Source organism: Pseudomonas sp. NFPP07 (genome assembly GCF_900115645.1).
Lineage (GTDB): Bacteria > Pseudomonadota > Gammaproteobacteria > Pseudomonadales > Pseudomonadaceae > Aquipseudomonas > Aquipseudomonas chlororaphis.
Genome location: NZ_FOXG01000007.1, coordinates 1 through 112246, shown reverse-complemented (window position 1 = coordinate 112246; position 112246 = coordinate 1). Strand labels below are relative to the sequence as shown.

109 protein-coding genes and 3 pseudogenes (1 of these 112 cut by a window edge) are annotated in these 112246 nt (G+C 62.9%); 55 read left to right on the top strand and 57 right to left on the bottom strand.

Translation table 11 applies throughout. The features are described 5' to 3' along the window. The 4 genes from ubiD to BM019_RS18865 form a co-directional block, all read right to left on the bottom strand. Positions 1–807 carry the 5' portion of a 4-hydroxy-3-polyprenylbenzoate decarboxylase gene (gene ubiD / locus BM019_RS18880; RefSeq protein ID WP_053263060.1) on the bottom strand. It extends 660 nt beyond the left edge of the window, so only the first 807 of its 1467 coding nucleotides appear in the window; it begins with the start codon at positions 805–807; its stop codon lies off the left edge, out of view. Between the two features lie 140 nt (positions 808–947). After that, positions 948–2207, bottom strand: coding sequence for a transcription termination factor Rho (gene rho, locus BM019_RS18875; RefSeq protein ID WP_007926725.1), 1260 nt, complete (start codon positions 2205–2207; stop codon positions 948–950). A gap of 247 nt (positions 2208–2454) precedes the next feature. Further along, positions 2455–2784 (bottom strand): thioredoxin TrxA, encoded by a 330-nt coding sequence (gene trxA / locus BM019_RS18870; RefSeq protein ID WP_003206727.1) that lies wholly within the window; start codon positions 2782–2784, stop codon positions 2455–2457. A 126-nt stretch (positions 2785–2910) separates the two neighbouring features. Further along, on the bottom strand, positions 2911–3609 hold the full coding sequence (locus BM019_RS18865) for a FadR/GntR family transcriptional regulator (protein ID WP_009046126.1): 699 nt from the start codon (positions 3607–3609) through the stop codon (positions 2911–2913). Positions 3610–3863: 254 nt separating this feature from the next. On the opposite strand from BM019_RS18865, the gene BM019_RS18860 reads away from it, so the two are divergent. The 5 genes from BM019_RS18860 (at position 3864) to ppx (ending at position 8430) form a co-directional block, all read left to right on the top strand. Next, positions 3864–4649 (top strand): transporter substrate-binding domain-containing protein, encoded by a 786-nt coding sequence (locus BM019_RS18860; protein ID WP_081359460.1) that lies wholly within the window; start codon positions 3864–3866, stop codon positions 4647–4649. A 21-nt stretch (positions 4650–4670) separates the two neighbouring features. Continuing rightward, on the top strand, positions 4671–5339 hold the full coding sequence (locus tag BM019_RS18855) for an amino acid ABC transporter permease (protein WP_053263061.1): 669 nt from the start codon (positions 4671–4673) through the stop codon (positions 5337–5339). Continuing rightward, positions 5336–5986 carry an amino acid ABC transporter permease gene (locus BM019_RS18850; protein ID WP_092419260.1) on the top strand — a complete coding sequence of 217 codons (651 nt, stop codon included), beginning with the start codon at positions 5336–5338 and terminating at the stop codon, positions 5984–5986. Before BM019_RS18855 ends, BM019_RS18850 begins: the two co-directional genes overlap by 4 nt. Further along, positions 5973–6710, top strand: a complete 738-nt coding sequence (locus tag BM019_RS18845) for an amino acid ABC transporter ATP-binding protein (RefSeq protein ID WP_009046129.1) — start codon at positions 5973–5975, stop codon at positions 6708–6710. The genes BM019_RS18850 and BM019_RS18845 overlap by 14 nt, the downstream gene beginning before the upstream one ends. Before the next feature lie 217 nt (positions 6711–6927). Then, complete coding sequence (gene ppx, locus BM019_RS18840) at positions 6928–8430, top strand: exopolyphosphatase (RefSeq protein WP_085532898.1); 1503 nt, start codon at positions 6928–6930, stop codon at positions 8428–8430. A gap of 101 nt (positions 8431–8531) precedes the next feature. Here the strand turns inward: ppx and ppk1 are convergent, their stop codons facing one another. Together ppk1 and hemB are read right to left on the bottom strand one after the other, a co-directional pair. After that, positions 8532–10751, bottom strand: a complete 2220-nt coding sequence (ppk1, locus tag BM019_RS18835) for a polyphosphate kinase 1 (RefSeq protein WP_092419257.1) — start codon at positions 10749–10751, stop codon at positions 8532–8534. An 18-nt stretch (positions 10752–10769) separates the two neighbouring features. Continuing rightward, entirely contained in the window at positions 10770–11783 is a 1014-nt protein-coding gene (gene hemB / locus BM019_RS18830; RefSeq protein ID WP_009046132.1) for a porphobilinogen synthase, read from the bottom strand. A 207-nt stretch (positions 11784–11990) separates the two neighbouring features. Here hemB and BM019_RS18825 point away from each other — a divergent pair, with 207 nt between their 5' ends. Next, the gene (locus BM019_RS18825; protein ID WP_007926712.1) at positions 11991–12623 is read left to right on the top strand and encodes a DedA family protein; all 633 of its coding nucleotides are present in this window, start codon (positions 11991–11993) and stop codon (positions 12621–12623) included. Here BM019_RS18825 and BM019_RS18820 read toward each other — a convergent pair. After that, a pseudogene (locus BM019_RS18820) lies at positions 12604–12816 on the bottom strand (hypothetical protein); the annotation flags it as partial. The gene BM019_RS18825 and the pseudogene BM019_RS18820 sit on opposite strands and share 20 nt — an antisense overlap. Before the next feature lie 255 nt (positions 12817–13071). On the opposite strand from BM019_RS18820, the gene elbB reads away from it, so the two are divergent. Then, complete coding sequence (gene elbB, locus BM019_RS18815) at positions 13072–13740, top strand: isoprenoid biosynthesis glyoxalase ElbB (RefSeq protein WP_007926709.1); 669 nt, start codon at positions 13072–13074, stop codon at positions 13738–13740. Between the two features lie 47 nt (positions 13741–13787). Here elbB and BM019_RS18810 read toward each other — a convergent pair whose 3' ends face one another. The 5 genes from BM019_RS18810 to BM019_RS18790 all read right to left on the bottom strand — a co-directional run bounded on the left by BM019_RS18810 (position 13788) and on the right by BM019_RS18790 (position 19844). Further along, complete coding sequence (locus BM019_RS18810) at positions 13788–14243, bottom strand: YaiI/YqxD family protein (protein WP_044465693.1); 456 nt, start codon at positions 14241–14243, stop codon at positions 13788–13790. A 104-nt stretch (positions 14244–14347) separates the two neighbouring features. Then, a complete protein-coding gene (locus BM019_RS18805; protein WP_092419254.1) occupies positions 14348–16246 on the bottom strand; it encodes an FTR1 family protein in 1899 nt (632 codons plus the stop codon). Between the two features lie 261 nt (positions 16247–16507). Continuing rightward, positions 16508–17140, bottom strand: coding sequence for a LysE family transporter (locus tag BM019_RS18800; RefSeq protein ID WP_007926706.1), 633 nt, complete (start codon positions 17138–17140; stop codon positions 16508–16510). A gap of 212 nt (positions 17141–17352) precedes the next feature. After that, the gene (locus tag BM019_RS18795) at positions 17353–17934 is read right to left on the bottom strand and encodes a mechanosensitive ion channel family protein (protein WP_009046137.1); all 582 of its coding nucleotides are present in this window, start codon (positions 17932–17934) and stop codon (positions 17353–17355) included. After that, positions 17934–19844, bottom strand: a complete 1911-nt coding sequence (locus BM019_RS18790; protein WP_053263068.1) for an ATP-binding cassette domain-containing protein — start codon at positions 19842–19844, stop codon at positions 17934–17936. Before BM019_RS18790 ends, BM019_RS18795 begins: the two co-directional genes overlap by 1 nt. 50 nt (positions 19845–19894) lie before the next feature. Between BM019_RS18790 and BM019_RS18785 the strand changes: the two genes are divergently transcribed. Then, the gene (locus BM019_RS18785) at positions 19895–20359 is read left to right on the top strand and encodes a TIGR02444 family protein (protein WP_085532892.1); all 465 of its coding nucleotides are present in this window, start codon (positions 19895–19897) and stop codon (positions 20357–20359) included. Here BM019_RS18785 and BM019_RS18780 read toward each other — a convergent pair. Continuing rightward, a complete protein-coding gene (locus BM019_RS18780) occupies positions 20356–21540 on the bottom strand; it encodes an AlgP family protein (RefSeq protein ID WP_092419251.1) in 1185 nt (394 codons plus the stop codon). The genes BM019_RS18785 and BM019_RS18780 overlap by 4 nt on opposite strands. 193 nt (positions 21541–21733) lie before the next feature. Between BM019_RS18780 and BM019_RS18775 the strand changes: the two genes are divergently transcribed. Next, on the top strand, positions 21734–22399 hold the full coding sequence (locus BM019_RS18775; RefSeq protein ID WP_092419248.1) for an FKBP-type peptidyl-prolyl cis-trans isomerase: 666 nt from the start codon (positions 21734–21736) through the stop codon (positions 22397–22399). 62 nt (positions 22400–22461) lie between these two features. On the opposite strand, the gene BM019_RS18770 is transcribed toward BM019_RS18775, so the two are convergent. The 7 genes from BM019_RS18770 to BM019_RS18740 form a co-directional block, all read right to left on the bottom strand. Continuing rightward, positions 22462–22920 carry an Rsd/AlgQ family anti-sigma factor gene (locus BM019_RS18770; RefSeq protein ID WP_007926697.1) on the bottom strand — a complete coding sequence of 153 codons (459 nt, stop codon included), beginning with the start codon at positions 22918–22920 and terminating at the stop codon, positions 22462–22464. A gap of 208 nt (positions 22921–23128) precedes the next feature. Further along, on the bottom strand, positions 23129–23650 hold the full coding sequence (locus tag BM019_RS18765) for a disulfide bond formation protein B (protein ID WP_092419245.1): 522 nt from the start codon (positions 23648–23650) through the stop codon (positions 23129–23131). Positions 23651–23813: 163 nt separating this feature from the next. Then, on the bottom strand, positions 23814–25052 hold the full coding sequence (locus tag BM019_RS18760) for a heme biosynthesis protein HemY (RefSeq protein WP_009046143.1): 1239 nt from the start codon (positions 25050–25052) through the stop codon (positions 23814–23816). Then, entirely contained in the window at positions 25049–26188 is a 1140-nt protein-coding gene (locus BM019_RS18755) for a uroporphyrinogen-III C-methyltransferase (protein ID WP_092419242.1), read from the bottom strand. The genes BM019_RS18760 and BM019_RS18755 overlap by 4 nt, the downstream gene beginning before the upstream one ends. 17 nt (positions 26189–26205) lie before the next feature. Further along, positions 26206–26973, bottom strand: a complete 768-nt coding sequence (locus BM019_RS18750) for a uroporphyrinogen-III synthase (protein WP_009046145.1) — start codon at positions 26971–26973, stop codon at positions 26206–26208. Then, positions 26970–27911 carry a hydroxymethylbilane synthase gene (gene hemC / locus BM019_RS18745; protein ID WP_007926692.1) on the bottom strand — a complete coding sequence of 314 codons (942 nt, stop codon included), beginning with the start codon at positions 27909–27911 and terminating at the stop codon, positions 26970–26972. The genes BM019_RS18750 and hemC overlap by 4 nt, the downstream gene beginning before the upstream one ends. Positions 27912–28050: 139 nt before the next feature. Further along, the gene (locus BM019_RS18740; protein ID WP_009046146.1) at positions 28051–28797 is read right to left on the bottom strand and encodes a LytR/AlgR family response regulator transcription factor; all 747 of its coding nucleotides are present in this window, start codon (positions 28795–28797) and stop codon (positions 28051–28053) included. Positions 28798–29389: 592 nt separating this feature from the next. Between BM019_RS18740 and argH the strand changes: the two genes are divergently transcribed. Further along, positions 29390–30784: an argininosuccinate lyase gene (argH, locus tag BM019_RS18735; protein ID WP_009046147.1), complete on the top strand. Its 1395-nt coding sequence runs from the start codon at positions 29390–29392 to the stop codon at positions 30782–30784. A gap of 70 nt (positions 30785–30854) precedes the next feature. Here argH and BM019_RS18730 read toward each other — a convergent pair whose 3' ends face one another. Then, positions 30855–31511: a glutathione S-transferase family protein gene (locus BM019_RS18730; RefSeq protein ID WP_092419239.1), complete on the bottom strand. Its 657-nt coding sequence runs from the start codon at positions 31509–31511 to the stop codon at positions 30855–30857. A gap of 125 nt (positions 31512–31636) precedes the next feature. On the opposite strand from BM019_RS18730, the gene BM019_RS18725 reads away from it, so the two are divergent. From BM019_RS18725 to BM019_RS18715, 3 genes are all read left to right on the top strand, one after another. Continuing rightward, positions 31637–31933, top strand: a complete 297-nt coding sequence (locus BM019_RS18725) for a hypothetical protein (protein WP_007926685.1) — start codon at positions 31637–31639, stop codon at positions 31931–31933. Positions 31934–32119: 186 nt separating this feature from the next. Next, positions 32120–32365, top strand: coding sequence for a TIGR02647 family protein (locus tag BM019_RS18720; protein ID WP_007926676.1), 246 nt, complete (start codon positions 32120–32122; stop codon positions 32363–32365). 177 nt (positions 32366–32542) lie between these two features. Further along, entirely contained in the window at positions 32543–35392 is a 2850-nt protein-coding gene (locus tag BM019_RS18715) for a class I adenylate cyclase (RefSeq protein WP_092419236.1), read from the top strand. A 17-nt stretch (positions 35393–35409) separates the two neighbouring features. Here BM019_RS18715 and rnk read toward each other — a convergent pair whose 3' ends face one another. The 3 genes from rnk to cyaY all read right to left on the bottom strand — a co-directional run bounded on the left by rnk (position 35410) and on the right by cyaY (position 36541). Continuing rightward, the gene (gene rnk / locus BM019_RS18710) at positions 35410–35823 is read right to left on the bottom strand and encodes a nucleoside diphosphate kinase regulator (RefSeq protein WP_007926672.1); all 414 of its coding nucleotides are present in this window, start codon (positions 35821–35823) and stop codon (positions 35410–35412) included. 147 nt (positions 35824–35970) lie between these two features. Continuing rightward, positions 35971–36204, bottom strand: a complete 234-nt coding sequence (locus tag BM019_RS18705) for a DUF1289 domain-containing protein (protein ID WP_092419234.1) — start codon at positions 36202–36204, stop codon at positions 35971–35973. A gap of 4 nt (positions 36205–36208) precedes the next feature. Continuing rightward, positions 36209–36541 carry an iron donor protein CyaY gene (gene cyaY / locus BM019_RS18700; protein ID WP_007926670.1) on the bottom strand — a complete coding sequence of 111 codons (333 nt, stop codon included), beginning with the start codon at positions 36539–36541 and terminating at the stop codon, positions 36209–36211. 239 nt (positions 36542–36780) lie between these two features. Here cyaY and BM019_RS18695 point away from each other — a divergent pair, with 239 nt between their 5' ends. Genes BM019_RS18695 through BM019_RS18670 form a run of 6 tightly spaced genes read left to right on the top strand, consistent with a single transcriptional unit; the run spans position 36781 to position 41367 of the window. After that, on the top strand, positions 36781–36933 hold the full coding sequence (locus BM019_RS18695) for an LPS translocon maturation chaperone LptM (RefSeq protein WP_007926668.1): 153 nt from the start codon (positions 36781–36783) through the stop codon (positions 36931–36933). Positions 36934–36942: 9 nt separating this feature from the next. Further along, positions 36943–38190: a diaminopimelate decarboxylase gene (gene lysA / locus BM019_RS18690; protein WP_062824263.1), complete on the top strand. Its 1248-nt coding sequence runs from the start codon at positions 36943–36945 to the stop codon at positions 38188–38190. 4 nt (positions 38191–38194) lie between these two features. Further along, positions 38195–39025, top strand: a complete 831-nt coding sequence (dapF, locus tag BM019_RS18685) for a diaminopimelate epimerase (protein ID WP_007926659.1) — start codon at positions 38195–38197, stop codon at positions 39023–39025. Between the two features lie 13 nt (positions 39026–39038). Further along, complete coding sequence (locus BM019_RS18680; protein WP_085532872.1) at positions 39039–39764, top strand: DUF484 family protein; 726 nt, start codon at positions 39039–39041, stop codon at positions 39762–39764. A 2-nt stretch (positions 39765–39766) separates the two neighbouring features. Next, positions 39767–40663, top strand: coding sequence for a tyrosine recombinase XerC (gene xerC / locus BM019_RS18675; RefSeq protein WP_009046155.1), 897 nt, complete (start codon positions 39767–39769; stop codon positions 40661–40663). Next, the gene (locus BM019_RS18670) at positions 40663–41367 is read left to right on the top strand and encodes an HAD family hydrolase (RefSeq protein ID WP_092419231.1); all 705 of its coding nucleotides are present in this window, start codon (positions 40663–40665) and stop codon (positions 41365–41367) included. Before xerC ends, BM019_RS18670 begins: the two co-directional genes overlap by 1 nt. Before the next feature lie 104 nt (positions 41368–41471). Here BM019_RS18670 and sutA read toward each other — a convergent pair whose 3' ends face one another. The 4 genes from sutA to glnK all read right to left on the bottom strand — a co-directional run bounded on the left by sutA (position 41472) and on the right by glnK (position 44245). Then, positions 41472–41795, bottom strand: a complete 324-nt coding sequence (gene sutA, locus BM019_RS18665; RefSeq protein WP_007926654.1) for a transcriptional regulator SutA — start codon at positions 41793–41795, stop codon at positions 41472–41474. 102 nt (positions 41796–41897) lie between these two features. After that, complete coding sequence (locus BM019_RS18660; RefSeq protein WP_007926650.1) at positions 41898–42323, bottom strand: secondary thiamine-phosphate synthase enzyme YjbQ; 426 nt, start codon at positions 42321–42323, stop codon at positions 41898–41900. A 210-nt stretch (positions 42324–42533) separates the two neighbouring features. Further along, a complete protein-coding gene (locus BM019_RS18655) occupies positions 42534–43871 on the bottom strand; it encodes an ammonium transporter (protein WP_007926649.1) in 1338 nt (445 codons plus the stop codon). 35 nt (positions 43872–43906) lie between these two features. Next, positions 43907–44245, bottom strand: a complete 339-nt coding sequence (gene glnK, locus BM019_RS18650) for a P-II family nitrogen regulator (RefSeq protein ID WP_002555808.1) — start codon at positions 44243–44245, stop codon at positions 43907–43909. 416 nt (positions 44246–44661) lie between these two features. Between glnK and BM019_RS18645 the strand changes: the two genes are divergently transcribed. The 9 genes from BM019_RS18645 (at position 44662) to BM019_RS18605 (ending at position 53428) form a co-directional block, all read left to right on the top strand. Further along, entirely contained in the window at positions 44662–44922 is a 261-nt protein-coding gene (locus BM019_RS18645) for an accessory factor UbiK family protein (RefSeq protein ID WP_007926648.1), read from the top strand. A gap of 235 nt (positions 44923–45157) precedes the next feature. Next, the gene (locus tag BM019_RS18640) at positions 45158–46219 is read left to right on the top strand and encodes a CDP-glycerol glycerophosphotransferase family protein (RefSeq protein ID WP_092419228.1); all 1062 of its coding nucleotides are present in this window, start codon (positions 45158–45160) and stop codon (positions 46217–46219) included. Positions 46220–46223: 4 nt separating this feature from the next. Beyond that, positions 46224–46751: an adenylyl-sulfate kinase gene (locus tag BM019_RS18635; RefSeq protein ID WP_009046159.1), complete on the top strand. Its 528-nt coding sequence runs from the start codon at positions 46224–46226 to the stop codon at positions 46749–46751. Further along, complete coding sequence (locus BM019_RS18630) at positions 46745–47317, top strand: hypothetical protein (protein WP_092419225.1); 573 nt, start codon at positions 46745–46747, stop codon at positions 47315–47317. Before BM019_RS18635 ends, BM019_RS18630 begins: the two co-directional genes overlap by 7 nt. Then, positions 47314–48042 (top strand): formyltransferase family protein, encoded by a 729-nt coding sequence (locus tag BM019_RS18625; protein WP_092419222.1) that lies wholly within the window; start codon positions 47314–47316, stop codon positions 48040–48042. Before BM019_RS18630 ends, BM019_RS18625 begins: the two co-directional genes overlap by 4 nt. After that, the gene (locus BM019_RS18620; RefSeq protein ID WP_092419219.1) at positions 48039–50441 is read left to right on the top strand and encodes a PEP/pyruvate-binding domain-containing protein; all 2403 of its coding nucleotides are present in this window, start codon (positions 48039–48041) and stop codon (positions 50439–50441) included. The genes BM019_RS18625 and BM019_RS18620 overlap by 4 nt, the downstream gene beginning before the upstream one ends. After that, entirely contained in the window at positions 50438–51070 is a 633-nt protein-coding gene (locus BM019_RS18615; protein ID WP_092419216.1) for a gamma-glutamyl-gamma-aminobutyrate hydrolase family protein, read from the top strand. The genes BM019_RS18620 and BM019_RS18615 overlap by 4 nt, the downstream gene beginning before the upstream one ends. Before the next feature lie 6 nt (positions 51071–51076). Further along, positions 51077–51826: a phosphocholine cytidylyltransferase family protein gene (locus BM019_RS18610; RefSeq protein ID WP_092419213.1), complete on the top strand. Its 750-nt coding sequence runs from the start codon at positions 51077–51079 to the stop codon at positions 51824–51826. Positions 51827–51934: 108 nt separating this feature from the next. Then, entirely contained in the window at positions 51935–53428 is a 1494-nt protein-coding gene (locus BM019_RS18605) for a YifB family Mg chelatase-like AAA ATPase (protein ID WP_007926640.1), read from the top strand. 6 nt (positions 53429–53434) lie between these two features. Here the strand turns inward: BM019_RS18605 and BM019_RS18600 are convergent, their stop codons facing one another. Both BM019_RS18600 and BM019_RS18595 read right to left on the bottom strand, forming a co-directional pair. Next, on the bottom strand, positions 53435–54649 hold the full coding sequence (locus tag BM019_RS18600) for an aldose 1-epimerase family protein (protein WP_092419210.1): 1215 nt from the start codon (positions 54647–54649) through the stop codon (positions 53435–53437). Positions 54650–54755: 106 nt separating this feature from the next. Beyond that, entirely contained in the window at positions 54756–55331 is a 576-nt protein-coding gene (locus BM019_RS18595) for a TetR/AcrR family transcriptional regulator (RefSeq protein ID WP_092419207.1), read from the bottom strand. A 114-nt stretch (positions 55332–55445) separates the two neighbouring features. On the opposite strand from BM019_RS18595, the gene BM019_RS18590 reads away from it, so the two are divergent. Next, positions 55446–56372, top strand: coding sequence for an ABC transporter six-transmembrane domain-containing protein (locus tag BM019_RS18590; protein WP_175510683.1), 927 nt, complete (start codon positions 55446–55448; stop codon positions 56370–56372). A gap of 4 nt (positions 56373–56376) precedes the next feature. Here BM019_RS18590 and BM019_RS18585 read toward each other — a convergent pair whose 3' ends face one another. The 3 genes from BM019_RS18585 to BM019_RS18575 form a co-directional block, all read right to left on the bottom strand. Beyond that, positions 56377–57348, bottom strand: coding sequence for a Ca2+-dependent phosphoinositide-specific phospholipase C (locus BM019_RS18585; RefSeq protein WP_009046168.1), 972 nt, complete (start codon positions 57346–57348; stop codon positions 56377–56379). A 113-nt stretch (positions 57349–57461) separates the two neighbouring features. Continuing rightward, on the bottom strand, positions 57462–59438 hold the full coding sequence (locus tag BM019_RS18580) for a methyl-accepting chemotaxis protein (protein ID WP_092419201.1): 1977 nt from the start codon (positions 59436–59438) through the stop codon (positions 57462–57464). 189 nt (positions 59439–59627) lie between these two features. After that, positions 59628–60548 carry a LysR substrate-binding domain-containing protein gene (locus tag BM019_RS18575; protein WP_007926627.1) on the bottom strand — a complete coding sequence of 307 codons (921 nt, stop codon included), beginning with the start codon at positions 60546–60548 and terminating at the stop codon, positions 59628–59630. Between the two features lie 156 nt (positions 60549–60704). Between BM019_RS18575 and BM019_RS18570 the strand changes: the two genes are divergently transcribed. Then, the gene (locus BM019_RS18570) at positions 60705–62114 is read left to right on the top strand and encodes a NorM family multidrug efflux MATE transporter (RefSeq protein WP_175510681.1); all 1410 of its coding nucleotides are present in this window, start codon (positions 60705–60707) and stop codon (positions 62112–62114) included. A gap of 34 nt (positions 62115–62148) precedes the next feature. On the opposite strand, the gene BM019_RS18565 is transcribed toward BM019_RS18570, so the two are convergent. Beyond that, positions 62149–63822, bottom strand: a complete 1674-nt coding sequence (locus BM019_RS18565) for a putative bifunctional diguanylate cyclase/phosphodiesterase (protein WP_092419195.1) — start codon at positions 63820–63822, stop codon at positions 62149–62151. 266 nt (positions 63823–64088) lie between these two features. Here BM019_RS18565 and rep point away from each other — a divergent pair, with 266 nt between their 5' ends. Then, positions 64089–66098 (top strand): DNA helicase Rep, encoded by a 2010-nt coding sequence (rep, locus tag BM019_RS18560; RefSeq protein WP_007932416.1) that lies wholly within the window; start codon positions 64089–64091, stop codon positions 66096–66098. A gap of 87 nt (positions 66099–66185) precedes the next feature. Then, positions 66186–66755: a xanthine phosphoribosyltransferase gene (locus tag BM019_RS18555; protein WP_025807028.1), complete on the top strand. Its 570-nt coding sequence runs from the start codon at positions 66186–66188 to the stop codon at positions 66753–66755. A 109-nt stretch (positions 66756–66864) separates the two neighbouring features. Here BM019_RS18555 and BM019_RS18550 read toward each other — a convergent pair whose 3' ends face one another. The 6 genes from BM019_RS18550 to dadA all read right to left on the bottom strand — a co-directional run bounded on the left by BM019_RS18550 (position 66865) and on the right by dadA (position 72998). Next, the gene (locus tag BM019_RS18550; RefSeq protein ID WP_092419193.1) at positions 66865–68790 is read right to left on the bottom strand and encodes an acetyl-CoA hydrolase/transferase C-terminal domain-containing protein; all 1926 of its coding nucleotides are present in this window, start codon (positions 68788–68790) and stop codon (positions 66865–66867) included. A 135-nt stretch (positions 68791–68925) separates the two neighbouring features. Next, positions 68926–69339 (bottom strand): c-type cytochrome, encoded by a 414-nt coding sequence (locus tag BM019_RS18545; protein ID WP_009046174.1) that lies wholly within the window; start codon positions 69337–69339, stop codon positions 68926–68928. Between the two features lie 183 nt (positions 69340–69522). Continuing rightward, entirely contained in the window at positions 69523–70071 is a 549-nt protein-coding gene (locus tag BM019_RS18540) for a cupin domain-containing protein (protein ID WP_007932420.1), read from the bottom strand. A gap of 128 nt (positions 70072–70199) precedes the next feature. Continuing rightward, positions 70200–71276, bottom strand: coding sequence for an alanine racemase (gene alr / locus BM019_RS18535; protein WP_053263099.1), 1077 nt, complete (start codon positions 71274–71276; stop codon positions 70200–70202). A gap of 95 nt (positions 71277–71371) precedes the next feature. Beyond that, a complete protein-coding gene (locus tag BM019_RS18530) occupies positions 71372–71725 on the bottom strand; it encodes a RidA family protein (protein ID WP_009046176.1) in 354 nt (117 codons plus the stop codon). After that, positions 71697–72998: a D-amino acid dehydrogenase gene (gene dadA, locus BM019_RS18525; protein WP_009046177.1), complete on the bottom strand. Its 1302-nt coding sequence runs from the start codon at positions 72996–72998 to the stop codon at positions 71697–71699. Before dadA ends, BM019_RS18530 begins: the two co-directional genes overlap by 29 nt. Positions 72999–73154: 156 nt before the next feature. On the opposite strand from dadA, the gene BM019_RS18520 reads away from it, so the two are divergent. Next, positions 73155–73643: an Lrp/AsnC ligand binding domain-containing protein gene (locus BM019_RS18520; protein ID WP_007932443.1), complete on the top strand. Its 489-nt coding sequence runs from the start codon at positions 73155–73157 to the stop codon at positions 73641–73643. Positions 73644–73726: 83 nt separating this feature from the next. Here the strand turns inward: BM019_RS18520 and BM019_RS18515 are convergent, their stop codons facing one another. Beyond that, the gene (locus tag BM019_RS18515) at positions 73727–74080 is read right to left on the bottom strand and encodes a YkgJ family cysteine cluster protein (protein ID WP_092419191.1); all 354 of its coding nucleotides are present in this window, start codon (positions 74078–74080) and stop codon (positions 73727–73729) included. Between the two features lie 148 nt (positions 74081–74228). On the opposite strand from BM019_RS18515, the gene BM019_RS18510 reads away from it, so the two are divergent. Further along, positions 74229–75542: an NAD(P)/FAD-dependent oxidoreductase gene (locus BM019_RS18510; RefSeq protein WP_092419189.1), complete on the top strand. Its 1314-nt coding sequence runs from the start codon at positions 74229–74231 to the stop codon at positions 75540–75542. 107 nt (positions 75543–75649) lie between these two features. Here BM019_RS18510 and BM019_RS18505 read toward each other — a convergent pair whose 3' ends face one another. Then, a complete protein-coding gene (locus BM019_RS18505) occupies positions 75650–75895 on the bottom strand; it encodes a DUF1127 domain-containing protein (RefSeq protein ID WP_009046179.1) in 246 nt (81 codons plus the stop codon). A 180-nt stretch (positions 75896–76075) separates the two neighbouring features. Here BM019_RS18505 and BM019_RS18500 point away from each other — a divergent pair, with 180 nt between their 5' ends. Then, complete coding sequence (locus BM019_RS18500; protein ID WP_007921095.1) at positions 76076–77506, top strand: aminotransferase-like domain-containing protein; 1431 nt, start codon at positions 76076–76078, stop codon at positions 77504–77506. Between the two features lie 60 nt (positions 77507–77566). Beyond that, positions 77567–79135, top strand: coding sequence for a phospholipase D family protein (locus tag BM019_RS18495; RefSeq protein WP_009046180.1), 1569 nt, complete (start codon positions 77567–77569; stop codon positions 79133–79135). 15 nt (positions 79136–79150) lie between these two features. Here the strand turns inward: BM019_RS18495 and BM019_RS18490 are convergent, their stop codons facing one another. After that, positions 79151–80299, bottom strand: a complete 1149-nt coding sequence (locus tag BM019_RS18490) for an MFS transporter (RefSeq protein WP_092419187.1) — start codon at positions 80297–80299, stop codon at positions 79151–79153. Between the two features lie 139 nt (positions 80300–80438). Then, positions 80439–81932 (bottom strand): aldehyde dehydrogenase, encoded by a 1494-nt coding sequence (locus BM019_RS18485; RefSeq protein ID WP_009046182.1) that lies wholly within the window; start codon positions 81930–81932, stop codon positions 80439–80441. A 235-nt stretch (positions 81933–82167) separates the two neighbouring features. Between BM019_RS18485 and BM019_RS18480 the strand changes: the two genes are divergently transcribed. After that, positions 82168–82530 carry a cupin domain-containing protein gene (locus BM019_RS18480; RefSeq protein WP_038574716.1) on the top strand — a complete coding sequence of 121 codons (363 nt, stop codon included), beginning with the start codon at positions 82168–82170 and terminating at the stop codon, positions 82528–82530. Positions 82531–82588: 58 nt separating this feature from the next. Here the strand turns inward: BM019_RS18480 and rpmG are convergent, their stop codons facing one another. Next, positions 82589–82744, bottom strand: coding sequence for a 50S ribosomal protein L33 (gene rpmG / locus BM019_RS18475; protein ID WP_003177274.1), 156 nt, complete (start codon positions 82742–82744; stop codon positions 82589–82591). A gap of 11 nt (positions 82745–82755) precedes the next feature. Continuing rightward, complete coding sequence (gene rpmB, locus BM019_RS18470; RefSeq protein WP_007921114.1) at positions 82756–82989, bottom strand: 50S ribosomal protein L28; 234 nt, start codon at positions 82987–82989, stop codon at positions 82756–82758. A 546-nt stretch (positions 82990–83535) separates the two neighbouring features. On the opposite strand from rpmB, the gene BM019_RS18465 reads away from it, so the two are divergent. Then, positions 83536–85125: an ABC transporter substrate-binding protein gene (locus tag BM019_RS18465; RefSeq protein ID WP_092419185.1), complete on the top strand. Its 1590-nt coding sequence runs from the start codon at positions 83536–83538 to the stop codon at positions 85123–85125. Positions 85126–85131: 6 nt separating this feature from the next. On the opposite strand, the gene radC is transcribed toward BM019_RS18465, so the two are convergent. Beyond that, complete coding sequence (gene radC, locus BM019_RS18460) at positions 85132–85806, bottom strand: RadC family protein (RefSeq protein ID WP_092419183.1); 675 nt, start codon at positions 85804–85806, stop codon at positions 85132–85134. A gap of 131 nt (positions 85807–85937) precedes the next feature. Here radC and coaBC point away from each other — a divergent pair, with 131 nt between their 5' ends. From coaBC to argB, 4 genes and pseudogenes are all read left to right on the top strand, one after another. After that, positions 85938–87146 (top strand): bifunctional phosphopantothenoylcysteine decarboxylase/phosphopantothenate--cysteine ligase CoaBC, encoded by a 1209-nt coding sequence (gene coaBC, locus BM019_RS18455; protein ID WP_007921117.1) that lies wholly within the window; start codon positions 85938–85940, stop codon positions 87144–87146. 5 nt (positions 87147–87151) lie between these two features. Continuing rightward, positions 87152–87607 carry a dUTP diphosphatase gene (gene dut / locus BM019_RS18450; protein ID WP_009046184.1) on the top strand — a complete coding sequence of 152 codons (456 nt, stop codon included), beginning with the start codon at positions 87152–87154 and terminating at the stop codon, positions 87605–87607. A gap of 296 nt (positions 87608–87903) precedes the next feature. Beyond that, positions 87904–89262, top strand: a pseudogene (locus tag BM019_RS18445) (phosphomannomutase/phosphoglucomutase); the annotation flags it as partial. Positions 89263–89301: 39 nt separating this feature from the next. Further along, on the top strand, positions 89302–90207 hold the full coding sequence (argB, locus tag BM019_RS18440) for an acetylglutamate kinase (RefSeq protein ID WP_007921120.1): 906 nt from the start codon (positions 89302–89304) through the stop codon (positions 90205–90207). Between the two features lie 78 nt (positions 90208–90285). Here argB and pyrE read toward each other — a convergent pair whose 3' ends face one another. Then, positions 90286–90930, bottom strand: a complete 645-nt coding sequence (pyrE, locus tag BM019_RS18435) for an orotate phosphoribosyltransferase (protein WP_007921122.1) — start codon at positions 90928–90930, stop codon at positions 90286–90288. Positions 90931–91011: 81 nt separating this feature from the next. Between pyrE and BM019_RS18430 the strand changes: the two genes are divergently transcribed. Continuing rightward, positions 91012–91791, top strand: coding sequence for an exodeoxyribonuclease III (locus BM019_RS18430; RefSeq protein ID WP_003176915.1), 780 nt, complete (start codon positions 91012–91014; stop codon positions 91789–91791). Between the two features lie 61 nt (positions 91792–91852). Here BM019_RS18430 and BM019_RS18425 read toward each other — a convergent pair whose 3' ends face one another. Continuing rightward, the gene (locus BM019_RS18425) at positions 91853–92221 is read right to left on the bottom strand and encodes a DUF4870 domain-containing protein (RefSeq protein ID WP_092419179.1); all 369 of its coding nucleotides are present in this window, start codon (positions 92219–92221) and stop codon (positions 91853–91855) included. Positions 92222–92252: 31 nt separating this feature from the next. Next, positions 92253–92975, bottom strand: a complete 723-nt coding sequence (gene rph / locus BM019_RS18420) for a ribonuclease PH (RefSeq protein ID WP_007921124.1) — start codon at positions 92973–92975, stop codon at positions 92253–92255. A gap of 270 nt (positions 92976–93245) precedes the next feature. On the opposite strand from rph, the gene BM019_RS18415 reads away from it, so the two are divergent. The 6 genes from BM019_RS18415 (at position 93246) to BM019_RS18390 (ending at position 98550) form a co-directional block, all read left to right on the top strand. After that, positions 93246–94109: a YicC/YloC family endoribonuclease gene (locus tag BM019_RS18415; RefSeq protein ID WP_009046187.1), complete on the top strand. Its 864-nt coding sequence runs from the start codon at positions 93246–93248 to the stop codon at positions 94107–94109. Between the two features lie 13 nt (positions 94110–94122). Then, entirely contained in the window at positions 94123–94743 is a 621-nt protein-coding gene (gmk, locus tag BM019_RS18410; protein ID WP_007921126.1) for a guanylate kinase, read from the top strand. Between the two features lie 167 nt (positions 94744–94910). Then, a complete protein-coding gene (gene rpoZ, locus BM019_RS18405; protein WP_007921129.1) occupies positions 94911–95174 on the top strand; it encodes a DNA-directed RNA polymerase subunit omega in 264 nt (87 codons plus the stop codon). A gap of 57 nt (positions 95175–95231) precedes the next feature. After that, a complete protein-coding gene (gene spoT / locus BM019_RS18400) occupies positions 95232–97337 on the top strand; it encodes a bifunctional GTP diphosphokinase/guanosine-3',5'-bis pyrophosphate 3'-pyrophosphohydrolase (protein WP_092419178.1) in 2106 nt (701 codons plus the stop codon). Between the two features lie 36 nt (positions 97338–97373). Further along, positions 97374–97754 carry a RidA family protein gene (locus BM019_RS18395; RefSeq protein WP_007921133.1) on the top strand — a complete coding sequence of 127 codons (381 nt, stop codon included), beginning with the start codon at positions 97374–97376 and terminating at the stop codon, positions 97752–97754. A 55-nt stretch (positions 97755–97809) separates the two neighbouring features. Next, entirely contained in the window at positions 97810–98550 is a 741-nt protein-coding gene (locus BM019_RS18390) for a putative periplasmic lipoprotein (protein ID WP_007921135.1), read from the top strand. Positions 98551–98600: 50 nt separating this feature from the next. Here the strand turns inward: BM019_RS18390 and BM019_RS18385 are convergent, their stop codons facing one another. Continuing rightward, positions 98601–99458 carry an SDR family oxidoreductase gene (locus BM019_RS18385; RefSeq protein ID WP_092419176.1) on the bottom strand — a complete coding sequence of 286 codons (858 nt, stop codon included), beginning with the start codon at positions 99456–99458 and terminating at the stop codon, positions 98601–98603. A gap of 187 nt (positions 99459–99645) precedes the next feature. Between BM019_RS18385 and exbB the strand changes: the two genes are divergently transcribed. The 6 genes from exbB to BM019_RS18355 all read left to right on the top strand — a co-directional run bounded on the left by exbB (position 99646) and on the right by BM019_RS18355 (position 106464). Next, positions 99646–100632: a tonB-system energizer ExbB gene (exbB, locus tag BM019_RS18380; protein ID WP_062824235.1), complete on the top strand. Its 987-nt coding sequence runs from the start codon at positions 99646–99648 to the stop codon at positions 100630–100632. Positions 100633–100638: 6 nt separating this feature from the next. Then, positions 100639–101067 (top strand): TonB system transport protein ExbD, encoded by a 429-nt coding sequence (gene exbD / locus BM019_RS18375; RefSeq protein WP_007921142.1) that lies wholly within the window; start codon positions 100639–100641, stop codon positions 101065–101067. Beyond that, positions 101064–101810 (top strand): energy transducer TonB family protein, encoded by a 747-nt coding sequence (locus BM019_RS18370; protein ID WP_007921144.1) that lies wholly within the window; start codon positions 101064–101066, stop codon positions 101808–101810. Before exbD ends, BM019_RS18370 begins: the two co-directional genes overlap by 4 nt. A 169-nt stretch (positions 101811–101979) precedes the next feature. Continuing rightward, positions 101980–102900 carry a hydrogen peroxide-inducible genes activator gene (locus BM019_RS18365; RefSeq protein ID WP_009046190.1) on the top strand — a complete coding sequence of 307 codons (921 nt, stop codon included), beginning with the start codon at positions 101980–101982 and terminating at the stop codon, positions 102898–102900. A 9-nt stretch (positions 102901–102909) separates the two neighbouring features. Then, positions 102910–104985 (top strand): ATP-dependent DNA helicase RecG, encoded by a 2076-nt coding sequence (gene recG, locus BM019_RS18360; protein ID WP_092419174.1) that lies wholly within the window; start codon positions 102910–102912, stop codon positions 104983–104985. 78 nt (positions 104986–105063) lie between these two features. Beyond that, the gene (locus tag BM019_RS18355) at positions 105064–106464 is read left to right on the top strand and encodes an aminoacyl-tRNA deacylase and HDOD domain-containing protein (RefSeq protein WP_085532825.1); all 1401 of its coding nucleotides are present in this window, start codon (positions 105064–105066) and stop codon (positions 106462–106464) included. A 74-nt stretch (positions 106465–106538) separates the two neighbouring features. Here the strand turns inward: BM019_RS18355 and BM019_RS18350 are convergent, their stop codons facing one another. The 6 genes and pseudogenes from BM019_RS18350 to BM019_RS18325 form a co-directional block, all read right to left on the bottom strand. Continuing rightward, positions 106539–106922 (bottom strand): hypothetical protein, encoded by a 384-nt coding sequence (locus tag BM019_RS18350; protein WP_025807007.1) that lies wholly within the window; start codon positions 106920–106922, stop codon positions 106539–106541. A gap of 205 nt (positions 106923–107127) precedes the next feature. Then, positions 107128–107337 (bottom strand): hypothetical protein, encoded by a 210-nt coding sequence (locus BM019_RS18345; RefSeq protein WP_062824231.1) that lies wholly within the window; start codon positions 107335–107337, stop codon positions 107128–107130. A 103-nt stretch (positions 107338–107440) separates the two neighbouring features. Beyond that, positions 107441–108307, bottom strand: coding sequence for a tetratricopeptide repeat protein (locus BM019_RS18340; protein WP_092419172.1), 867 nt, complete (start codon positions 108305–108307; stop codon positions 107441–107443). Further along, complete coding sequence (locus BM019_RS18335) at positions 108294–109163, bottom strand: tetratricopeptide repeat protein (protein WP_238543401.1); 870 nt, start codon at positions 109161–109163, stop codon at positions 108294–108296. Before BM019_RS18335 ends, BM019_RS18340 begins: the two co-directional genes overlap by 14 nt. Continuing rightward, positions 109144–111330, bottom strand: a complete 2187-nt coding sequence (locus tag BM019_RS18330; protein ID WP_092419170.1) for a phospholipase D-like domain-containing protein — start codon at positions 111328–111330, stop codon at positions 109144–109146. Before BM019_RS18330 ends, BM019_RS18335 begins: the two co-directional genes overlap by 20 nt. 12 nt (positions 111331–111342) lie before the next feature. Then, positions 111343–112246: pseudogene (locus BM019_RS18325) on the bottom strand (type VI secretion system tip protein VgrG); the annotation flags it as partial.

Genomic DNA, 112246 nt, shown 5'->3' with positions numbered 1-112246 from the left:
GATGATTTCCGCAGTGGCCGGCACTTGCAGGTCGTTGCCGCGGCATTTCACCAGCTCGGTGCGGTTGCCCCGCAGCAGGCCGGCGAAGGCGTATTCGGAGAGGCTGTCCGGCACCGGCGTCACGGCGCCGAGGATGGTCGCCGGATCGGCGCCCAGGGCCACGGACACCGGGAACGGCTGGCCCGGGTGCTTCTCGCACCATTCGCGGTAATCCAGCGCGCCGCCACGGTGGCTCAACCAGCGCATGATCACCTTGTTGCGGCCAATCACCTGCTGGCGATAGATACCGAGGTTCTGCCGGTCCTTGTTCGGCCCCTTGGTGACGGTCAGGCCCCAGGTGATCAGCGGACCGACATCGCCCGGCCAGCAGGTCTGCACCGGCAGCATCGCCAGGTCGACGTCATCGCCTTCGATGACCACTTCCTGGCAGATCGCGTCCTTGACGACTTTTGGTGCCATGGAAATGATCTTGCGAAAGATCGGCAGCTTCGACCAGGCATCCTTGAGCCCCTTGGGTGGCTCGGGCTCCTTGAGGAACGCCAGCAGCTTGCCGATTTCCCGCAGTTCGCTGACCGCCTCGGCGCCCATGCCCAGCGCCACGCGCTCCGGGGTGCCGAACAGGTTGCCCAGCACCGGAATGTCGTAGCCGGTGGGATTTTCAAACAGCAGGGCCGGACCTTTGGCACGCAAGGTGCGATCGCAGACCTCGGTCATTTCCAGCACTGGGGACACCGGAACCTGGATGCGCTTGAGTTCGCCGCGCTGTTCCAGACCGCTGATAAAGTCGCGCAAGTCGCGATACTGCATGCGTGAGCCTCGTTTTGGCCGTGGCGTTCGGGGCTGGCAGTTTAGCGCCGAACCCGACTGTTCAGAACAGTGAACTGCCGTTCATCAATAATCGGATAGCAAAAAGCCGGGTTTCCCCGGCTTTTGCGGTCCCGCTCGACTTACTTGCGTTTCATCGACAGGAAGAACTCATCGTTGGTCTTGGTCTGTTTCAGCTTGTCGACCAGGAACTCGATGGCGGCGACTTCATCCATCGGATGCAGCAACTTGCGCAGGATCCACATGCGCTGCAGCTCGTCGTCGGCAGTCAGCAACTCTTCGCGGCGGGTGCCGGAACGGTTGATGTTGATGGCCGGGAATACACGCTTCTCGGCGATCTTGCGGTCCAGGGGCAGCTCCATGTTGCCGGTACCCTTGAACTCTTCGTAGATCACTTCGTCCATCTTCGAGCCGGTCTCGACCAGCGCCGTGGCGATGATGGTCAGCGAGCCGCCTTCTTCGATGTTCCGCGCGGCGCCGAAGAAACGCTTCGGTTTTTCCAGGGCGTGGGCATCGACACCACCGGTCAGCACCTTGCCGGAGCTCGGGATCACGGTGTTGTAGGCACGGGCCAGACGGGTGATGGAGTCGAGCAGGATCACCACGTCTTTCTTGTGTTCGACCAGACGCTTGGCCTTCTCGATCACCATCTCGGCAACCTGCACGTGGCGGGTCGGCGGTTCGTCGAAGGTGGAGGCGACCACTTCGCCGCGCACGGTGCGCTGCATCTCGGTCACTTCTTCCGGACGTTCGTCGATCAGCAGCACGATCAGATGAACTTCAGGGTTGTTACGGGTGATGTTCGACGCGATGTTCTGCAGCATGATGGTCTTGCCCGCTTTCGGCGGAGCAACGATCAGGCCGCGCTGGCCTTTACCGATCGGGGCGCACAGGTCGATGACACGACCGGTCAGGTCTTCGGTGGAGCCGTTGCCGGCTTCCATCTTCATGCGCACGGTCGGGAACAGCGGCGTCAGGTTTTCGAACAGGATCTTGTTCTTCGCGTTCTCGGGACGATCGTAGTTGATCGTGTCGACCTTCAGCAGTGCGAAGTAACGCTCGCCTTCCTTTGGAGGGCGGATCTTGCCAACGATGGTGTCACCGGTGCGCAAGTTGAAACGACGGATCTGGCTCGGGGAGACGTAGATATCGTCTGGGCCGGCCAGATAGGAGGCGTCGGAGGAGCGAAGAAAGCCGAAGCCGTCCTGGAGGATCTCCAGCACGCCATCACCGGAGATTTCCTCGCCGCTTTTAGCGTGCTTTTTCAGCAGGGAGAAAATCACGTCCTGCTTGCGCGAACGGGCCATATTTTCTATGCCCATCTGTTCGGCCAATTCGAGCAGTTCGGTAATCGGCTTTTGCTTGAGTTCAGTCAGATTCATATAGGAATGACGTAATCATTTATGGAGGGGGGAAATTAAGCTTTTGGCTTAATGATGCCGCGCCGCGGAGAAGGCGACAGGATCGCGTACTTATTCGAAAAGGAGAGCGTCGGCGACGGCTTGCAGGGGGCAGAGGAGAAACCAGTGCGGGGCCGAATGTAACACCTGAGTTTCTGAGCGTCTAGCCCTGAATAATGAAAAAGCCCCGCTATTTACGGGGCTTTTTTGATGCGATTTACAACGACACTTAGATGTTGGCGTCGAGGAACGCAGCCAGTTGCGACTTGGACAGTGCGCCGACCTTGGTGGCTTCGACGTTGCCGTTCTTGAACAGCATCAGCGTCGGGATACCACGCACGCCATGCTTGGCCGGGGTTTCCTGGTTTTCGTCGATGTTCAGCTTGGCAACGGTCAGCTTGCCTTTGTAGGTTTCAGCGATTTCGTCCAGGACCGGAGCGATCATTTTGCATGGGCCGCACCACTCAGCCCAGTAGTCGACCAGTACAGCGCCTTCGGCCTTGAGTACGTCAGCCTCGAAGCTAGCGTCGCTAACGTGTTTGATAAGATCGCTGCTCATGGAAGTCTCCAGGTTGTAAGCAAAAAAACGTGGCCCATCATAGCCGCCCTTCCCGCGTTCAGGAAGCCGGAGTTGATTGACTCTCGCTATGGTGCCCGATGAGTTTGGGTATAGCTCAACTGGAAACTATGCGGGGGTAACAAAGGCGATTCCGGTGCGCAACGCCGCGCCACGCACATGCTCCTGCATGGCCTTCTGCGCCGCCCCAGAGGCATGCCGGGCCAGCCCGCGGAGGATCTTGCGGTGCTCCTGCCAGGTTTCCATGGCCCGCTCGGGCCGGATGAACGGTAGCTTCTGGCTCTCCAGGAAGATCTCGGCGCTGGTACTGAGAATGCTCACCATTGCCTGATTGCCGCTGGCTTGCAGGATCTTCTGGTGAAACTCGAAATCCAGCCGCGCCGCCGCCTCGAAATCCGCCGCCCGCAGCTCGTTGCGCATGGCCTCGACATTATCCTGCAGCGCATCCAGCTCGTCGGCGGTCAGGGTCACGGCCGCCAGCCCCGCGGCGAAGCCTTCCAGGGCGTAACGCAGCTGAAAGATGTCCGTCGGCGACGCCTGGGCCGCGAACGGCCAGCTCAGCCCCGCGCCATTGACCGGCAATTCCGCGGCCTGCACGAAAACGCCTTTGCCAGGCTGCACGCTGATCACGCCCAAGGCGCTCAAGGACGACAGCGCCTCGCGCAATGAAGCCCGGCTGACCCCCAGCTGTACGGCCAGATCGCGCTGCGACGGCAGCGCATCGCCCGGGCCGAAGCCGCGCTCGTTGATCAATTGGCGGATGGCTTGCAGCGCCACCTCGGGTACGGCGCGGGAGATCGAGTTCATAGAATGCAGGCTGGCCGGTCCAGGAAAAGGCTAGTTGTAAAGCTATTCGCCGAGCCCGGCAAGTCGTGCCCCAAGGGGGTTCGGGCGCATCGCCGGACGCTCGATAAGGGGGCAGAAACGCCATCAACTGTTCAGACCAGTAAGACCGAACGACGCCAGCAAAACCCGGCGCTCCAAGGCTTTTTCCGGCGTTTGGCACGGCCTGTGCTGTGTCGCTGCGCAGAAATCACTTCCCGTGAATCCGGAGATTTGCCATGACCAAGCGTTTCAGCGCCCTGCTCTCTGCCCTGTTTGCCAGTCTGATGCTGAGCCAGACGCCCGCCCACGCCAGCGGCCTGGACGATGTCGTCGCCCGCGGCACCCTCAAGGTGGCCGTGCCCCAGGATTTCCCGCCCTTTGGCTCGGTCGGTCCGGACATGAAACCCCGTGGCCTGGATATCGACACCGCGAAACTGCTGGCCGACCAGCTCAAGGTCAAACTCGAACTGACCCCGGTCAACAGCACCAACCGCATTCCGTTCCTGACCACCGGCAAGGTCGACCTGGTGATCTCCAGCCTCGGCAAGAACCCGGAGCGCGAGAAAGTCATCGATTTTTCCCAGGCCTACGCGCCCTTCTACCTGGCGGTATTCGGCCCACCCGAAGCGCCTATAGCCACCCTCGACGATCTCAAGGGCAAGACCATCAGCGTCACCCGCGGCGCCATCGAAGACATCGAACTGACCGCCGTGGCCCCGCAAGGCGTAACCATTAAGCGCTTCGAGGATAACAACTCGACCATCGCCGCCTACCTGGCCGGCCAGGTCGACCTGATCGCCAGCGGCAACGTGGTAATGGTCGCCATCAGCGAGCGCAACCCGAAACGCATCCCGGCGATGAAGGTCAAGCTCAAGGATTCCCCGGTCTACGTCGGCGTGAACAAGAACCAGCCGGAGCTGCTGGACAAGGTCAACCAGATCCTCACCACCGCCAAGGCCGACGGCAGCCTGGAAAAGAACGCCCAGCTGTGGCTCAAGCAGCCATTGCCGGCCGGCCTCTGAGCGCCGTCGCGGAGGTTATCCATGGCTTATCAGTTCGACTTTCTACCGGTGCTGGAAAACACCAGCCTGCTGCTGCGCGGCGCCCTGTTCACCCTTGAGCTGACCGCCATCGGCGCGTTGCTCGGGGTCGGCCTGGGCATAGTCGGCGCGGTGGTGCGGGCCTGGAAGATCCAGCCCTTCTCGGCCCTCTTCGGCGTCTACGTCGAGCTGATCCGCAACACCCCGTTCCTGGTGCAGCTGTTCTTCATCTTCTTCGGCCTGCCGTCCCTGGGGCTGCAGATATCCGAGTGGCAGGCGGCGGTGCTGGCGATGGTGATCAACCTGGGCGCCTACTCCACGGAAATCATTCGCGCCGGCATCCAGGCCATCCCCCGCGGCCAACTGGAGGCCGCGGCGGCCCTGGCCATGACCCGCCTGGAAGCCTTCCGCCATGTGGTGTTGCTGCCGGCACTGGGCAAGGTGTGGCCGGCCCTGAGCAGCCAGATCATCATCGTCATGCTCGGTTCGGCGGTGTGTTCGCAGATCGCCACCGAGGAGCTGAGCTTCGCCGCCAACTTCATTCAGTCGCGCAACTTCCGCGCCTTTGAAACCTACGCCCTGACCACGCTGATCTACCTGTGCATGGCCCTGCTGATCCGGCAGCTGCTGAACTGGGTCGGGCGCCGCTATATCGCGAGGAGCAGCCAATGAGTGATTTCAGCTTCTGGGACATCGTGCGTAACCTGCTGACCGGCCTGCAATGGACCCTGCTGCTGTCGCTGGTGGCCTTTGTCGGCGGCGGGCTGATCGGTTTGCTGATCATGACCCTGCGCATTTCCAAGAAGGCTTTCTCCAGCGGTTTCGCCCGCCTGTATATCGAGCTGTTCCAGGGCACGCCGCTGTTGATGCAGCTGTTCCTGGTGTTCTTCGGCATCGCCCTGCTGGGGGTGGATATCTCGCCCTGGCTGGCGGCGGCCATCGCCCTGACGCTGTTCACCAGCGCCTACCTGGCGGAGATCTGGCGCGGCTGTGTCGACTCGATCCCCAACGGCCAGTGGGAAGCCTCCTCCAGCCTGGCGCTCAACCCTTATGAACAGCTGCGCCATGTGATCCTGCCGCAGGCGCTGCGGATTGCCGTGGCGCCTACCGTGGGCTTCTCGGTGCAGGTGGTCAAAGGCACCGCGGTGACCTCGATCATCGGCTTCACCGAGCTGACCAAGACCGGCGGCATGCTCGCCAACGCCACCTTCGAGCCCTTCATGGTCTACGGCCTGGTGGCGCTCGGTTACTTCCTGCTGTGCTACCCCCTGTCCCTCAGTGCGCGCTACCTGGAAAGGAGACTGCATGCCTCTGCTTAGAATTTCCGCCCTGCATAAATATTACGGCGACCATCATGTGCTCAAGGGCATCGACCTCAGTATCGAGGAAGGCCAGGTGGTGGCGATCATCGGGCGCAGCGGCTCGGGCAAGAGCACCTTGCTGCGCACCCTCAACGGCCTGGAGTCGATCAACGACGGAGTCATCGAAGTCGACGGCGAATACCTCGACGCCGCCCGCGCCGACCTGCGCAGCCTGCGGCAGAAGGTCGGCATGGTGTTCCAGCAGTTCAACCTGTTCCCGCACCTGACCGTCGGCGAGAACGTCATGCTCGCCCCGCAGGTAGTGCAGAAGGTGCCCAAGGCCAGGGCCGCCGAACTGGCGCGGAAGATGCTGAAGCGGGTCGGCCTGGAGGAGAAGTTCGACGCCTTCCCCGACCGCCTGTCCGGCGGCCAGCAACAGCGGGTGGCGATTGCCCGGGCCCTGGCCATGTCGCCCAAGGTGCTGCTGTGCGACGAGATCACCTCGGCCCTCGACCCGGAGCTGGTCAACGAAGTCCTGAGCGTGGTGCGCCAGCTGGCCAAGGACGGCATGACCCTGATCATGGTGACCCACGAGATGCGTTTCGCCCGGGAAGTGGGCGACAAGCTGGTGTTCATGCATCAGGGCAAGGTGCATGAAGTGGGCGACCCGAAAGTGCTGTTCGCCAACCCGCAGACGCCGGAACTGGCGAATTTCATCGGGACCAATGAGGCGGCGGGCTGAGACTCTGCGGCGCCTGCCAGATTATTTCGCGAGCGAGCTCGCTCCTACAGTGGCCCGCATTCCCCTGTAGGAGCGAGCTCGCTCGCGATCGAACCCGCAGGGTTCGGCGCTTTTGCCTGCCTTGCATCAAGGATCGCGCCTTCGGCCACTGCTGCGCGTTGGCGCGAGCGATTGATCGTGGCAGGATGGCAAGGTTATCGACCGAGACCCCCAAACCATGCCGCAAACCCAAGCCAAGAATCTGTCCCTGATCGCCGCCATCGACCTGGGCTCCAACAGCTTTCACATGGTCGTGGCCAAGGCTCACCATAATGAAATCCGCATTCTCGAGCGGCTCGGTGAAAAGGTGCAGTTGGCCGCCGGGATCGACGAAGACCGTCAACTCAACGAAGAATCCATGCAACGCGGGCTCGATTGCCTGAAGCGCTTCGCCCAACTGATCAACGGCATGCCCCTGGGCGCGGTACGCATCGTCGGCACCAACGCCCTGCGCGAAGCGCGCAACCGCGGCGAATTCATCCGCCGCGCCGAGGAAATCCTCGGCCACCCGGTGGAAGTCATCTCCGGTCGTGAAGAAGCCCGCCTCATCTACCTGGGCGTGTCCCATACCCTCGCCGATACCCCGGGCAAGCGCCTGGTCGCCGACATCGGCGGCGGCAGTACCGAATTCATCATCGGTCAGCGCTTCGAGCCGCTGCTGCGCGAAAGCCTGCAGATGGGCTGCGTCAGCTTCACCCAGCGCTATTTCCGCGACGGCAAGATCACCCCGGCGCGCTACGCCCAGGCCTACACCGCGGCGCGCCTGGAAATCATGAGCATCGAACACGCCCTGCATCGCCTGACCTGGGATGAAGCCATCGGCTCCTCGGGCACCATCCGCGCCATCGGCCTGGCGCTCAAGGCCGGCGGCCACGGCAGCGGTGAAGTCAACGCCGAAGGCCTGGCCTGGCTCAAGCGTCGGCTGTTCAAGCTGGGCGATGCCGAGAAAATCGACTTCGAAGGCATCAAGCCGGATCGTCGGGCGATCTTCCCCGCCGGCCTGGCGATTCTCGAAGCCATCTTCGACGCCCTCGAACTGCAGCGCATGGACCATTGCGAAGGCGCCCTGCGCGAAGGCGTGCTCTACGACCTGCTGGGCCGTCATCACCACGAAGACGTGCGCGAGCGCACCCTGGGCTCGCTGATGGAGCGTTATCACGTCGACCTGGAACAGGCCGCCCGGGTCGAGCGCAAGGCGCTCCACGCCTTCGACCAGGTGGCCGAGGACTGGGACCTGGAGGACGGTGTCTGGCGCGAACTGCTGGGCTGGGCCGCCAAGGTCCATGAAGTGGGCCTGGATATCGCCCACTACCATTACCACAAGCACGGCGCCTACCTGATCGAGCACTCGGACCTCGCCGGTTTCTCCCGCGAAGACCAGCAAATGCTCGCGCTACTGGTACGCGGCCACCGTCGCAACATTCCCAGGGACAAGTTCGCCGAATTCGGCGAGGAAGGCAGCAAGCTGATCCGCCTGTGCGTGCTGCTGCGTTTCGCCATCCTGTTCCACCATATCCGCGGCACCCAGGAAATGCCCCAGGTGAAGCTGCACGCCGCCGGCGACAGCCTGGAGGTGATGTTCCCGGCAAACTGGCTCGACGAGAACCAGCTGACCCAGGCCGACTTCGCCCTGGAAGCCGAGTGGCTGACCCGGGTCGGGATCACCCTCAACGTGCACTGAAACGCCCCGCACAAAAAAGCCGGCTTGCCGGCGATGGACTCCTTCTAAAGGGCGCCATCGCCGGCAAGCCGGCTTTTTCATGGGCTGAATAGGCCCCGGGCTCAGCGCACCGCCAGCACCGGGTTGCTCAGGCGCTCCAGCAATGTGGCCTGGGCACTGCGCGGGTTCTGGTTGCCGGTCGGGGTGTTGCGGATGTAGCGACCGTCCGACTGCAGGCTCCAGCTGTGGGTGTTATCGGTGAGATAACTTTCCAGCTCCTTCTTGACCCGCAGGATCAGCTTCTTGCCCTCGACCGGGAAGCAGGTCTCGACGCGCTTGTCGAGGTTGCGCTCCATCCAGTCGGCGCTGGAGAGGAACATCTGCTCCTCGCCGCCATTGAGGAAGTAGAACACCCGGGTGTGCTCCAGGAAGCGGCCGATGATCGAGCGCACATGAATGTTGTGCGACACGCCGGCGATCCCCGGACGCAGGCAGCACATGCCACGCACCACCAGGTCGATGCGCACGCCCGACTGGCTGGCCTTGTACAGCGCGCGGATGATCTTCGGATCGGTCAGCGAGTTGAACTTGGCGATGATGTGCGCCGGCTTGCCGTCCAGGGCGAACTGGGTCTCCCGGGCAATCATGTCGAGCATGCCCTTCTTCAGGGTGAAGGGCGCGTGCAGAAGCTTCTTCATGCGCAGGGTCTTGCCCATGCCGATCAACTGGCTGAAGAGCTTGCCGACGTCCTCGCACAAGGCGTCGTCGGAAGTCAGCAGGCTGTAGTCGGTATACAGGCGGGCGTTGCCGGCGTGGTAATTGCCGGTGCCCAAGTGGGCGTAGCGCACGATCTCGCCGGCTTCGCGCCGCAGGATCAACATCATCTTGGCGTGGGTCTTGAAGCCGACCACACCGTAGATCACCACCGCGCCGGCCGCTTGCAGGCGGCTGGCCAGTTGCAGGTTGGACTCTTCGTCGAAGCGCGCGCGCAGCTCGATCACCGCGGTGACTTCCTTGCCGTTACGCGCCGCATCCACCAGCGCATCGACGATTTCCGAGTTGGCGCCGGAGCGGTACAGGGTCTGGCGCACCGCCAGCACGTGCGGATCCTTGGCCGCCTGGCGCAGCAGGTCGACCACCGGGGTGAAGGACTCGAACGGGTGCAGCAGCAGGATGTCCTGCTTGCTGATCACGCTGAAGATGTTCTCGCTGTTCTGCAACAGCTTGGGAATCTGCGGGGTAAACGGCGTGTATTGCAGCTCCGGGTGGCTGTCCAGGCCGGTGATGCTGAACAGGCGCGTCAGGTTCACCGGACCGTTGACCTGGTACAGCTCGGTCTCGCTCAGGCTGAACTGCTTGAGCAGGTAGTCGGACAGGTGTTTCGGGCAGGTGTCGGCCACTTCCAGACGCACCGCATCGCCGTAACGACGGGAGAACAGCTCGCCGCGCAGGGCGCGGGCCAGGTCTTCGACGTCCTCGGTGTCCACCGCCAGGTCGGCGTTGCGGGTCAGGCGGAACTGATAGCAGCCCTTTACCTTCATGCCCTGGAACAGGTCATCGGCGTGGGCGTGGATCATCGACGAGAGGAACACATAGTTGTCGCCAGGGCCGCCGACTTCTTCCGGCACCTTGATGATCCTCGGCAGCAGGCGCGGCGCCGGGATGATCGCCAGGCCGGAATCGCGACCAAAGGCGTCGATCCCTTCGAGTTCGACGATGAAGTTCAGGCTCTTGTTCACCAGCAGCGGGAACGGGTGCGTCGGGTCGAGGCCGATCGGGGTGATGATCGGCGCGATCTCGTCGCGGAAATAACGACGAACCCAGGTCTTGAGCTTGGTGGTCCAGTAACGGCGACGGATGAAGCGGACCTGATGTTTCTCCAGCTCCGGCAACAGGATGTCGTTGAGGATCGCGTACTGGCGGTCGACGTGACCGTGCACCAGGTCGCTGATGCGCGCCAGGGCCTGGTGCGGCTGCAGGCCATCGGCACCGGCCTGTTCACGGGCGAAGGTGATCTGCTTCTTCAGGCCGGCGACGCGGATCTCGAAGAACTCGTCCAGGTTGCTGGAGAAAATCAGCAGGAACTTCAGGCGCTCCAGCAACGGATAGGACTCATCCAGCGCCTGTTCCAGCACGCGGATGTTGAACTGCAGTTGCGACAGCTCGCGATGGATATACAGGCTGCTGTCATCCAGGCTCGGGATGACCAGGGTCGGCATCGCCACATGCGGTGCGTCCGCTTGCACCGGCGGGGCTTCCAGCTCCGGTGGTGTTTCAACGACCTGCTCGACCACGGGTTGAGCTTCTTTTACGGCAACTTCAGTGAGTCCTTCGGTATTCATCGCGTGTTCCTGGGAGGGCTATTTTTGCTCTCGTAACAATTGAGCAGCACGAACGGCAAAGTAAGTCAGGATGCCATCGGCACCCGCGCGTTTAAAGGCGGTCAAGGATTCGAGAATAACCCCTTCGCTCAACCAGCCATTCTGGATCGCCGCCATGTGCATGGCGTATTCGCCGCTGACCTGATAGACAAAGGTTGGCACCTTGAATTCATCCTTGACCCGCCAAAGGATGTCCAGGTACGGCATGCCCGGCTTGACCATGACCATGTCCGCGCCTTCGGCGAGGTCGGCGGCCACTTCATGCAGGGCTTCGTGGCTGTTGGCCGGGTCCATCTGGTAGGAGGCCTTGTTGGCCTTGCCCAGGTTCAGCGCCGAGCCGACCGCGTCGCGGAACGGGCCGTAATAGGCGCTGGCGTACTTGGCCGAATAGGCCATGATCCGCACGTTGACGTGGCCGGCCAGCTCCAGGGCTTCGCGGATCGCCTGGATGCGGCCGTCCATCATGTCCGAAGGCGCGACCACCTGGGCGCCGGCTTCGGCATGGGACAGGGCTTGCCTGACCAGTGCATCGACGGTGATGTCGTTCTGCACATAGCCTTCTTCGTCGAGGATGCCGTCCTGACCGTGGGTGGTGAACGGATCGAGCGCCACGTCGGTGATCACGCCCAGCTCGGGGAAACGCTCACGCAGCGCGCGGGTGGCGCGCTGGGCAATGCCTTCCGGGTTCCAGGCTTCGGCGGCGTCCAGCGACTTGAGATCCGCCGGGGTCACCGGGAACAATGCCAGCGCGGGAATCCCCAGCTCGACCCACTTTGCCGCTTCCTCCAGCAGCAGGTCGATGGTCAGGCGTTCGACGCCCGGCATCGAGGCCACCGCTTCCCGACGATTCTCACCGTCGAGCACGAATACCGGCAGGATCAGGTCATCGGTGGTCAGGACGTTTTCACGCACCAGGCGACGAGAAAAGTCATCACGGCGATTGCGACGCAGGCGAGTGGCAGGAAACAAACGGTTGGCTGGGGTAAAGCTCACGACAGACTCCTGAGCCCGCACAGGCGGGCGAGCGTGACAGTTATAAGCGCCCATTATGACGAACGGATGACAGTTGTGCTTAACCCTGTGACCGGTAGTCGCAGCTATTGTCCAGCCAGCATTTGTTCACGTCGAGACACATTTGGATACTTTCCTCCATGGGCCCGAAGGGTTAGGCTGCGCGTTCATTTCGCCAGCATCCAGACAATGCTCCAACAATTTCTTCAGGAATTCGGCTACTTCGCCCTCTTTCTCGGCACATTCTTCGAAGGCGAGACCATCCTGGTCCTGGCCGGCTTCCTCGCGTTTCGCGGATACATGGACATCAACCTGGTGGTGGTCGTGGCGTTCTTCGGCAGCTATGCCGGCGACCAGCTGTGGTACTTCCTGGGACGCAAGCACGGGCGCAAGCTGCTGGCACGCAAGCCGCGCTGGCAATTGATGGGCGATCGGGCGCTGGAGCATATCCGCAAGCATCCGGACATCTGGGTGCTGAGCTTCCGCTTCGTCTACGGCCTGCGCACCGTGATGCCGGTGGCCATCGGCCTGTCGGGGTATCCGCCGGGACGTTATCTGTTGCTCAACGGCATTGGCGCGGCGATCTGGGCCGCCGCCCTGGCCGCCGCGGCCTATCACTTCGGCGCCGTGCTCGAAGGCATGCTGGGCAGCATCAAGAAGTACGAACTGTGGGTGCTCGGCGCCTTGCTGGTCCTGGGTTTCGCCCTGTGGCTGCGCCGCCGCTTCAAGAATGCGCGACTGGCCAAGGCGATCTACGAAGCCGAACAGGTCAAGCAGAACGAGCAGAGCGATTGCTGCAAGTCTAAGACGCCAGTCGAGTAAGGCGGCCCCGGCAGCAGTAAAGCGCGATGCCACTGAGCAGGCTGTAACTGATCAGGCCGACCCAGCCCAAGGCGCTGGCCGGCCACAGCCCGACCAGGGGCGCCAGCCACACCAGCGGCAGGTTCGACGCCAGCCGCAGCAGCTCCATCTTCAGCGCCCACGGGCGATTCTCCAGCGCCCCCCCAATACCCAAATAATGAACACCCCGCCGTAGTTGCGATCCATGTAGAAAGCGTCCGCGACCCGATAGTTGTTCACCCCCGCCAGCGGTCGGCCAGCAGCTCGAGGGCTATCAGCACGAAGAAGAACGGCACCGCATACAGAATGAAATTCATGACACGGCCTGATCGCAATCCTGATCGAAGATTAGGTTGGGCGGCGGGATAACCCTATGGCAACGGGCGACAAATTAGTGGACATTTAACGCCATGAATCTGGAGAAAAAACCATGAGCAAAAAAGTTGCAGTGATCCTTTCCGGCTGTGGCGTCTATGACGGTGCCGAGATCCATGAAAGCGTCATCACCCTGCTGCGCCTGGACCAGCGTGGCGCCCAGGTGCAGTGCTTCGCCCCGAACATCGCCCAGCTGCATGTGATCAACCACCTGACCGGCGAAGAGATGCCCGAGTCGCGCAATGTCCTGGTGGAATCGGCGCGCATCGCCCGCGGCCAGGTCAAAGACATCCGCGAGGCCAACGCCGAAGACTTCGACGCGCTGATCGTGCCTGGCGGCTTTGGCGCGGCGAAAAACCTTTCCAACTTCGCCGTGGAAGGGGCCGGCTGCACAGTCCAGCCGGATGTCCTGGCACTGACCGAAGCCTTCGCCGAAGCCGGCAAGCCGGTGGGCCTGATCTGCATCTCGCCGGCATTGGCGGCGAAGATCTACGGCCCGGGCGTCACCTGCACCATCGGCAACGACGCCGACACCGCGGCCGCCGTCAGCAAGATGGGCGCGACCCATGCCGAGTGCACCGTCGGCGACATCATCGAGGACAAGGCGCGCAAGCTGGTCAGCACCCCGGCCTACATGCTCGCGCAGTCCATCAGCGAAGCCGCGGCCGGCATCAATAAGCTGGTGGATCGGGTGCTGGAACTGACCCACGAAAACGACGAATAACCCAAAAGCCGTGGCGAGCGGCAAACGCCCTCGCCTCGCGGGAATTGTCAGGCCTGACGCGCCAGCCGCGTCAGGATCCGGTCCAGGGCATTGGCGAAGGCCTGCTTCTCGCGATCCCCATAAGGGCCTTGCCCGCCGCCGACCTGCCCCTGCTCGCGCAGATCGGTAAACAGGTTACGCACCGCCAGCCGCTCGCCCATGTTCTGCGCATCGAACTCCTTGCCCCGCGGGTCGAGGGCGGCGACGCCCTTCTTCACCAGCCGGTCGGCCAGGGGCACGTCGCTGCAGATCACCAGTTCGCCCGGCACTGCGTGTTCCACCAGATAATCGTCGGCCGCATCCGGGCCGCTGGGCACCACGATCAGCTTGACGCAGGCAAAGGCCGGCTTGATCTGCGGCTGCCCCGCCACCAGCACCAGCTCGAACTGGCGCTTGAGGGCAAACCTCACCACCTGATCCTTCGCCGCCTTGGGGCAGGCGTCGGCATCGATCCACACACGCATTGCGTGACTCCTCCTGAAAAGCATCGCGGGCAAGCCTCGCGCCTACAGTTCTCGATGCACCGTAGGAACAAGGCTTGCCCGCGATGATGAGCGAAGCGGATGCTTCAGGAAACCTGGGCCCGCCGTTTCTCGGCGATGCGGCTGCGACTGTAGAGCACGATGATCGCCACGATCGCCACCGCCTGTGCCGTCAGCGAGTAGGCATCGGCGTGAATGCCCAGCCAGTCGAAGTCGAAGAACGCCACCGGCCGCGTACCGAAGATTCCAGCCTCCTGCAGCGCCTTGACGCCATGCCCGGCAAACACCACCGACAAGGCGCACAGCAACGCCGCGTTGATGCCGAAGAACAGCGCCAGCGGCAGCTTGGCCGAACCGCGCAGGATCACCCAGGCCAGGCCGACCAGCAGCACCAGCGCCGTGGCGCCGCCGGCCAGCACTGCGTTGTGGCCTGCCGGGCCGGCCTGCAGCCACAGGGTTTCGTAGAACAGGATCACTTCGAACAGCTCGCGATAGACCGAGAAGAACGCCAGCACCGCAAAACCGAAACGGCCGCCACCGCCCACCAGGCTGCTCTTGATGTAGTCCTGCCAGGCCGCCGCGTGCCGGCGGTCGTGCATCCACACGCCGAGCCACAGCACCATGACACTGGCGAACAAGGCCGTGGCGCCTTCCAGCAACTCGCGCTGGGAGCCGCTGACGTCGATCACATACGCCGCCAGCGCCCAGGTCGCCAGGCCGGCCAGCAACGCCAGCCCCCAACCGACGTTGACGCTGCGCACCGCCGATTGCTGGCCGGTATTGCGCAGGAAGGCCAGGATCGCCGCCAGCACCAGGATCGCTTCCAGGCCCTCGCGCAGCAGGATCAACAGGCCGGAAATGTAGCTCAGGGACCAGCTCAGGCCATCGCTGCCCAGCAGGCCCGCCGACTCTGTCAGCTTGGCCTTGGCGGCAGCCAGACGCTGCTCGGCCTGCTCTGCCGGCAAGCCGTCCTGCAACGCCTGCCGATAGGCCATCAGGGCTTTCTCGGTGTCCTTGCGCACGTTGGCGTCGACGTTGTCGAGGGAGCTTTCCACCAGCTCGAAGCCTTCCAGGTACGCCGCCACCGACAGGTCGTAGGCCTGTTCGCGGTCACCGGCGCGGTAGGCGGCCAGGCTCTTGTCCAGGGTCGAGGCGGTGTAGTCGAGCAGTTGCGCCGGGCCGCGCTTGACCTGTGGCGGCTGGGCGCGCTGGGCACGGAAGGTAGCCGCGGCCTGCGGGCCTTCGGCGGCCTCTACTTCACTTGGGGTCTGGCGGGCCAGGTCGGCGAGGTTGTAGCTCTTGTCGCCCTTCGCCGCGGCCGGGTCGGCGGTGAAGCCGGCGATATAGGTCGCCAGGTCCCAGCGCTGACGGTCATCCAGCTGATCGGCGAAAGACGGCATGTCGGTGCCTTCGACGCCCAGGCCGAGGGTGTTGTAGATCGCGTAGAGGCTCAGGTGATCCGTGCGCGCCGCATCCCGCAGGTTGGCCGGTGGCGGCGTCAGGCCGACACCGGCCGGGCCGTCGCCGGCACCGGTGTCGCCGTGACACACCGAGCAATGCTGGGCATACAAAGGCGCGCCACGGCTCGGGTCCGGGGTGATGATCGGCGCCTGGCTGACCTCATAGGCCACCGCTAGCTTGGCACCCAGCTGCCGCGCCTGCCGGGCGACAAGGGCGCCGTCCGCCTTGGCCTTGACCGCGTCGTTCAGGCTGGCGATGCCCTGCTCCAGCTCGGCCTTCTCCGGCTTGGCCGGCAAATCGGCGACCAGCCCCTGCAACACGCCGAGAAACTCGACCTGCTCACGGTACTCGGAGTCGTCAATGACCTTGCCCGCCTCGACCGTCGGTGGGTAGTCCGCGCCAATGTAGTCGAGCAGGTGCAGCGCCTTGGGCGCGCCTTCTACGGTGTCCGCCAGCAGGTTGGCGCTGCACAGGGCCAATACCGGCAGCACGAGCCACGCCAGGAAACGGGAGGGGGCAGTCATGAACGAATCTCAAATGGAAATACGAAGTAACACATTGTTCACTTCCAATGAGTTTCACTCAAGCGTTGTCACACGCGACACCCAGGCGCAGTCGTGCCTCGTGCCGGGCCAAAGCCTTGAATCGCCTGGGGTCCGGGGTTTCCTGAACAAAGATGAAATAAATCCGGGCGTAGTCGGGACTAGCCCATGCTCTCGGATCCCCTGAGGCGCACATACAAAAAAGGCGCCCCCGATGGGCGCCTTTTTGCTGTGACCAGCCTCTTAGACCGGCGCTTTGCGAATGGTCGCCAGCAATCCGGCGGCGCCGAGGAACAGACCGGCGAAGGTGCGGTTCATGCGCCGTTGCTGGGTAGGCGTGCGCAGCAGGCGCAGGACCTTGGAGGCCAGGCCGGTGTAGCCGGCCATGACGATCAGGTCGACGGCAATCATGGTCGCGCCGAGGATCAGGTACTGCTTCACCAGCGGTGCGTGGGGATCGATGAACTGCGGCAGGACCGCCAGCATGAACACCAGCGCCTTGGGGTTGCTGATGTTGACCAGGAACCCGCGGAACACCAGCGCCAGGGGTTTGCCGATCGGCCGGATCGCGGCGTCGTCGCTCAGGTCGCTGGGCAGCGCGCGCCACTGTTTGACCGCGAGGTAGACCAGGTAAGCCACGCCGAACCATTTGATCGCGTAAAAGGCTGTCGAGGATGCCGCGAGAATCGCCCCCACGCCGGCGGCGACAATCGCAATCTGCATGGCCAGGCCCAGTTGCAGGCCCAGGGCGTTCCAGTAACCACGCCAGAAACCGTATTGCAGACCGCAGGACATCGACGCAATCGCGCCGGCCCCGGGGGAAAGGCTGATCACCCAGCAGGCGGCAAAAAACGCCAGCCATGTCTCAAGAACCATCGCACACCTCGGCTCGAATTCGTCGTAGACGCCTAAGCTAATGCGCTGGCGGGCGGATGACCATAGATTTTTGTCGGACAGACATCGCCGGCCAACTGTAGCCGCTGCCGAAGGCTGCGCTAAGGTCCGCAGAAGCTTCCTGCGATCTCAAGAGCACGTCTGCTTCGCAGCCTCGCGATGCTCGGCAGCGGCTACAGAGACGGCGCAGGGGACTATTTCTCGCCGGAGCCTATCGACAGCGCATCGCTGCCACGCCAGCGGCGCACCGAACGCTGGAAGAACAGGCTGTTGGGCACCTGCACCATGACGCCGCCGGTGCCGGCTTCCTCGGCCTCGATCAGCGAGGTGTACAGCAGGTTGATTGCCACCACCCGGCCCTTGATACCCGGCTTGTCGAGGGTGTCCACCAGCTCGACCACATCGCCGATGCGGAACGGGCCCACGGTGAAGATCAGGATGGCGCAGAGCAGGTTGGACAGCACGCTCCACATGGCGAAGAAGGCTACCGCAGCCACCGCGACAAAACCGGACAGGGCAGTCCAGAGCACCGTCGCCGACACCCCGAGCCGCTCCAGGACGAAGATCAGCGCGCTGCCCATGATCAGCCAGCGCAAGCCGCCGCGCAGCGGCATCAGCAGCTGCGGCGGGAACGGATAACGTTCACCCAGGCGGGTCAGGCAGCGCGCGACAAACCGCTGGGTGATGTAGCCAGCCAGCAGGATCAGCAGGATTTGCACGGTGACCCACAGCGGCTCGACCCAAGTGATCGGCACAGGCAGCTTGAACGCTTCCATCAGGACAAGGCTTCCAGTTCCGCCTGCATGCTTTCCAGCAGTTCCAGGGCTTCCATCCAGGCCTCTTCCAGCTCGCCTTCGCGCACCTTCAGCCTGGCCTGCTCGGCCAGCAGGTCACGCAGCTCGTCCTTGCGCGCGGCTTCGTAGATACCACTGTCGCCGAGGCTGGCTTCGATTTTCGCCAGCCGCTCGTGGACCTTGCCCAGCTCGGTTTCCAGCTTGTCGGCTTCGCGCTTGTGCGGCGCCAACTGCTGGCGCAAGGCCGCGGCGGCCTGGCGCTGGGCCTTCTTGTCGGTTTTGTCCGGGTTGACCGTGGTCGTGCTGACCGGCGCGTTGCGTTGGCGGTAGTCCACCAGCCAGCGCGCGTAGTCGTCCAGGTCGCCGTCGAACTCTTCGACCTTGCCGTCGGCCACCAGGTAGAAGTTGTCGGTGGTGCTTTTCAGCAGGTGACGGTCGTGGGAGACCACCAGTACCGCGCCGCTGAACTCTTGCAGGGCCATGGTCAGGGCCAGGCGCATCTCCAGGTCCAGGTGGTTGGTCGGTTCGTCGAGCAGTAGCAGGTTCGGGCGGTCCCAGGCAATCAGGGCCAGGGCCAGGCGCGCCTTTTCGCCACCGGAGAAATTCAGCACTGGCTCGTCGATACGCGCGCCGCGGAAGTCGAAACCGCCGAGGAAGTCGCGCAGGGTCTGCTCGCGCTCGGTCGGCGCCAGGCGCTGCAAATGCAGCAACGGGCTGGCCTTGGCATCGAGCGAATCCAGCTGGTGCTGGGCGAAATAACCGACCACGGTGTTCTCGCCGCGGGTCAGGCGACCGCCCAGCGGCGACAGCTCGCCGGAGAGGTTCTTGATCAGGGTCGACTTGCCCGCACCGTTGGGGCCGAGCAGACCGATGCGCGCACCCGGGGTCAGTTGCAGCTTGACCTTCTCCAGCACGGTCTTTTCGCCGTAACCCAGGCGGGCATCGGACAGGTCGAGCAGCGGGCTGGAGATCTTTTCCGACTCGCGGAAAACGAAATCGAACGGCGAGTCGACGTGGGCCGCGGACAGCTCTTCCATCCGCTCCAGGGCCTTGATCCGGCTCTGGGCCTGGCGGGCCTTGGTGGCCTGGGCCTTGAAGCGCGCAATGTACTTTTCCATGTGCGCGCGTTGCGCCTGCTGCTTCTCGTAGGCTTGCTGCTGTTGCGCCAGACGTTCGGCACGGGCGCGCTCGAAGGCGCTGTAGCCACCGCGATAAAGGGTGATCTTGCGCTGATCGACGTGAGCCACATGGTCGACCACGGCATCGAGGAAATCGCGGTCGTGGGAAATCAGCAGCAAAGTGCCGGGGTAGCCCTTGAGCCAGTCCTCCAGCCAGAGGATCGCATCGAGGTCCAAGTGGTTGGTCGGTTCGTCGAGCAACAGCAGGTCCGACGGACACATCAGCGCCTGCGCCAGGTTCAGGCGCATCCGCCAGCCACCGGAGAAGTCGCCGACTTGGCGGTCCATCTGCTCGTTGCTGAAACCCAGGCCAGCCAGCAGCTTGCGCGCCCGGGCGTCGGCGGTATAACCGTCGGCGCTGTCCAGCTCGGCATGCAGGCGCGCCAGGGCCGCACCGTCATGGGCCGCTTCGGCGGCGGCCAGCTCACGCTGTACCTGACGCAGGCGCAGGTCGCCATCGAGCACGTAGTCGACCGCCAGCCGCTCGAGGGTATCGACCTCCTGGCGCATATGGGCGATGCGCCAGTCGGCGGGCAGAAAGCAGTCGCCCGAATCCGGGTGCAACTCGCCACGCAGCAAGGCGAACAGGCTGGATTTGCCGGCGCCGTTGGCACCGATCAGACCGGCTTTCTGGCCGGCGTGCAGGGTCAGCTCGGCGTCTTCTAGCAGACGTTGCGGACCACGCTGTAAAGTCAGGTTCTGAAGTCGAATCATAATGGCGGCGGAGTCTACCAGCTTCGTTCGCAACTGGCGCGAGTAGCACTATGTCCTCTGACCTGTGGAGCTTCACCCTCAAAACCTACGCCCGCCCGGGCGTCGAAGAAGCCTGCCTGAACCTTCAGGCGGCCGGGGCCAATGTCTGCCTTCTACTCTGCGCGGCCTGGCTCGGCGTACGCGGGGTGGCCTGCACTTCGCAGCGCCTGCAACAGCTGCGAACCCTGGGCCAGCCCTGGCACGACGAAGTCGTCAGGCCGCTGCGCCAGCTGCGCACGCAATGGCGCCCGGCCGCGAGCGCGGATCCGGAACTGGCGATCTTGCGCGAACAGGTCAAGGCATTGGAGCTGGAGGCCGAGCGGCAACTGCTGCTGCGCCTGGAGGCGCTGGCGGGAGAATGGTCGGAGGGTGAAGCGCAGGATCTGACGGACTGGCTGGAAGGACTGGCGGCCGAAGCCGCCAACCTCAACCGCGACGCGCTGCAGGCGCTGCGCGTCGCGGTGACCGGCGCTTAGGAAGCGCTGGTTGGCGTGGCGCTGGCGGGAGCGGCAGTCGGCGCCGAAGCTGGCGCAGCAGTCGCCGCTGGAGCTGGCGAAGAGACCGGTGCCGCAGGCTTGGCTGCCGGAGTTGCCGGGGTGGCTGGTTTGGCGGCCGCTGGAGCGGTGGCCGGTTTTGCTGCTGGCTTGGCGGCGACTGGCTTCTTCGCGGCAGGTTTTGCAGCCGGCTTGGCAGCAGGTTTCACCGCAGGCTTGGCGGCTGGTTTTGCTGCAACCGGTTTAGCGGCTGCTGGCTTGGCAGCAGTGGAAGCCGCTGGCTTGGCGGCTGCAGGTTTAGCTGCCGGTTTGGCCGCGGGTTTCGCTGCTGCCTTCACCGGAGCTTTGGCCGCAGCCGGTTTGGCGGCCGGCTTCGCAGCAGTTTTTGCCGCTACCGGTTTAGCCGCAGGTTTGGCAGCAGCAGGCTTGGCCGCTGCGGTTTTAGCCGCTGGCTTGGCGGCGGATTTGGCCGCAGGTTTTGCTGCTGGCTTGGCAGCCGGTTTCGCTGCTGCCGGTTTGGCAGCCGCCGTTTTCGCAACGGGTTTGGCAGCAGGTTTCGCAGGGGCTTTTGCAGCAGCCGGTTTAGCCGCTGGCTTGGCAGCAGCAGGTTTGGCTGCGGCGGTTTTTGCCACTGGCTTGGCGGCAGGTTTAGCAGCCGGTTTGCTGGCAGCTTTTGCCGGTGCTTTAGCGGCAGGTTTGGCCGGGGCTTTTGCCGTCGGCTTGGCTGCGGCTTTCTGCGCTGGAGCGGCGGCCGGTTTGGCGGAGCGAGTGCTCAGCACCTTGGCTGCGGCTTCTTTCACACGACCGACGCCCTGGGCCAGTTTCAGGCTTTCCTGAGCGTCGCGCTTGAGTTGCAGAATATAGGCGCGGGTTTCGGATTGACGTGCCTTGAGTGCATCGAGCAGGTCTTCAAGTTCTTTCACTGCGTCCTTGGCTTTGGCTTGTGCCTTGGCCTTGCCGGCCGCCGCGGCGTCCTGCAATTTGGTGCGCGATTTGTGCAGTTTTTCCTGTGCCTTACCGCGTTGCTTTTCCAGTTTGGCGAGCAGTTTTTCAGCATCAGCCAAGGCTTGGGAACAAGCGTTTTCCAAATGTTCGAGCAGGCTGCTCGAAAGCTGTTGGAGCAAATGCAACGGAGTGTTTACAGGCTTCTTATTGGCCGACATGGTTTACCTCCTGGCTGACGTGAGTTGCGGCTCATACTAGACCTCTGCTGCTACCGCCGCTAGGGCATGTTGACAGTATCGAATGCCATGCGTTGCAGAGGATCGAAAATGTTCTTCGCGCACAAGAAAGTTACTCACCAGCCGCCACATCCACGCTGGCATAATCCACCTCGTCTCAGGCCGGAGAACGCCCATGTCGCGTTACCTTTTTTTATCCTTGTGTGTGTTGTTGCCGCTGGCTCAGGCCGCCGAAGATTCGCAGAAAAACGATGCCCACGATCTCGCCTACAGCCTGGGCGCCAGCCTCGGCGAGCGCCTGCGCCAGGAGGTGCCGGACCTGCAGATCCAGGCATTGGTGGAGGGCTTGAAACAGGCCTACCAAGGCAAGCCCCTGGCACTCAAGGACGAGCGTATCGAACAGATCCTCGCCCAGCACGAAGCACAGGTCGGCGAGCAAGCGGACAAGCCGCGAATCGAAGTGGCACTGGAAAACGAACAGCGTTTTCTCTCGGCCGAAAAGGCCAAGCCGGGTGTACGCGAACTGGAGAACGGCATCCTGCTAACCGAGCTGGCACCCGGCAACGGAATACGGCCGGGAGCCAATGGTTCAGTACAGGTTCGCTACACCGGACGCCTGCCTGACGGCACAGTGTTCGATCAGAATCAGCAGCCGCAGTGGTTTCGCCTGGACAGTGTGATTGCCGGATGGCGCAGCGCCTTGCAACAGATGCCGACAGGGGCGAAGTGGCGCCTGGTGATTCCTTCGGCCCAGGCTTACGGCGCCGACGGCGCGGGCGACCTGATCGCGCCTTACACCCCCCTGGTGTTTGAAATCGAGCTGCTGGGGGCTACCGGTTAGGGGGCGCAGAAACGAAAAACGGTGCGCAATGCGCACCGTTTCGGTAAAGCTTTCGCTGCAAGTCAGGCCTGAACGGCGGCCTCTTCCTTGTGAGCGTTGTGCAGCACTTCGATCAGGCAATCTTCCAGCTCGAAGCGTTCATGCAGCAGACCACCCAGCTCCTTGAACTTCTCCGCCACGCATTTTCCTTCGTCGCACAGGTCGTTGAACGCCAGCAGCTTTTCAGTGATGACATCGATCCGTGGATAAATGGTTTCGGCCAGTTCGAGCCCGCGCTGGTCATTGAAGGCCTTGGCCTCGCCGGTCAACTGCTCGTAGATTTCAAAATGGCCGGCGGAGACGTAGTCCACCAGGATTGCGCAGAACTCCTGCAGCGGCTGTCGATTTTCAGCCAGCGTCTCAGGCTCCGCGCCGAGAGCATCATAGGCCCGAACCAGTTCGTGACGCTCCTGCAACCAGCGATCGATCAGCAGATGCACTCCACCCCAGCGTTCCTGAGCATTCTGACAACTTTCGAGCATGGCGATCTCTCTTCCCTTATGGGTCATGCCGCTCTGAATCCGCCACTGGACTGAACATCAGCATCCGGCCAGGCAGAACAGCATCGAGCAACGTAATTGCGGTGACACGTGCGGGCCAGATTATGCCCGCTCGACAGCCGCTTCAAGGTACGCAGGAGATAAAGTTCATACAAGTGTTTAATCTTGCGTCCCATTGTAAATCGCCGATTCAGGTCGCGGCCGCCCTGCGCCGGCCCCATGGTAGAAGCTGCGCCAGACGATAGGCACTCAAAATCATCACAGCGATGAAAAACAGCAGGCTCCACTCCGCAGCACTCATGTCCAGCAACGTCCAGGTGACCTCCGCACACTGCGCGGTCCCGGTGAAAACCAGCTGCAAGGCACGCCCCCAGGACAGGTTGCCGAGCATGAACGGCATGTCCGGCAAGCACGCCAGCAACTGATCCGAAGGAATGTTCTGCAATAGCACATGGCGCCCTGCCGTAACCACACCCGCCAGGCTGCAGAGCAGTTCCAGCAGCCAGTACAGGGCACTCGCCGGGTATTGTGGCCCCTGCAGGGCCGCGACCAGGCTGATCGAGGTCAACAGCAACACGAAGAAACGTTGCGCCACCCACAACAGGCAAGGCTCGAGCCCAATCCCGAACTCCAGGTGAAACGAAGCCCACAGGGCCAAGGCACCGGTAAAAAACACAAGGGAGAACAGCAAGCGTGAGCCGGCCAGCGACATGGTGTATCCACAACGGAAGAAACAGGCTGCCACGGTAGAGAAAGCGCTCTGCCCTTTCAAGGCGCGCTATGACAAGATCGAGCGCGGCAAACGGGCACAGAGGCCAGATCGGGGGGAGTCGCAGGACGGGCCGCCCCTCCGGGGACGGCCCAGCCTTGCGGGTTTATACCCTGGCGGGCACCGGCAGCGGCGATGCCAGGAGGCGCTCGTCCAACAGCCCCAGACCTTCCTGGAACAGCTGGTTGCTGCGCTCGGTATCGCCCAGCTGCGCCAGCAACCGGGCCAGCTCGGCACAGGCCTCAGGGTTGCGCTGCAGGCGCAGGCTGCTTTCCAGGTAGTCCCGCGCCTTGCCCCAGAGACTGGTTTGCAGGCACAGGCGACCCAGGGTCAGCAGCAGGCTCGGATCGTTCGGGTGGTCTTTGAGCCACTGCTCGGCGAACTGCAGTTGCCGCGCCGGGTCACTGCCCCGCAGCAAGCCGTAAAGCCGCGCTAGATGGCTGTCGTACTTGCGTTTGAGAGCGACGCGCAGCACTTCTTCGGCCTCGGCCCCGGCGCCCAATTGCCGCAGTTGTTCGGCGTAGGCCAGCACCAGCTGCGGCTCCTGACGCTGAGCTGCGGTCAGTTGCTGCCAAGCGCGGTTGAGCGATTGCAGGCCGACCGTACCGTCCTCTTCGCGATGCGCCGCGAGGGTCAGGTTCTCGCCCCAGGCCCGACGCTCCAGCTCGGCCAGTTCGTTGGCGGGCAGGACCTTGTCCTTGCGCAGCTCGGGCAGCAGACGGATCACCGCCGACCAATCGCCCCGCTGCTGGTGCAGACGCTGCAACTGCCGCAGCACCTGGACACTGTGCGGATGACGCTCGTGCATGGCTTGCAGGGTACTCAGGGCGCCTTCGGTATCACCGCGATCAGTCTGCAGCTGGGCATGACTCAAGGCCACCGCCAACTCAGCCTGGGGCTGGCGCTCGAGGGCACGTTCCAGCAGGCTATCGCACTGCTCGTAGTTTCCCTGCTCGTTCGCCGCCCGCGCCGCGCCGAGGTAGTACAAAAGAGGCTGGCGCTCGGCTTCCGCGGCACGATGCAAGTGCTTCTGGGCGCTGGCCCAGCGGCCCTCGGCAAGATCCATCTGGCCTTGTTCGATGGCAATCTGCACGCGACGGCTGCGGTTGCGCCGCGACCAGGGATTGACCACGCCGCTGGAGGCCATCACCAGTTCGATCAGTGCCTTGATACCCCAGATCACCAGCCAGATCACCGCGATCAATGCCAGGGTCGCCCACAGGCTCGACTCATAACGGAAGCTGTCGTAGGCAATCAGGATGTACCCGGAGTGCTCGGCAATCGCCAACCCCAGCAATCCCGAGGCGGCGATCACCAGGAACAGAATCACGTACAGGCGCTTCATGGGCTGGTCTCCTGCGGGGCATTCGCAGCAGGTTTGGCCAGTGGTTTCACCGACTCTTCAGCACTCAGGTTGCGTCGCTCCAGGTAGGCCTGAACGGCGCTCAGGGTCTTGGCCAGGTCCGGCGTCTGCACAGTGACCGGCTGTTTGCTCAGTTCGGACACGCGCTCGAGCATGAGTTTGCTCTGCGGGTTGTCCTGATTGAAGTTGCCCTTCAACACGTCGCGAGCTTCCGCCAGGGCCTGGGTGTACACCGGCGCCTGGCCGTTCAGGGCCGCCCATTGCGCCTGCTCCAGGGCCAGGCTCAAGGCCAGGCGCACCTGCGTCAGGCTTTGCCCGGCGAGCAGCGGCCGCACATTCTTGTCCGCGTTGAAATCGATACGAATGTAGCGCGAGATCTGGTCCCACCATTGCGCCCAGCGGCTGGCGCCGTCGCCGTCGGCGGTCAGGCCCAGCAGCGAATCGCCACGGTCGCGGTACTCGGGGGCCAGCTCGGTGAGCTCGACCACCTGATCGCGCAGTGCGCCCAGTTGCAGGAACAGCCCGGTGCGATCCGGCTGCTCGGTGCTGCGCAAGGCCGCGAGGCTCTTGGCCAACTGCTCGCGCGCGGCGAAAGAACCAGGATCGTTCTGCTCGCGCAGGATCTCGTCGGCACCCTGCACCAGGGCCTGGGCGCTGCTGATGTCCTGCAAGGCCGAAAGACGCAGGCTGGCGAGACGCAACAGATGTTCCGCCTCGGCCAGACGCCAGTCCTTGCGGCTGGCACCCAGCACGCTCTCGAGCTTCTGATTGAGTCGCTGCTGGTCGCCCTGCAACTGCGCGACGAGACGACGACGCTCTTCCAGCTCATTGGCCGCCGGCAACTGCTCCAGACGCGCCGTCAGGCGCTGCTCGTTGAGCTTCAGGCTCTGCGCCTCGTCACCCAGGGCCTGCAACTGCCCCAGCTGCTGTTGATTGTTGGCCTGCAGGCTGCGCACCTGCCAGACACCCCAGCCGCCGGCAGCGACGCCGGCCGCCCCCAGCAGCAGGGCGAGGATCGCCAACCCGTTGCCACGGCGCTGCGGAGCAGGGGTTGCGGGTTCAGCCGGTGCATCGACTACCGGCTGGACATCATCTTTAGGCAAGGCTGTTTCGCTCACGTATCCATCCTTTGCATTTAGAGAACGGGCACGGGTTGCTCCCGTAGCGCCGTTAGCAAGGCCGCGGCGCTGGCGCCACGACAATCCACAACTTTCTCGGCCCCGGCGGCACGCGCCATCTCGGCGACCCGGGGGCTCGGTACAAACAACGGCAGTCGCGCCACCTGTGGCCAGGCCTCGCCGGCCAACTGCTGCAAGTGCTCGAAACCCTGCCCACTGCTGACCACCAGCCCATTCAAGCGTTCCGCCTGGATGCATTGCATCAGGACCCCGTCGGCATAACGCGGCAGGTCGCGGCGGTACAACTCCAGATAATCGACACTAGCACCTTGGCCGCGCAAACGCTCAGCCAGCAGCTCGCGGCCACCCTCCCCGCGCACGATCAGCACCCGAGGGTCGGGCCGTGCAATAGCCTCGCGCAACTGGGGAAGTTCAAGCAAGGCTTCGCTGTCATCGCCTTGCTCGGGGAAAAAAACATCCAGGCCGTGATCGGCCAGAATCTGCGCCGTGCCGGCGCCCACACTGAACCAGCGCTGGCTCGGCGGCTGCGGCCAGAACTGCTCGAGCAGTTGCACGGCCATTCGCGCGGCCGGCTTGCTGACCACGATCACCGCACAGTACAGGTGCAGATCAAGCACTTTGGCGCGTTGGGTATCGCCAAAAGGCAGGGCTTGGATTTCCAGCAACGGCAGGCTGCTGCTGAACACCCCCGCTTCGCCCAGAACCTCAGCCAGCAGCGCCGACTCGTCCGTGGGCCGGGTCAGCAGCACACGCCAGTCGCTCACTCTTCGCCAGCCTCGCCATAGACCGCGCGCAGAATATCGTCGGCGCCCTGGGCCAGCAGATCCTCCGCGACCTGCACGCCGAGCGCCGCCGCCGCGCTACGTGGAGCACGGGCCTCGGCGCTGAGCAGCACACCGCCGCTCGGTTCGCCGACCAGGCCACGCAGCCACAGCTGATCGCCTTCGAGTACCGCATAGCAGGCGATCGGTACCTGGCAGCCGCCATTCAGATGCTTGTTGAGGGCCCGCTCGGCGGTGACTCGATCCGCGGTATCGACATGATGCAGCGGCGCCAGCAACTTATGGATCTCGCTGTCGGCCGTGCGGCATTCGATGCCCACCGCGCCCTGCCCGCCAGCCGGAAGGCTGTCGTCGACGCTGATCGAAGAGCTGATGCGATCTTCGAAACCAAGACGGATCAAGCCCGCGGCGGCCAGGATGATGGCGTCGTACTCACCGGCGTCGAGCTTGGCCAGGCGAGTATTGACGTTGCCGCGCAGGAAGCGGATCTGCAGGTCCGGACGACGAGCCAGCAGTTGCGCCTGGCGACGCAGGCTGGAGGTGCCCACCACACTGCCCACGGGCAGGTCGTCGAGACTGGAATAGGTATTGGAGACAAAGGCATCGCGCGGGTCTTCACGCTCGCAGATGCAGAACAGGCCCAGGCCTTCGGGGAAGTCCATGGGCACGTCTTTCATCGAATGCACGGCGATATCCGCTTCGTTTTCCAGCAGCGCGGTTTCCAGCTCCTTGACGAACAGTCCCTTGCCGCCGATTTTCGACAACGGCGAGTCGAGCAGCTTGTCGCCGCGACTGACCATGGGCACCAGCGTCACGATCAACCCCGGGTGAGCGGCTTCCAGACGAGCTTTGACGTATTCGGCTTGCCACAAGGCCAAGGCACTTTTGCGGGTAGCGATGCGGATTTCGCGAGAGGACATGGATCAATCCGTACTGATGAAAATACGGCAGATGATAACAGCTCAGCCAAATCAGCTTTGACTTGTATCAGGAACTACAGCCCCTCCCTGGCTGCAGGAACATTGCGGCGGGGCGCATGACCCGCCCGGCCGCCCGGATCTAGAGCTGCTGCATCATCTTGCGCACACCGGCCACATGCCGTCGGCTGACGATCAACGCATCACCATTGAGGCCTTTGAGGAACAGCTGGAAATGCCCCAGAGGCGTACGCTGCAGGCGTTCGATGCGTTCACGGGCCACCAGGGCGTTGCGATGGATGCGTACGAAACGCTCGCCAAACTCGTCCTCCAGCGCCTTCAGGGGTTCGTCCAGCAGGACTTCGCCGCTTTCATGGCGCAAGGTCACGTATTTGTGGTCGGCAATGAAATAGACGACCTGATCCAGCGGGATCAGCTCGATGCCTTTGCGGGTCCGCGCACTGATATGGCTGCGAGGGCCGCTGCCGCTTTCCGCGGCGGGCCGGGTCAAGGCCGCCAGTTGGACCCGGTTGGGGCGGTCGGCCTTTTTCAGCGCCTCGAGCAGATGCTCGGAACTCACCGGCTTGAGCAGGTGACCTACCTCGCTGACATCAAAAGCCTCGAGGGCGAATTCATCAGGGGCGGCACAAAACACCACGGCTGGCGGCGCTTCGCGCTCGCACAAACGGGCGGCAACCTGCAGGCCATCGAGACCCGGCATGCGGATGTCGAGAAGCACGATATCCGGCTTCAGGCTGTCGATCAGGGCCAATGCCTCTTCGCCATTGGTGGCGCTGGGCTCCAGGACACTGTATCCCTCAAGCTCACTGACCATGCGGCTCAGTCGCTCGCGGGCTAGGGGTTCGTCATCAACGATCAGGACATTCATATTGCGCTGGATTCCTGCGTGAGTCTCGCACAAGGATAGCGTAGACAGGTGAAGTGACGTCCGTCACGGCGATCCACGCTAAGACTAGTGCGAGGGCCAAAAAGTGCCCCACGACGGGCACCATTATTTACCCGGGCCTGCTCGATACCGTTCAAGGCCCGCCACTGCACGACATGGTCATGGGGACTGCTGATACAGGACACAAACACCCCCTCTCTTATAGTCGGCTTCCACCCCGACCGCCTCCCTCGCGAATCGCGAGGTGGCGGCGGGACCGGAGCACATGCGACAACGGTTGCGTGATCAGCGACCAGACTCGATGAAATATCCGGGATTGCGCTGTTCCTTCAGTCCAACTGTAGACGGTTGCCAAGACGATATTGCTCTATCGATAAATATCGTTACATCACTCCTCGCACCCCGCCGTCGCTCGCCTAGTCTCTGCGCGCCCGAGGTCGGCGACAAGCGCCCGCGACCCCCATGGCAGAAATAAAAACCTGCCGACCGGTGCCAGCTACAGGATTGGCAACCCTGTTATTATCCGCGGCAACTTTTCACCTCATTTCCCTTCCAGCCGATCACGAGCGAATTCATGAGCACTGACAAGACCAATCAGTCCTGGGGCGGCCGCTTCAGTGAGCCCGTCGACGCCTTCGTCGCCCGCTTCACCGCCTCCGTCACTTTCGACCAGCGCCTCTATCGTCACGACATCATGGGCTCGATCGCCCACGCCACCATGCTGGCCAAGGTCGGCGTACTGACCGATGCCGAACGCGACAGCATCATCGACGGCCTGAAAACCATCCAGGGCGAAATCGAGGCCGGCACCTTCGACTGGCGCGTCGACCTGGAAGACGTGCACATGAACATCGAAGCACGCCTGACCGACCGCATCGGCGTCACCGGCAAGAAGCTGCACACCGGCCGCAGCCGCAACGACCAGGTGGCCACCGATATCCGTCTGTGGCTGCGCGACGAAATCGATCTGATCCTGGCGGAAATCACCCGCCTGCAAAAAGGCCTGCTGGAGCAGGCCGAGCGCGAAGCCGGCACCATCATGCCGGGCTTCACCCACCTGCAAACCGCGCAGCCTGTGACCTTCGGTCATCACATGCTGGCCTGGTTCGAGATGCTCAGCCGCGACTACGAGCGCCTGGTCGATTGCCGCAAGCGCACCAACCGCATGCCGCTGGGCAGCGCCGCGCTGGCCGGCACCACCTACCCGATCGACCGCGAGCTGACCTGCCAGCTGCTGGGCTTCGACGCCGTCGGTGGCAACTCGCTGGACAATGTGTCTGATCGCGATTTCGCCATTGAGTTCTGCGCCGCCGCCAGCGTGGCCATGATGCACCTGTCGCGCTTCTCCGAAGAGCTGGTGCTGTGGACCAGCGCGCAGTTCCAGTTCATCGATCTGCCCGACCGTTTCTGCACCGGCAGCTCGATCATGCCGCAAAAGAAAAACCCGGACGTTCCGGAGCTGGTTCGTGGCAAGAGCGGCCGCGTGTTCGGCGCCCTGATGGGCCTGCTGACCCTGATGAAGGGCCAGCCCCTGGCCTACAACAAGGACAACCAGGAAGACAAGGAGCCGCTGTTCGACGCCGCCGACACCCTGCGCGACTCGCTGCGCGCCTTCGCCGACATGATCCCGGCGATCAAGCCCAAGCACGCGATGATGCGCGAAGCGGCACTGCGCGGTTTCTCCACCGCCACCGACCTGGCGGACTACCTGGTGCGCCGCGGCCTGCCATTCCGCGATTGCCACGAGATCGTCGGCCACGCCGTGAAGTACGGTGTGGAAACCGGTAAGGACCTGGCGGAAATGAGCCTGGAGGAACTGCGCAAGTTCAGCGACCAGATCGACCAGGACGTGTTTGCCGTGCTGACCCTGGAAGGCTCGGTCAACGCCCGTGACCACATCGGCGGCACGGCCCCGGCTCAGGTCAAGGCGGCGGTGGTTCGCGGCCAGGCGTTGCTGAGCAGCCGCTAAAAGCTAGCGCGGGCAAGCCACGCTCCTGCTAAGAGCATGGCTTGCCCGCAGTCAGTGACCTGAAACCTTCCTACTTCTTGCTGGCGATCATCGCCAGGAACTGCGGCATCGCCGCGTCCTTGTCTGCCGCGACCCGCTGCACAGTGGGCATCTGCTCCAGGCGCGCCATCAAGGCCTTGGCTGCCGGTATCTCGGCCAGATAATCCACACCGAACAGTTTCTGCCCTACCGCGCAGGCCAGGCTCACGCTGTACAGAAAATACAGGTCCGCCACGCTCAGGCTGCTGCCCGCCACATAAGGGGCGAACTTGCCGTGCCTGACCAGCGAGGCGAATCCCAGCACCAGCTCATTGCGGGACTTCTCCTTGATGGCCTCGGGGACCGCCATCCCGAAGAACGCCTCGCCATAACAGGCCCGCGCCGGCAACTCGATGTAAAGCTCGATCTCCTTGGCCAGCGCCAGCACCTGGGCACGCGCGAACGGGTCACTGGGCAGCAGTGCCGACCCAGGCTGGCTTTCAAGGTATTCGAGGATCACGCTGGTTTCATTGATAAAACCCTGCTCCACCCCCAGCACCGGCACCTTGCCGCGCGGGCTGATGGCCAACGCCTCAGGGCTTTGCCCGGCGTAGAACGGCACCTCTTCGAAAGGCAGATCTTTTTCCAGCAATGCCAGTTTCACCATGTTGTAGTAATTGCTGACGGCGAATCCATAAAGCTTGAGCATCACATAGCCTCCAGGCCGGGTGCGGGGTTGGCAGCCACTCTTATAGAACCTCGACAGCCGACTGGCCAGCAGCATCAGGCTCCTGAATACGGGTAAACTGGCGACCTTTCCTTGAGGAGCCTGCCATGAGCGAGCCAACCCCCGGTACCAGCAACGACGACAGCGACGAAGAAGCGTTCGCCGAAAACACCCTGATCGAAGCGATCGAAAACCAGATCGAAAGCGACAACCCGCCCGCGGCCAAGGCCACCTTCAACAAGCTGACCCTGGTCGGCTATGAGCGTGACGAAATCCTCAACCTCATGGCTCACGTTCTGGCGGTGGAAATCGACGCGATCCTCGAAGAAGACCGCGCGTTCGACACCCAATGGTACGAAGCCGCGCTGCGCGCCCTGCCCGAGCTGCCGCCCGAGAAGAAATAAGCCCGCCACGCCTCGCGTCCGCCCCTGGCCGGCGCGATGGCGAGCCTTGACTACACTGGTACGCGCCCTGCGGCCAAATACCGCCGCCCAGGGGCGTAAAAGTCCGCAGCGGACACTGGACAGGCTGCCCAACTGCGGTCACCTTAAGGACGCTGTCGTCTAATTCCTAGAAAGTCTGGAGTCCTTATGTCGTATACCCCTGAGTTGGTTGCCGAACTGGAAATCCTTGCACTCTTCAACCTGGACAGTTCCCAGGAAGGCCTGAAAATCCATCAGACCGCTGCCCCCCAAGCTATCGCCGCCGCACGACGCCTGTTCGAAAAAGAGCTCATTACCCAGCCCGATGGTGGTTACCTGACCAGCCTGGGCCGCGATGCCGCCGAGCATGCCCAAGGCCTGCTGACCATTCTGACGGTCAAAGAAGCCGCCTGAACGCTCCCCCCCTACGGCCCTCGGAATCCCCGCCTGTCGGATTCCGCGGGCAAGCTCCAGTTGCCCGCTGGAAATCTGACGTCAAAAATAAAATTCAGCTTAAAGCTCGCCCTCGACTGGCTGTAAACTCCTCCACCTATAAGACCTCCCACGTTCAAGCTTCGCGAGCCTGTTTGAATGACCCGCACCCATGAAATCCGCCCAGATCTGGACGAGGGAATCGATCGCAAGGTTCTCAGCCAGCTGCGTGCGCGCTTTCTGAAGCTCAACGAAGGGCGTCTGGATCGGGCCATGGAGGGGTTATCGCCGCGCCAGCAACTGGTGCTCAACCTGTTGCCGCTGTTCTTTCACGTCAACCACCCGTTATTGCCGGGTTATGTGTCGGGCAGCACACCCGCCGGGCTGTCGAACTACGAACCCGACACCTCAACGCTCAACGAAGCCCAGCGCCTGACCCGCTCGTTTTCCTACAAGGTCCGGCCCGGCAATGCACCCCGACCTATCCATGGCCTGTTCCTGATGGGCAGCCTGGGTACCCTGGCCCAGGCTGACCAGAGCGATATGGATGTGTGGGTCTGCCATGCGCCCGATCTCGGCGAAAACGAACTCGCCGAACTGCGCAAGAAATGCCTGCTGCTGGAAGCCTGGGCCGCCGGCCAGGGCGCCGAGGCGCACTTCTTCCTGATCGACCCGAGCCGCTTTGTCCGTGGCGATCGCGACACCCAGCTGAGCTCGGACGATTGCGGCACCACTCAGCACTATCTGCTGCTGGACGAGTTCTATCGCACGGCCATCTGGCTGGCCGGGCGTACGCCGCTATGGTGGCTGGTGCCGGTGTACGAAGAAGCCCGCTACCAGCAGTACACCCATACGCTGCTGTCCAAGCGTTTCATCCCTGCCGACGAAAACCTCGACCTTGGCCATCTGGCCCATATTCCGCCGGGCGAATTCATCGGCGCCGGGCTCTGGCAGTTGTTCAAGGGCATCGAGTCGCCGTACAAGTCGGTGCTCAAGCTGCTGCTGACCGAGGTCTACGCCAGCGAACACCCGCGGGTGGAATGCCTGAGCCTGCGCTTCAAGCAGGCGGTGTTCGCCAATCGCCTGGACCTCGACGAGCTGGACCCGTACACCGTGGTCTACCGGCGCATCGAGGAATACCTCAAGGCCCGTGGCGAACCGGAGCGCCTGGAGCTGGTACGGCGCAGCCTGTATCTGAAGGTCAACCGCAAGCTCACCGGCAACAACGGCGCGCGCAACCCGAGCTGGCAGCGCTCGCTGCTCGAACGGCTGGCCCACGAATGGGGCTGGGATCAACGCCAGCTGGCAATGCTCGACAGCCGCAGCCAGTGGAAAGTCCGCCAGGTCAGCGCCGAACGCCGGGCCCTGGTCAACGAACTGAACTACAGCTACCGCTTCCTGACCCAGTTCGCCCGTAGCGAGCAGACCCTCGGCCTGGTCAACAAGCGCGACCTGAATATCCTCGGCCGCCGCCTGTACGCGGCCTTTGAACGCAAGGCCGGCAAGATCGAGTTCATCAACCCTGGCATCGCCCCGGACCTGGCCGAAGACACCCTGACCCTGGTGCAGTCGCCCAACAAGAAAGAACCGGGGCAAACCCACTGGGGCCTGTACAACGGCAGCCTGACTGCCCTGGAGTGGGAACACTTCGCGCCGATCAAGCGCAGCCGCGAACTGCTGGAGCTCCTGACCTGGTGCCATCGCAACGGCGTGATCGACAGCAGCACGCGCCTGGCGCTGCATCCTGGCAGCAGCGACTTGAGCGAGTTCGAGCTGTTCAATCTGCTGGGCAGCCTGCAACAGACCATCGCCCTGCCCCTGGGCATCGTCAGCGAAGAACGCCTGCTGCACAGCAGCGTGCCCAGCGAAGTGCTGATCCTGGTGAACGTCGGCCGCGACCCGCTCAAGCATCACCGCGACCTGAACATCCTGATGACCACCGAGCGCACCGACTCTTTGAGCTACGCCGGGGTGCGGGAGAACCTGGTGCTGACCCTCGACCAGGTGACGCTCAACAGCTGGAACGAGGTATTAGTCGGCCGTTACGACGGCGCCCATGCCCTGCTCGACTGCCTGCGCGACTACCTCAACAACCTGCCGCGCGGCCCTGAGCAACCGAAGCTGCGAGTGCGCTGCTTCTGCCACAACCGCGCGCAGTTCATTGCCCAACGGGTCGAAGAGCTATTCGACACGGCGCAGAACCTGTTGCTCAGCCAGCTCAACCACCGCTACCTGATCCAGGTCCAGCAGCATTACCACGTGCTGGAATTGTTGCCGGGCCAGGTCAATCATGTGGCGCTGGCAAGCCTGCCAGCGTTGATCGACTACCTGGGCGAAGAACAGTCGAGCTACAGCCCGCTGCACCTGGACCCGATGGCCCTGGAAGAACACGACCTGGCGCTGATCCTGCCGATGGGCCAGCCTGATTGCATCCAGGTGTTCTACCGTGTCGTCGAGGCTCAGGCCGAGCTGTATGTGCTGGATGAATTCGATGCGCTCTGGCAGCAACGCCTGCCCTATCACGACGAACAGAGCCTGCTGGTTCCCCTGCAACGCTTCCTGCAGTCGATCCTCTACCGTCGCGATGCCCAACTGCCGATGGAGGCGTCCCAGGCTCTGGTGCCGCTGGATATTTTGTATTACCAGATATTGCCCTCAGGTAGCACAAGAGCCCGTCGAATCGAGCCACGCCCGGCACCACAGACACCAGCGAACAAAGCCTTTTATGACGTGCAGGGCATCATCGGCAAAGCCGCACCGGGGCAGGTGCAGGTCACTCTGTATTGCAATCAACGGGAGTTCTCCGAGCTGGAGCATGGCGACCAGCTGTTCGCCGCGGTCGCCCAGGAGATTGTCGGCCAGCGTCGCGAAACCGAGCGCTATCGCTGCTACATCACCGACCTGGACCTGTCCGGCCTGCTCGGTGACCACCACGGCTCAAGCAATCTCTACCTGCGCTACAAAGCCGACCTGGAGCGCGCCTTGAACGACGCGCTCGAGCAGGTCTAGCCGGTCAGCAGGTCCCTTCAGAGGTGAAAGTCGCCAGCCGCTTCGGGTTGGTATTCCACTTCCAGCAGGGTCAGCTTCAGGGTCTTGCCGCCGGGCGCCGGCCAGTCGATGTACTGCCCGACCTGCAAACCGAGCAAGGCGCTGCCCACCGGCGCCAGGATAGAAATCCGGCCCTCGTCGGCGTTGGCGTCCTGCGGATACACCAGGGTCAGGTGATAGTCCTTGCCGCTGCCCTCTTCGCGGCAATGCACACGCGAATTCATGGTCACGACACCAGGCGGGACTTCATCGTGGCCCACCAGGGTTTCGGCGCGATCCAGCTCGGTCTGCAACGCAATGACGCCAGGCAGCGTGTCGTCCAGGCTGTCGATCAGGCGCTCCAGACGCTGCACGTCGAGGCGGGTGAGAATGATGGAAGGTGCGGTGCTCATGATCCAGGCAGACTCCTTTTTTCGGCACAAAAAAGCAAAACCCCGTCCAGATAAGACGGGGTTTTCACTGGCCTCGATGTGGCGAGGCGTAACCGGACACTACCACAGCAGCACAAATAAACAAGCCGCCGGGCTTTTGTGCTCGGGCTAGCCCATACCGGGCGCCGCCGCCCGCTTGCGCTCCAGCGCCTGGCAACAGATGACACGCCGTCGCTCATCGTCCGCCGAGCGCCATTCGCGAATGTCTTCGACATGCCGGAAACAGCCCTTGCAGACTTTTTCCTCATCCAGCCGGCACAGGCTGATGCAGGGCGAGGCCACGGCCGGGCTGACATTGCTGTACAGCGGCTTGGGCGGGCGCACCGGGGCGGTTGGCGTCACGGTCTCAGAGCCCTTCGAACTCGAGCTTGATATCGGCCTGCTCGAGGACGATGCGCTCGAGCATTTCGCCCAGCTGCTCTTCGCTCTTGTCGCACATCCAGCGCTCGCTTTCTTCGTCGTAGTCGAAGTGGAAACCGCCGGAGCGCGCGGCCAGCCACAGCTGGCGCAGCGGCTCCTGGCGGCTGAAGATCACCTGGCTGCCGTTTTCGAACTTGACGGTGAGCACACCGGCGGAGCTCTCCAGATCGATATCCAGGTCACTCTCCTCGAAAATGTCCTCCAGCGTCTGCTGGGTGGCATCGACCAGATCGTGGAAACGGGCTTCAGTCAAACTCATTGCGGGAACCTCGAAAAGTGTCTACTCACGCTCAAGCGCCGCAAGATACGGGCGCATCCGGGCGAATGCAAAGGATACCGTCCAAGGGCGCGGGCGGCAGAGAAAATATCCCCGCGGGCGCCGCGCCCAGCCCCTGTGCCCGGGGCAAAGGCCCGCCAGACGGGTGTTCCAGCGCATAGGCAAGCCGTCGGGTGGCCGGTATACTCGGGCGCAATTAACGCATTCTCAAGGATTTCGCCATGAAGCGCCTGATCTCTTCCCTTGCTGCGCTCGTCGCGGTTGCCTGCCTTGTCACTGCCTGCGGTCAAAAAGGCCCGCTGTATCTTCCCGATGACAGCAAATCCCCTGAAGACCAAGGTCACTCGCAGTCGCACAAGCACGACACCAACTAAGGGAACCCCATGGACGCTTTTAACTACCGCGGCGGGCAGCTGTTCGCGGAAGGTGTAGCGTTGTCCGCCATTGCCGAACGTTTTGGCACGCCGACCTACGTCTATTCCCGAGCGCATATCGAAGCTCAGTACCGCGCGTACGCCGATGCCCTCGCCGGCATGCCGCACCTGGTCTGCTTCGCGGTAAAGGCCAACTCCAACCTGGGTGTACTGAATGTCCTGGCGCGTCTGGGCGCCGGTTTCGACATCGTCTCCCGGGGCGAGCTGGAACGCGTCCTGGCCGCTGGCGGCGCGGCCGACAAGATTGTCTTCTCCGGTGTCGGCAAGACCCGTGACGACATGCGTCGCGCCCTGGAAGTCGGCGTGCACTGCTTCAACGTCGAGTCCAGCGACGAGCTGGAACGCCTGCAACAGGTCGCCGCCGAACTGAACGTTCGCGCGCCGGTTTCGCTGCGGGTCAACCCGGATGTCGATGCTGGCACCCACCCGTACATTTCCACCGGCCTGAAGGAAAACAAGTTCGGTATCGCCATCGCCGATGCCGAAGACGTGTACATCCGCGCGGCACAGCTGCCGAACCTGGAAGTGGTCGGCGTCGATTGCCATATCGGCTCGCAACTGACCACCCTGGCGCCCTTCATCGATGCCCTCGACCGTCTGCTGGACCTGGTCGACCGCCTGGGCGAGTGCGGCATCTACCTGCGCCACATCGACCTCGGTGGCGGCCTGGGCGTGCGTTATCGCGATGAAGAGCCACCGCTGGCCGCCGACTACGTCAAGGCCGTGCGCGAACGCCTCGATGGCCGCGACCTGGAACTGGTCTTCGAACCCGGCCGTTTCATCGTCGCCAACGCCGGGGTACTGCTGACCCGGGTCGAGTACCTCAAGCACACCGAACACAAGGACTTCGCCATCGTCGACGCGGCCATGAACGACCTGATCCGCCCGGCCCTGTACCAGGCCTGGATGGACGTCAGCGCCGTACGCCCGCGCGATGGCCAGGCACGTACCTACGACATCGTCGGCCCGATCTGCGAAACCGGCGACTTCCTGGCCAAGGAACGTCAGCTGGCCCTGGAAGAAGGCGACCTGCTGGCCGTGCATTCGGCCGGTGCCTACGGTTTCGTCATGAGCTCCAACTACAACACCCGCGGTCGCGCTGCTGAAGTGCTGGTCGATGGTGAACAGGCTGTTGAAGTGCGTCGCCGCGAGACGGTAGCCGAGTTGTTTGCTGGCGAAAGCCTGCTGCCGGAGTAAAACCATGCTGCTGCGTTTTACCAAGATGCACGGCCTGGGCAATGATTTCATGGTCCTCGACCTGGTCAGCCAGCACGCGCACATCCTGCCCAAACATGCCAAGCAATGGGGCGATCGCAATACCGGAGTCGGTTTCGACCAGTTGCTGATCGTCGAGGCGCCGAGCAACCCGGACGTGGATTTCCGCTACCGGATCTTCAATTCCGACGGTTCCGAAGTGGAGCAATGCGGCAACGGTGCGCGCTGTTTCGCCCGTTTCGTGCTGGACAAGCGCCTGACCACCAAGCGCCAGATCCGCGTCGAGACCAAAAGCGGCATCATCGAACTGGATGTGCGCAACGACGGTCAGATCAGCGTCGACATGGGCGCGCCGCGCCTGGTGCCCGAGCAGATTCCGTTCGTGGCACCGGCCCAGGCCCTGAGTTACCAGGTCGAAGTCGATGGCCAGACCGTCGAATTGGCCGCGGTGTCCATGGGCAACCCCCATGCGGTGCTGCGGGTCAACGACATCAACAGCGCGCCGGTGCATGAGCTGGGGCCGAAGATCGAACATCACCCGCGCTTCCCGGCCCGGGTCAATGTCGGCTTCATCCAGGTCATCGACCGTCAGCGCGCGCAACTGCGGGTCTGGGAACGTGGCGCCGGGGAAACCCAGGCCTGCGGTACCGGCGCCTGCGCTGCCGCAGTGGCCGCGATCAGCCAGGGGTGGATGGATTCGCCGCTATTGATCGACCTGCCGGGCGGGCGCCTGTCCATCGAATGGGCAGGCCCTGGCCAACCGGTGAAGATGACCGGCCCGGCAGTGCGCGTATACGAAGGACAGGTGCGTCTTTGAATGAGCGAAAACCATGACTGATCAGCCTCAGGTTCCAGCCGAAAAGCCCGACGAATCTCCTGCCGAAAACCTCGAGGCGGCGGCGATTGCCGCGTATCTGGAGGCTCATCCGGACTTCTTCGTCGAGCATGAAGAACTGCTCCCGGCGTTGCGCATTCCCCATCAGCGCGGTGACACCATCTCGCTGGTGGAGCGGCAGATGAAGATCCTGCGCGAGCGCAACATCGAGATGCGCCACCGGCTTTCGCAGTTGATGGACGTGGCCCGGGACAACGACCGGCTCTTCGAGAAGACCCGCCGCCTGATTCTCGCGCTGATGGATGCCAACAGCCTGGAAGACGTGGTGATGAGCGTCGAAGACAGCCTGCGCCAGGACTTCCAGGTGCCTTTCGTGAGCCTGATCCTGTTCAGTGACAGTGCCATGCCGGTGGGCCGCTGGGTCACCGCGGCCGATGCCCAGACCGCTATCGGCGGCTTGCTGACCGAAGGCAAAAGCGTCAGCGGCAGCCTGCGCGAGCATGAGCTGGACTTCCTGTTCGGCGAAGAGCAGCGCCTGCAGATCGGCTCGAGCGCCGTGGTCGCCATCGCCCATCAGGGCATTCACGGCGTGCTGGCCATCGCCAGTCGCGACCCGCAGCACTACAAAAGCTCGGTGGGGACGCTGTTCCTCAGCTATATCGCCGAAGTCATGGGCCGCGTACTGCCGCGCTTCACTCACTCGCTACGCTCGGTTCGCTGACCATGGAACGACAACTGGACGCCTACTGCGAGCACCTGCGCAGTGAGCGCCAAGTGTCGCCCCATACGCTGCAAGCCTACCGCCGCGACCTGGAAAAAGTGCTGGCCTTCTGTACCAAGCAGCAGGTTTGCAGCTGGTCCGACCTGGACATCCAGGGCCTGCGCAGCATGATTGCGCGCCTGCACCAACAGGGCCAATCCTCTCGCAGCCTGGCGCGCCTGCTCTCCGCCGTACGCGGCCTGTATCACTATCTGAACCGCGAAGGCCTGTGCAATCACGACCCGGCCAACGGCCTGGCGCCGCCCAAGGGCGAGCGCCGCCTGCCCAAGACCCTGGACACCGATCGCGCCCTGCAATTGCTCGATGGCGCGGTGGAGGATGATTTCCTCGCGCACCGCGACCAGGCGATTCTCGAGCTGTTCTACTCCTCTGGGCTGCGCTTGTCGGAGCTGACCAGCCTCGACCTCGAACAATTGGACCTGGCCGATGGCCTGGTGCAGGTCCACGGCAAAGGCAGCAAGACCCGGGTCTTGCCGATTGGCAAGAAGGCCCGCGAGGCGCTGCAGCTGTGGCTGCCGCTGCGGGCGCTGAGCAATCCGCCGGACGATGCGGTGTTCGTCAGTCAGCAGGGCCGGCGCCTGGGCCCCCGGGCGATCCAGCTGCGGGTCAAGGCCGCCGGCGAGCGCGAGCTGGGACAGAACCTGCATCCGCATATGCTGCGACACTCCTTCGCCAGCCACATGCTGGAATCCTCCCAGGACCTGCGCGCCGTACAGGAACTGCTGGGGCACTCGGATATCAAGACCACCCAGATCTATACCCACCTGGACTTCCAGCACCTGGCAGCGGTCTACGACAGCGCCCACCCACGGGCCAAACGCAACAAAGGCGGTGAGTAATGACGATCAAGCTGATCACCTTCGACCTCGACGACACGCTGTGGGATACCGCGCCCGTGATCGTCAGTGCCGAAGCCGTGCTGCGCCAGTGGCTGACCGACCATGCCCCGCAGCTGGGCGGCGTACCGGTGGAGCATCTCTGGGCCATCCGTGAGCGGGTGCTGAACAACGAGCCGGGGCTCAAGTACCGCATCAGCGCGCTGCGCCGGCGGGTGCTGTTTCATGCGCTGGAGGAAGCCGGCTACGACCAGGGCCAGGCCAATGCCCTGGCCGACCAGAGTTTTGAAGTGTTCCTGCATGCGCGGCATCAGCTGGATATCTTTCCCGAGGTGCTGCCGACCCTGGAGGCGCTGGCCAACCACTTCGCGCTGGGCGTGGTCACCAATGGCAACGCCGACGTGCGCCGCCTGGGGCTGGCGGATTATTTCAAGTTCGCCCTGTGCGCCGAAGACATCGGCATCGCCAAGCCCGATGCACGGCTGTTTCACGAGGCCCTGCAACGGGGCGAAGCCACGCCGGACACCGCCGTGCACATCGGCGATCACCCGGGCGACGACATCGCCGGGGCGCAGCAGGCCGGCCTGCGGGCCATCTGGTTCAACCCGGCCGGCAAAGCCTGGGAGGCGGACCGGCTGCCGGATGCAGAAATCCGCAGCCTGACCGAGCTGCCGAAACTGCTGGCGCGCTGGCACAGCGGCGCCTGATCGGACGCTGTCGCAATCACTGCAACACCGCACTCTCGCCAACAAACGCCCATGAAAAAGCCCGCAGCGACGGCGGGCTTTTTCAGCAAGCAAGTGGCAGGCGCTCAGATAGGCCGGCTACCGTACTTGTTATCAGGCTTCTTGGGCGGATCGGCAACCACATTGGCCTCGACTTCCTGCACTTTACCGCCACGGGCCAGGAACTCCTCCATGGCGCGCGCCAGTGCATCACGCTCTTTGTTCTTGGCTTCGACACTCGGCAGCTCGTCTACCGAGACGGCAGCCTTGGCCTTGCCTTTGGCGGTCGGGGCAGGAACATCACTGCCGTCGTCTTCCGCCACATCGTCGGCGGCCGCTTCAAGACCTTCTTCGGTTTCGTCTTCGTCGCCTACTTCGAGGTCGTCGTTTTCCAGATCATCGTCGCTCATGTTCTACCTCATGACTTGCGAAAAGCAGATTAGTTATAGCCCAGCTGAGCCGACTGTCGAAGGCCGCTGGAAAAAAATCAACATCCACTGATAACCAGCGGCTTATGCCTTATCACCGTGCAAGGTGGCAAGGACTTTGCGGGCACCGCCATGATCGCGATGCTCGCCCAGATAAACGCCTTGCCAGCTGCCTAACGCCAAGCGACCCGCCGAGACCGGCAAGCTCAATTGACAGCCTAGCAAACTGGCCTTGAAGTGCGCCGGCAGATCATCGGGCCCTTCGTCGTCATGTTCATACCCGGCCATGCCTTGAGGCACCAGGGAGTTGAAGAAACGCTCGAAGTCACGACGAACCGCAGGGTCGGCATTCTCGTTGATGGTCAACGAGGCCGAGGTATGCTGCAGCCACAAATGCAACAGACCGACCCGACATGCCTTCAGTTCAGGCAGGCCGGCGAGCAACTCGTCCGTTACCAGATGAAAGCCCCGGGGCCTTGCCCGCAGGGTAATCAGAGTCTGTTGCCACATACAGTTCTCCGCACATTCGGCGCGCATTCTAGCGCGCTCTGGAAAAAAACAAAGTGCCGAATATTCCTCCAATGCTGTAAGTCATTGACCCGAAAAAAAAGCAGTCATCAAACTGGCTGACACGCTCTGGAAAAAACCTTTCAGCTGTCTCTCAATGACAAAACGCAGACAAAAAAATGCCCGGCAAGCCGGGCATTTTTTCGGGCGAGATTACAGGTTGTAACCACGCTCGTTGTGTTGCGCCAGGTCGAGGCCGACCGACTCTTCTTCCTCGGTGACACGCAGCCCGATGACCACATCCAGCACCTTGAGGATGATGAAGGTCACGATCGCGGTGTAGATCACCGTGAAGCCCACGCCTTTGCACTGGATCCACACTTGCGCGGCGATGTCGGTCACGGTGCCGAAGCCGCCCAGCGATGGCGCGGCGAACACGCCGGTCAGGATCGCGCCGAGGATACCGCCGATGCCGTGCACGCCGAAGGCATCCAGGGAGTCGTCGTAGCCCAGCTTGCGTTTCAGGGTGGTGGCGCAGAAGAAGCACACCACGCCCGCTGCCAGGCCGATCACCAGGGCGCCCATCGGACCTACGGTGCCAGCGGCAGGCGTGATCGCCACCAGGCCGGCAACCACACCCGAGGCGATGCCCAGGGCGCTTGGCTTACCGTGGGTCAGCCATTCGGCGAACATCCAGCCCAACGCCGCGGCGGCGGTGGCGATCTGGGTTACCAGCATCGCCATGCCGGCGGTGCCGTTGGCGGCGGCGGCGGAACCGGCGTTGAAGCCGAACCAGCCGATCCACAGCATGGCCGCGCCCATCAGGGTGTAACCCAGGTTGTGCGGCGCCATTGGGGTGGTCGGGAAGCCTTTACGCTTGCCCAGCACCAGGCAGGCCACCAGGCCGGCGATACCGGCGTTGATGTGCACCACGGTGCCGCCGGCGAAGTCCAGCACGCCCCAGTCCCACATCAGGCCGCCGTTGCCGGACCAGACCATGTGCGCGATCGGCGCGTAGACCAGGGTGAACCAGATGGCCATGAAGATCAGCATGGCGGAGAACTTCATCCGCTCGGCGAAGGCACCGACGATCAGCGCCGGGGTGATGATGGCGAAGGTCATCTGGAAGGTGATGAACACCGCCTCGGGGAACAGCGCCGCCGGGCCGGTCAGGCTCGCCGGGGTGACGCCGGCCAGGAAGGCCTTGCCCAGGCCGCCGACGAAGGAGTTGAAGTTGACGACGCCCTGCTCCATGCCGGTGGTGTCGAACGCAATGCTGTAGCCATAAATGACCCACAGGATGCTGATCAGACCGGTAATGGCGAAGCACTGCATCATCACGGAAAGAATGTTTTTCGAGCGCACCATGCCGCCGTAGAACAGCGCCAGGCCGGGAATGGTCATGAACAGCACCAGGGCCGTCGAGGTCAGCATCCAGGCGGTGTCGCCGGAGTTGAGGACTGGGGCTGCCACTTCGTCCGCCGCCATGGCCAGGCCAGGCATTACGAGGGACAACAGGGCTCCTAGCCCTGCGATTTTACGCAGAGTCATATTGTTTTCTCCTGGGGCGTTGGGTTTGGGGCGGCTTAGATGGCGTCGGTATCGGTTTCGCCGGTACGGATGCGAATAGCCTGTTCCAGATTGACCACGAAGATCTTGCCGTCACCGATCTTGCCGGTGTTGGCGGCCTTGGTTATCGCCTCGATGACCCGATCAAGATCCTTGTCGTCGATGGCGACGTCGATCTTCACCTTGGGCAGGAAGTCGACTACGTACTCCGCGCCGCGATACAGCTCGGTGTGCCCCTTCTGCCGGCCGAAGCCTTTGACCTCAGTAACGGTAATGCCCTGCACGCCGATCTCGGACAGCGACTCGCGCACGTCGTCCAACTTGAACGGCTTGATGATGGCAGTGACTAGCTTCATGAAACTTTCTCCCGAATTGGTGGACTTGCCCCAGGAAAACAAACCCGACTCAAGTCTAAGCGCAGTGCCTGGCTTTGTAACGCATCGTCGGCCTTCCTCGACCAGACCGACGCCAGCTAACCGCTGCTGACGAAACACTTCCCCGCTCCGCCTGCCGCACTGCATTCGTCACAGCGACTGCATCAGTGCATGGGTCATCGGGGACTAAGCAGAAACCTTGCCATCTCGCGAAAACCCACTGATTTCAGTCCCTTGGCCGCCACGACAGAAACCACTTCGCCATCATCGCCACGGATACGCACAACAACGGTGCGCCACTGCCCGGCGCGATGCGCGAAAAGCGTGCATCCCCGCCTGCCAATTGACTATAGACAGTGCGTGATACACTGCCCGCCATTGTTTTCAGGACACTTCCCATGCTCGCGCCCAAAGACCTCCTCGATGCCCTGAGCGGCCATGCCGCCCGCCTGTTCAGCGGCGATACCCCACTGCCCCGCGCCGAAATCGAAAGCCAGTTCAAGGCCCTGCTGCAAAGCGGCTTCAGCAAGCTGGACCTGGTCAGCCGGGAAGAATTCGACAGCCAGATGGTCGTCCTGGCCCGCACCCGGGCCCGCCTGGAAAGCCTGGAGGCGAAGGTCGCCGAGCTGGAAGCCAAGCTCAACCCGAGCGAGCAATAACCACCTCGACCGCGCCCTTGTGCATAGGCTCGACGGTGCAGTGCCTGCCGCCGGTCGAGCCGGCCCCGCCAGTAAAGATTTTCCGCCCTGCCCGTTCATTTCCCGCCTGCTCCGCCGATAACATGTCCAGCGTTTGCGATCCTGGCCACCCTCTGGGCGAGCCATGCCCTACGACACCGCCAAGCAACGCCAACGCTTGCCTCGACTTATTCTTTGTTGTGCACCAGGTAGCCCTATGACCGCGCCAAAACCCTTCAGCCGCTTGGCCTTCTTCGTTCATACCGCCGAGATGCTCAATCACTATCAGGCGGTCTGGAGCCTGCTCGGGGCCGACGCTTTCGATGTGGTCCTGCATGGCACCCATGAAGAGCGCGCGCAAAGCCGCGAACTCATCGGCGGCCTCGGTTACAGCTGTCACGGCAGCCTGGATGTGATCAAGTCCAATCACCGCTATGACGTGGTGGTCTCCAACCACAGCATGTACGACCACGGCTCGCAGCCGATGATCAAGGCGCTGGGCCATCGACAGGTGCGCTTCATGTACGCCCTGGGCAAGTACAAACACAACTTCTCCAGCTGGAACCGGCATTACGACCTGATCCTGTGCTTCGGCCCCTGGCAGGCCGAGCGCCTGCGCGAATGCTGCGACGCCGTGACCTTCCAGATGGGCTACCCGCGCTACGACGCCTACTTCCGCGAAACCTCGCTGCAAGGCCAGCACCCGGAGGACCTGGCCCTGGACCCGACGAAAAAGACCGTGCTGTGGCTGCCGACCTGGCTGGAGCTGTCGTCGATCAGCCGCTTCGCCGACGCCATGGCCGGGTTGTGCGATCGCTACAACGTCATCGTGAAGACCCATCCGCTGTCGGTTGAAACCGATCCCGAGGCGCTGAAACTGCTCGAGCAATACGCGTTCACTGCGGTGATTACCCGCGTCTACGACAACCTCAGCCTGTTCCGTTGCGCCGACTATGTGGTTTCGGACTACGGCGGAACCGCGTTCGGCGCCCTGTACCTGGACAAGAACCTGCTGCTGTTGAACGTACCGGACGCCGAGCAGGACGCGCTGACCGGCGAGGAATCGCCCGATGTGCTGCTGCGCAACGACATCGTCAACCTCGACCCCGAGGCGCGCTGGCAACTGGCCGACCTGCTGGGGGACGAGAGCCTCTGGCAACGGCAGGCCGCGGTCCGTCAGCGCCTGCGTCGCCATTACTTCGCCCCCAGCTATGGTTTCTCGGCGGAGCTGGCGGTACTGGCGCTGCGCAACATCGAAAACATACTCAAGCAGGGGTGAAAGCATGGTGATCTGGCTGGTCGGCATGTCGGGCGCGGGCAAAACCACGATTGGCCGGGCCCTGTATGCCAGCCTGAAAGCGCAACGGCCGCAGACCGTGTTCGTCGACGGCGACGAGATTCGCGCGCTGTTCCGCCATGACCAGCAAGCGGACGCCTACAGCGTCGCCGGACGCCGGGTCAACGCCGAGCGGATCCAGGCCCTGTGCGGCTGGCTCGATAGCCAGGGCATCGATGTGGTCTGCTGCATCCTGTCGATGTTCCAGGACATCAGCGACGACAACCGCCAGCGTTTCTCCAGCTACCGTGAAGTGTTCGTCGATGTGCCGCTGAGCACCCTGATCAGCCGTGACAACAAGGGGCTTTACCAGTCCGCCCTGAGGGGCGAACAGAGCAACGTGGTGGGCGTGGACATCGAGTACCCGCCGCCGCAACGCCCGGACCTGGTGCTGCATAACCGTCACGAGCCCGACGACATCCCGGGCTATGTGGAACGCATTCGCCAGCTCTGTGGGTATCCACCATCATGCTGAACTACGCCTACAGCGACGGGGACCTGCTGGAAACCCCGCAGACCTATCGCTACAGCAGTTTCCAGGGTAAAGCCTTCGTCGACGCCTGGCGCGCCTCGCGCCTGGCTGCATGCGCCCACCTGCCGGCGCCAGCCTTGCCTGCGCTGTATCCGCAAGGCCCGGCGCACGCCGGGGACAGCACGGCGCTGCTGGGCCACCTGTGCCTGGAAATGCGCGCGGGCGCTGGCGTCTCCGGCCCGCTGGCGACCTACTGGCTGCCGCGCCTGCTGAAGAAATTCGAAGTGAGCAAACGCCTGTATGCCGGCTACGAAGCCGCGGCTCCGCACCGTCCGCTGCCCCATGGCAGCTATGGGTCCGCACAGCCTTACCTGTTGCTGGCCGAGTGCATGCTGCACGGCTGGCAGGCAAGCGGCGCGGCCTACTACCTCAGCGGCCTGCTCAAGCTGACGGATACCCTGGTGTCGCAGCAGGGCCGCCTCGCCCCGGACCAGGGCGCCTACCTGGCCTGGCTGCTGACCCAGGAACAACAGCTGCTGGCCACAGTCGCCCGGGAGGCCGGCCTATGAGTCGCGCCCGCCTGCTGATCCTCTGCGCCCGCACCGCGCGCTCGGTCGCCTACCTGCAAGGCTTGGCGGCGGCCGGGATCGAACCTGAAGCGGTGATTGTCTACGGCCAGGGCGGCGGCTCGTTACAGACCACCCGCGAGTTGCAGGTGCAGCCACTGGCGGGGCTGTTCTGCCCGGACCTGAGCCAGGACCTCGACACCTGCCTGGCGGCCCTGGACTGGCCCCACGAGGTGTGCCCGGCCCAGGCTCTCGACGATCCACAACTGCTCGCGCTGATCGCCCGCCTGGCGCCGGACCTGGTCGTCTACTCCGGCTACGGCGGGCAACTGGTGCCGGCGGCCCTGCTGAGTCGCTACCCGGTGCTGCATATCCACTCCGGCTGGCTGCCGGACTATCGCGGCAGCACCACCCTGTACTACCAGATCATCGAGCAGCGTGAATGCGCCGCCAGCGCCCTGCTGCTCGACGAGCAGATCGACACCGGCCCGGTGCTGGCGCGCAAGACCTATCCCCTGCCCCCACCGGGCATGGATGTCGACTACCTGTATGACAATGCGATCCGCGCCGACCTGCTGGTGGAAGTCCTCGGCCACTGGCGACGCGAAGGCGCCCGAGCCCTGCGGCCCCTGCCGGCCGAAGCCGAAAAGCCGCCTTACTTCATCATTCACCCGTTGCTCAAACACCTGGCCCTGCTGGCGGTGGACAAACACAAGGACGCGCCATGAACCCGGTCGCCGAAAACATCATTCGTTTCGGGACCAAGTCCGAAACCCTGGAGCGCCTGCAGCCGCGGGTCACCCGTTCGCAGATCCTGCCGCTGTACTTTTTCACCGCCCGGCAGTGGCGGGACGATCCGGCTGAAGTGCTGCAGAACATTGCCCGACTGGAGCCTGACGGCTTTTTCGTGATCGTGCGCAGCAGCGCGCAGAACGAAGACAGCGTCAACAGTTCCATGGCCGGCCTGTTCACCAGTTGCCTGAATGTCAGTATCACCGACCCTCGGGCCTTGAGCGTCGCCATCGAACAGGTGATCGCGTCTTTTGCCGAGCACCGCTGCGAGGACAACCAGATCCTGATCCAGCCGATGCTGACCTCGATCCAGATGAGCGGCGTGGTGATGACCCACGACCTGGAGCATGGCGCCCCTTATTACGTGGTGAACTACGACGACGAGAGCGGCCTGACCGATACCATCACCGGCGGCCAGGGCATCCAGAAAACCGTGCTGGTGTACCGCGACACCGAGAGCGCCCAGCTGCGCTCCCCGCGCTTGCAGGCAGTGATCGATGCCTGCCGGGAGCTGGAAACGCTCTGCGGTAACGTGCCGCTGGACATCGAGTTCGCCGTCGACCACCACCAGCAGGTCTATGTCCTGCAGGTGCGGCGCATCACCCTGTGCAACACCTGGCACCCGGTCACCGAACGGCGGGTGGCGCGCCAGCTGGAGCATATCCAGCGCTTCCTGGCCAAACGCCTGGCGCCCCAGGCCGGCCTGTATGGCGATAGCACCCTGCTGGGGGTGATGCCTGACTGGAATCCGGCGGAAATCATCGGCACCACCCCGCGCCCGCTGGCGGCCTCGCTGTATCGGCGCCTGGTGACGGATTCGACCTGGCGCGAAGCCCGCGCCCTGATGGGTTACCACCACCCGCGACACCAGGCCCTGATGGTGATGCTCGGCCATCACCCGTATATCGACGTGCGCTGCAGCTTCAACTCATTCCTGCCGGCGGGCCTGGAACCGGGGTTGTGCACTCGCCTGGTCAACGCCTGGCTGCAGCGCCTGCAGGCCCATCCGCAATGGCACGACAAGGTCGAGTTCGAAGTCGTCCAGACCTGCCTGGACTTCACCTTCGACGCCGACTTCGCCGAGCGTTATGGCGACAGCCTCAGCGCCGTCGAACAACGGGCCTATCGCACGGCCCTCGACCAACTGACGCTGCGGGCGCTGAGCGGTGAGGGAACCGGCGCGCTGCCGCCCTTGCTCGATCGGGTGCGCACCCATGAGCGCCGGCAGCAAAGCCGGCGCCTCGACGCCCTGCCGGCCGACCTCGACAGCATCCACCGCCTGCTGCTGGACTGTCGCGAGCAAGGCACGCTGCCGTTCGCCATGCTCGCCCGGCATGCGTTCATCGCCGAGGCCCTGCTGCGTTCGGCCTGCCGCCGGGGCGCCCTGAGCAACGAGCGCCTGCTGGCCTGGAAGCAATCGATCCACACCGTCACCACCGAATTGACGCGCGAATACGCCCAGGTCTGCGCCGATGCCCGTACCCTGCCGGCGTTCGTCGCCAAGTTCGGCCACCTGCGCCCCGGCACCTACGACATCACCTCACTGCGCTACGACGAGCGCCACGACCTGTTCGCTGCCGCGACCGTCGAGCTGGGTCACGGCGAGAGCCCGCAGACGGCATTCCAGCTGCAACCCGAAGAACGCCAGGCCCTGCAACGGCTGATCGACGAGCAGGGCTGGCCGCTGTCGACCGAACACCTGCTGGACTACGCCAGCCAGGCCATCCAGGCCCGGGAATACGCCAAGCTGGTGTTCACCCGGGACCTGTCCGATGCCCTGCAATTGCTGGTGAGCTGGGGCGCCGACGTCGGCCTGGCCAGGGAAGACTTGTCCTTTCTCGATATCCACCCGCTGCTCGACAGCCTCACCACGCCGCTGATGGATGACACCGACCGGGTCCTGCTGGAGTCGGCCAGCCAGGCGCGGCGCAGTTATGAACAGGGCATCTCGCTGAAGCTCGGGCACCTGATCAGCGCGGTCGACGATGTGTTCGTCGCGCCGCTGCATCGCAGCCTGCCCAACTTCATCACCCGGCAGAACGTCGAAGCCATCGGCATGGAACTGCGCCAGGACACCCCGGCCTCGGCGCCGCTCAAGGGCAAAATCGTCTGCATCGAGAATGCCGACCCCGGCTACGATTGGGTCTTCACCCGCGGCATCGCCGGGCTGGTCACCCAATACGGCGGGGCCAACTCGCACATGGCCATCCGCTGCGCCGAGTTCGGTATTCCGGCGGCCATCGGCTGCGGCGAACAGCTGTTCAACCGGATCCTGCGCAGCCCGCGCATCGCCCTCAATTGTCGCGACAAGACCCTGAGCCCGGTGCAGCCATGAAACGTCTCGGCATCACCCTGAGAACCTGCAACCCGCAGGCCTACGACGAACCGCGCGATGGCCTGGCCAGGGACTGGTACCGCTTTTTCGCCGAGCTCGGCTGCGGCCACCAATGGCTGCTGCTGCCCAACCTGGGCGAAGACACCGTGGCCTATGCCCGGGCCCAGGGCGTGCAAGGCGTGATCTTCAGCGGCGGCGACGATCTCGGCAGCGACCCGTTGCGCGATCAGAGCGAGCAGGCGCTGCTGGCCCACTGCGTGGCCGAGCGGCTACCGGTGCTGGGGGTCTGCCGCGGGTTGCAATTGATCCACAGCTTTTTCGGCGGCCGGCTGACCGATGCCGATCGCGACGTGCACGTCGCGCAACGCCACCTCATCACCTTGCTGGCCGCCGACGAGCTGCCCTGGCTACAAGGCCAGGCGGCTTCGCGATCGGTCAATTCCTTCCACGGCAAACAGTTGCTCGACCCGTTGCCCGCCGCCCTGCGCCCCTGGGCCCTGGACGCTGCCGGGACCTGCGAGGCCCTGGTGCATACCCACCTCAAGGTGGCCGGCATCATGTGGCATCCCGAGCGCGAAGCAGCGCTGGACGAAGCCGATCGACAACTGTGCCAATGGCTCTTTGAGTGACCTGACATGAAAGCCGTAATTCTCGCCGCCGGCCGCGGCTCCCGCCTGAAACAGCTGACCGCCGCGCAACCCAAGCCCCTGGCCCGCCTGGCTGGCAAGCCGCTGCTCGAATGGCAGTTGCAGGCCCTGGAAAACGCCGGGGTCGACGAGGTGCATCTGGTCAGCGGTTATTGCAGCGAAGCCCTTGAAGGCTACGGCCACAGCCGGCTGTACAACCCGCATTGGGCCAGCAGCAACATGGTGCGCAGCCTGATACGCGCCGACGCCCTGCTGTCCAGCGAACCGACCCTGGTGTGCTACGGCGACATCGTCTATCGACCGGACATCGTCCGCGACCTGATGGCCTCCCAGGCGCCCCTGAGCATCACCTACGACCTCGACTGGTGGGACTTGTGGTCGACGCGCTTCGATGACCCCCTCAGCGATGCCGAAAGCTTCCGCCAACAGGCCGGTCAACTGCTGGGTATCGGTGAAAGGGTCGCCAGCCACGAGGAAATCGAAGGCCAGTACATGGGCCTGCTGAAATTCACCCCGGCGGGCTGGAGCCAGGTCCAGGCGCTGCTGGCCGGCATGAGCGAGCAGCAGATCGACAAACTGGACATGACCAGCCTGCTGCGCGCCCTGCTCCAGGCCGGCACCGCCATCGCCACCGTGGCCATTCGTGGCGGCTGGGTGGAAGTCGACAATCAGTCGGACATCGCCCTGTACGAACAGCGCATCGCCCAACCGGGCTGGTCCCACGACTGGCGCGGCTGAGCCACTCGCCGCAACATCCTGAGCCGATTTTCCGGCGCGGCGATGCTCCGGCCGGGGCTAGGCTTGCACAACCGCAGGACGCGGTTTCCCAGCCTCAAGGAACGAGTCATGTCTCTGGCCATTGTCCACAGCCGTGCCCAGACCGGCGTGCAAGCGCCGGCCGTGTCGGTCGAAGTCCATCTGGCCAACGGCCTGCCGGCCCTGACCCTGGTGGGCCTGCCCGAAGCGGCGGTCAAGGAAAGCAAGGACCGGGTGCGCAGCGCCATTCTCAATGCCGGCTTCGATTTTCCAGCCCGGCGCATCACCCTCAACCTCGCCCCGGCCGACCTGCCCAAGGACGGCGGGCGCTTCGATCTGGCCATTGCCCTGGGCATTCTCGCCGCCAGCGTGCAGGTGCCGACCCTGGCCCTGGAGGAAGTCGAATGCCTGGGCGAGCTGGCGCTTTCCGGAGCGGTTCGTCCGGTGCGCGGTGTGCTGCCGGCAGCCCTGGCCGCGCGCCAGGCCGGACGCACGCTGATGGTGCCGCGCGCGAATGCCGAGGAAGCCTGCCTGGCGTCGGGACTGAAGGTGATTGCCGTCGAGCACTTGCTGGAAGCCGTTGCGCATTTCAACGGCCATACACCGATCGAACCCTATGTTTCGGACGGTCTGCTCTACCAGAACCGGCCCTACCCCGACCTGAATGAAGTACAGGGCCAGCTGGCCGCCAAACGCGCGCTACTGGTGGCCGCGGCCGGTGCGCACAACCTGCTGTTCAGTGGTCCGCCGGGCACCGGCAAGACCTTGCTGGCCAGCCGCCTGCCCGGCCTGTTGCCGCCGCTGGAGGAGCAGGAAGCCCTGGAAGTGGCCGCCATCCAGTCGGTCACCAGCCATACTCCGCTGAGCCATTGGCCGCAGCGACCGTTTCGCCAGCCGCACCACTCTGCGTCAGGGCCAGCCCTGGTGGGTGGAGGCTCGAAACCACAACCCGGGGAAATCACCCTGGCCCACCACGGTGTGCTGTTTCTCGACGAGTTGCCGGAATTCGATCGCAAGGTATTGGAGGTGCTGCGCGAGCCGCTGGAGTCTGGGCAGATCGTCATCGCCCGGGCTCGCGACCGGGTGCATTTTCCGGCGCGTTTCCAGCTGGTGGCGGCGATGAACCCCTGTCCCTGTGGATATCTTGGCGAACCCAGTGGCCGCTGCCGCTGCACCCCGGAGCAGATCCAGCGTTATCGCAACAAACTCTCCGGGCCGCTGCTCGACCGCATTGACCTGCACCTGACCGTGGCCCGGGAAAGCACCGCCCTCAACCCCAAGCCCCAGGCTGGGGATAACACCGCGCAAGCCGCGGCCCTGGTGGCCCGCGCCAGGGAGCGGCAACAACGGCGCCAGGGTTGCGCCAATGCCTTTCTCGACCTGCCGGGCCTGCGCCGGCATTGCCAGTTATCCACAACCGACGAGCGCTGGCTGGAAACCGCCTGCGAACGCCTGACCCTGTCCCTGCGCGCCGCCCACCGCCTGCTCAAGGTCGCCCGTACCCTGGCGGACCTCGAGCAGGCCGAGCAGATCAGCCGCGAGCACCTGGCCGAAGCGCTGCAATACCGGCCGGCCGCGAGTTGAGGAGAATCACTCCTTGCTCAGGTCCACCAGCGGCGTCGGCCGTACTTCGGTCTGCCGACCGTTCTGGATCTGGCTGATCTCGGCCAGGGACTTATCCACAGCCGCCTTGTCGGCCAGCAGGCTGTAGTGGATCTGGAATTGCTTGCTCTGCCCGGCCTCGATGGTCGGCACCAGGCCCAGCGGACGCTGGTAGCGACGGTTGTAGGAGAAACTGGTGCCCGGTTCCAGGCCGGTCACGTAGCCCTGGCCCTGGGTATCGGTGTTTTTCCACAGGGAGAACACCGGCAACTGCCGGGTATTGAAGCCCACCGCCACACCGAGGCTGCCGGCCTTGTTGTGCAGCACCGTCAGGGTGTCGCCCTGGGCATCGGCGTACGGCACCACGTTGTAGACAGTCTCGTCGTAATCCCGGGTCGGGCCGCGGTAGGTCTGCCAATCGGCAAGGTCGCCCTTGGCCTTGTCATTGAACGGCGACACCTGCTTCACCGCAGCGGCGAACTTCGCCCCCTCTTCGAGGAACGGCGTGCTGAAGTTGCTGTGATACAGCGCCTGGTATTCCTTCGGATAGTCGCCGTTGTTGGTCAGGGTGTCGTTGAGGGCGAAACTGACGCTGCCCGGCTCGGTCACCAGCTCGGTGGCCACCGAGAAATCGACCTTCTTGAACGCCTGTTCCTTGAGCTCGCCGCGCAGGCTGATGGCGTACGGCGGCTTCTCGTCGATATGCAGGGTGACCTTGTTCGCCGGGATGTTCGCCGCACGACCGTGCAGGGTCAGCAGCTCACCGTTATCCATTCCCGGGTGCCCGACCCACTCGTAGCCGCAGCGGGTCACCAGTTCGTTGAAACCTTCCAGCCAGCCCAGGCCGCCGCGACCGTTAAGCTCGATGAACGCCGGGTTGACCACTTCCTTGACCGGCGAATCCCAGCCCATGCGCACCTTGCCGACGGAAGCCTGCAGCACGTTCATGCCACGGGTCGGCACCACCGAGAGCTTCATCGCACCGTTGTCGATGTCGACAATGCTCACCCCTTCCTGCCGCCCGCCATGCAGGGTGCGCAGGGTCACGGAAAAGGGTTGTTCGGCCTTTACTCCCAGCTGTTGGCTGGTGATATGGAAATCCTGGGCGGCCTTGTCGGTATCGAGCAGGACATAGTCCCAGGCCATGGCATGGGAAGCAGCGGTGAACGCGGAAAGAGCGACCAGCAGTCGGAGCGGAGTCATGGGCGTATGCCTTTATTGGAGTTGTGGGATTTTTATAGCGCTGAAGAATCGTTTCAGCAACCTAATTTCCGCAACAGGCCGGCACACTCGAACGCCTCTCCAGGGCTCAGCGAATCTTCAATAACAGCTCAACCACTTCCATCACCTCGTCCATCGCCGCTGCGGCGGCCTCGGCCGAGGGTCGCAGCAACAGGCCGTCGGCATGGCCCATGATCTGGGCGAAGATCTGCCGGGCTGCACGTGCGGGTGATGCGCATTGGAAAACCTGGGCCTGCACGCCGGCTTCGATGATGCTGGCGAGCAGGGCCTGCCACTGCTCATCCACCCTCTGGTAGGCCTCGGCCAGCACGGTGTCGTGCATGGCTTCATCCCAGGCATCGAGCCACAGCGCCCAGCTGTCTTCGGCAGACACCGGCAGGCAATCGCGCAGGAATCCATGCAGGGCCTCCAGCGGCGGCAAGCCAACCAGGGGCGCGCCTACGGCGTCCAGTTGCTCGTTGGCGAAGCGCACGAAGGCTTCACGACGCAATTCATTCCAATCGCTGAAGTAGTGATAGATATGGCTACGGGACAGGCCGGCGTGGTCCGCCAGGTCGCGGGTGGAAACGGCGGCGAAGCCCTTGCTGAGAAACAGCTCCAGGGCGGCGGCGATGATCTGGTCTTTGCGGTCGGTACGGGACATGCGGGCATTACCTCAGGGCGCCGGTGGATGGATGGCGCTTGCATTTTGAGCGGTCGCTCAAATACCATTGAGCGATCGCTCAATAATAGCGCTTATCTTCCCTCCGGTGCACTCATGCCAGCCGTTACCCCGCAAGTCCTGATCGATGAAAGCAAAAAAATCGGTCAGCAATCCGCCAGCCAGACCCTGAAAGCCATCGCCCGCGCCTACCCCGGCAAGCTTTTCTGCACCTTGTCGCTGGTGGCGCTGGAGAACGCGTTGCTGTTGGCCTACCCGCTGTTTGCCGGGTTCGCCGTGGACTCGATCATTCGCGGCGACGCCGGCAGCGCCCTGGTCTACGCCCTGGTGGTGCTGGCGTTCTGGGTGGTCGGGGCCGCGCGGCGGGCGGTGGATACCCGCACCTTCACGCGGATCTACGCCGACCTGGCGGTGCCGGTGATTCTCAACCAGCGCCTGCAGAACCAGAGCACCTCCACCGCCGCGGCGCGGGTGGTGCTGGCCCGGGAGTTCGTCGACTTCTTCGAGAAGCACGTACCGACCATCGCCACCGCGCTGGTCTCGATTGTCGGCGCGGCGGTGATGCTGCTGGTGATCGAACCCTGGGTCGGCCTGGCCTGCCTGGTGGCCTTGCTGCTGTGCGTCACCCTGCTGCCGCGCTTCGCCCGACGCAATCAGGAGCTGCATGAGCGCCTCAACGACCGGCTGGAAAAGGAAATCGACCTGGTGGCCAAGGTCGGCGCCACCTCCCTGCAACGGCACTACCGGCTACTGTCGCGGTTGCGGATCTGGTTGTCGGACCGCGAGGCCGCGGCCTATCTGCTGCTTGGCTCGGCGGCCGCGCTGCTGTTCGTGATCGCCATCAGCCAGCTAGCGCTGACCGAGGGGGTCAAGGCCGGGCATGTGTACGCGGTGATGACCTACCTGTGGACCTTTGTCAGCAGCCTGGATGAAGCGCCGACCATGGTCGATCAACTGGCGCGCCTGCGGGATATCGGCAAGCGGGTGGACCCGGGGCTCACCGAACCGGCCGAGCCCCGCTGAAACCTCAGAACGGCCGGATGCGATAGCCGTTGCCATCCTTGGCCTCGGCGAACTTGTAATACGCCGACAGATTGACCTTCTCGGCGATGTGCTGGGTGAACGACACGCCGTCATCGCCCCACACGCGACCGATGTGGCTGTAGGCAAAGGCTTGCGCGGCCCACTGCTTGTCGCCCTTGCCCATGTTGTTCATGGCCACGTAGCCGGACGACGTCCTCGACATGCCGCTGACCTCGCCACTGACATCGTTCTGGCCGTTGGTGACCGGGGAAATGAACACCTTGGCGCTGGTGGTGCGGGCCTCGGCGTATTGCGAGAGCTTCTGGTTCTCCGAGTGGTTGAGCACCAACAGCACCTTGCCCTGCAGTTGGCTGGCGGTCGGCCAGGACTTGCCCTTGAGCGAGCCCTGCAAGGCACTGCTGCTGACACCCAGGTGCTGGGCCAGGTCGCCCGGGGTGTAGAGCTTGCCCTGGAAAATCCGGCTGACCAGGTCATCGAAGTCTTTCGGCGTACGCCCGGAGCTTTCCTTCGACCAGCCCTGCTTCTTGTCGAGGATCAGGGTAATCGGGAAGTGCCCGGGATGGCTGTCGCTCCAGAGCTTGATGTCATTGAGGCAGGCCTCAAGATCGTTGGTGCCTTTGCCGTCGCCGGTGCAATTGTTGTCATTGCCGGACTGGAACAGGCTGCCGGGGTTGTGCCGCACGAACCAGTGGCGGGGCGAACCTCCGGTGACCGCATCGCGTTGGTCCCAGAAGTCCAGCTCCAGGGTGCGCACGCTGTCGAGCACGCTGGTGAAGGTGCCGGCGTACTGTTTTTCGTAGCAGTTATGGCACGCCACCTGGGCGATAGCGTTGAAGGCGGTGTACCAGGAAGCCGGGGAAATGAATCCCACAGCCTCCTGGCTGGACGCCATCTGGCTGGCCAGCACCAGGGGCATCACGGCGGTACGGAGGGCAAAGCGAGTGAGACGGGACATGTCAGCTCCTGCCGGGAAGGCATCCTGTAGGGAAATCGCCCCTATGGTTTAGCCCAGCCCCGCGCATTTGCAATCGGCCTCCCCAGCCGTGGCCAACGGCCACGCAACCGCTATCAACGGAAGCGATCGACCTCCTGGCGCAAGTCCGCCGCCAGCTTCTCCAGCTCCTTGGCGGTGATCGCCAGGTTCGACACCACTTCGCGTTGTTCGCTGTTGGCCAGGGCAATGCTTTGCAGGTTGCTGCTGAGCAGGGTCGCCGTGCTGCTCTGCTCCTGGGTCGCGGTGGTGATCGCGGCGAACTGCTGGCCGGCCGAGCGGCTCTGCTCGTCGATGCGCGCCAGGGCCGAGGCGACATTGGCGTTGCGCGACAGGCCTTCCTGCATCAGCACATTGCCCTGCTCCATGGTGGCGATGGCGTTGCCGGTTTCCTGCTGGATGCTGTTGATCATCCCCGAGATTTCATCGGTGGCTTCGCGGGTGCGCGAGGCCAGGTTGCGTACCTCGTCGGCGACCACGGCAAAGCCGCGGCCTTGCTCGCCGGCGCGCGCGGCCTCGATGGCGGCGTTCAGCGCCAGCAGGTTGGTCTGGTCGGCAATCGCGGTGATCACCCCGACGATGCCGCCGATTTCCTCGGAGCGCTGGCCCAGGGTATTGATCACATTGGCTGTGCTGTTCAAGGCGCCGGCGATCTGCTCCAGCGACGCCGAGGCTTCCTCCATCGAGGTGCGGCCGATCCGGGTCTGCTGGGCATTTTCCTGGGCCAGGCGCTCGGTGTTGCCCATGTTGTCGGCGATGTTCAGCGAGGTGGCGCTGAACTCCTCCACCGCCCCGGCCATGCTGCTGATCTCGCCCGACTGTTGTTCCATGCCCTCGTACGCCCCGCCCGACAACCCGGACAACGCCTGGGCCCGGCCATTGACCTCCGCGGCGGCCTTGCGGATGTGCTCGACCATGGTCGACAGGGCCTGGCCCATCTGGTTGAAGCTGCCTGCCAATTGGCCGATCTCATCCTGGCTGGAGACATTCAGGCGCGCACTCAGGTCGCCTTTACCCAAGGCATCGGCCTGGCGCACCAGGTCGCCCAGCGGCGCAAGCTTGCTGCGCAGCAGCCAGACCGTGGCACCCACCGCCAGCAGCATTGCCAACAGGCTGCCAATGACCAGCCGCAGACCGACGCTCCAGGTCACCGCACGGATCTCGGCCTTCGGCATGCTCGCCACCACCGACCAGGGCCCGCCTTCGAAGGGCACGGCGACACTGTAGAAGTCCTCGTTCTTGTCGCTCCAGAAGTGGCCCTTGCCCGGCTGCCTGGCCAGTTCAGCGATGGTCGCCCCCGCCGGCTCCAGGGCCTGCACGCCGGCCGGCCGCACCAGCCACTTTTGCTGTTCGTCGAGCAGCGCCAGGGAACCGGTCTGGCCGATGCGGAAGCGCTTGAGGTTGTCGAACTGGGCGTTCTGCGCATCGGTGTAGTCGAAGCCGACGAACAGCACCGCAATCACCTGGCCGGCGCTGTCCCGCACCGGCGTGTATTGGGTCATGTACAGGCGCTCGAAGAGCAGCGCGCGGCCGACATAGCTCTGCCCCGCCATGAGTTTCTGGTAAGCCGGGTGCGCGTGGTCCAGCAGGGTGCCGATGGCGCGGCTGCCGTCCTGCTTGCTCAGCGAGGTGCTGACGCGGATGAAGTCGTCGCCGCTGCGCACGAACACCGTCGCCACGCCGGCGGTCATCTGCTTGAACTCGTCGACCTCCTCGAAATTGTTGTTCAGCACCACGTCGCCCAGGTGCAGGCCCGGAGTCTGGGTACCGGCCACAGTCACCGGCTGGTCCGGGCGCAGGCTCAGGCCGCCGCTGAAACGCTTTTCGAACAGCCCGCTCAGGCGCTGGGTGCTTTCGCGCAGGGTGCCGTGGAAGGTATTGAGCTGGTCGGCCAGCAGCCGTGCCTCACTGGCCAGGTGTTCTTCCCGGGTGGCGAGGTTGGCGGCGTCCAGCGAGCGCAGGGCGAAGACAGTACTGCCGCTGATCACGATCGCCAGTACCACGGCGAGTGCGAGACCAAGCTGCGAGGCGATCCGGGCACGAGGTTGAGGCATGACAGCTCCTGGCCGAGAGACCGGATCGTCCTGATCGCGTCACACGCTCGGCAATGGTTCTAATAAGAATGAGGTGTCGAAACCGTTCAGAACGAAGGTTCCACTTCCAAGGATTCGGCGGCGCCGATCAATACTTGAGCGCGTTGGATGGGTATCGCGCAGGCCCCTGGTTACGGGGCCTTCATCGTTTCAGCCGAGACGCTCTACGTCGGGCAATTGCATGGCGCGGACCTCGTTCTGGAGAAAATCGCTGAGGCGGCGCAAACGTTCACCTCCAGGCCGGGTCTTGGGCCAGACCAGGTAGTAATTCTCGCCACTGGCCACCGCCGTCGGCCAGGGCAGGCTCAGGCGTCCCTGGGCCACATCCTCGGCCACCATCAGCAGGTCGCCCATGGAAACCCCGTAGCCGCGGGCCGCGGCGATCATGCCCAGTTCCAGGGTGTCGAAGACCTGCCCGCCCTTGAGCGAGACCTGCTCGGACAGGCCCATGCGCTCCAGCCAGTTGCGCCAGTCGCGGCGATCCGGGGTCGGGTGCAGCAGCTCGGTGGCCGCCAGCCGCGCTACATCCCACGGCTGGTCGTTGAGCAGGTTCGGCGCGCCCACCGGGATCAGCAGTTCCGGAAACAGGTAGCTGGCCTCCCAGTCCGGCGGAAAGTGGCCGTTGCTCAGCAGCACCGCGCAGTCGAAGGGCTCCTGGTTGAAGTCCACCGAATCGACGTCCATCCAGGCGCTGGTCAGTTGCACTTCGTTGCCCGGTTGCAGATGGCGGAAGCGGCTCAGGCGCGCCAGCAGCCAGCGCATGGTCAGGGTCGAGGGTGCCTTCATGCGCAAGATGCCGTCTTCGGCGCGCAAGGTATCGCAGGCGCGCTCGAGGGCGGTGAAGCCCTCGCGAATGCCTGGCAGCAGCAGGCGCGCGGCTTCGGTCAGTTGCAGGTTGCGCCCGCTGCGCTGGAACAGCCGGCAGGCGAAGTGGTCTTCCAGGGTGCGGATATGCCGGCTGACCGCGCTCTGGGTGATCGACAGCTCTTCGGCCGCGCGGGTGAACGAGCTGTATCGCGCCGCGGCTTCAAAGGCGCGCAAGGCATACAGGGGCGGAAGACGACGGGGCATGGCAGCACTCCACAGGCGCAATGGCGCCAAGTTACCAGAATCCGCAAGCATGAGTTTTAATCATGCTACCAATCGTTTTTATCCCTTTGTGAAAGTCGACGAGAGCGCCGAGAATCAACCCTCTTGACTCCCTCCCCCCTATCGAGACCGATGACCATGCAGCATCCAGCACGCACCGAACTCTGGGCCATCCTGCGGCTGGCCGGGCCGCTGATCGCCTCACAGTTGGCGCACATGCTGATGGTGCTGACCGACACCCTGATGATGGCCCGCCTCAGCCCGGAAGCCCTGGCCGGCGGAGGCCTGGGCGCGGCCACCTATTCGTTCGTGTCGATCTTCTGCATCGGCGTGATCGCGGCGGTCGGCACCCTGGTCGCGATTCGCCAGGGCGCCGGCGACATCGAAGGCGCCACGCGCCTGACCCAGGCCGGGCTCTGGCTGGCGTGGCTGATGGCGCTGGTCGCCGGCCTGCTGCTGTGGAACCTCAAGCCGGTGTTGCTGCTGTTCGGCCAGACCGAAACCAACGTGCAGTCAGCCGGCCAGTTCCTGCTGATCCTGCCGTTCGCCCTGCCCGGCTACCTGAGCTTCATGGCCCTGCGCGGCTTCACCAGCGCCATCGGCCGCGCCACGCCGGTGATGGTCATCAGCCTGGCCGGCACCGTGGCCAACTTCCTGCTCAACTACGCCTTGATCACCGGCATGTTCGGCCTGCCGAAGCTGGGGCTGGTGGGGATCGGCCTGGTCACCGCGATCGTCGCCAACTGCATGGCCCTGGCGCTGGCCTGGCACATCAAGCGCCACCCGGCCTATGCCGCCTACCCGCTGCGCCAGGGCCTGGCGCGGCCCAATCGCCAGTATCTGCGGGAACTCTGGCGCCTGGGCCTGCCCATCGGCGGCACCTATGCGGTGGAAGTCGGGCTGTTCGCCTTCGCCGCGCTGTGTATGGGCACTATGGGCAGCACCCAGTTGGCGGCGCACCAGATCGCCCTGCAGATCGTTTCCGTGGCCTTCATGGTGCCGGCCGGGATCTCCTACGCGATCACCATGCGCATCGGCCAGCACTACGGTGCCGGGCAGCTGCTGCACGCGCGCATGGCCGGCCGGGTCGGGATCGCCTTTGGCGGCGCGGCCATGCTGGGTTTCGCCATGGTCTTCTGGCTGCTGCCGAACCAGTTGATCGGGCTGTTCCTCGACCATGACGACCCGGCCTTTCGCGACGTGATCAACCTCGCGGTCAGCCTGCTGGCGGTCGCGGCCTGGTTCGAGCTGTTCGATGGCACGCAGACCATCGCCATGGGCGCGATTCGCGGGCTCAAGGACGCCAAGACCACCTTCCTCGTGGGCCTGGGCTGCTATTGGCTGATCGGTGCGCCGGCGGCCTGGCTGATGGCCTTCACCCTGGGCTGGGGCGCGACCGGCGTGTGGTGGGGCCTGGCATCCGGGCTGGCGTGCGCCGCCATCAGCCTGACCCTGGCTTTCGAATGGAAGATGCGCCGGATGATTCGCCGGGAAGGCGCGGAACCTGTCGCGCGGGATAACTTCCAGACCGCCCCGGATTCCCTGTAGCGGCAGGTTCTCCTGCCACTACGGAGGGGTGCCGTCAGATGACCTCGCCGACCAGGACCTGCTGGCTTGCGCCGAACGTCAGGTATTCCACCAGTTCCGCCAGCGGCAGCGGCTTGCTGATCAGGTAGCCCTGCGCCTGGTCGCAGCCGAAGCTGCGCAGCAAGGCCAGTTGCTCGGGGGTTTCCACGCCCTCGGCCACCACCTCGAGATGGAGGTTGTGGGCCAGGTTGATCATGGCGTGCACCAGCTTGCGGTTCTCTTCGCGCAGCTCCATGCCGCCGACGAAGCTCTTGTCGATCTTCAGCAAGGCAATCGGCAGGCTGTTGAGGTGCACGAAGGACGAGAACCCAGTGCCGAAATCGTCCAGGGAAAACCGCACCCCCAGCCGACCCAGCGCATCCATGGTCTGCTTGACCAGGTCGCTGCGGCGCATCACCGCGGTTTCGGTCAACTCGAATTCCAGCCATTGCGCCTCGACACCCCGCTCGGCAATCAGCCGGCTGAGGGTCGACAGCAGCTGGCTGTCCTGGAACTGGCGGAACGACAGGTTGACCGCCATGTGCAGCGGCGCCAGGCCACGTTCGCGCAGGGCCTGCATGTCGCGCAGCGCCCGGGAAATCACCCAGTAGCCCAGCGGCACGATCAGGCCGCTCTGCTCGGCCAGGGGCACGAACTCGCTCGGCGGCAACAGCCCGCGCTCGCCGTGGCGCCAGCGCACCAGGGCCTCGAGGCCGACGATCTGCCCGTCATGCAGGTTCAGGCGCGGCTGGTAGTGCAACTCCAGCTCGTCGCGGCGCAAGGCCCGGCGCAGTTCGCTTTCCAGGTCGGCGAGGCTGCGGGCATTGCGATTGATGCGCTCGTTGAAGATGTGAAAGGTACAGCCCTGGGTACTTTTGGCCTGCTGCATGGCGATGTGCGCGTGCCACATCAGCGGGTCGGCGCCGGCATTCGCCCTGGCGTGGGCGATGCCCAGGCTGCAGCCGATCAGCAGGCTTTCGCCATCGATCCAGTACGGCTCGGCCATGACTTCGGCGATGCGTTCGGCCATCCACTCGGCGCGTTGCGGCGCCCGGCGGGTATCGATCAGCAGGGCGAATTCGTCGCTGCCCAGGCGCGCCAACTGGTCGCCGGCCTCAAGCTGGCTCTTGAGCCGCGAGACCACTTGCAGGATCAACCGGTCGCCGGCCTGGTGGCCCAGCGCATCGTTGGCATGGCGGAAGTTGTCCAGGTCCAGGTGCCCCAGCGCCAGCCCGCGCCCTTCGTTTTCCGCCAGGCGCGCCGCCAGCAGGGTCTGGAAACCCTGGCGGTTGGCGATGCCGGTCAAAGGGTCCTGCTCGGCCAGGCGCAACAGGGTGCTTTCCAGTACCCCGCGCTCGCGCACATGGCGCAGGCAACGGCGCACCGTATCGGTAGTGAGGTTTTTATTCACCAGCCAGTCGCTGGCGCCGGCTGGCGTGTTCAGCGGCTCCTGCTCCAGCAGCAATACCGTGGGCAGGCTGCAACGACCGGGAGCCGGTTGCAGTTGGGGAACGGTTAACAGAATCGCAGAGCGGTCTTCATCGAACAGACGGCTGACAGATTCCCAGGTCGGCGCACTGATCAGCACCACCGAGTCTCCCAACGGAGCGAGACACTCGCGCAACAACGCTGCCCACGCCGGCTCTTCGGCCAGCAGCAGCAAGCGCAAGGGTTCGACAGGCTTGGACAAGCTAGCTCCCTAGACTCTGTAATAGAAGTTGGCGGCGGGCATTATGACGCGCAGATAAACAATGACAAATGATATTGATTATCAAGCGCAATTTCTTGTACCGCTCTAACTCGAACATTAGACGCATATTCAGCGCGCATCCTGAGGGAAAGTATCAAAACCGGCAAATTTAGATAGCGTGCTGCGTCACAAGTCGGAGAGAGCAGCAGAATCCGTCCAGCCTGTTAAAATGCCCGCCCATTTCGCTACAGACCCCTTTTTTCGTCATGTCCCGACTCAATCCCCGGCAGCAAGAAGCCGTGAACTACGTCGGCGGCCCTCTTTTGGTGCTCGCCGGTGCTGGCTCCGGCAAGACCAGTGTAATCACGCGCAAGATCGCCCACCTGATCCAGAACTGCGGCATTCGCGCGCAGTACATCGTCGCCATGACCTTCACCAACAAGGCCGCGCGGGAGATGAAGGAACGGGTCGGCACCCTGCTGCGCAGTGGCGAGGGCCGCGGCCTGACCGTGTCGACCTTCCACAACCTGGGGCTGAACATCATCCGCAAGGAGCATGTGCGGCTGGGCTACAAGCCGGGCTTCTCGATCTTCGACGAGACCGACGTCAAGGCCCTGATGACCGACATCATGCAAAAGGAATACTCGGGCGACGACGGCGTCGACGAGATCAAGAACATGATCGGCGCCTGGAAGAACGACCTGATCCTGCCGGCCCAGGCCCTGGAAAACGCGCGCAACCCCAAGGAACAGACCGCGGCCATCGTCTACACCCACTACCAGCGCACGCTCAAGGCGTTCAACGCGGTGGACTTCGACGACCTGATCCTGCTGCCGGTGAAGCTGTTCGAGGAACACGCCGACATCCTGGAGAAGTGGCAGAACAAAGTGCGCTACCTGCTGGTGGACGAATACCAGGACACCAACGCCAGCCAGTACCTGCTGGTGAAAATGCTCATCGGCAAGCGCAACCAGTTCACCGTGGTGGGCGACGACGACCAGTCGATCTACGCCTGGCGCGGCGCCCGCCCGGAAAACCTGATGCTGCTCAAGGAAGACTACCCGTCCTTGAAGGTGGTGATGCTCGAGCAGAACTACCGCTCCACCAGCCGCATCCTGCGCTGCGCCAACGTGCTGATCTCCAACAACCCCCACGAGTTCGAGAAACAGCTGTGGAGCGAGATGGGCCATGGCGACGAGATCCGCGTGATCCGCTGCCGCAACGAGGACGCCGAGGCCGAGCGCGTGGCCATGGAAATCCTCAGCCTGCACCTGCGCACCGACCGGCCCTACAGCGATTTCGCGATCCTCTATCGCGGCAACTACCAGGCCAAGCTGATCGAGCTGAAGCTGCAGCATCACCAGATTCCCTATCGCCTGTCGGGCGGCAACAGCTTCTTCGGGCGCCAGGAAGTGAAGGACCTGATGGCCTACTTCCGCCTGATCGTGAACCCGGACGACGACAACGCCTTCCTGCGGGTGATCAACGTGCCGCGCCGGGAAATCGGCTCGACCACCCTGGAAAAACTCGGCAACTACGCCACCGAACGCAAGATCTCGATGTACGCCGCCACCGACGAAATCGGCCTGGGCGAACACCTGGACAGCCGCTTCACCGATCGCCTGGCGCGCTTCAAGCGCTTCATGGACAAGGTGCGCGAGCAGTGCGCCGGCGAAGACCCGATTTCCGCCTTGCGCAGCATGGTCATGGACATCGATTACGAGAACTGGCTGCGCACCAACAGCTCCAGCGACAAGGCCGCCGATTACCGCATGGGTAACGTGTGGTTCCTGATCGAGGCGCTGAAGAACACCCTGGAAAAAGACGAAGACGGCGAAATGACCGTCGAAGACGCCATCGGCAAGCTGGTGCTGCGCGACATGCTGGAGCGTCAGCAGGAAGAGGAAGACGGCGCCGAAGGCGTGCAGATGATGACCCTGCATGCCTCCAAGGGCCTGGAATTCCCCTATGTGTTCATCATGGGCATGGAGGAGGAAATCCTCCCCCACCGCTCCAGTATCGAAGCCGACACCATCGAGGAAGAACGCCGCCTGGCCTACGTGGGCATCACCCGCGCGCGCCAGACCCTGGCCTTCACCTTCGCCGCCAAGCGCAAGCAGTACGGTGAAGTCATCGACTGCGCGCCCAGCCGCTTCCTCGACGAACTGCCGCCGGACGACCTGGCGTGGGAAGGCAACGACGACACCCCGACCGAAGTCAAAGCCGTGCGCGGCAATAACGCGTTGGCGGATATACGGGCGATGTTAAAGCGCTAGAATTGGCCATTTTTTAACCGCAGCATTTTTAACCGAACACCTTTTATCAGAGCTCAGGCGCACAAGGCGTCAACAGAGGAAAGCTTCATGGAAGCACTGCACAAGAAAATCCGCGAAGAAGGCATCGTGCTTTCCGACCAGGTCCTGAAAGTCGACGCCTTTCTGAACCACCAGATCGACCCGGCCTTGATGAAGCTGATCGGCGACGAATTCGCCACGCTGTTCAAGGACTCGGGCATTACCAAGATTGTCACCATCGAAGCCTCGGGCATCGCCCCGGCGATCATGACCGGCCTGAACCTGGGCGTACCGGTGATCTTCGCGCGCAAGCACCAGTCCCTGACCCTGACCGAGAACCTGCTGTCGGCGACCGTGTACTCGTTCACCAAGCAGACCGAAAGCACCGTGGCGATTTCCCCGCGTCACCTGACCAGCAGCGACCGCGTGCTGATCATCGATGACTTCCTGGCCAACGGTAAGGCGTCCCAGGCGCTGATCTCGATCATCAAGCAGGCGGGCGCCACCGTGGCCGGCCTGGGCATCGTGATCGAGAAGTCGTTCCAGGGCGGCCGCGCCGAACTGGACGCGCAAGGCTATCGCGTGGAATCCCTGGCCCGGGTCAAGTCCCTGGCCGGTGGCGTGGTGACCTTTATCTAAGAGGCTTCGCCTCTTGATCGCGGGCAAGCCTTCTACAGAGACCACCCGCTTCTGTAGGAGCAGCCGGTCGACGCTCGATTGCCCGCGATGACGCCGCCAGGCGTCTACCTCATGCCTGCGCCGTCTCCCGCAGCGCCGCCAGCAGCAAACGCTGATAGATCTCCTCGCGCCAGCCATCGGGCTTCACCAACTGCATCCGCTGCAGATGCGCCGGAAACGCCTCGGGCGGTGGGGCATCCAGCGCCGCCTTGCCCAATTCGAGAATCTCGCTGAGCTTGAACTTGCTCTTCAGCCAGTTCAGCGCCCGCAGCAAATCCCGCTCCTCTGCGCTGAAATCGCTGCCCAGCGGATATTCCGGGAACAGGTGCCGGTGCCGCGCCTGGATCGCCAGCAAGCGTTGCGGGTGGTTGTCGGTAAAACGCGGATCGAGGCGGAAATCCCTGGGCAGTTTGCCGGCCTTCTGCGCCTGTTCGATCAGGCCCGGCTGGAACCGCGAGTCGCTGATATTGAGCAGCGCTTCGATGACCTTCGCATCGGTCTTGCCGCGCAGATCAGCGATGCCGTACTCGGTGACCACGATGTCCCGCAGGTGCCGCGGGATGGTGCAGTGGCCGTATTCCCAAACGATGTTGGAGCTGACCAGGCCCGCGGATTCGCGCCAACTGCGCAGGATCAGGATCGAGCGCGCGCCTCGCAGCGCATGGCCCTGGGCGACGAAGTTGTATTGCCCGCCGACCCCGCTGAGCACCCGGCCGTCTTCCAGCTGATCCGCCACCCCGGCGCCCAACAGGGTGACCATGATCGAACTGTTGATAAAGCGCGCATCCAGGCGCTGCAGGCGCTTGAGTTCTTCGTCGCCGTACAGCTCGTTGATGTAGCTGATGGCGGTCATGTTGAACTCGCCGAGCTTGCTCTTGGGCAGGTCCCTGAGGCGCTGGTAGAAACTGCGCGGCCCGAGGAAAAAGCCGCCGTGCACCGACACCCCGCCCAGCGCCTGGTCTTCATCCAGGGTCCCGGCGTTGGCCTGTTGCTGCAAGTCCACCGAGGGATAGACCTTGCGCCGCACGATGCCGGCATCGGCCAGGGCCAGCAGGCCGTTGACGAACATCTCGCTGCAGCCATAAAGGCCCTTGGCGAAAGGCTCCACCCCGCCTTCGCGCTCGATCAGCGGCTTCCAGCACTGAATCTCCAGGTCCGCCAGCAGCGCCCGATAACCGTCGTTGTCCGCCTGGCGCGCCAGCAACGCCGCCGTCAATGCGTCGCCCATGGAGCCGATGCCGATCTGCAGGGTGCCGCCGTCGCGCACCAAGGTGCTGGCGTGCAGGCCGATAAAGTGATCCTGGAACCCCACCGGCATGTTCGGCGTGGAAAACAGCGTGCTGCCCTCCTCTTCGTCGATCAACAGGTCGAAGGTGGCGGCGTCGATTTCGGCGTCGCCCGGCATGTAAGGCAGGTCGCGATGCACCTGGCCCAGCAGCAGGATGGTTTCACCGGCGGCACGTCGCTCGGCGATCATTGGCAACAGGTCGAGGGTGATGTCCGGGTTGCAACTCAGGCTCAGGCGGTCGGTTTGCTGCGGGTCCCGGGCCACCAGTTGCGCGACCAGGTTCAGGCCGGCGGCATTGATGTCGCGCGCGGCGTGGCTGTAGTTGCTGCAGACGTAATCCTGCTGCGCCGCCGGGCTGTTGAGCAGGCTGCCGGGCTGCATGAAGAACTGTTCGATATGGATATTGGCCGGCACCTGGTTGCGGTGCAGGTCGGCGAGGAAGTCCAGCTCGGGGTAGTCGCCGAAGACCTGCTCGATGAAAGGCTCGAGGAAGCGCCGTTGCAGGCCATCGCCCAGCGGCGGGCGGCCCAGGCTCAGGGCGGTGTAGAGGGTCAACTGGCGCTCGGGCAGTTGCGCGATGCGACGATACAGGGCATTGGCGAAGCGGTTGGGTTTGCCCAGCCCCAGGGGCATACCCATGTGAATATGCGCTGGCAAGCGTGCCAGGACCTCATCGACCGCCCGCTCGATAGAACATGACTGCACCATCCGATCCTCCAGTACCTTCCATGAATTTGAGGTTGGACCGAGCTTGCCGGGTCTTTGCTGCAATGAACAGTAGCGGCCGAATCGCAGGCATGAAAAAAGCCGCTCGTAAGCGGCTTTTTTGCGCAAGATCCGTGCTTATTTCAAGCCGGACATCTTCTGGATGGCGCCTTTGAGCTCTTCGTCGGAGCAGTCGGCGCAGGTGCCTTTAGGCGGCATCGCATTGATGCCGGTAATGGCCTTGGCCAGGATGCCGTCGAGGCCACCCTGGTGATCCGCGCGCTCTTTCCAGGCAGCAGCGTCGCCGATTTTCGGCGCGCCCAGCAGGCCGGAGCCGTGGCAAGCATTGCAATGCTTGGCAATCACTTCGTCTGGAGTCTTCGCACCACCGCCACCGGCGGCAACAGCGACTTCCATGCCCTTGCATTCCTGACCCTGGACGCAGACCTGGCCAACCGGCTCGAGGCGCTTGGCAATGTCGTCGTTGGTCGCAGCTTGAGCGCTGACAGCCCAGAGGGCCAATACGGTTGCTGGTGCAGCCAGCATTTTCATAATTAGGTTCACGCGTACACCCTCAATGGTGGCTAGTCACGCCCACGGCCACGGTTTCGCGGGCGGGCGCAAGTATAGCGGTTAGCCCGCCACTCTGAAACAACCCTAGATTCAAAGGGGGATTAGAGAGAGGCGAAATGCGGCTTCGGGCACCGCTGCAATCCTTGCAGGACGCCTCTTCTATTAGAAGTTCGCGGGCGTGGCTGCGCTGATTAGTCGCGCGGGTGCATCGAAAGGATTACGGAAACGGTGCGGTTTGGTGCTTTCGAAATAGTAGCTGTCACCGGCTTCGAGCACGAATGTCTCAAGACCCACCACCAGCTCCAGGCGTCCTTCCACGAGAATCCCGGTTTCCTCGCCTTCATGGGTGAGCATCTCTTCACCGGTATCGGCGCCCGGCGGATAGATCTCATTGAGAAAAGCGATCGCCCGGCTCGGATGCGCCCGGCCCACCAGCTTCATGGTCACCGCGCCATCGGAAATATCGATCAACTCGTTGGCTTTATAGACGATCTGGGTGGGTTTTTCCTGGAGGATTTCTTCCGAGAAAAACTCGACCATCGACATGGGAATGCCGCCAAGAACCTTTCTCAGCGAACTGATCGAGGGGCTGACGCTGTTCTTCTCGATCATCGAAATGGTGCTGTTGGTGACGCCCGCGCGCTTGGCGAGTTCACGCTGGGAAAGGCCTTTGAGTTTACGGATGGATTGCAGTCGTTCACCGACGTCCAATGCGGCAGCCTCCTAGGGATCAGGCGTTGTTGTAGTTGAGCGTTATCATGGCGATAGCGTTCAGTATTTACAACACTTGGGCCCCAATCCCAGGGGGCAAGGCGACTTTCGGCAGTGCGCTGTGCCGCTCAGTCCCCGGAATAGACGCGTGGCACCCGGCGCAGGTTGCAGAACAGCTGATAAGGGATGGTGTCAGCCGCGGCCGCCAGCTCGCTGGCGAGGATGTTCTTGCCCCACAGCTCGACGGTAGAACCCAGCCCGGCCTCTGGCACGTCGGTCAGGTCGATGCACAGCATGTCCATGGAAACCCGGCCGAGCAGTTGGGTACGCTGCCCCGCCACCAGCACCGGCGCACCGGTCGGCGCATGCCGCGGATAACCGTCGGCGTACCCCATGGCCACCACGCCGATCCGCATCGGCCGTGGCGTGACGAATTTGGCGCCGTACCCCACCGGCTCGCCGGCCGGCAGTTCGCGCACGCAGATCACCTTCGACTCCAGGGTCATCACCGGTTGCAGGCGCGCGGCCAGTGGATGCGGCTCTTCGAAGGGGGTCGAGCCATACAGCATGATGCCGGGGCGCACCCAGTCGCTGGGGATGTGCGGCCAGCCGAGCACGGCTGGCGAGTTGCGCAGGCTGATCTCGGCGGACAAGCCCTGGCGCGCCGCCTCGAACACCGCGACCTGCTCGTCGCTGCTGCTGCAACTGAGCTCGTCGGCGCGGGCGAAGTGGCTCATCAACACGATCTTCGCCACCTTGCCGCTGGCCAGCAGCCGTTGATAGGCCGGCTGGTAATCCTTGGGATGCAGGCCGACACGGTGCATGCCCGAATCCAGCTTGAGCCATACCGTCAGCGGCTTGGCGACGGTGGCCTGCTCGATGGCCTCCAGCTGCCACAGCGAATGCACCACGCACCAGAAATCATGTTCGACGATCAGGTCCAGCTCATCGGCCTCGAAAAAACCTTCAAGCAGCAATATCGGCGCGCGAATCCCCGCCGCCCGCAGCTCCAGGGCTTCTTCGATACAGGCCACGGCAAAGCCGTCGGCCTCGGCTTCCAGCGCCTGGGCACAGCGCACCGCGCCATGGCCATAGGCATCGGCCTTGATCACCGCGAGCGCACGGGCGCCCGGCGAGGCTTCGCGGGCCAGTTGGTAGTTGTGACGCAGGGCTTGAAGATCGATCAGGGCACGGGCAGGACGCATGGCGGCAGACTTCTAGGCGGTCATGTGGGAAGAAAAAACCGGCGCTGGCGGATGGCGTGAGCCATCCATTAACAGCACCGGGAGAGGGATCTTGCTTAAGGCAGAGCGGCCACGACGGACAGCTCGACCAGGATTTCCGGTTCGCAGAGCTTGGCTTCGACGGTTGCGCGGGCCGGGGCGACGCCTTTTGGCAGCCACTGGTCCCATACGCTGTTCATCCCGGCGAAGTGCGCATCGATGTCCTTCAGGTAGATGGTCACCGACAGCAGGCGCGACTTGTCGGTGCCGGCCAGGTCCAGCAAACGCTCGATGTTGGCGAGGGTTTCACGGGTCTGCTGCTCAATCCCCGCGTTCAGGTCGTCGCCGACTTGCCCGGCCAGATACACGGTACCGCTGTGGACGACGATCTGACTCATGCGCTCATTGGTGAGCTGGCGCTGGATTGACATGTTTTGCAGGCTCCTGAGGATTACCGTAACGAGAAATATCGAGACCTTCGGCGCTGATCTGCGGCTTTTTCTTCGCCATCAGATCGGCCAGCAGACGACCGGAACCACAGGCCATGGTCCAGCCAAGCGTGCCATGGCCGGTGTTCAAGAACAGGTTGCGCATGGGCGTGGCGCCAACGATCGGCGTGCCGTCCGGGGTGGTGGGACGCAGGCCGGTCCAGAAACTGGCCTGGGACAGATCACCGCCCTGAGGATAAAGATCGTTGACGATCATCTCCAGCGTTTCGCGCCGACGAGGGTTGAGCGAGAGGTCAAAACCGGCGATTTCAGCCATGCCGCCAACGCGAATACGGTTGTCGAAACGGGTGATCGCCACCTTGTAGGTTTCGTCGAGAATGGTCGAAGTCGGGGCCATGGCCGGGTTGGTGATCGGCACGGTCAGCGAGTAACCCTTGAGCGGATACACCGGGGCCTTGATACCCAGGGGCTTGAGCAGTTGCGGCGAGTAGCTGCCGAGGGCCAGCACGTAGCGGTCGGCGGTTTCCAGCTTGCCGTCGATCCAGACGCCGTTGATGCGATCGCCGGCGAAGTCCAGGCGCTGGATGTCCTGGTCGAAGCGGAACTCCACACCCAGCTTGGTGCACATTTGCGCCAGGCGCGTGGTGAACATCTGGCAGTCGCCAGTCTGGTCGTTCGGCAGGCGCAGGGCGCCGGCCAGGATGTCGGTCACGCTGGCCAGGGCCGGCTCGACGCGGGCGATGCCTTCACGGTCCAGCACTTCAAAAGGTACGCCGGACTCCTTGAGCACGGCGATATCCTTGGCCGCGCCATCCAGTTGCGCCTGGGTGCGGAACAGCTGGGTGGTCCCCAGGCTGCGGCCTTCATAGGCGATGCCGGTTTCCGCGCGCAGTTCGTCGAGGCAGTCGCGGCTGTACTCGGACAGGCGGACCATGCGCTCCTTGTTCACCGCATAGCGGGCCGCGGTGCAATTGCGCAGCATTTGCGCCATCCACAGGTATTGATCGATGTCGGCGGTGGCCTTGATCGCCAGCGGCGCGTGGCGCTGCAGCAGCCACTTGATGGCCTTGAGCGGCACGCCCGGCGCGGCCCAGGGCGAGGCGTAACCCGGCGAAACCTGGCCGGCGTTGGCGAAGCTGGTTTCCATGGCAACGGCCGGCTGACGGTCGACGACGGTCACTTCGAAACCGGCACGGGCCAGATAGTAGGCACTGGTGGTACCGATCACACCGCTACCCAAGACCAGAACGCGCATTTTCATATCCCTCATCGCGGATAACCGCTGACGTTTGTTATTCAGAGCGAAGATGTGCGCAGTATAAAAAGCAATGGCCAGTGCTTTTCACTATATAAACGCCTATATTTGGCGAGAATTCTCGGCAAAAACCCTTTTCACGGAGGCGCATCCCCTATGCGTACCAACCATCAGACGAAGCGTGAGCTGGACAAGATAGATCGCAATATCCTGCGCATCCTGCAAGCCGATGGGCGCATCTCCTTTACCGAGCTGGGAGAGAAAGTCGGGCTGTCGACCACGCCGTGCACCGAGCGGGTCCGCCGCCTGGAGCGCGAAGGCATCATCATGGGCTACAACGCCCGGCTCAACCCGCAGCACCTCAAGGGTAGCCTGCTGGTGTTCGTCGAAATCAGCCTGGACTACAAGTCCGGCGACACCTTCGAGGAGTTCCGCCGCGCCGTGCTGAAACTGCCGCACGTACTGGAATGCCATCTGGTGTCGGGGGACTTCGACTACCTGGTGAAGGCGCGGATTTCCGAAATGGCCTCGTACCGCAAACTGCTGGGCGACATCCTGCTCAAGCTGCCCCACGTACGTGAATCCAAGAGCTATATAGTGATGGAAGAGGTGAAAGAGAGCCTGAGCCTGCCGATTCCGGATTGATCACAACGGCCCGCAGGTCCTGTCGTCAGGGCAATCGCTATCGCGGGCAAGCCTCGCGCCTACATGCCCGCGATAGCCTCGGGTCAGACCAGCACCTGCCGGGTGCTCGCCATGTATTCATGGATCTGCTTCTCCACCCGCGGGTGGATCAGCTCCACCGGGCGTCGGCCATTGGGGCATGGCAGGCTCGGCGTGGTGCCGAACAGGCGACAGATCAGCGGCCGCTCGTCATACACCGTGCAGCCATTGAGCCCCAGGTGCACACAGTTCAGCTCTTCCATCGCCGCGTCCTGCTCGGCCCGGGTCTTGCGCGGCAGGCGCGACATCTCTTCGGTCGAAGTGGTGACCGGACCACAGCAGTCGTGACAGCCGGGCACACACTCGAACGAGGGGATCTGCTGTCGGAGCGTGCGGATTTTCTGGCTGTTGCAGCTCATCGAAGCGCTTACCGGGAGTCTGGAGAGGCCGCGATTTTGCCCTAAAAGCCTTGTGGCAGACAGCACTGGCCGACCAATGTTGCCGCGCCGGAAAGGTCCGGCTTATGCTCCGTCAAATTTTCCAAACACACGAATCAGGATGATCCACATGAACAGCCGTGTTCAGCCGTCGGGGCCAGGCCATTCGCACCCCGCCTCCTACTACGCCGCCAGCAGCCTGCCCCAGCCCGATTATCCGGCGCTGGCCGGCGAGCATCAGGCGGACGTATGCGTGGTCGGCGGCGGCTTCTCCGGGCTCAATACCGCAATCGAGCTGGCCGAGCGCGGGTTCAGCGTCATTCTGCTGGAGGCGCGCAAGATCGGCTGGGGCGCCAGCGGGCGCAACGGCGGGCAACTGATTCGCGGGGTGGGTCACGGCCTCGAGCAGTTCGCCCCAGTCATCGGTGAAGACGGCGTACGCCAGATGAAACTGATGGGCCTGGAAGCGGTGGAAATCGTCCGCCAGCGCATCGAGCGTTTCCAGATTCCCTGCGACCTGACCTGGGGTTATTGCGACCTGGCCAACAAACCGCGCGACCTCGAAGGTTTCGCCGAAGATGCCCAGGAGCTGCACGATCTGGGCTATCGCCATGCAACCCGGCTGCTGCAAGCCCATGAGATGCACAGCGTGGTGGGCTCCGACCGTTACGTCGGCGGCCTGATCGACATGGGATCGGGGCACCTGCACCCGCTGAACCTGGCCCTGGGCGAAGCCGCGGTCGCGCAGCAACTGGGCGTGCGCCTGTTCGAACACTCGGCCGTGACCCGCATCGATTACGGGCCGCAGGTCAAAGTCCATACCGCCCAGGGCTCGGTGCGCGCCAACACCCTGGTGCTGGGCTGCAACGCCTACCTCAACGATCTCAACCCGCAACTGGGTGGCAAGGTGCTGCCCGCCGGCAGTTACATCATCGCCACCGAACCCTTGAGCGAAGAGCTGGCCCACGCCCTGTTGCCGCAGAACATGGCGGTCTGCGACCAGCGGGTGGCCCTGGATTACTACCGCCTTTCAGCCGACCGGCGCTTGCTGTTCGGCGGCGCCTGCCACTATTCCGGCCGCGACCCGCGGGACATCGCCGCTTATATGCGGCCGAAGATGCTGCAGGTGTTCCCGCAGCTGGCGGCGGTGAAGATCGACTATCAATGGGGCGGCATGATCGGCATCGGCGCCAACCGCCTGCCGCAGATCGGCCGTCTAAAAGACCAGCCCAATGTGTATTACGCCCAGGCCTACTCGGGCCACGGCGTGAATGCCACGCACCTGGCCGGCAAGTTGCTGGCCGAAGCCATCAGCGGCCAGCAGGGCGGTGGTTTCGATCTGTTCGCCCAGGTCCCGCACATCACCTTCCCGGGCGGCAAGCACCTGCGTTCGCCGCTGCTGGCGCTGGGGATGCTCTGGCATCGGTTGAAAGAACTGGTCTGAAGGCATTTGTGGCCGCCACGCGACAGGCATGAAAAAGGCCGCATCCGGTGAAATCGGATGCGGCCTTTTGCGGTTGCTGCGCAACCGATCGCAGGCTGCGCCAGCGGCTACAGCCGCCAGAACGGCTTGAGCCCTTCCTGCCGGGCCTGTTCGCGACTCAGGCCGATATCGCGCAACTGTTCGGTGGTCAGCTCAAGCAGTGCCTTGCGTGTACGCAGTCGATGCCAGTACAAGCCCCAGAGACCGAGGCCGGACGGCGCATTGTGGACGGACATCGCCCCTGCTGCCCGCTCCTGCCCAGCCGCCAGTTCCTGACTGTGTAACGACAGACGCACATCGCTCAAGCCGTTCATTTTTGCTGCTCCTGTTTACTTGGGTCGCTATGAGCAGACATCATGCGCGGGCGCCAGAAACCATTACAGATTCAAAGCACTGCTATTATTTCCATACAGAATTTCCCCTATCCGGGCTGAATCCTGTAATTTTGCGCCATCTGTACTGGTTACCCGATTCAATCACCCCGAGGCTGCGCCATGACCCTGTATGTCAATCTCGCCGAACTGCTGGGCACACGTATCGAACAAGGCTTCTATCGCCCCGGCGACCGACTGCCGTCGGTACGGGCCTTGAGTGTCGAACACGGGGTCAGCCTGAGTACCGTGCAGCAGGCTTATCGGGTGCTGGAAGACAGCGGCCTGGCGACGCCCAAGCCCAAGTCCGGCTATTTCGTGCCGGTCAGCCGCGAGCTGCCGGCACTGCCCGCGGTAGGTCGCCCGGCGCAGCGGCCAGTGGAGATTTCGCAGTGGGACCAGGTGTTGGAACTGATCCGCAGTGTGCCGCGCAAGGACATCGTCCAGCTGGGCCGCGGTATGCCCGACGTCACCAGCCCGACCCTCAAGCCCCTGTTGCGCGGGCTCGCCCGCATCAGCCGGCGCCAGGACATGCCCGGTCTGTATTACGACACCATCTACGGCGTGCACGAACTGCGTGAACAGCTGGCGCGGCTGATGCTCGATTCCGGTTGCCAGCTCGGCGCCAACGACCTGGTGATCACCACCGGCTGCCATGAAGCCTTGTCCACCAGCATCCGTGCCACCTGCGAGCCCGGGGATATCGTCGCCGTCGACTCGCCGAGCTTCCACGGCGCCATGCAGACCCTCAAGGGTCTGGGCATGAAGGCCCTGGAAATCCCCACCGACCCACTCACCGGCATCAGCCTCGACGCCCTGGAACTGGCCCTGGAGCAATGGCCGATCAAGGCCATACAGTTGACCCCCAACTGCAACAACCCGCTGGGCTATATCATGCCGGAGTCGCGCAAGCGGGCCCTGCTGACCCTGGCCCAGCGCTTTGACGTGGCGATCATCGAAGACGATGTGTATGGCGAGCTGTCCTACACCTACCCGCGCCCGCGGACCATCAAGTCGTTCGATGACGATGGCCGGGTGCTGCTGTGCAGCTCCTTCTCCAAGACCCTGGCGCCGGGCCTGCGCATCGGCTGGGTCGCCCCCGGGCGCTATCTGGAACGAGTGCTGCACATGAAATACATCAGCACCGGCTCCACCGCGCCGCAACCGCAGATCGCCATCGCCGAGTTCCTCAAGAGCGGCAATTTCGAGCCGCACCTGCGGCGCATGCGCACCCAGTACCAGCGCAATCGCGACCTGATGATCGACTGGGTCAGCCGCTATTTCCCCACCGGCACCCGCGCCAGCCGGCCACAGGGCGGGTTCATGCTGTGGGTCGAACTGCCGGAAGGTTTCGATACCCTGCGCCTGAACCGCGCGCTGCTCGGCCAGGGCGTGCAGATTGCCGTGGGCAGCATCTTTTCGGCCTCGGGCAAGTACCGCAATTGCCTGCGGATGAACTACGCTGCCAAGCCAACGGCACAGATCGAGGAAGCCGTGCGCAAAGTCGGCGCAGCGGCCATCAAGCTGCTGGCTGAAGATTGCGCCACGGACTGACCTTTTCCTGTGAAACCGGCGTCACAGCTAGACCATCGCAGCGATTCGAGATGAGCTGACTTGAGATCCAGACAGGCCCTGGCCTTCCTTATGCTGATCGCGCTGTGCCTGAGCGGCTGCGTCAGCCTCGATGTGCCTCACGAGCCCAGCCAGGCACTGCCGGCCGCCGACTCGGCCTTCGGTCGCTCGATCCAGGCCCAGGCCGCCCCCTATCAGGGACGCTCGGGCTTTCGCCTGCTATCCGACAGCAGCGAAGCCTTCATGGCCCGCGCCGAGCTGATCCGCAACGCCCAAAGCAGCCTCGACCTGCAGTACTACATCGTCCATGACGGCATCAGCACCCGGATGCTGGTGGACGAACTGCTCAAGGCCGCCGACCGCGGCGTGCGCATCCGCATTCTGCTGGACGACACCACCAGCGACGGCCTGGACCAGATCATGGCCACCCTCGCCGCCCATCCGCGGATACAGATCCGCCTGTTCAACCCCCTGCACCTGGGGCGCAGCACCGGCGTGACCCGTACCATGGGGCGCCTGTTCAACCTGTCGCTGCAACACCGGCGGATGCACAACAAGCTGTGGCTGGCGGACAACAGCGCGGCCATCGTCGGCGGGCGCAACCTGGGGGACGAGTACTTCGACGCCGAACCCAACCTGAACTTCACCGACATCGACATCCTCGGTATCGGCCCGGTGGCCGAACAGCTCGGGCACAGCTTCGACCAGTACTGGAACAGCGCCCTGAGCAAACCCATCGGCGAGTTTATGTCGCGCCTGCCATCGGCCCGGGAGCTGGCCAACACCCGGCTGCGCCTGCAGCAATCGCTGGACGACGCCCAGCAGCAGGAGCATGCCCTGTTCCAGGAGCTCAAGGCCTATCGGACCCAGCCGCGCATGGACGTCTGGCGCAAAGAGCTGATCTGGGCCTGGAACCAGGCGCTGTGGGACGCCCCGAGCAAGGTCCTGTCCAAGGGCGAACCCGACCCGCACCTGCTGTTGACCACCCAGCTGGCGCCGGAGCTACAGAGCGTCAGTAAAGAATTGATGATGGTTTCGGCCTATTTCGTCCCCGGCCAGCCAGGCCTGGTCTACCTCACCGGACGCGCCGACGCCGGGGTTGCGGTGAGCCTGCTGACCAACTCCCTGGAAGCCACCGACGTACCGGCGGTCCACGGCGGCTACGCGCCGTATCGCAAGGCGCTGCTGCAACACGGCGTGAAACTCTATGAACTGCGGCGCCAACCCGGTAACGGCGGCGGCAGCGGTCCTCACCTGTTCCACAGTGCGTCGTATCCTGGCTCAGACTCCAGCCTGCACAGCAAGGCGATCATCTTCGACCGCCAGAAGTCCTTTATCGGCTCCTTCAACTTCGACCCGCGCTCGGTGCTGTGGAACACCGAGGTCGGGGTGCTGGTGGACAGCCCCGAGCTGGCCGAACGCGTTCGCAGCCTGGCGCTGCAAGGCATGGCGCCGGCCCTGAGCTACGAGGCGAAGCTGCAGGACGGCAAGCTGGTCTGGGTCACCGAAGACAACCAGCAACTGCACACCCTGACCCGCGAGCCGGGCAGCTGGTGGCGGCGTTTCAATGCCTGGATGAGCAATACCATCGGCCTCGAACGGATGCTCTGAGCCCAGCCCTCGCTCCTACAGGGTTTGTGGCTGGGCCGCGCCAAACGCGCCTTCGCGCAACAACAGCACAATCAGCCCCAGGGCCCCGGCCGCCATCAGCAACAGCAAGGCATGCCCGCTGACCCACTGGCTGCCCGCCCCCGCCACCAGCGGCCCGATCAGGCAGCCGATACCCCACAGCTGAGCGACGTGGGCATTAGCGCGCACCAGCGCATCGTCGCGGTAGCGCTCGCCGATCAGAATCAGCGACAAGGTGAACAGGCCACCGGCGCTGGCGCCGAACAGCACCCACAGCGGCCAGATCAGCAGGGTGTCGAGCAGCAACGGAATGGCCAGGCTCGACAGCAGCAGGACCACAGCGCAGCCGGCGAACAAGGCACGCCGCGATACGCGATCGGCCAGGGCGCCGATGGGCAGCTGCAACAAGGCATCGCCCACTACAACGGTGCTGACCATCGCCAGGGCGATGTCCTCGGTAAACCCCTGGCGCAGGCAATAGACCGGCAGCAGGGTCAGGATCATCGCTTCAAACGCGGCGAACAGCGCCACCGCCCAGCCAATGGCCGGCAGGCCACGACAGAAGCGCCACAGATCACCGAAAGTCACGCTGCAGGACTCGCTGCTCGGCGCGCCGCTGCGGCCCATCAGCAACAGAGGCGACACCACCAGCAGCACGACGCCCACCCAGAAACCGTAGTCATGCTCGGTGCCCAAGGCACCCAGCAGCAGCGGGCCAGCCAATTGGCTCAAGGCATAGCTACTGCCATACAGCGCCACCAGGCGACCGCGCCACTGCTCCACCACCAACTGGTTGATCCAGCTTTCGCCGAGGATGAAGACGATGGTCAGCACCACGCCGATCATCAGCCGCAGTACCAGCCACAGGGGATAACTCGGCAATAGCGCCAGCAGGCCGATGGAGATCGCCCCACCCCACAGGCACAGGCGCATCAGCCCCGCCGTGCCGAAGCGTGCCGCCAGGCGGCTGGAAACCTTCGCCCCGAGCAAGACGCCAATCGCCGGCATCGAGGCCATCACGCCGATTGCAAAGGGCCCATAACCCCAGCTCTCCAGGCGGAACGACACCAGCGGCATGCTCACGCCCAAGGCCAGACCCACACTCAGGACAGCCGCCAAAACGGCGAAATACGTTGCCCAGCGCATTTCCACGCTCCTGTGGATTTTTTTAATACAGAGACAACGCAGCCGGACCTCCCTTACGGAAAGCCCGGCTGCGATATGGATCGGCTAACGGTGCGCGCGATGGCGTCTGTTCAGACGCCTGGCATCCGCGCCCCTTGAATTACAGCTTGATCCAGGTCGCCTTCAGTTCGGTGTACTTGTCGAACGCATGCAGCGACTTGTCGCGACCGTTGCCAGACTGCTTGAAGCCGCCGAACGGCGCGGTCATGTCGCCGCCGTCATACTGGTTGACCCAGACACTGCCGGCCCGCAGCGCCTTGGCGGTCAGGTGAGCCTTGGAGATATTGGCCGTCCATACCGCCGCGGCCAGGCCATAAGGCGTGTCGTTGGCAATCTGGATGGCTTCTTCCACGGTGTCGAAGGCGATGACCGAGAGCACCGGGCCGAAGATCTCTTCCTGGGCGATCTTCATTGCGTTGCTGACGCCATCGAAGATGGTCGGCTCAACATAGGTCCCGCCGGTTTCCTGCAGGGTGCGCTTGCCGCCCACCACCAGCTTGGCGCCATCGGCATGACCGGACTCGATGTACGACAGCACGGTGTTCATCTGCTGGGTATCCACCAGCGCGCCGACGTTGGTGGCCGGGTCCAGCGGGTTGCCCGGTTTCCAGGCCTTGAGGGCCTCGATCACCAGCGGCAGGAATTTATCCTTGATCGAACGCTCCACCAGCAGGCGCGAACCGGCGGTGCAGACTTCGCCCTGGTTGAAGGCGATGGCGCTGGCCGCGGATTCGGCCGCGGCCTGCAGGTCCGGGGCATCGGCGAACACGATGTTCGGGCTCTTGCCGCCCGCCTCCAGCCAGACGCGCTTCATGTTCGATTCGCCGGAGTAGACCATCAGCTGCTTGGCGATCTTGGTCGAACCGGTGAACACCAGGGTATCGACGTCCATGTGCAGGGCCAGGGCCTTGCCCACGGTGTGGCCATAACCTGGCAGCACGTTGAGCACGCCGGCCGGGATCCCAGCCTCGACGGCCAGCGCGGCGATGCGAATAGCGGTCAGCGGCGATTTTTCCGACGGCTTGAGGATCACCGAATTACCGGTGGACAGCGCCGGACCGAGTTTCCAGCAGGCCATCATCAACGGGAAGTTCCACGGCACGATAGCGCCGACCACACCCACCGGCTCGCGAGTCACCAGGCCCAGTTGGTCGTGGGGCGTGGCGGCGACTTCGTCGTAGATCTTGTCGATGGCTTCGCCGCTCCAGCTCAGCGCTTGCGCCGCGCCGGGAACGTCGATACCCAGCGAGTCGCTGATCGGCTTGCCCATGTCCAGGGTTTCGAGCAGGGCCAGTTCTTCGGCATGCTGCTTCAGCAGGCCGGCAAAACGAATCATGGTGGCTTTGCGCTTGGCCGGCGCCAGGCGCGACCAGACGCCGGAATTGAAAGTGGCGCGGGCGTTTTCCACGGCGCGTTGCGCGTCGGCGGCGTCACAGCTGGCAATACTCGCCAGCAGACGGCCATCGACCGGGCTGATGCATTCGAAAGTCTCGTTGGAAACGGCGGCGGTGTATTCGCCATTGATGTAGGCGCGGCCTTCGATTTTCAGCTCGCGGGCGCGTTGTTCCCAATCGGCTCGAGTCAGGGTGGTCATGCGAGTGTCCTCCTCTTGTTGGATACAGGCGCCACGCGATCGATGCCGGCACCTTCAGGAATTCTGCCCGGCCAGCCTGCTTCGGCCCATGGCATTCGCCACCCTAAACCAGCGGCACCCGAAGTTTCAATATATTTGACAGAGGCCAGGCAAACGCCATTGCTATGTTCATTTTAATAAACATAGACTTTGGGCTTTCCAGCCATTCGCAGCGCAATCAGGGGGGAATACCAGCATGAGCATCCAGGACATCGTCGACTTCAATCAGGCCAACACTGCGCCCGAGCGGTATCGCCCCGCCCAGGAAAAAGTCCTCAAGGGTGACCCTGAGCAGACCGTCTTCAACCACTACAACAGCCCGTGCGGCCAGATGAACGCCGGGGTATGGGAAGGCGCGATCGGCCAGTGGACGGTGAACTACACCGAACATGAATACTGCGAGATCGTGCAGGGGGTTTCGGTCCTGCGTGACGGCGAAGGCAATGCCAAGACCTTGCGCGCCGGCGATCGCTTCGTCATTCCCGCGGGCTTTCGCGGCACCTGGGAGGTGCTGGAGCCGTGCCGCAAGATCTATGTGATCTTCGAACCGAAAGCCTGAATCGCAGGCACAAAAAAACCCGCTTGAAGGCGGGTTTTTTTGTCAGAAGAAAAATCAATTACTTGATTTTGCCTTCCTTGTAGATCACGTGCTTACGAACAACCGGATCATATTTCTTGATCTCGATTTTGTCCGGAGTAGTGCGCTTGTTCTTGTCGGTAGTGTAGAAGTGACCAGTACCGGCGCTCGAAATCAAACGAATCAATTCACGCATGATTAGCTCCCTTAAACCTTGCCATCGCGACGAAGTTCGGCCAGCACGACATCAATGCCACGCTTGTCGATGATACGCATGCCTTTGGCAGATACGCGCAGACGCACAAAACGTTTCTCGGACTCAACCCAGAAGCGGTGATGCTGCAGGTTCGGCAGGAAACGACGACGGGTTTTGTTGTTTGCGTGGGAAATGTTATTCCCAGTCACCGGACCCTTACCGGTAACTTGACAGACTCTCGACATGCCTCAGCCCTCTAAAACCACATGCCCAACCCGGCATGGGTTGGCCGCTTAATCTCTCAGTCATTTGGCGCCAGGCGCCGCGTTTCTTTAGGGTCTTACCGGCTACACCTACAAGCGAAGGAACCGGGCCCCTAGAAAAGAGCGCTGCTTTATACCAGAAAGACCCCGCAGCAACAACAGCCGGTGTGCTTTGGATTTCGAAAAGTCCCTGTTTTCTTGCTCCGGATGCCTGCACCAAAGGCTGGCGCCATGGCTGACCGCTCGTCGCAGAATAAATTCTCCGAGGGTGAAACAGGCGGCAAAATTACCCTGCACAGCCGCCGCACCGCTCGTTCCACGTCAATATATGGAAAAAAACCTCTGTCAATTTATGCCTAATGTGGCCATGACTGCCGGCCGCCAACAGGTTCGACGCGGCAATAAATGCCAATGTATCCGGCCCACGAGCGAAAAAAGGGGATAGTCATTTTTCAACGGGGCCACTAGGGTAAGCCTTTTCCAGACTGCACTCGCAGATGGGCCTTCGATCTGCAAAGGAAGCCAAACATGCGCCTCGCTGCCCTCCCGCTCCTGTTCGCCCCTCTTCTTCTGAGCCCGCTGGCCCACGCCGCCGCATTAAGCGTGTGCACCGAGGCCAGCCCGGAAGGTTTCGACGTAGTGCAGTACAACTCGCTGACCACCACCAACGCATCGGCCGATGTGCTGATGAATCGCCTGGTGGAGTTCGACGCCAGCAGCGGCAAGGTGGTACCGAGCCTGGCCGACAGCTGGGAAGTCTCGGCCGACGGCCTGACCTATGTGTTCAAGCTGCACCCGAAAGTGAAGTTTCATCGCACCGCGTATTTCAATCCGAGCCGCGAGCTGACCGCCGAAGACGTGAAGTTCAGCTTCGACCGCATGCTCGACCCGGCCAACCCCTGGCATAAAGTGGCGCAGAGCGGCTATCCCCATGCCCAGTCGCTGCAGTTGCCGGCGCTGATCAAGAAGATCGATGCCCTGGATCCGCTGACCGTGCGCTTCACCCTCGACCACGCCGACTCGACCTTCCTCGCCACCCTGAGCATGGGGTTTGCGTCGATCTACTCCGCCGAATACGCCGACCAGTTGCTCAAGACCGGCACCCAGGACAAGCTCAACAGCCAGCCGATCGGCACCGGCCCCTTCGTTTTCGGCCGTTTCCAGAAGGACGCATCGATCCGCTACAAGGCCAACCCCGACTACTTTGCCGGCAAGCCGGCGGTGGACTCGCTGATCTTCGCCATCACCCCGGACGCCAACGTGCGCCTGCAGAAGCTGCGCCGCAACGAATGCCAGATCGCCCTGTCGCCCAAACCGCTGGACGTGAGCGCCGCGCTTGAGGAGCCTGCGCTCAAGGTCGAGAAAACCGCGGCCTTCATGACCGCATTCGTCGCCATCAACAGCCAGCACCCACCGCTGGACAAACCTGAAGTGCGCCAGGCCATCAACCTCGCCTTCGACAAGGCCAACTACCTGAAAGCGGTCTTCGAAAACACCGCCGAACCCGCCAACGGCCCCTTCCCGCCCAACACCTGGAGCTACGCCAAGGAGTTGCCGGGTTACGCCCACGATCCTGCGAAAGCCCGCCAGCTGCTGGCCAAGGCCGGCCTGAAAGACGGTTTCCAGACCACGATCTGGACCCGCCCTTCCGGCAGCTTGCTGAACCCCAACCCGAGCCTGGGCGCGCAACAGCTGCAAGCGGACCTGGCGGAGGTCGGGATCCAGGCGGAGATCCGCGTGATCGAATGGGGCGAGCTGATCCGTCGGGCCAAGGCCGGCGAGCACGACCTGCTGTTCATGGGCTGGGCCGGCGACAACGGCGATCCGGATAACTTCCTCACCCCGCAGTTCACCTGCGCGGCAGTCAAGTCCGGGACCAACTTCGCCCGCTACTGCGACCCCGGCCTGGACAAGCTGATCACCGCCGGCAAGACCACCACCGAGCAGGGCGTGCGCAGCAAGCTTTACCAGCAGGCGCAAACCCAGATCCAGCAGCAGGCCCTGTGGCTACCGCTTGCCCATCCGACCGCTTTCGCCCTGACGCGCAAGGATGTCCATGGGTATCAGGTCAGCCCGTTCGGTCGCCAGGACTACTCGAAGGTCAGCCTCAAGCCCTGACCCCGGCTACATCCAACCGTACTCGGCCATCGACAGCGGCTCACCCTCGCCGACGATGAAATGGTCGAGTACGCGCACATCCACCAGGTCCAGCGCCTCCGTGAGCCTGCGGGTCAGCACCCGATCCGCCTGGCTCGGTTCGGAAACACCCGAAGGATGGTTGTGACACAGGATCAGCGCCGCCGCGTTGTGCGCCAGGGCACGCTTGACCACCTGCCGCGGATAGACGCTGGTGGTGTTGATGGAGCCCTGGAACAACGCCTCGAACGCCAGCACCCGGTGCTTGGAGTCGAGGAACAGGCAACCGAAGACCTCATGCGGTTCATGGCGCAACATCGCCTTGAGGTAGTCGCGGACCGCCACCGGGCTTTCCAGCACCGAATTGCGACTGAGTTTTTCCGCCAGATGCCGCCGCGCCATTTCCAGCACCGCCTGCAATTGCGCGAACTTGGCCGGGCCCAGGCCAAGCTGCCGACTGAAGGTCAATTGGTCCGCCTCGAGCAGACCACGCAGGCTGCCGAACTGATGCAACAGGTGTCGCGCCAGGTCGACCGCGCTTTTTCCGGCGACCCCGGTGCGCAGGAAAATCGCCAGCAATTCGGCGTCGGAAAGGGCCATCGCGCCCTGCTCGAGAAGCTTCTCCCGCGGGCGCTCCGCCGCAGGCCAGTCGCGAATGCTCATAGCACCTCCATGTGTGTGGGCGCCGCTGTTCCATAGCGGTCGCTGTGCTATCTTAGCCCATCTTTTTGCGTGGAATTTCCCCTGGGGAGGGGGTGTTACACGCAGCAATCATTGAACTGAAAGGCAGGCCTATGCAGCGGCTGTATCGGAAACGCATCGTTCTCGGCGTCGGCGGCGGCATCGCTGCCTATAAGAGCGCCGAGCTGGTTCGCCGACTCCTCGACCACGGCGCGGAAGTACGTGTGGTCATGACCCGTGGCGGCAGTGAATTCATCACCCCGCTGACCATGCAGGCCCTGTCCGGGCACCCGGTCCACCTGGACCTGCTCGACCCCGCGGCCGAAGCCGCCATGGGCCATATCGAACTGGCCAAATGGGCCGACCTGGTGCTGATCGCCCCGGCCACCGCCGACCTGATCGCCCGCCTGGCCCAAGGCATCGCCGACGACCTGCTGACCACCCTGGTCCTGGCCACCGACGCCACCGTCGCCATCGCCCCGGCCATGAACCAGGCCATGTGGCGCGACCCTGCCACCCAGGCCAACACCCAGCTGCTGCAAAGCCGTGGCCTGAAGGTCTTCGGCCCGGCTTCCGGCAGCCAGGCCTGTGGCGACGTCGGCCTGGGCCGCATGCTCGAAGCCAACGATCTGGCGCTGTGCGCCGCCGACTGCTTCCAGCACCTGGCGCTGACCGGCAAACACGTGCTGATCACCGCCGGCCCGACCCAGGAAAACATTGACCCGGTGCGCTACATCACCAACCACAGCTCCGGGAAAATGGGCTTTGCCCTGGCCGAAGCCGCGGTCGAAGCCGGTGCCCGGGTAACCCTGATCACCGGTCCCGTGCACCTGCCGACCCCGGATCGCGTGACCCGGATCGACGTAGTCAGCGCCCGCGACATGCTCGCTGCCTGTGAGGCCGCTATCCCGTGCGACCTGTTCATCGCCTCGGCCGCGGTCGCGGACTACCGCCCGGAAGTCGTCGCCCCACAGAAGTTGAAGAAAGACCCTACGAACGGCGACGGCCTGCTGCTGCAGATGGTGCGCAACCCGGACATCCTGGCCACCATCGCCACCCGCCCCGACCGTCCGTTCAGCGTCGGCTTCGCCGCTGAAACCGAACACTTGCTCGACTACGCTGCACGCAAACTCAAAGACAAGAACCTCGACCTGATCGTCGCCAACGACGTGGCCAACCCGAGCATTGGCTTCAACAGCGAGGAAAACGCCTGCAGCGTGATTGACCGGGAGTTGCACGCAACTCTCTTCGCCCAGACCAGCAAGGGCAAGATTGCCCGCCAACTGATCTCTTTCATCGCCGAACGGCTGAACCAGGTTTAACTCGCATGCACGCTTTACAAGCCAAGATCCTCGACCCACGCATCGGCAACGAATTCCCTCTGCCGCAGTACGCCACGCCAGGTTCCGCCGGCCTCGACCTGCGTGCCATGCTCAAGCAGGACACCCTCCTGGAACCGGGCCAGACCCTGCTGATTCCTACCGGCCTGTCCGTCTACATCGGCGACCCCGGCCTCGCCGCGCTGATCCTGCCGCGCTCCGGCCTGGGTCACAAACACGGCATCGTCCTGGGCAACCTGGTCGGCCTGATCGACTCCGATTACCAGGGCGAACTCATGGTCTCCTGCTGGAACCGCGGTCAGACCGCCTTCAACATTGCGGTGGGCGAACGCATTGCCCAGTTGGTTCTGGTACCCGTGGTCCAGGCGCACTTCGAAGTGGTCGAAGCCTTCGACGAAAGCCAGCGCGGCGCGGGCGGTTTCGGTCACTCCGGCAGCCATTGAACAAAAAAAGCGGGCCGCGCCAGCGGCTCGCCTAAGATTGGTAGGCTGTGTTTCAGCACGAAAACTCAGCAGGTTTATTCGCGGACTTGACCACCCGGAATCACGGCACAAGGTGATCGAAAAAGAGCTGACGCTCATCAGATGGCATTTTTGCACCATGAACCCAAGGGCAAAAACGCCGTCATACCCTTCAGTTTGAGCCTTCCGGTCAGTATTCCGGCCTGTCCTGCCCCCTTTTAGACGGAGCACCCCCAGTGATGAGCAACGCAGCCCAAGTCGTACCCAAGTTCCCTGAAAGCATCTTTCGCGCTTATGACATTCGCGGAACCGTTCCGGAAACCCTGAACGCTGAAACCGCCTACTGGATCGGTCGCGCCATTGGCTCCGAGAGCCTGGCCCAGGGCGAACCCAATGTTTGCGTAGGCCGTGACGGTCGCCTGTCCGGCCCCGAGCTGGTGGCGCAACTGATCCAGGGCCTGCACGACAGTGGCTGCCACGTCAGCGATGTCGGCCTGGTACCGACACCGGCACTGTATTACGCAGCCAATGTGCTGGCCGGCAAATCCGGGGTGATGCTGACCGGTAGCCACAACCCGTCGAACTACAACGGCTTCAAGATCGTCATTGCCGGCGACACCCTGGCCAACGAACAGATCCAGGCCCTGCACGATCGCCTCAAGACCAACAACCTGAGCAGTGGCCAGGGCAGCATCACCAAGGTCGACATCCTCGATCGCTACAACACTGAAATCGTTCAGGACATCAAACTCGCCCGCCGCCTGAAAGTCGTGGTCGATTGCGGCAACGGCGCGGCCGGCGTCATCGCGCCTCAGCTGATCGAAGCGCTGAACTGCGAAGTCATCCCGCTGTTCTGCGAAGTGGACGGCAACTTCCCCAACCACCACCCGGACCCGGGCAAGCCGGAGAACCTGGAAGACCTGATCGCCAAGGTCGCCGAGACCAACGCCGATATCGGCCTGGCCTTCGACGGTGACGGCGACCGCGTTGGCGTCGTGACCAACACCGGCAGCATCGTCTTCCCCGATCGCCTGTTGATGCTGTTCGCCAAGGATGTCGTAGCGCGCAACCCGGGCGCGGAGATCATCTTCGACGTCAAATGCACCCGCCGTCTGATCCCGCTGATCAAGGAATATGGCGGTCGCCCACTCATGTGGAAGACCGGTCACTCGCTGATCAAAAAGAAAATGAAGCAGACCGGTGCGTTGCTGGCCGGTGAAATGAGCGGACATGTGTTCTTCAAGGAACGCTGGTTCGGTTTCGACGACGGTATCTACAGCGCCGCGCGGCTGCTGGAGATCCTCAGCAAGGAAAAATCCAACGCGGAAGAGCTGTTTGCCACCTTCCCGAACGATATTTCTACGCCGGAAATCAATATCCATGTGACCGAAGAGAGCAAATTCAGCATCATTGATGCGCTGCACGACGCGCAATGGGGTGAAGGCGCCGACCTGACCACCATCGACGGCGTACGAGTCGACTACCCCAAAGGCTGGGGCCTGGTTCGCGCCTCCAACACCACGCCGGTGCTGGTACTGCGCTTCGAAGCCGATGACGAAGCCGAACTGCAGCGCATCAAGGATGTGTTCCACACCCAGCTGAAACGTGTTGCACCTGACCTCCAACTACCGTTTTGATTTTCTTCAAGCGCCTTTATTGAAGTGCCGGAGCCCTGAATGACCCTCGAACGCGATGCCGCCGCCAATACCGCCAAGGTCCTGTCCGAAGCGCTGCCTTATATTCGCCGCTATGTCGGCAAGACCCTGGTGATCAAATACGGCGGCAACGCGATGGAAAGCGAGGAGCTGAAGACCGGCTTCGCCCGCGACATCGTGCTGATGAAGGCTGTCGGGATCAACCCGGTGGTCGTGCATGGCGGCGGCCCGCAAATCGGTGACCTGCTCAAGCGCCTGTCCATCGAAAGCCACTTCATCGATGGCATGCGCGTCACCGATGCGGCGACCATGGACGTGGTGGAGATGGTCCTCGGCGGCCAGGTGAACAAGGACATCGTCAACCTGATCAACCGCCATGGCGGCAGCGCCATCGGCCTGACCGGCAAGGACGCGGAGCTGATTCGCGCGAAGAAGCTCACCGTCACCCGCAAGACGCCGGAAATGACCACCCCGGAAATCATCGACATCGGCCACGTAGGCGAAGTCGTCGGCATCAACACCGACCTGCTGAACCTGCTGGTCAAAGGTGACTTCATCCCGGTGATCGCGCCGATCGGCGTCGGTGCCAACGGCGAGTCGTACAACATCAACGCCGACCTGGTGGCCGGCAAGGTGGCCGAGGCGCTGAAAGCCGAGAAGCTGATGCTGCTGACCAACATCGCCGGCCTGATGGACAAGTCGGGCAAGGTCCTGACCGGCCTGACCACCCAGCAGGTCGACGCCCTGATCGAAGACGGCACCATCTACGGCGGCATGCTGCCGAAGATTCGTTGCGCGCTGGAAGCGGTACAGGGTGGCGTGGGCAGCTCGTTGATCATCGACGGTCGCGTACCCAATGCGATTCTGCTGGAGATCTTCACCGATACCGGTGTCGGCACCCTGATCAGCAATCGCAAGCGTCCTTAAGCAACACAAACAAAAAGACCCCGTTCAGCCTGGCTGAGCGGGGTCTTTTTTTGCCTGTGCGATCCTTACAGGTCGGTATCAGACGCCGAATTGCGCGCGGTAGGCTTCCACCGCCGGCAGATGCTGCTTGAGCGCCGGATCGTCCGCCAGGAACTGCAGGACCTGGGTCAGGGAAACGATGCTCACCACCGGAATGCCGAAGTCGCGCTCGACTTCCTGGATCGCCGACAACTCACCATTGCCACGCTCCTGACGGTTCAGGGCGATCAGCACACCCGCCGCCTTGGCGCCTTCCTGGGATTCGATGATCTGCATCACTTCGCGAATCGCGGTGCCCGCGGTGATCACGTCGTCGATGATCAGCACATCGCCAGTCAATGGCGCGCCGACCAGGCTGCCGCCTTCGCCGTGAGCCTTGGCTTCCTTGCGGTTGAAGCACCATGGCAGATCGCGCTGATGATGCTCGGCCAGGGCCACGGCCGTCGCCGCCGCCAAAGGAATGCCTTTGTACGCCGGGCCGAAAAGCACATCGAAAGAAATGCCGCTGTCGACGATCGCCGCGGCATAAAAACGCCCCAGCTGCGCCAGGGCCGAACCGCTGTTGAACAGGCCGGCATTAAAGAAGTAAGGACTGGTACGCCCGGACTTCAGGGTGAACTCACCGAAGCGCAAAACCCCGCGATCGATGGCAAAACGAATGAAATCGCGCTGATACGCCTGCATGAAAAAGCCCCAAATACCACGGATTTAGCTAATTAGGTAGACCTCGGGTATCATACACGCACGTGATTTTTGGGGCCATTTATGCGGATCATCAGTGTGAACGTCAATGGTATTCAGGCTGCGGTGGAGCGAGGTTTGCTCAGTTGGCTGCAAGCACAGAATGCCGACGTCATCTGCCTGCAGGACACCCGCGCCTCCGCCTTTGAACTGGACGATCCAGCCTTCCAACTGGATGGCTACTTCCTTTATGCCTGCGATGCCGAAGTTCCCGCCCAAGGCGGTGTGGCTTTGTATTCGCGGTTGCAACCGAAGGCTGTCATCAGCGGTCTCGGCTTCGAGACGGCCGACCGCTACGGGCGCTACCTGCAAGCCGATTTCGACAAGGTCAGCATCGCGACCTTGCTGCTTCCTTCCGGGCAGAACGGCGATGAAGACTTGAACCAGAAGTTCAAGCTTATGGACGACTTCGCCCGTTACCTGGATAAACAGCGGCGCAAACGTCGCGAGTACATTTATTGTGGCTCGCTGTACGTGGCGCAACAGAAGCTGGATATCAAGAACTGGCGTGACAGCCAACAATCTCCGGGTTTCCTGGCGCCTGAGCGTGCCTGGATGGACGAGATTGTCGGGAACATGGGTTATGTCGACGCCCTGCGCGAAGTCAGCCGCGAAGGCGATCAATACAGCTGGTGGCCGGACAACGAACAGGCCGAGATGCTCAACCTGGGCTGGCGCTTCGACTATCAGTTGCTGACCCCGGGCCTGCGTCGCTTCGTGCGCAGCGCACGCCTGCCACGCCAGCCGCGCTTCTCGCAGCACGCGCCGCTGATCGTGGACTACGACTGGACGCTGACCATCTAAGCGTCTTTTCGCAGCCACAAAAAAGCCGACATCAGTGTCGGCTTTTTTGTGGGCGCTCGGCCTACTTGATCAATCGCCAGGTGAACGGGTAACGGTACGCCCCCCCTTCATTGGCCTTGACCCCGGCGATGATGGTCAGCACCAGGGCGCCGATCGCCAGCAGACCGAAAAGCAGGAAACCCACCAGTACCACCATCAGCAGGAAGCAGACCAGCGAGGCAAGGGCCACCGTGATCTGAAAGTTCAGCGCTTCCTTGCCCTGGGCATCGATGAACGGATCGGTCTCGCGCTTCATCTGCCAGAGCACCAACGGACCGATCAGGGTGCCGAACGGAATCCAGATGCCCAGCAAGGCCGACAGGTGACAGAACATCGCCCACTGACGCACCTCATGGCTCGGGACAGGTTGCGGAAGCTGGTCGTCGTTCATGCGGCTCTCCTTGCTGAAAGCTACCGGGCAATCAGTCAGCCAGGGCTGCCTGTTGCAATTCAAAGATCTCGCTCATGCCTTTCTTGGCCAAGGCCAGCATGGCGTTCAGTTCTTCCGGCTGGAACGGCGCGCCTTCGGCAGTGCCCTGGACTTCGATGAAACCGCCAGTGCTGGTCATGACCACGTTGAGGTCAGTCTCGGCCGCCGAGTCCTCCAGGTAATCCAGATCCAGCACCGGCTCGCCCTGGTACATGCCCACGGACACCGCCGCGATCATTTGCTTGATCGGGTCGCCGCCCTTCAGGCCGCCACGCTTCTTGATCACTTTCAGCGCATCCACCAGGGCCACCATGGCACCGGTGATCGACGCGGTACGGGTACCGCCATCGGCCTGGATCACATCGCAGTCGACATACAGGGTGACATCGCCCAGCTTGGTCATGTCCAGCGCAGCGCGCAGGGAACGGCCGATCAGACGCTGGATCTCCAGGGTGCGGCCGCCTTGCTTGCCGCGACTGGCTTCACGCTGGTTACGCTCGCCGGTGGCGCGCGGCAGCATGCCGTATTCGGCGGTCAACCAACCCTGGCCCTGGCCCTTGAGGAAGCGGGGCACGCCGTTCTCGACGCTGACCGTGCAGATCACTTTGGTATCACCGAACTCGACCAGTACAGATCCCTCGGCGTGTTTGGTGTAGTTGCGGGTGATGCGGATCGAGCGGAGCTGATCGGCAGCGCGACCACTTGGACGTTTCATAGGGAAATACCTGTACGGGGACGGAAAACTGCCGATCATTATAGAGCCCGCGGCCCTGCCTGGGCAGTTCTAAAAACCCCGGCCCGTCGGCGACGCCTCTGGAACGGCCCTCCGGTCGCCCCGCAGCGCTTTGTCACACCCGCAGTTTGGGAGCATCCACCGCACTGCGCTACAATCCTGCGCCTTCGCAGCCTGTCGGCTTCAATTCATTCATATCGGGCCCGTGCAACCCTCCGCGGTTGGCGGCGGACCTGTATCGGAGGTACCTCCATGGTGCACAGCATGACCGCCTTCGCCCGGGTAGAACGGGCCGGCACCCAGGGCACCCTGAGTTGGGAACTGCGCTCGGTCAACAGCCGTTACCTGGAACCGCACCTGCGCTTGCCGGAATCCTTTCGCGACCTGGAAGGCGCGGTCCGTGAGGCGCTGCGCCAGGGACTGTCGCGCGGCAAGCTCGAATGCACCTTGCGCTTCACCGAAGAAACCACCGGTAAACCACTGCAGGTCGACCGGGAGCGCGCCGCGCAACTGGTGGCGGCAGCCGAGTCCGTTGCCAGCCTGATCAAGCAGCCGGCAGCGCTGAACCCACTGGAAGTGCTGGCCTGGCCCGGCGTCCTGGTGGCCGATGCCAGCGACCCGCAGGCGCTGAACAACGAAGCCCTGAGCCTGTTCAACCAGGGGCTGAAAGAGTTGAAGAGCGGCCGCGAGCGCGAAGGCGCGGAGCTGGCCCGCCTGATCAACGACCGCCTGACCTCCATCGAGGAAGACGTCGTGACCCTGCGCGAACTGGTCCCGCAGATGCTCGCCACCCAGCGCCAGAAGGTTCTCGACCGCTTCGCCGACATGCAGGCCGAACTGGACCCCACGCGCCTGGAACAGGAAATGGTGCTGCTCGCCCAGAAGAGCGACGTCGCCGAAGAACTGGACCGCCTGAGCACCCACATCATCGAAGTTCGCCGCGTCCTCAAGTCCGGCGGCGCCGCCGGCCGGCGCCTGGACTTCCTGATGCAGGAACTCAACCGCGAAGCCAACACACTGGGCTCCAAGGCCTTCGACCCGCGCAGTACCCAGGCTGCGGTCAACCTCAAGGTGTTGATCGAGCAGATGCGCGAACAAGTACAGAATATTGAGTAAGGCTACCCCCGACATGAACCACAGCACCGGCACCCTCTACATCATTTCCGCCCCTTCGGGCGCGGGCAAGACCAGCCTGGTCAAGGCCCTGATCGACGCCGATCCGTCGATCCGCGTTTCCGTGTCCCACACCACCCGCGCCATGCGCCCGGGCGAAGTGGACGGCGTGAACTACCATTTCGTCTCGCGCGAAGCGTTCGTGAAGATGGGTGAACACGGCGACTTCCTCGAGCGCGCCGAAGTCTTCGGCAATCTCTATGGCACCTCCCAAAGCCACTTGCAGCAGACCCTGGACGAAGGTCACGACCTGATCCTGGAGATCGACTGGCAAGGCGCCGAGCAGGTGCGCAAACTGATGCCCCAGGCTCGTTCGATCTTCATCCTGCCGCCGTCCCAGCAAGCCTTGCGCCAGCGCCTGACCAACCGCGGCCAGGACAGCGACGAGATCATCGAAGGCCGGATGCGCGAAGCGGTCAGCGAGATGAGCCACTACGTCGACTACGACTACCTGATCATCAACGACGATTTCGCCCACGCGCTGGACGATCTGAAGGCGATTTTCCGCACCAACCAGCTGCATCAGAAGCGCCAGCAACAGCGTTTCGGTAAATTGCTCGCCGAATTGCTGGGCTGAATAGCACTTCCCAAAACCGCTGCAAGGGCTTTACATTGGCACTTGTAGCGGGTTGGAAAGCTTGGTTAAAAAATCAGCGCTTCCCTAATCGCTGGTGATTTTTTAAACTGTTGAGTCCGCTCGCCCATCCGGGCAGCGCGCATATTGCATTTGCTACGAGGAAGACCATGGCCCGCGTAACCGTTGAAGACTGTCTAGAACACGTGGATAACCGCTTTGAGCTGGTCATGCTCTCTACCAAGCGTGCCCGTCAACTGGCAACCGGCGGCAAAGAGCCGAAAGTAGCATGGGAAAACGACAAGCCTACCGTCGTCGCCCTGCGCGAAATTGCTGAAGGCCTGATCGACTACGCAGCTATCGCCGAAGCCGAAATCGTTGAAGATGAACCGCTTTTTGCTGCATTCGAGGACGAGTCCAACGAGGCCGTCTAAGCCTATGCCTGGTCGACGTAGCACGGCGCGGGATCACAGCTTACGGCAGGAGTCATCATGCCGAGCATAGACGCCCTCGCCGATCGCTTATCGACCTATCTCGGCACGGACCAGGTCAATCTGGTCCGCCGAGCGTATTTCTACGCCGAACAAGCCCATGACGGTCAGCGCCGTCGCAGCGGCGAGGCGTACGTCACGCACCCGTTAGCGGTCGCAAACATTCTCGCCGACATGCATATGGACCATCAGAGCCTGATGGCGGCCATGCTGCATGACGTGATCGAAGACACCGGTATCGCCAAGGAAGCGCTGCAAGCGCAGTTTGGTGAAACCGTGGCCGAACTGGTCGACGGGGTCAGCAAACTGACCCAGATGAATTTCGAGACCAAGGCCGAAGCCCAAGCGGAAAACTTCCAGAAGATGGCCATGGCCATGGCGCGCGACATTCGCGTGATCCTGGTCAAGCTGGCCGACCGCCTGCACAACATGCGCACCCTGGAAGTACTGTCCGGTGAAAAACGCCGGCGGATCGCCAAGGAAACCCTGGAGATCTACGCGCCCATCGCCAACCGCCTGGGCATGCACAGCATCCGCATCGAATTCGAAGACCTCGGTTTCAAGGCCATGCATCCGATGCGTTCCGCGCGGATCTACCAGGCGGTCAAGCGCGCCCGGGGCAACCGCAAGGAAATCGTCAACAAGATCGAAGAGTCCCTGAGCCACTGCCTGGCCATCGACGGCATCCAGGGCGAGGTCAGCGGCCGCCAGAAGCACTTGTATGGCATCTATAAAAAGATGCGTGGCAAACGCCGGGCCTTCAACGAGATCATGGACGTCTACGCGTTCCGGATCATCGTCGACAAGGTCGACACCTGCTACCGCGTGCTCGGCGCCGTACACAACCTGTACAAGCCGCTGCCAGGTCGCTTCAAGGATTACATCGCGATTCCCAAGGCCAACGGCTACCAGTCGCTGCACACCACGCTGTTCGGCATGCACGGCGTGCCGATCGAGATCCAGATCCGCACCCGCGAAATGGAAGAGATGGCCAACAACGGCATCGCCGCCCACTGGCTGTACAAATCCAGCGGCGACGAGCAGCCGAAGGGCACCCACGCCCGGGCTCGCCAATGGGTCAAGGGCGTGCTGGAGATGCAGCAACGCGCCGGCAACTCCCTGGAATTCATCGAAAGCGTGAAGATCGACCTGTTCCCGGACGAGGTCTACGTGTTCACGCCGAAGGGCCGGATCATGGAGCTGCCCAAAGGCTCCACCGCAGTGGACTTCGCCTACGCGGTGCATACCGACGTCGGCAACAGCTGCATCGCCTGTCGGATCAATCGCCGCCTGGCGCCGCTGTCCGAACCGCTGCAGAGCGGCTCCACCGTGGAAATCGTCAGTGCCCCGGGCGCACGCCCCAACCCGGCCTGGCTCAACTTCGTGGTCACCGGCAAGGCTCGCACCCACATCCGCCACGCACTGAAACTGCAACGCCGCTCCGAGTCCATCAGCCTGGGCGAACGCCTGCTGAACAAGGTGCTCAACGGTTTCGACAGCTCGCTGGAAAAGATCCCCGCCGAACGCGTGCAAGCGATGCTCGCCGAGTACCGCCTGGAGCTGATCGAAGACCTGCTGGAAGACATCGGTCTGGGCAATCGCATGGCTTATGTGGTCGCCCGCCGTCTGCTCGGCGAAGGCGAACAGCTGCCAAGCCCGGAAGGTCCGCTGGCCATTCGCGGCACCGAAGGCCTGGTCCTGAGCTACGCCAAGTGCTGCACGCCGATCCCGGGCGACCCGATTGTCGGCCACCTGTCCGCGGGCAAAGGGATGGTGGTGCACCTGGACAACTGCCGCAACATCAGCGAAATCCGCCACAACCCGGAAAAATGCATCCAGCTTTCGTGGGCCAAGGATGTCACCGGCGAATTCAACGTCGAGCTGCGCGTCGAGCTGGAGCATCAGCGCGGCCTGATCGCCCTGCTGGCCAGCAGCGTCAACGCGGCCGACGGCAATATCGAGAAAATCAGCATGGACGAACGGGATGGTCGCATCAGCGTGGTCCAACTGGTGGTCAGCGTGCACGACCGCGTGCACCTGGCTCGCGTGATCAAGAAACTGCGCGCCCTGACCGGGGTCATTCGCATCACTCGCATGCGTGCATAGCTCGCTATATAGCCCGCCCATTACAAGGAGTCATTCATGACCAAGACCGTTATCACCAGCGACAAGGCACCCGCCGCGATCGGCACCTACTCCCAGGCGATCAAAGCAGGCAACACCGTCTACATGTCCGGCCAGATCCCGCTCGATCCAAAGACCATGGAACTGGTGGAAGGCTTCGAAGCCCAGACCGTCCAGGTATTCGAGAACCTCAAGTCCGTGGCCGAGGCCGCCGGTGGTTCGTTCAAGGACATCGTCAAACTCAACATCTTCCTCACCGACCTGAGCCACTTCGCCAAGGTCAACGAGATCATGGGCAAGTACTTCCAGCAGCCTTACCCTGCCCGCGCCGCCATCGGCGTTGCCGCCCTGCCAAAAGGCGCGCAGGTTGAAATGGATGCCATCCTGGTCATCGAGTAACACGCCCGGCGCGGCTACCCAGGCCGCGCCGTCTCCGTTCTGAAAGGATTTCCTCATGCGCAAAGCGCTAGCCCTCTCGTTGTGCGCCCTGTTCCTCGGTGGCTGCGCCAGCGATCCCGCCGACCGTGACATCAGTGGTACCTGGATCAACCAGGTCGCCATCGACGCCGCCGCCAAAGGCGGACCGCTGCGCGAAGCCCTGCAAGGCTACGGCCCGAACCTGGAATGGGACGTCAACACCAAGGCCAGCCAGGCGCGCTACACCAACGGCTTCGAAAACGTCGAAGGCAAGGTGCTGGCTGAAGAGTCCGGCGCCTGGAAAATCGATTTCTACGGCAGCTCCGCCAGCGAATTGAAACGCGACGGCAAACAGCTGCTGCAAGAAGCCAACGACAACGAGCCGGAACAGGTCTTCGATCGTCCCAAGGACCCGGCCCCGGAAGGCGCGCCACTGGGCGCCAACTTCGAGCGCGCCCTGTACTCGGCTTACCTGGGCGGCGAATGGAAAATCGTCAACGGCCCGGGCGAAGGCGGCACCGTGCTGTTCCAGTCCAACGGCCAGGTCATGGGTTTGCCGGGCGCCGATCGCTACGCACTGTGCCTCGCCGGCGACTGCGCCTCGATGAGCGGCGGCTACGACAACCTGTGGCTGCAGCTCAACGGCCAGGGCAACCCGTGGATCTTTGCGCGCAACGGCAAGCAACTGGAGATCTTCCAGCCCATCAACGCCTCCCAGGCGAACGAGGTACCTTCCCTCACCCCGGGTACGCGCCAGTGGCTACTGGAAAAACAGTGATCCAGCAAAAAGGAGCCGAAAGGCTCCTTTTTCTTTATCCATGATGCGGCTCAGCCCTGCCCTTCGATAATCTGCGCATACCCCTCGCGAAAACTCGAATAACGCGGCGCCCAGCCCAGGGCCCTGGCGCGGGCATTGCTGCAGCGCTTGCTGCCGGAACGCCGCACGCTCGAGCTGTCCGCCCACTCGGTCACGCCCAGGTACTCCCGCAGCCAGCCCACCACCTCGGCCAAAGGCACCGGTGCATCGTCGACCCCGATATAGCAATCCTCAAGCACCACGCCGCGCCGATCGGCCTGCAACAGGAAGGCCAGCAACCCCGCGGCATCGTCGGCATGAATGCGGTTGCCATACAGCGGTGGATCGATGGCGACGCGATAACCCTGACGCACCTGATTCAACAGCCATTCCCGCCCCGGGCCGTAAATCCCGGTCAACCGCACCAGGCTGGCTGGAATGCCACTCTGCAAGGCCACTTGCTCGGCCTCGAGCATCAGTCGCCCGGAATAGCCGTCAGCCTGGGCCGGCGAGGTCTCGTCGATCCACTCACCGTCTTTCTGCCCGTATACGCTGCTGCTGGAAACAAACAGCAGGCGTTTCGGTGACTGTCCGTTCTGTTTGAGCCAGCCCAGGACATGGGTCAGCCCCTCGACATAGGCCGCACGATAGCCCGCCTCGTCATGCTCGGTGGCGGCCGCGCTGTACACCAGGTAATCCAGCGGTGTGGTGGGCCAGGCTGACGGACACTGCTCACTGAAAAGATCGCCCGCCACGCCGATCACCCCTTCCGGCAATTGCGAAACCGTGCGCCGCAGGCCGTAGACCTGCCAGTTTTCAGCCAGCAGTTGCTTCGCCAGACGGCTGCCGACATCACCGCAGCCAGCGATCAGAACAGAAGGGGCGGACATCAGAAAACTCCTATCAGAAAGGCACAGACTAGCGTCGGCAATGGACGAGCGGCTAGCAATCAAAGAAAAAAAGATACTCTATTACTTCTGTTAACAAGAATTAGTTGCAATAATGACGGCCCATTTGTTCTCGGCCCTGCGAGGCCTAGAAGGACACTTACCCTTTTCCCTCTCAGGTCCGGCCAGCATGACACGCAATCAATTCTCCGCTTCGCCAACCCAACGCCCAAGCCCGCTGCGCGCCATGAGCGCGGCCGCAGCGTTGCTGTTCAGCCTGCTGCTGGCACCGACCGCGGCCTTCGCCGATGAGCAGGCCCCGGCTGGCGCCGCGACACCTGCGGCAGCCCACGCGCCGGCCGATGCCACGGCGCCGGTAGCCACTCCGGTCGCTGCAGCGCCGGCACCTGCCGAAGGCGAACCAGCCGGCGATGCACCTGAAGTCCTCGAAGCGGACAACTCCCTGGGCATGGCCCACGACCTGTCCCCGTGGGGCATGTACCAGAACGCCGACATCATCGTGAAGCTGGTGATGATCGGCCTGGCCATCGCCTCGATCATCACCTGGACCATCTGGATCGCCAAAGGCTTCGAGCTGATGGGCGCCAAGCGTCGTCTGCGCGGTGAGATCCTCAACCTGAAAAAGGCTACCACCCTCAAGGAAGCCAGCGTCACCGCCGCCAAAGAAGGCACCCTGGCCAACCTGCTGGTCCACGACGCCCTGGAAGAAATGCGCCTGTCGGCCAACAGCCGTGAGAAAGAAGGCATCAAGGAACGCGTCAGCTTCCGCCTCGAGCGCCTGGTAGCCGCCTGCGGCCGCAACATGAGCAGCGGCACTGGCGTGCTCGCCACCATCGGTTCCACCGCGCCCTTCGTCGGCCTGTTCGGTACCGTGTGGGGCATCATGAACAGCTTCATCGGCATCGCCAAAACCCAGACCACCAACCTCGCCGTCGTCGCCCCCGGCATCGCCGAAGCCCTGCTGGCAACCGCCCTGGGTCTGGTCGCGGCCATTCCGGCGGTGGTCATCTACAACGTCTTCGCCCGCTCCATCGCCGGCTACAAGGCCCAGGTCTCCGACGCTTCCGCAGAAGTCCTGCTGCTGGTCAGCCGTGATCTCGATCACCTGCCGACCGCCGAGCGCTCTGCGCAACCTCATGTGGCCAAAGTAGGGTAATCCGCCATGGGCCTGCATTTGAAAGAAGGCGCAGAAGACGATCTCGCCGAAAACCACGAAATCAACGTCACGCCGTTTATCGACGTGATGCTGGTGCTGTTGATCATCTTCATGGTCGCGGCGCCGCTGGCTACCGTGGACATCAAGGTCGACCTCCCGGCCTCGACGGCCAAACCGGCACCACGCCCCGAGAAACCGGTGTTTCTCAGCGTCAAGGCCGACCAACGCCTGTACCTCGGCGACGACGAAGTGAAGGCCGAAGCCCTCGGCGCCACCCTCGACGCCAAGACCCAGGGCAAAAAAGACACGACGATCTTTTTCCAGGCCGACAAAGGCGTGGATTACGGCGACCTGATGAGCGTGATGGATGCCCTGCGGGCCGCCGGATACCTGAAGGTCGGCCTGGTCGGACTTGAGACGGCTACCAAGAAATGATCACGACGCGCCAAAAACTGACGCGTTACAGCGGTAGCCTGGCCATCGTACTGGGGGTCCATGCGGTCGCGATCCTGCTCGCGCTCAACTGGAGCTCCCCCATGCCGGTCGAGCTGCCACCGCAGGCGATGATGGTCGAGCTGGCGCCGCTTCCGGCACCGCCTCCTCCCGCGCCGCCCAAGGTCGTGACGCCACCGCAGCCGCCGGCTCCGGTCGAAGAGCTGCCGCTGCCCAAACTCGCGGAAGCGCCGAAGCCGACGATTTCCGTGCCCAAGCCGGTCAAACCCAAGCCCAAGCCGCAACCGCCCAAGCCGGTGGAGAAAAAGCCGGAACCGCCGAAGGAAAAGCCGAGCGAAGAGAAGCCTAGCGACGCTCCGCCGACGCCCACCGCGGCACCGTCCTCAGCACCTGCTCCGGGCCCGTCGCCGGCGCAGATCGCCGCCAAGGAAAGCTGGCAAGGCACGCTGCTGGCGCACCTGGCCAAGTACAAGAAGTACCCGCCGGGTGCCCAGGCACGCGGCAAGGAAGGCCTGAACCGGCTGCGCTTCGTGGTCGACGCCCAAGGCAACGTGCTGTCCTATGAACTGGTAGGACGCTCGGGCAACGCCGATCTGGACCGGGCTACCCTGGAAATGATCCGCCGCGCCCAGCCGCTGCCCAAGCCACCGGCGGACATGCTCAACAACGGCTCGATCGAGATTGTCGCGCCCTTCGTTTACTCCCTGGAGAAACGTCGCCGCTGAGCATGATGCCCAGGCAATCCCCAGCAAAAAGGCACCCAAAGGTGCCTTTTTGCTTTTCCAGGCATGACCGGCATGCATTGCCCGGTGTCACAGCGAGCATTGAGTCTGATAACGTGCGTCTATCGATTGCAGCCGGTATGCTTGGCCCGCAACCTCATGGACGTCCGCTATGACTCTTACTGAATTACGCTACATCGTTACCCTCGCCCAAGAGCAGCACTTCGGCCACGCGGCCGAGCGTTGCCATGTCAGCCAGCCGACCCTGTCGGTGGGCGTGAAGAAGCTTGAAGACGAACTCGGTGTGCTGATTTTCGAGCGCAGCAAGAGTGCGGTACGTCTGACGCCGGTCGGCGAAGGCATTGTCGCCCAGGCGCAAAAGGTCCTCGAACAGGCCCAGGGCATTCGCGAACTGGCCCAGGCCGGCAAGAACCAGCTGACCGCCCCGCTGAAGGTCGGCGCGATCTACACCGTCGGCCCGTACCTGTTCCCGCACCTGATCCCGCAACTGCACCGGGTCGCCCCGCAGATGCCGTTGTATATCGAAGAGAACTTCACCCACGTGCTGCGCGACAAGCTGCGCAACGGCGAACTGGATGCGATCATCATCGCCCTGCCGTTCAACGAAGCCGACGTGCTGACCCTGCCGCTGTACGACGAACCGTTCTACGTGCTGATGCCAAGCACCCACCCCTGGACCCAGAAAGAGAGCATCGACGCCAACCTGCTCAACGACAAGAGCCTGTTGCTGCTGGGCGAAGGCCACTGCTTCCGCGATCAGGTCCTGGAAGCCTGCCCGACCCTGACCAAGGGCAACGACGGCGCCAAGCACACCACGGTGGAATCCAGCTCCCTGGAAACCATCCGCCATATGGTCGCTTCCGGCCTTGGCGTCTCGATCCTGCCGCTCTCGGCGGTGGACAGCCATCACTACGCCCCGGGCGTGATCGAAGTGCGCCCACTGACCGCGCCCGTGCCGTTCCGTACTGTGGCGATCGCCTGGCGCGCCAGCTTCCCGCGGCCGAAAGCCATCGAGATTCTCGCCGACTCGATCCGCCTGTGTTCGGTGGCCAAGCCGCCTGCCGCGAGCTAAGCCGTCGCGATGACTGAGCTGTCGAATGTGCCGGTCACGGCACTCAAGGGCGTCGGCGAAGCCATGGCCGAGAAGCTGGCCAAGGTCGGCCTGGAGAACCTGCAGGACGTACTGTTCCACCTGCCCCTGCGCTATCAGGACCGCACCCGCGTGGTACCGATCGGCGCGCTGCGCCCCGGGCAGGACGCGGTGATCGAAGGCACCGTCAGCGGCGCCGACGTGGTGATGGGCAAGCGCCGCAGCCTGCTGGTGCGCCTGCAGGACGGCACCGGCGGGCTCAGCCTGCGCTTCTACCATTTCAGCAACGCGCAGAAGGAAGGCCTCAAGCGTGGCACCCGCGTGCGCTGTTATGGCGAAGCCCGCCCAGGCGCCTCGGGGCTGGAAATCTACCACCCGGAATACCGCGCCATCAGCGGCGATGAACCGCCGCCCGTGGACCAGACCCTGACCCCCATCTACCCGCTCACCGAAGGCCTGACCCAGCAGCGCCTGCGCATGCTGTGCCAGCAGAGCCTGGCCCTGCTCGGCCCGCGCAGCCTGCCGGACTGGCTGCCGCAAGAGCTGGCGCGGGATTACCAGTTGGCGCCGCTGGACGATGCGATTCGCTACCTGCACCACCCGCCGGCCGACGCCGATGTCGACGAACTGGCCCTAGGTCACCATTGGGCCCAGCATCGCCTGGCGTTCGAAGAGCTGCTGACCCATCAGCTGTCCCAGCAGCGCCTGCGCGAAAGCCTGCGCTCGCAACTCGCCCCCGCGCTGCCCCAGGCCACCCGACTGCCGGCGCTGTACCTGAAGAACCTAGGCTTTCCACCCACCGGCGCGCAGCAACGGGTCGGCAACGAGATCGCCTACGACCTCAGCCAGCCCGAGCCGATGCTGCGGCTGATCCAGGGCGACGTGGGGGCCGGCAAGACCGTGGTCGCCGCCCTCGCCGCCCTGCAGGCGCTGGAGGCTGGCTATCAGGTGGCGCTGATGGCACCGACCGAGATCCTCGCCGAGCAGCACTTCATCACCTTCAAGCGCTGGCTCGAACCGCTGGGGCTGGAAGTCGCCTGGCTGGCCGGCAAGCTCAAGGGCAAGAACCGCACAGCCGCCCTGGAACAGATCGCCGCCGGCGCGCCTATGGTGGTCGGCACCCACGCGCTGTTCCAGGACGAAGTGCAGTTCAAGAACCTGGCGCTGGTGATCATCGACGAACAACACCGCTTCGGCGTGCAGCAGCGCCTGGCCCTGCGCCAGAAAGGCGTGGGAGGACGCCTGTGCCCGCACCAGCTGATCATGACCGCCACGCCGATCCCACGGACCCTGGCGATGAGCGCCTACGCCGACCTGGACACCTCGATCCTCGACGAGCTGCCCCCTGGCCGTACGCCGGTGAACACCGTGCTGGTGACCGACTCGCGGCGGGTCGAAGTCATCGAGCGGGTGCGCGCCGCCTGCGCCGAAGGGCGCCAGGCCTATTGGGTGTGCACGCTGATCGAGGAATCCGAAGAGCTGACCTGCCAGGCCGCGCAAACCACTTACGAAGACCTGAGCAGCGCCCTGGGCGAACTGCGGGTCGGCCTGATCCACGGGCGCATGAAGCCGACGGAAAAAGCCGAGGTCATGGGCCAGTTCAAGGCCGGTGAATTGCAGCTGCTGGTGGCCACCACCGTGATCGAGGTCGGCGTCGATGTGCCCAACGCCAGCCTGATGATCATCGAGAACCCCGAGCGCCTGGGCCTGGCCCAGCTGCACCAGTTGCGCGGTCGCGTTGGTCGGGGCAGCGCCGCCAGCCATTGCGTCATGCTCTACCATCCTCCCTTGTCGCAGATCGGCCGCCAGCGCCTGGGCATCATGCGCGAAACCAACGACGGTTTTGTCATCGCCGAAAAGGACCTGGAACTGCGCGGCCCCGGCGAGATGCTCGGTACCCGCCAGACCGGCCTGCTGCAATTCAAGGTCGCCGACCTGATGCGCGATGCCGACCTGCTGCCGGCCGTGCGCGATGCCGCGCAGGCCTTGCTGGAGCGCTGGCCGCACCACGTCAGCCCGCTGCTGGAGCGCTGGCTGCGCCACGGGCAGCAATACGGCCAAGTGTGAGCAGCGTCTCAGTTAAGGGGCGAACGCCCCGATCAAGCTGGTTATACTCCTGAAATTGTTTGAAAACGGATACAGACCATGACAGAAGTTGCCCTCGCCACCGCAGCCCCGCACGCTCCGTCTGTAATCCGGCTGCTGCTCGGCAAGCTGGACATCGGCTTCACGGAAGTCCTCGACCACCCGGGCCTGCCGGCCGCGCGCAAGGTACAGGCCGTCCTGCTGGACGACGCCGTCGGCGCGCTGATGGTGCTGTTCCCACAGAGCCAGTTGCTGGACCTCAATCGCCTCGCCGAACTGACCGGCCGCCGCCTGACCGCCGTCTCCACGGAACGCCTGGAGCGCATGCTCGGCAAACACAACCTGAGCCTGCTGCCCGGCCTGCCGGCGCTCACCAGCTCGCCTTGCCTGTATGAAGAAAGCCTGCTGCGCGAGCCGACCCTGCTGATCAACTCCGGCGAGCCGGGCCTGCTGCTGGAAATCACCAGCGACGCCTTCAAGAGCATGCTGAGCAAGGCCAGCGCCGGCAACTTCGGCGAGGCCCTGAGCAGCATCCGCCCGAACCTCGACCGTCCGGACGACGACCGCGAGGAAATCACCCAGGCGATGCAGGCCTTCACCGCCCGGCGCATCCAGCAACGCCTGGAAGCGACCATCGAGATTCCACCGCTGGCCGAAACCGCGCAAAAGATCATCAAGCTGCGGGTCGACCCCAACGCCACCATCGACGACATCACCGGCGTGGTGGAAACCGACCCGGCCCTGGCCGCGCAAGTGGTGAGCTGGGCGGCTTCGCCCTACTACGCCTCGCCAGGCAAGATCCGCTCGGTGGAAGACGCCATCGTCCGCGTGCTGGGCTTCGACCTGGTGATCAACCTGGCGCTGGGCCTGGCGCTGGGCAAGACCCTGAGCCTGCCTAAGGACCACCCGCAACACAGCACGCCGTACTGGCAGCAGTCGATCTATACCGCCGCCGTCATCGAAGGCCTGACCCGCGCCATGCCGCGTGCCCAGCGCCCGGAAGCCGGCCTGACCTACCTCGCCGGCCTGCTGCACAACTTCGGCTACCTGCTGCTGGCCCACGTCTTCCCGCCGCACTTCTCGCTGATCTGCCGCCACCTGGAGGTCAACCCGCACCTGTGCCACAGCTACGTCGAACAGCACCTGCTGGGCATCAGCCGCGAGCAGATCGGCGCCTGGCTGATGCGCTACTGGGACATGCCGGACGAGTTGTCCACCGCCCTGCGCTTCCAGCACGACCCGAGCTATGACGGCGCCTACGCCGAATACCCGAACCTGGTGTGCCTGGCCGTGCGCCTGCTGCGCAGCCGCGGCATCGGCTCCGGCCCTGTCGAAGACATCCCTGACGCCCTGCTCGAACGCCTCGGCCTGTCCCGCGACAAAGCCGAAGACGTGGTCAGCAAAGTCCTCGAAGCCGAAGTGCTGCTGCGCGAACTGGCTTCGCAGTTCAGCCAGCACTGACCCCAGAAAAAAGCCCGCTCCCGTAGGAGCGAGGCTTGCCCGCGATCATCTTGCGGCTGGTATACAGCCCGCCCTCAAGCCTTCGGCTTGGCCTTCTTCGGCTTCAGGTACTTGGTCAGCCCCTGGAACCAGATCACCAGCGCCGGGTTGCCCTTGATCTGGATCGACTTGTCCTGAATCCCGGTCATAAAGGCCAGTTGCTTGTTCTTCGCCTGCATCGTGGCAAAACCATAGGCCGCGTCTTTAAAGGCAATGGCAAATGCCGGCTCGGGGTACACACCAGACTTGCTGGTAATCCGCTGATCCTTCACCCGGAAATGCCGCGCCACCTTGCCATCCAGTGTCTGCAGCTGGAACACCAGTTCCTTGTCACCCAACTGCTGCTGGAACGCCGGATTGGTCCGGCTGGCCTTGCCCATCAACAGCCCCAGCATCCACAGAAGAAAACGAAATTTCATGCGCAAAGCCCCAAAGGAAAAATGAACGGCTGGCGCAGTGTAGCGGCTTCAGAGGGGAACGCCACAGTTATGCAATGTTAAGGGAAGATGAGTGCGTTATTGGTGATTATGACTGCCAAGTCACCCTCGTTTATCGGCTGTCTTAATGAGTCCGACACGCAGAGACCTGTTCATAACCCTGTGAATCCTTAAACCAGACCTGGCTTCACCCGCTCCTGGGCCAGGCAATAGCCAGCACTCCAGACAACAGGCTCAAGGCGAGCAGCACTTTGGCAATCAGGAACGCAACGTCAACGGAATCGGAAATGCCCCCACTGCCGCTTGCCCCACTAGCAATGCCAGCCAGCCCGAGCAAAGCGCTGAGTATCGAGATCGCTAGCAGCACGATCGCCAGTACCGTGAATATTTTATGCATTGTGCGGCTCCTTCATCGGGATGGCCCATAAGTCGCGCGTTGATACTTCGCATAGGCTCGTTGAAGCTATTTTTTCGGGATGTTTCTCGCTATTGGCTTTCTCTTAATAGTCGTCATCACGTCCGGTTGGTCTCCAGTTGATGTCTTTATCGGCGTGATAGCCCTGCACAGGGTCCGGTGGCAGTGGGTGGTCTTTGGCCAGATTGGGGAAGCGCAAGTCTGGATTGTTGGCTAGCTCCCTGGACACTTTGTAGTATGCATCTTCAGTCTTCTTGTCTTTATTATAAGAAAACTTACCATTTTGAAATACATTTTCTATTTCCATGGCTCCTTTCCGTTCACCTAGAGCTGCAGCTCTTTGATAATAATGCAAGGCAACAGGGTAGTTTCTATCCAAGATCTCGTAGTATGTGGCCAACTCATAATTTGCGCTTGCATCGTTCTGATCTGCAGCACAGCGTAGGTAGGAAACCCCCAGATCTCTTTTCTTGGCCTCATAAATATAGATATTCCCTAACCTGACTTGAGCCATAGGACTACCTACATCTCCCGCCTTGAGCAAATATATTACTGACTGCTTATCAGACTGCACCACACCGACGCCTTTTTTGGTCATTACACTCATATCGTAATAACCCAGCGGTACCTGTAGCTTGATCATTTCCAGATACAAATCAATAGCCTTGTTCGTATACTTAACAACCCCATCACCACGTAAGTATAGCTCTGCAAGATTGTGCATTGCTTTCCAATGGTTCTTTTCTACAGCCTGCTGGTACAGGCTGGCCACTTTGCTCCAATCAGCCGGACGCTCTTTGCTAAGCACCCGAGCTTGTTTAAACCATTGGTCTGCTTGCTGGTCCAGGGGTGGAGCAATATCTTTTTCATGAACACACTTGAAATCGTATGCCATGGAAAAGCCACTACCGCCCAATAGCACAACAGCCAACAGTGCTTTAATAGTCGTCATCACGTCCGGTCGGTTTCCAGTTGATGTCTTTGTCGGCGTGATAGCCCTGAATAGGGTGCGGTGGAAGTGGATGGTCTTTGGCCAAATTAGGAAATCGGAGATCAGGATCTTTATATAGCCGACTAGAAATATCACTGTAGGTATTTGCTATTTTTTCATTTCTCACATACCCAAAGTCGCCATCCCTGAAAGTATTTTCAATTAACAACGAGCCTTTTTTCAAACCTAGAGCCGCAGCATTTTGATAATAATGCATGGCGACAGGGTAATTTTTGTCTACTACTTTATAGTATGCGGCAAGTTCGTAATTCGCCTCGGCGTCATTCTGATGTGCCGCGCAACGCAGATAAGACTCGCCGAGCTTATCTTTATTTAATTCATATATATATATATTACCCAGCCTAGTCTGGGCTAGCGGGCTACCCAAGTCACCCGCCTTGAGCAAAAAATTCATGGCATCTCTATTTGACTGAACTACCCCAACACCTCTCTGAGTCATCACACTCATATCATAATAACCCAACGGAACTTGTAGTTTGACCATATGCAAATATAGATCGATGGCTTTATTTGTATTTTTGGTTACGCCATCACCACGGAGGTATAGCTCTGCTAAGTTATGCATTGCTTTCCAATGGTCTTTATCTACTGCTTGCTGATAGAGACCAGCAATTTTTACCCAGTCAGGAAGTCTCTCTTTACTCATACCCCTTGCCTGCTTAAACCATTGATCGGCTTGCTGATCAAGAGGGGGAGCCGTATTAATTTCATGGACACACTTGAATTCATCAGCCATAGCTGCTCCAAAAAAACAAAAGAACAAAAAAGATAAATATTTAATCAAGGGCTTTTGCATAAGGTGTCACCACGTCCCAAAATCTGACCAAATCTCCATTAAGCGGTAAGTTTTTCTTCTGATTTCTCCAGTTATCAGTTACCACTTGCTCCCAATTTTCATAATCGAATGCAACGTTCTCACTTAAGCTGCTTTTGCTCGTATTGATTGCTTTCCCCGAATGCATCCCCCACAACCGCTCCCGCCAGGTCCGGGTGGTTTGCGGGCTTGGCATGGCGATATTCAGTTCGGAGTCGGAGTTCAGGCTGCGCTCGTTGATGTTGGCGGAGCCCAGGGTGAAAAACAGGTCGTCCACCAGCAGCAGCTTGCTGTGTACATAGATGGACTTGTACTGCGCCATGCCCTGTTCCGGGCCTAGGTGTTCGGTGATATCGCGTTCGGTCTGGCGCTGCTCGCGCGTCTTGGGAGTAGCGGTTTCGCCGCCGTCCTTGCAACTGACCAGAGTCGCGACAATGATTTTCAACCCCTTGGGCGGCAGCATCTCCGGCTCCAGTTCGCGAGCCGCGGCCTGGTTGTAGTGTTTGTTGGGGTCCATGGCCAGGAGTTCATCGGCGCGACTCGGATCGATACCCTGCTCATGCATTTGCGTCTGTACCTTGGCCAGCTCCTGATCGCGTGTCGGCGATTCGTCGCGGGCCTTCAGTTCGCGCTGGCGATAGGCAAGCTGGCGTTGATCGTAGAGCAGGTCGCGGTGGGCCAGGGGCATCAGTTCGCCCTGGCCAAGGGTGTCGAGCATCTCGTAGGTGGAACTGGAGAAATGCCCGCTCTCCGGGTTGTTGGTGACCACGAACAAGTGCAAGTCCTGTTGTTTGCCGGCAGCGACGTAGTCGGCGGCAACTTTCTTCAGGCGTTCGGCCAGCGGTTTGTAGCGGAAGTATTGGTTCTCGATATAGGCGTACTGATGCACATTGCCCAGGGCCTTTTCATATACCTCGAGAATGGTTTTTTCCGGGCCTTCTTCCGGTTGAGTCCGGCAAATCTGCGCGGGCTCTCCACCATCGAGGATCAGGCTCAGTGGTTTGACCGACGAGCGCTCGTGATTCAGGGTGCCCTTGAAGACCCGGCGTATCCAGCTGCTGCTCTTGTCCCAGGCATTGCAGAAGTTGTGATTGAGGTCGAATAGCACCGGGCCGCGTACAAATAGGGAAAGGTCCTGCCAGGGGCCGAAGCCCAGATCGCGCTTGCCGGCTGCATCGTCGTAGGCGTGGGCGGTGGTGTCCCAGTAGTTGCGCTGCAGGTTGTGGCCCATCACAAGACCTTTCGCTTTTTGCGGGTCCATGTAGTCGACCACCAGGGTTTTCTGGTGATGGCTGGGAAATAGGCTCAGGGCCAGCATCTGCATGAAGGGCACATCGTGAGACTCGTCCTTGAGCAGTCGCCACAGGATGGCAAGACGCCCCCAATGCATGCGCAGGCCATTTTGATCGTCGTAGGTCAACTCTCCTACGAGTTTGAAGTCCCGCGTACGAAACTCGATATTGCGGGCTTCGCGGCTGTGTACCCAGCGATACCAATCTCGGGTCTCGACCTGTTCGTTCGGGGCTTGAACCGTCCCTCCCGAATCACGGCCCTTGGTGTAGCCGCTGTCCAGGGCATCCAGGCTTTGCTGGATGTCGATCAGACGGTCGCGCGTGGCTCGTCGGCCGGCCTCGTCGTTTGCCGGAAGTTTTTCCAGGCGTGCCTGCTCCTGCTGCTGTTTTTCCAGGAGCTTTTCCCGTTTTTTTTCCAGGGCACTGGTGTCAGCTGGCTGGCCCTCGCGGAATCCAGAGCCCATCGATGTTCCGCCCCTGCCGCTCCAGCCCTCGCCGATAACCGAGTTCTCACCGAGCTGGGCCAGCCGGTTGTTCCAGATCAGTACCCGTACCTCGACACCACTTTCGGCCTTCTGCCTGAGCAGTTTTCCCAGACTGGGGCTGTCGGTCGAGGCCCGGTCGAGACGCAATCCCGGGTCGAAGCCCCAACTGATAAGGTCAATGCTTTTAGTAGCTGCCTGGATGCATTCATAGACCTTCTTGAAGGCTTCCTCGCCACACACCAGCGGCGTCACCACGTTGCCTGCCGGACGTGGCGGGCTTAGCGGATTGTTCTTGTGGGCGAACCAATCCGAAGTCAGGGTTGCGGCGCTTTCTTCAAGCGAGATCGACAGTTTCTGATCGAGGTATGTCATGGAGTGCTTCCTTTACTCTTTCTGCTCGCTTTGATCCGCCCACAATTGGCGGAACGCCTCACTGCTGCTCAACGCCTCCAGAGAGGCCGCCGCGCCCGGGAAGTCGCGATATCCCTCACGCCCCAGGCGCTCACTGCGTTGGCGCGTCTGTTCGGTCGAGGTTTCGCTCATGTCCAGGTTGAAACGGTGTCCGTTCACCGTTTCCACCGAATAGTTGCGGGTACCTGGAATATGCTGGAAAAGCACATTGCCCTTCTCGTCGCTGAAGCCTTTGTCGATAAGTGCGCCATCGGCGTAGAGCTGATAGGGCTCATCCGGATACCCCGGCATGTTGGGCAACGGGGAAATACGAATGCACAGCTGACCCGGTACGGTTTCTTTCGCCGGGTTGGCCAACGCCTCCTCCATCAGGCTGCCAGCCTTGTCCGCATCAGCTGCGCCCGGTAGGCCCGGCATCAGAATGCCGATCCCGGTACCACTCCCCGGCGAGCCCCCCGCATTGATCTTCACCACCGGCCCCACCACTGTGACGCCGCCGGCATCGAGTTTGATAAAACTGCCTCCGGCCTTGATCGTCAGTTCGCTGCCCGCCTCGATCACCATCTTGGCCCCGGCCTTGAGGTGAATTTCCTGGCCGGCTTTGGTCAGTTGCGCGGTGCCGAGTTTGATGTGCTGGTTTTCGCCCACGGTCAGGTGGTCGTCCGCCTTGGTTTCGGTCTTGCGGTCGGCGTGGGTGATGCGGTGTTCTTCGGCCTTGAGTTCGGTGTAGGTGTTCTTTTCCACGGTGTCGTGGCGTTCGTGGCCGATGCGGATTTTCTGGTCGTGCTCGATGTTTTCATCCCAGTCGCGCTGGGCGTGGATGAAGATCTGTTCGGCGCCTTTTTTGTCTTCGATGCGCAGTTCGTTGTAGCCGGCG

Bases quoted from the DNA above. Each gene is read 5' to 3' on its own strand.
- BM019_RS18505 (WP_009046179.1), bottom strand. From the start codon at position 75,895: ATGAACGGCTTGAGCGATGTGCGTCTGTCGTTACACAGTCAGGAACTG.
- BM019_RS18760 (WP_009046143.1), bottom strand. From the start codon at position 25,052: ATGAAGCGCCTGTACGTGATTCTGTTCCTGGTGATCGCCGCCTCGGGA.
- BM019_RS18635 (WP_009046159.1), top strand. From the start codon at position 46,224: ATGGTGATCTGGCTGGTCGGCATGTCGGGCGCGGGCAAAACCACGATT.
- recG (WP_092419174.1), top strand. From the start codon at position 102,910: ATGACTGAGCTGTCGAATGTGCCGGTCACGGCACTCAAGGGCGTCGGC.
- elbB (WP_007926709.1), top strand. From the start codon at position 13,072: ATGAGCAAAAAAGTTGCAGTGATCCTTTCCGGCTGTGGCGTCTATGAC.
- BM019_RS18415 (WP_009046187.1), top strand. From the start codon at position 93,246: ATGGTGCACAGCATGACCGCCTTCGCCCGGGTAGAACGGGCCGGCACC.
- BM019_RS18530 (WP_009046176.1), bottom strand. From the start codon at position 71,725: ATGTCAATCCAGCGCCAGCTCACCAATGAGCGCATGAGTCAGATCGTC.
- BM019_RS18770 (WP_007926697.1), bottom strand. From the start codon at position 22,920: ATGCTCGAAAGTTGTCAGAATGCTCAGGAACGCTGGGGTGGAGTGCAT.
- BM019_RS18655 (WP_007926649.1), bottom strand. From the start codon at position 43,871: ATGACTCTGCGTAAAATCGCAGGGCTAGGAGCCCTGTTGTCCCTCGTA.
- BM019_RS18385 (WP_092419176.1), bottom strand. From the start codon at position 99,458: ATGTCCGCCCCTTCTGTTCTGATCGCTGGCTGCGGTGATGTCGGCAGC.
- BM019_RS18350 (WP_025807007.1), bottom strand. From the start codon at position 106,922: ATGAAATTTCGTTTTCTTCTGTGGATGCTGGGGCTGTTGATGGGCAAG.
- BM019_RS18715 (WP_092419236.1), top strand. From the start codon at position 32,543: ATGACCCGCACCCATGAAATCCGCCCAGATCTGGACGAGGGAATCGAT.
- BM019_RS18545 (WP_009046174.1), bottom strand. From the start codon at position 69,339: ATGAAAATGCTGGCTGCACCAGCAACCGTATTGGCCCTCTGGGCTGTC.
- glnK (WP_002555808.1), bottom strand. From the start codon at position 44,245: ATGAAGCTAGTCACTGCCATCATCAAGCCGTTCAAGTTGGACGACGTG.
- radC (WP_092419183.1), bottom strand. From the start codon at position 85,806: ATGAGCATTCGCGACTGGCCTGCGGCGGAGCGCCCGCGGGAGAAGCTT.
- BM019_RS18740 (WP_009046146.1), bottom strand. From the start codon at position 28,797: ATGAATGTCCTGATCGTTGATGACGAACCCCTAGCCCGCGAGCGACTG.
- rnk (WP_007926672.1), bottom strand. From the start codon at position 35,823: ATGAGCACCGCACCTTCCATCATTCTCACCCGCCTCGACGTGCAGCGT.
- hemC (WP_007926692.1), bottom strand. From the start codon at position 27,911: ATGTCCTCTCGCGAAATCCGCATCGCTACCCGCAAAAGTGCCTTGGCC.
- rpmB (WP_007921114.1), bottom strand. From the start codon at position 82,989: ATGTCGAGAGTCTGTCAAGTTACCGGTAAGGGTCCGGTGACTGGGAAT.
- BM019_RS18575 (WP_007926627.1), bottom strand. From the start codon at position 60,548: ATGCCCCGTCGTCTTCCGCCCCTGTATGCCTTGCGCGCCTTTGAAGCC.
- BM019_RS18430 (WP_003176915.1), top strand. From the start codon at position 91,012: ATGCGGATCATCAGTGTGAACGTCAATGGTATTCAGGCTGCGGTGGAG.
- rpmG (WP_003177274.1), bottom strand. From the start codon at position 82,744: ATGCGTGAATTGATTCGTTTGATTTCGAGCGCCGGTACTGGTCACTTC.
- BM019_RS18465 (WP_092419185.1), top strand. From the start codon at position 83,536: ATGCGCCTCGCTGCCCTCCCGCTCCTGTTCGCCCCTCTTCTTCTGAGC.
- BM019_RS18855 (WP_053263061.1), top strand. From the start codon at position 4,671: ATGGCTTATCAGTTCGACTTTCTACCGGTGCTGGAAAACACCAGCCTG.
- BM019_RS18340 (WP_092419172.1), bottom strand. From the start codon at position 108,307: ATGACGACTATTAAAGCACTGTTGGCTGTTGTGCTATTGGGCGGTAGT.
- BM019_RS18335 (WP_238543401.1), bottom strand. From the start codon at position 109,163: ATGCAAAAGCCCTTGATTAAATATTTATCTTTTTTGTTCTTTTGTTTT.
- BM019_RS18695 (WP_007926668.1), top strand. From the start codon at position 36,781: ATGAAGCGCCTGATCTCTTCCCTTGCTGCGCTCGTCGCGGTTGCCTGC.
- BM019_RS18720 (WP_007926676.1), top strand. From the start codon at position 32,120: ATGTCGTATACCCCTGAGTTGGTTGCCGAACTGGAAATCCTTGCACTC.
- BM019_RS18785 (WP_085532892.1), top strand. From the start codon at position 19,895: ATGTCCTCTGACCTGTGGAGCTTCACCCTCAAAACCTACGCCCGCCCG.
- cyaY (WP_007926670.1), bottom strand. From the start codon at position 36,541: ATGAGTTTGACTGAAGCCCGTTTCCACGATCTGGTCGATGCCACCCAG.
- BM019_RS18500 (WP_007921095.1), top strand. From the start codon at position 76,076: ATGACCCTGTATGTCAATCTCGCCGAACTGCTGGGCACACGTATCGAA.
- BM019_RS18515 (WP_092419191.1), bottom strand. From the start codon at position 74,080: ATGAGCTGCAACAGCCAGAAAATCCGCACGCTCCGACAGCAGATCCCC.
- BM019_RS18795 (WP_009046137.1), bottom strand. From the start codon at position 17,934: ATGGAAGCGTTCAAGCTGCCTGTGCCGATCACTTGGGTCGAGCCGCTG.
- dapF (WP_007926659.1), top strand. From the start codon at position 38,195: ATGCTGCTGCGTTTTACCAAGATGCACGGCCTGGGCAATGATTTCATG.
- BM019_RS18680 (WP_085532872.1), top strand. From the start codon at position 39,039: ATGACTGATCAGCCTCAGGTTCCAGCCGAAAAGCCCGACGAATCTCCT.
- lysA (WP_062824263.1), top strand. From the start codon at position 36,943: ATGGACGCTTTTAACTACCGCGGCGGGCAGCTGTTCGCGGAAGGTGTA.
- BM019_RS18630 (WP_092419225.1), top strand. From the start codon at position 46,745: ATGCTGAACTACGCCTACAGCGACGGGGACCTGCTGGAAACCCCGCAG.
- gmk (WP_007921126.1), top strand. From the start codon at position 94,123: ATGAACCACAGCACCGGCACCCTCTACATCATTTCCGCCCCTTCGGGC.
- BM019_RS18865 (WP_009046126.1), bottom strand. From the start codon at position 3,609: ATGAACTCGATCTCCCGCGCCGTACCCGAGGTGGCGCTGCAAGCCATC.
- BM019_RS18550 (WP_092419193.1), bottom strand. From the start codon at position 68,790: ATGGTGCAGTCATGTTCTATCGAGCGGGCGGTCGATGAGGTCCTGGCA.
- BM019_RS18600 (WP_092419210.1), bottom strand. From the start codon at position 54,649: ATGACTCCGCTCCGACTGCTGGTCGCTCTTTCCGCGTTCACCGCTGCT.
- xerC (WP_009046155.1), top strand. From the start codon at position 39,767: ATGGAACGACAACTGGACGCCTACTGCGAGCACCTGCGCAGTGAGCGC.
- exbD (WP_007921142.1), top strand. From the start codon at position 100,639: ATGGGCCTGCATTTGAAAGAAGGCGCAGAAGACGATCTCGCCGAAAAC.
- BM019_RS18570 (WP_175510681.1), top strand. From the start codon at position 60,705: ATGCAGCATCCAGCACGCACCGAACTCTGGGCCATCCTGCGGCTGGCC.
- rho (WP_007926725.1), bottom strand. From the start codon at position 2,207: ATGAATCTGACTGAACTCAAGCAAAAGCCGATTACCGAACTGCTCGAA.
- BM019_RS18825 (WP_007926712.1), top strand. From the start codon at position 11,991: ATGCTCCAACAATTTCTTCAGGAATTCGGCTACTTCGCCCTCTTTCTC.
- BM019_RS18625 (WP_092419222.1), top strand. From the start codon at position 47,314: ATGAGTCGCGCCCGCCTGCTGATCCTCTGCGCCCGCACCGCGCGCTCG.
- BM019_RS18790 (WP_053263068.1), bottom strand. From the start codon at position 19,844: ATGATTCGACTTCAGAACCTGACTTTACAGCGTGGTCCGCAACGTCTG.
- sutA (WP_007926654.1), bottom strand. From the start codon at position 41,795: ATGAGCGACGATGATCTGGAAAACGACGACCTCGAAGTAGGCGACGAA.
- ppx (WP_085532898.1), top strand. From the start codon at position 6,928: ATGCCGCAAACCCAAGCCAAGAATCTGTCCCTGATCGCCGCCATCGAC.
- BM019_RS18660 (WP_007926650.1), bottom strand. From the start codon at position 42,323: ATGTGGCAACAGACTCTGATTACCCTGCGGGCAAGGCCCCGGGGCTTT.
- ppk1 (WP_092419257.1), bottom strand. From the start codon at position 10,751: ATGAATACCGAAGGACTCACTGAAGTTGCCGTAAAAGAAGCTCAACCC.
- pyrE (WP_007921122.1), bottom strand. From the start codon at position 90,930: ATGCAGGCGTATCAGCGCGATTTCATTCGTTTTGCCATCGATCGCGGG.
- BM019_RS18725 (WP_007926685.1), top strand. From the start codon at position 31,637: ATGAGCGAGCCAACCCCCGGTACCAGCAACGACGACAGCGACGAAGAA.
- BM019_RS18580 (WP_092419201.1), bottom strand. From the start codon at position 59,438: ATGCCTCAACCTCGTGCCCGGATCGCCTCGCAGCTTGGTCTCGCACTC.
- BM019_RS18330 (WP_092419170.1), bottom strand. From the start codon at position 111,330: ATGACATACCTCGATCAGAAACTGTCGATCTCGCTTGAAGAAAGCGCC.
- trxA (WP_003206727.1), bottom strand. From the start codon at position 2,784: ATGAGCAGCGATCTTATCAAACACGTTAGCGACGCTAGCTTCGAGGCT.
- BM019_RS18390 (WP_007921135.1), top strand. From the start codon at position 97,810: ATGCGCAAAGCGCTAGCCCTCTCGTTGTGCGCCCTGTTCCTCGGTGGC.
- argB (WP_007921120.1), top strand. From the start codon at position 89,302: ATGACCCTCGAACGCGATGCCGCCGCCAATACCGCCAAGGTCCTGTCC.
- BM019_RS18365 (WP_009046190.1), top strand. From the start codon at position 101,980: ATGACTCTTACTGAATTACGCTACATCGTTACCCTCGCCCAAGAGCAG.
- BM019_RS18480 (WP_038574716.1), top strand. From the start codon at position 82,168: ATGAGCATCCAGGACATCGTCGACTTCAATCAGGCCAACACTGCGCCC.
- BM019_RS18615 (WP_092419216.1), top strand. From the start codon at position 50,438: ATGAAACGTCTCGGCATCACCCTGAGAACCTGCAACCCGCAGGCCTAC.
- BM019_RS18510 (WP_092419189.1), top strand. From the start codon at position 74,229: ATGAACAGCCGTGTTCAGCCGTCGGGGCCAGGCCATTCGCACCCCGCC.
- BM019_RS18640 (WP_092419228.1), top strand. From the start codon at position 45,158: ATGACCGCGCCAAAACCCTTCAGCCGCTTGGCCTTCTTCGTTCATACC.
- BM019_RS18670 (WP_092419231.1), top strand. From the start codon at position 40,663: ATGACGATCAAGCTGATCACCTTCGACCTCGACGACACGCTGTGGGAT.
- BM019_RS18490 (WP_092419187.1), bottom strand. From the start codon at position 80,299: ATGCGCTGGGCAACGTATTTCGCCGTTTTGGCGGCTGTCCTGAGTGTG.
- BM019_RS18590 (WP_175510683.1), top strand. From the start codon at position 55,446: ATGCCAGCCGTTACCCCGCAAGTCCTGATCGATGAAAGCAAAAAAATC.
- BM019_RS18775 (WP_092419248.1), top strand. From the start codon at position 21,734: ATGTCGCGTTACCTTTTTTTATCCTTGTGTGTGTTGTTGCCGCTGGCT.
- BM019_RS18845 (WP_009046129.1), top strand. From the start codon at position 5,973: ATGCCTCTGCTTAGAATTTCCGCCCTGCATAAATATTACGGCGACCAT.
- BM019_RS18425 (WP_092419179.1), bottom strand. From the start codon at position 92,221: ATGAACGACGACCAGCTTCCGCAACCTGTCCCGAGCCATGAGGTGCGT.
- argH (WP_009046147.1), top strand. From the start codon at position 29,390: ATGAGCACTGACAAGACCAATCAGTCCTGGGGCGGCCGCTTCAGTGAG.
- rpoZ (WP_007921129.1), top strand. From the start codon at position 94,911: ATGGCCCGCGTAACCGTTGAAGACTGTCTAGAACACGTGGATAACCGC.
- BM019_RS18850 (WP_092419260.1), top strand. From the start codon at position 5,336: ATGAGTGATTTCAGCTTCTGGGACATCGTGCGTAACCTGCTGACCGGC.
- BM019_RS18370 (WP_007921144.1), top strand. From the start codon at position 101,064: ATGATCACGACGCGCCAAAAACTGACGCGTTACAGCGGTAGCCTGGCC.
- BM019_RS18620 (WP_092419219.1), top strand. From the start codon at position 48,039: ATGAACCCGGTCGCCGAAAACATCATTCGTTTCGGGACCAAGTCCGAA.
- BM019_RS18555 (WP_025807028.1), top strand. From the start codon at position 66,186: ATGGAAGCACTGCACAAGAAAATCCGCGAAGAAGGCATCGTGCTTTCC.
- BM019_RS18645 (WP_007926648.1), top strand. From the start codon at position 44,662: ATGCTCGCGCCCAAAGACCTCCTCGATGCCCTGAGCGGCCATGCCGCC.
- BM019_RS18520 (WP_007932443.1), top strand. From the start codon at position 73,155: ATGCGTACCAACCATCAGACGAAGCGTGAGCTGGACAAGATAGATCGC.
- BM019_RS18810 (WP_044465693.1), bottom strand. From the start codon at position 14,243: ATGCGTGTGTGGATCGATGCCGACGCCTGCCCCAAGGCGGCGAAGGAT.
- rep (WP_007932416.1), top strand. From the start codon at position 64,089: ATGTCCCGACTCAATCCCCGGCAGCAAGAAGCCGTGAACTACGTCGGC.
- rph (WP_007921124.1), bottom strand. From the start codon at position 92,975: ATGAAACGTCCAAGTGGTCGCGCTGCCGATCAGCTCCGCTCGATCCGC.
- spoT (WP_092419178.1), top strand. From the start codon at position 95,232: ATGCCGAGCATAGACGCCCTCGCCGATCGCTTATCGACCTATCTCGGC.
- BM019_RS18355 (WP_085532825.1), top strand. From the start codon at position 105,064: ATGACAGAAGTTGCCCTCGCCACCGCAGCCCCGCACGCTCCGTCTGTA.
- BM019_RS18595 (WP_092419207.1), bottom strand. From the start codon at position 55,331: ATGTCCCGTACCGACCGCAAAGACCAGATCATCGCCGCCGCCCTGGAG.
- BM019_RS18805 (WP_092419254.1), bottom strand. From the start codon at position 16,246: ATGACTGCCCCCTCCCGTTTCCTGGCGTGGCTCGTGCTGCCGGTATTG.
- BM019_RS18765 (WP_092419245.1), bottom strand. From the start codon at position 23,650: ATGTCGCTGGCCGGCTCACGCTTGCTGTTCTCCCTTGTGTTTTTTACC.
- exbB (WP_062824235.1), top strand. From the start codon at position 99,646: ATGACACGCAATCAATTCTCCGCTTCGCCAACCCAACGCCCAAGCCCG.
- dut (WP_009046184.1), top strand. From the start codon at position 87,152: ATGCACGCTTTACAAGCCAAGATCCTCGACCCACGCATCGGCAACGAA.
- alr (WP_053263099.1), bottom strand. From the start codon at position 71,276: ATGCGTCCTGCCCGTGCCCTGATCGATCTTCAAGCCCTGCGTCACAAC.
- BM019_RS18585 (WP_009046168.1), bottom strand. From the start codon at position 57,348: ATGTCCCGTCTCACTCGCTTTGCCCTCCGTACCGCCGTGATGCCCCTG.
- BM019_RS18730 (WP_092419239.1), bottom strand. From the start codon at position 31,511: ATGCTCAAGCTTTATGGATTCGCCGTCAGCAATTACTACAACATGGTG.
- BM019_RS18800 (WP_007926706.1), bottom strand. From the start codon at position 17,140: ATGGTTCTTGAGACATGGCTGGCGTTTTTTGCCGCCTGCTGGGTGATC.
- BM019_RS18610 (WP_092419213.1), top strand. From the start codon at position 51,077: ATGAAAGCCGTAATTCTCGCCGCCGGCCGCGGCTCCCGCCTGAAACAG.
- BM019_RS18860 (WP_081359460.1), top strand. From the start codon at position 3,864: ATGACCAAGCGTTTCAGCGCCCTGCTCTCTGCCCTGTTTGCCAGTCTG.
- BM019_RS18485 (WP_009046182.1), bottom strand. From the start codon at position 81,932: ATGACCACCCTGACTCGAGCCGATTGGGAACAACGCGCCCGCGAGCTG.
- BM019_RS18395 (WP_007921133.1), top strand. From the start codon at position 97,374: ATGACCAAGACCGTTATCACCAGCGACAAGGCACCCGCCGCGATCGGC.
- BM019_RS18605 (WP_007926640.1), top strand. From the start codon at position 51,935: ATGTCTCTGGCCATTGTCCACAGCCGTGCCCAGACCGGCGTGCAAGCG.
- coaBC (WP_007921117.1), top strand. From the start codon at position 85,938: ATGCAGCGGCTGTATCGGAAACGCATCGTTCTCGGCGTCGGCGGCGGC.
- BM019_RS18780 (WP_092419251.1), bottom strand. From the start codon at position 21,540: ATGTCGGCCAATAAGAAGCCTGTAAACACTCCGTTGCATTTGCTCCAA.
- BM019_RS18345 (WP_062824231.1), bottom strand. From the start codon at position 107,337: ATGCATAAAATATTCACGGTACTGGCGATCGTGCTGCTAGCGATCTCG.
- dadA (WP_009046177.1), bottom strand. From the start codon at position 72,998: ATGCGCGTTCTGGTCTTGGGTAGCGGTGTGATCGGTACCACCAGTGCC.